At 60.5% G+C, this 115,343-nt stretch carries 98 protein-coding genes and 4 pseudogenes; 56 read left to right on the forward strand and 46 right to left on the reverse strand.

The features are described from left to right. Positions 1-31: 31 nt before the first annotated feature. From ACOI8A_RS16370 to selO, 5 genes and pseudogenes are all read left to right on the forward strand, one after another. A pseudogene (locus ACOI8A_RS16370) lies at positions 32-688 on the forward strand (MCP four helix bundle domain-containing protein); the annotation flags it as partial. Positions 689-991: 303 nt separating this feature from the next. Then, positions 992-1,591, forward strand: a pseudogene (locus ACOI8A_RS16375) (methyl-accepting chemotaxis protein); the annotation flags it as partial. A gap of 317 nt (positions 1,592-1,908) precedes the next feature. Then, positions 1,909-3,651 (forward strand): potassium/proton antiporter, encoded by a 1,743-nt coding sequence (locus ACOI8A_RS16380; RefSeq protein ID WP_420651282.1) that lies wholly within the window; start codon positions 1,909-1,911, stop codon positions 3,649-3,651. A 34-nt stretch (positions 3,652-3,685) separates the two neighbouring features. Further along, positions 3,686-7,039, forward strand: a complete 3,354-nt coding sequence (mscK, locus tag ACOI8A_RS16385) for a mechanosensitive channel MscK (protein WP_420646936.1) — start codon at positions 3,686-3,688, stop codon at positions 7,037-7,039. 48 nt (positions 7,040-7,087) lie between these two features. After that, positions 7,088-8,551: a protein adenylyltransferase SelO gene (gene selO, locus ACOI8A_RS16390; RefSeq protein ID WP_420646935.1), complete on the forward strand. Its 1,464-nt coding sequence runs from the start codon at positions 7,088-7,090 to the stop codon at positions 8,549-8,551. Between the two features lie 7 nt (positions 8,552-8,558). Here selO and ACOI8A_RS16395 read toward each other — a convergent pair whose 3' ends face one another. Both ACOI8A_RS16395 and ACOI8A_RS16400 read right to left on the reverse strand, forming a co-directional pair. Next, a complete protein-coding gene (locus ACOI8A_RS16395; protein ID WP_420646934.1) occupies positions 8,559-8,921 on the reverse strand; it encodes a type II toxin-antitoxin system PemK/MazF family toxin in 363 nt (120 codons plus the stop codon). Continuing rightward, positions 8,921-9,190 carry an AbrB/MazE/SpoVT family DNA-binding domain-containing protein gene (locus ACOI8A_RS16400; protein ID WP_420646933.1) on the reverse strand — a complete coding sequence of 90 codons (270 nt, stop codon included), beginning with the start codon at positions 9,188-9,190 and terminating at the stop codon, positions 8,921-8,923. The genes ACOI8A_RS16395 and ACOI8A_RS16400 overlap by 1 nt, the downstream gene beginning before the upstream one ends. A 237-nt stretch (positions 9,191-9,427) precedes the next feature. Here ACOI8A_RS16400 and trxC point away from each other — a divergent pair, with 237 nt between their 5' ends. Next, positions 9,428-9,862, forward strand: a complete 435-nt coding sequence (gene trxC, locus ACOI8A_RS16405) for a thioredoxin TrxC (protein ID WP_420646932.1) — start codon at positions 9,428-9,430, stop codon at positions 9,860-9,862. 66 nt (positions 9,863-9,928) lie between these two features. Here trxC and ACOI8A_RS16410 read toward each other — a convergent pair whose 3' ends face one another. After that, the gene (locus ACOI8A_RS16410) at positions 9,929-10,696 is read right to left on the reverse strand and encodes a ParA family protein (RefSeq protein ID WP_420646931.1); all 768 of its coding nucleotides are present in this window, start codon (positions 10,694-10,696) and stop codon (positions 9,929-9,931) included. Positions 10,697-11,051: 355 nt separating this feature from the next. Here ACOI8A_RS16410 and ACOI8A_RS16415 point away from each other — a divergent pair, with 355 nt between their 5' ends. From ACOI8A_RS16415 to ACOI8A_RS16520, 22 genes are all read left to right on the forward strand, one after another. After that, positions 11,052-11,777 (forward strand): beta-ketoacyl synthase chain length factor, encoded by a 726-nt coding sequence (locus ACOI8A_RS16415; RefSeq protein WP_420646930.1) that lies wholly within the window; start codon positions 11,052-11,054, stop codon positions 11,775-11,777. Next, positions 11,753-12,562 carry a lysophospholipid acyltransferase family protein gene (locus tag ACOI8A_RS16420; protein WP_420646929.1) on the forward strand — a complete coding sequence of 270 codons (810 nt, stop codon included), beginning with the start codon at positions 11,753-11,755 and terminating at the stop codon, positions 12,560-12,562. The genes ACOI8A_RS16415 and ACOI8A_RS16420 overlap by 25 nt, the downstream gene beginning before the upstream one ends. Further along, positions 12,543-12,803, forward strand: a complete 261-nt coding sequence (locus tag ACOI8A_RS16425; protein ID WP_420646928.1) for a phosphopantetheine-binding protein — start codon at positions 12,543-12,545, stop codon at positions 12,801-12,803. The genes ACOI8A_RS16420 and ACOI8A_RS16425 overlap by 20 nt, the downstream gene beginning before the upstream one ends. A 9-nt stretch (positions 12,804-12,812) precedes the next feature. Beyond that, a complete protein-coding gene (locus ACOI8A_RS16430) occupies positions 12,813-13,067 on the forward strand; it encodes an acyl carrier protein (protein ID WP_420646927.1) in 255 nt (84 codons plus the stop codon). After that, complete coding sequence (locus ACOI8A_RS16435) at positions 13,064-13,609, forward strand: hypothetical protein (RefSeq protein ID WP_420646926.1); 546 nt, start codon at positions 13,064-13,066, stop codon at positions 13,607-13,609. Before ACOI8A_RS16430 ends, ACOI8A_RS16435 begins: the two co-directional genes overlap by 4 nt. Continuing rightward, positions 13,606-15,285, forward strand: a complete 1,680-nt coding sequence (locus tag ACOI8A_RS16440) for an AMP-binding protein (RefSeq protein ID WP_420646925.1) — start codon at positions 13,606-13,608, stop codon at positions 15,283-15,285. Before ACOI8A_RS16435 ends, ACOI8A_RS16440 begins: the two co-directional genes overlap by 4 nt. After that, positions 15,278-16,012: a glycosyltransferase family 2 protein gene (locus ACOI8A_RS16445; RefSeq protein ID WP_420646924.1), complete on the forward strand. Its 735-nt coding sequence runs from the start codon at positions 15,278-15,280 to the stop codon at positions 16,010-16,012. Before ACOI8A_RS16440 ends, ACOI8A_RS16445 begins: the two co-directional genes overlap by 8 nt. Continuing rightward, on the forward strand, positions 16,009-16,956 hold the full coding sequence (locus tag ACOI8A_RS16450) for a glycosyl transferase (RefSeq protein WP_420646923.1): 948 nt from the start codon (positions 16,009-16,011) through the stop codon (positions 16,954-16,956). Before ACOI8A_RS16445 ends, ACOI8A_RS16450 begins: the two co-directional genes overlap by 4 nt. Then, positions 16,937-18,481 carry an HAL/PAL/TAL family ammonia-lyase gene (locus tag ACOI8A_RS16455; RefSeq protein ID WP_420646922.1) on the forward strand — a complete coding sequence of 515 codons (1,545 nt, stop codon included), beginning with the start codon at positions 16,937-16,939 and terminating at the stop codon, positions 18,479-18,481. The genes ACOI8A_RS16450 and ACOI8A_RS16455 overlap by 20 nt, the downstream gene beginning before the upstream one ends. Next, a complete protein-coding gene (locus ACOI8A_RS16460) occupies positions 18,474-18,899 on the forward strand; it encodes an acyl-CoA thioesterase (protein ID WP_420646921.1) in 426 nt (141 codons plus the stop codon). The genes ACOI8A_RS16455 and ACOI8A_RS16460 overlap by 8 nt, the downstream gene beginning before the upstream one ends. After that, positions 18,896-19,498, forward strand: a complete 603-nt coding sequence (locus tag ACOI8A_RS16465; protein ID WP_420646920.1) for an outer membrane lipoprotein carrier protein LolA — start codon at positions 18,896-18,898, stop codon at positions 19,496-19,498. The genes ACOI8A_RS16460 and ACOI8A_RS16465 overlap by 4 nt, the downstream gene beginning before the upstream one ends. Beyond that, the gene (locus tag ACOI8A_RS16470; RefSeq protein WP_420646919.1) at positions 19,482-21,803 is read left to right on the forward strand and encodes an MMPL family transporter; all 2,322 of its coding nucleotides are present in this window, start codon (positions 19,482-19,484) and stop codon (positions 21,801-21,803) included. Before ACOI8A_RS16465 ends, ACOI8A_RS16470 begins: the two co-directional genes overlap by 17 nt. Further along, positions 21,800-22,963, forward strand: coding sequence for a sodium:proton antiporter (locus tag ACOI8A_RS16475; RefSeq protein WP_420651281.1), 1,164 nt, complete (start codon positions 21,800-21,802; stop codon positions 22,961-22,963). The genes ACOI8A_RS16470 and ACOI8A_RS16475 overlap by 4 nt, the downstream gene beginning before the upstream one ends. Then, positions 22,950-24,197 (forward strand): NAD(P)/FAD-dependent oxidoreductase, encoded by a 1,248-nt coding sequence (locus ACOI8A_RS16480; protein ID WP_420646917.1) that lies wholly within the window; start codon positions 22,950-22,952, stop codon positions 24,195-24,197. Before ACOI8A_RS16475 ends, ACOI8A_RS16480 begins: the two co-directional genes overlap by 14 nt. Beyond that, the gene (locus tag ACOI8A_RS16485; protein WP_420646916.1) at positions 24,194-24,919 is read left to right on the forward strand and encodes a class I SAM-dependent methyltransferase; all 726 of its coding nucleotides are present in this window, start codon (positions 24,194-24,196) and stop codon (positions 24,917-24,919) included. Before ACOI8A_RS16480 ends, ACOI8A_RS16485 begins: the two co-directional genes overlap by 4 nt. Positions 24,920-25,080: 161 nt before the next feature. Then, on the forward strand, positions 25,081-25,533 hold the full coding sequence (locus ACOI8A_RS16490) for a hypothetical protein (RefSeq protein WP_420646915.1): 453 nt from the start codon (positions 25,081-25,083) through the stop codon (positions 25,531-25,533). Next, complete coding sequence (locus ACOI8A_RS16495; RefSeq protein WP_420646914.1) at positions 25,530-26,726, forward strand: beta-ketoacyl-[acyl-carrier-protein] synthase family protein; 1,197 nt, start codon at positions 25,530-25,532, stop codon at positions 26,724-26,726. Before ACOI8A_RS16490 ends, ACOI8A_RS16495 begins: the two co-directional genes overlap by 4 nt. Then, a complete protein-coding gene (locus ACOI8A_RS16500) occupies positions 26,723-27,187 on the forward strand; it encodes a hotdog family protein (protein ID WP_420646913.1) in 465 nt (154 codons plus the stop codon). Before ACOI8A_RS16495 ends, ACOI8A_RS16500 begins: the two co-directional genes overlap by 4 nt. Continuing rightward, positions 27,180-27,908 carry a 3-oxoacyl-ACP reductase FabG gene (fabG, locus tag ACOI8A_RS16505; protein ID WP_420646912.1) on the forward strand — a complete coding sequence of 243 codons (729 nt, stop codon included), beginning with the start codon at positions 27,180-27,182 and terminating at the stop codon, positions 27,906-27,908. Before ACOI8A_RS16500 ends, fabG begins: the two co-directional genes overlap by 8 nt. Beyond that, positions 27,908-29,143 carry a beta-ketoacyl-ACP synthase gene (locus ACOI8A_RS16510; protein ID WP_420646911.1) on the forward strand — a complete coding sequence of 412 codons (1,236 nt, stop codon included), beginning with the start codon at positions 27,908-27,910 and terminating at the stop codon, positions 29,141-29,143. Before fabG ends, ACOI8A_RS16510 begins: the two co-directional genes overlap by 1 nt. A gap of 20 nt (positions 29,144-29,163) precedes the next feature. Then, positions 29,164-29,610 carry an excinuclease gene (locus ACOI8A_RS16515; protein ID WP_420646910.1) on the forward strand — a complete coding sequence of 149 codons (447 nt, stop codon included), beginning with the start codon at positions 29,164-29,166 and terminating at the stop codon, positions 29,608-29,610. A 538-nt stretch (positions 29,611-30,148) separates the two neighbouring features. Continuing rightward, complete coding sequence (locus ACOI8A_RS16520; RefSeq protein ID WP_420646909.1) at positions 30,149-30,586, forward strand: excinuclease; 438 nt, start codon at positions 30,149-30,151, stop codon at positions 30,584-30,586. A 128-nt stretch (positions 30,587-30,714) separates the two neighbouring features. Here ACOI8A_RS16520 and ACOI8A_RS16525 read toward each other — a convergent pair whose 3' ends face one another. Continuing rightward, positions 30,715-31,611 (reverse strand): LysR substrate-binding domain-containing protein, encoded by an 897-nt coding sequence (locus ACOI8A_RS16525; protein ID WP_420646908.1) that lies wholly within the window; start codon positions 31,609-31,611, stop codon positions 30,715-30,717. Between the two features lie 118 nt (positions 31,612-31,729). Here ACOI8A_RS16525 and ACOI8A_RS16530 point away from each other — a divergent pair, with 118 nt between their 5' ends. Continuing rightward, on the forward strand, positions 31,730-33,004 hold the full coding sequence (locus ACOI8A_RS16530) for an MFS transporter (protein WP_420651280.1): 1,275 nt from the start codon (positions 31,730-31,732) through the stop codon (positions 33,002-33,004). Positions 33,005-33,051: 47 nt separating this feature from the next. Here the strand turns inward: ACOI8A_RS16530 and hemE are convergent, their stop codons facing one another. From hemE to ACOI8A_RS16585, 11 genes are all read right to left on the reverse strand, one after another. After that, positions 33,052-34,119: a uroporphyrinogen decarboxylase gene (gene hemE, locus ACOI8A_RS16535; RefSeq protein WP_420646906.1), complete on the reverse strand. Its 1,068-nt coding sequence runs from the start codon at positions 34,117-34,119 to the stop codon at positions 33,052-33,054. A 237-nt stretch (positions 34,120-34,356) separates the two neighbouring features. Beyond that, a complete protein-coding gene (locus ACOI8A_RS16540) occupies positions 34,357-35,775 on the reverse strand; it encodes an FAD-dependent oxidoreductase (RefSeq protein ID WP_420646905.1) in 1,419 nt (472 codons plus the stop codon). Between the two features lie 33 nt (positions 35,776-35,808). Next, complete coding sequence (gltB, locus tag ACOI8A_RS16545; RefSeq protein WP_420647168.1) at positions 35,809-40,254, reverse strand: glutamate synthase large subunit; 4,446 nt, start codon at positions 40,252-40,254, stop codon at positions 35,809-35,811. 350 nt (positions 40,255-40,604) lie between these two features. Further along, a complete protein-coding gene (locus ACOI8A_RS16550; RefSeq protein ID WP_420646904.1) occupies positions 40,605-42,200 on the reverse strand; it encodes an AAA family ATPase in 1,596 nt (531 codons plus the stop codon). 10 nt (positions 42,201-42,210) lie between these two features. Continuing rightward, on the reverse strand, positions 42,211-43,311 hold the full coding sequence (aroB, locus tag ACOI8A_RS16555; protein ID WP_420646903.1) for a 3-dehydroquinate synthase: 1,101 nt from the start codon (positions 43,309-43,311) through the stop codon (positions 42,211-42,213). A gap of 142 nt (positions 43,312-43,453) precedes the next feature. Beyond that, complete coding sequence (gene aroK, locus ACOI8A_RS16560; RefSeq protein WP_420646902.1) at positions 43,454-43,972, reverse strand: shikimate kinase AroK; 519 nt, start codon at positions 43,970-43,972, stop codon at positions 43,454-43,456. Positions 43,973-43,976: 4 nt separating this feature from the next. Next, positions 43,977-46,055 carry a type IV pilus secretin PilQ gene (gene pilQ / locus ACOI8A_RS16565; protein WP_420646901.1) on the reverse strand — a complete coding sequence of 693 codons (2,079 nt, stop codon included), beginning with the start codon at positions 46,053-46,055 and terminating at the stop codon, positions 43,977-43,979. Between the two features lie 13 nt (positions 46,056-46,068). Further along, the gene (locus ACOI8A_RS16570) at positions 46,069-46,596 is read right to left on the reverse strand and encodes a pilus assembly protein PilP (RefSeq protein WP_420646900.1); all 528 of its coding nucleotides are present in this window, start codon (positions 46,594-46,596) and stop codon (positions 46,069-46,071) included. Then, positions 46,593-47,216: a type 4a pilus biogenesis protein PilO gene (gene pilO / locus ACOI8A_RS16575; RefSeq protein WP_420646899.1), complete on the reverse strand. Its 624-nt coding sequence runs from the start codon at positions 47,214-47,216 to the stop codon at positions 46,593-46,595. The genes ACOI8A_RS16570 and pilO overlap by 4 nt, the downstream gene beginning before the upstream one ends. Beyond that, the gene (locus ACOI8A_RS16580) at positions 47,213-47,779 is read right to left on the reverse strand and encodes a PilN domain-containing protein (RefSeq protein WP_420646898.1); all 567 of its coding nucleotides are present in this window, start codon (positions 47,777-47,779) and stop codon (positions 47,213-47,215) included. Before ACOI8A_RS16580 ends, pilO begins: the two co-directional genes overlap by 4 nt. Then, entirely contained in the window at positions 47,779-48,843 is a 1,065-nt protein-coding gene (locus ACOI8A_RS16585) for a pilus assembly protein PilM (protein WP_420646897.1), read from the reverse strand. The genes ACOI8A_RS16580 and ACOI8A_RS16585 overlap by 1 nt, the downstream gene beginning before the upstream one ends. 219 nt (positions 48,844-49,062) lie before the next feature. Here ACOI8A_RS16585 and ACOI8A_RS16590 point away from each other — a divergent pair, with 219 nt between their 5' ends. Next, positions 49,063-51,501 carry a penicillin-binding protein 1A gene (locus ACOI8A_RS16590; RefSeq protein WP_420647167.1) on the forward strand — a complete coding sequence of 813 codons (2,439 nt, stop codon included), beginning with the start codon at positions 49,063-49,065 and terminating at the stop codon, positions 51,499-51,501. A 176-nt stretch (positions 51,502-51,677) separates the two neighbouring features. Here ACOI8A_RS16590 and ACOI8A_RS16595 read toward each other — a convergent pair whose 3' ends face one another. The 3 genes from ACOI8A_RS16595 to rpmE all read right to left on the reverse strand — a co-directional run bounded on the left by ACOI8A_RS16595 (position 51,678) and on the right by rpmE (position 54,172). Continuing rightward, positions 51,678-52,946: a malic enzyme-like NAD(P)-binding protein gene (locus ACOI8A_RS16595; RefSeq protein WP_420646896.1), complete on the reverse strand. Its 1,269-nt coding sequence runs from the start codon at positions 52,944-52,946 to the stop codon at positions 51,678-51,680. A 183-nt stretch (positions 52,947-53,129) separates the two neighbouring features. Then, positions 53,130-53,879, reverse strand: coding sequence for a thermonuclease family protein (locus ACOI8A_RS16600; RefSeq protein WP_420651279.1), 750 nt, complete (start codon positions 53,877-53,879; stop codon positions 53,130-53,132). Between the two features lie 65 nt (positions 53,880-53,944). Next, the gene (gene rpmE, locus ACOI8A_RS16605) at positions 53,945-54,172 is read right to left on the reverse strand and encodes a 50S ribosomal protein L31 (protein WP_420646894.1); all 228 of its coding nucleotides are present in this window, start codon (positions 54,170-54,172) and stop codon (positions 53,945-53,947) included. A 170-nt stretch (positions 54,173-54,342) separates the two neighbouring features. Between rpmE and ACOI8A_RS16610 the strand changes: the two genes are divergently transcribed. From ACOI8A_RS16610 to ACOI8A_RS16655, 10 genes are all read left to right on the forward strand, one after another. Next, positions 54,343-56,562 (forward strand): primosomal protein N', encoded by a 2,220-nt coding sequence (locus tag ACOI8A_RS16610; protein WP_420646893.1) that lies wholly within the window; start codon positions 54,343-54,345, stop codon positions 56,560-56,562. A 213-nt stretch (positions 56,563-56,775) separates the two neighbouring features. Then, positions 56,776-58,512, forward strand: coding sequence for an arginine--tRNA ligase (argS, locus tag ACOI8A_RS16615; RefSeq protein WP_420646892.1), 1,737 nt, complete (start codon positions 56,776-56,778; stop codon positions 58,510-58,512). Between the two features lies 1 nt (position 58,513). Beyond that, complete coding sequence (locus ACOI8A_RS16620) at positions 58,514-59,230, forward strand: SPOR domain-containing protein (protein WP_420646891.1); 717 nt, start codon at positions 58,514-58,516, stop codon at positions 59,228-59,230. Positions 59,231-59,519: 289 nt separating this feature from the next. Beyond that, positions 59,520-60,056 (forward strand): ATP-dependent protease subunit HslV, encoded by a 537-nt coding sequence (gene hslV / locus ACOI8A_RS16625; protein ID WP_420646890.1) that lies wholly within the window; start codon positions 59,520-59,522, stop codon positions 60,054-60,056. Between the two features lie 48 nt (positions 60,057-60,104). Further along, positions 60,105-61,442, forward strand: coding sequence for an HslU--HslV peptidase ATPase subunit (hslU, locus tag ACOI8A_RS16630; protein WP_420651278.1), 1,338 nt, complete (start codon positions 60,105-60,107; stop codon positions 61,440-61,442). Between the two features lie 123 nt (positions 61,443-61,565). Continuing rightward, positions 61,566-61,943 carry a gamma-butyrobetaine hydroxylase-like domain-containing protein gene (locus ACOI8A_RS16635; RefSeq protein WP_420646888.1) on the forward strand — a complete coding sequence of 126 codons (378 nt, stop codon included), beginning with the start codon at positions 61,566-61,568 and terminating at the stop codon, positions 61,941-61,943. A gap of 257 nt (positions 61,944-62,200) precedes the next feature. Then, entirely contained in the window at positions 62,201-63,880 is a 1,680-nt protein-coding gene (phaC, locus tag ACOI8A_RS16640; RefSeq protein WP_420646887.1) for a class II poly(R)-hydroxyalkanoic acid synthase, read from the forward strand. A gap of 59 nt (positions 63,881-63,939) precedes the next feature. Next, complete coding sequence (phaZ, locus tag ACOI8A_RS16645; protein ID WP_420646886.1) at positions 63,940-64,794, forward strand: poly(3-hydroxyalkanoate) depolymerase; 855 nt, start codon at positions 63,940-63,942, stop codon at positions 64,792-64,794. Positions 64,795-64,933: 139 nt separating this feature from the next. Beyond that, entirely contained in the window at positions 64,934-66,616 is a 1,683-nt protein-coding gene (gene phaC, locus ACOI8A_RS16650) for a class II poly(R)-hydroxyalkanoic acid synthase (RefSeq protein WP_420646885.1), read from the forward strand. 29 nt (positions 66,617-66,645) lie between these two features. Then, complete coding sequence (locus tag ACOI8A_RS16655) at positions 66,646-67,266, forward strand: TetR/AcrR family transcriptional regulator (protein WP_420646884.1); 621 nt, start codon at positions 66,646-66,648, stop codon at positions 67,264-67,266. A 259-nt stretch (positions 67,267-67,525) separates the two neighbouring features. On the opposite strand, the gene ACOI8A_RS16660 is transcribed toward ACOI8A_RS16655, so the two are convergent. From ACOI8A_RS16660 to ACOI8A_RS16670, 3 genes are all read right to left on the reverse strand, one after another. After that, positions 67,526-68,392 carry a phasin family protein gene (locus ACOI8A_RS16660; protein ID WP_420646883.1) on the reverse strand — a complete coding sequence of 289 codons (867 nt, stop codon included), beginning with the start codon at positions 68,390-68,392 and terminating at the stop codon, positions 67,526-67,528. A gap of 10 nt (positions 68,393-68,402) precedes the next feature. Next, positions 68,403-68,825 (reverse strand): phasin family protein, encoded by a 423-nt coding sequence (locus tag ACOI8A_RS16665; protein WP_420646882.1) that lies wholly within the window; start codon positions 68,823-68,825, stop codon positions 68,403-68,405. A gap of 119 nt (positions 68,826-68,944) precedes the next feature. Then, a complete protein-coding gene (locus ACOI8A_RS16670; protein WP_420646881.1) occupies positions 68,945-69,220 on the reverse strand; it encodes a polyhydroxyalkanoic acid system family protein in 276 nt (91 codons plus the stop codon). Positions 69,221-69,374: 154 nt separating this feature from the next. Here ACOI8A_RS16670 and ubiE point away from each other — a divergent pair, with 154 nt between their 5' ends. The 10 genes from ubiE to ACOI8A_RS16720 all read left to right on the forward strand — a co-directional run bounded on the left by ubiE (position 69,375) and on the right by ACOI8A_RS16720 (position 77,558). Then, positions 69,375-70,145, forward strand: a complete 771-nt coding sequence (ubiE, locus tag ACOI8A_RS16675) for a bifunctional demethylmenaquinone methyltransferase/2-methoxy-6-polyprenyl-1,4-benzoquinol methylase UbiE (RefSeq protein ID WP_093227509.1) — start codon at positions 69,375-69,377, stop codon at positions 70,143-70,145. Then, positions 70,145-70,768 carry a ubiquinone biosynthesis accessory factor UbiJ gene (locus ACOI8A_RS16680; protein WP_042557247.1) on the forward strand — a complete coding sequence of 208 codons (624 nt, stop codon included), beginning with the start codon at positions 70,145-70,147 and terminating at the stop codon, positions 70,766-70,768. The genes ubiE and ACOI8A_RS16680 overlap by 1 nt, the downstream gene beginning before the upstream one ends. Next, a complete protein-coding gene (ubiB, locus tag ACOI8A_RS16685) occupies positions 70,765-72,369 on the forward strand; it encodes a ubiquinone biosynthesis regulatory protein kinase UbiB (RefSeq protein WP_420646880.1) in 1,605 nt (534 codons plus the stop codon). The genes ACOI8A_RS16680 and ubiB overlap by 4 nt, the downstream gene beginning before the upstream one ends. Positions 72,370-72,452: 83 nt before the next feature. Further along, a complete protein-coding gene (gene hisI / locus ACOI8A_RS16690; protein WP_007909357.1) occupies positions 72,453-72,854 on the forward strand; it encodes a phosphoribosyl-AMP cyclohydrolase in 402 nt (133 codons plus the stop codon). Beyond that, entirely contained in the window at positions 72,847-73,179 is a 333-nt protein-coding gene (locus ACOI8A_RS16695) for a phosphoribosyl-ATP diphosphatase (protein WP_420646879.1), read from the forward strand. The genes hisI and ACOI8A_RS16695 overlap by 8 nt, the downstream gene beginning before the upstream one ends. Before the next feature lie 25 nt (positions 73,180-73,204). Next, the gene (locus ACOI8A_RS16700; protein ID WP_095187470.1) at positions 73,205-73,486 is read left to right on the forward strand and encodes a twin-arginine translocase TatA/TatE family subunit; all 282 of its coding nucleotides are present in this window, start codon (positions 73,205-73,207) and stop codon (positions 73,484-73,486) included. Between the two features lie 10 nt (positions 73,487-73,496). Further along, a complete protein-coding gene (gene tatB / locus ACOI8A_RS16705; RefSeq protein WP_420646878.1) occupies positions 73,497-73,925 on the forward strand; it encodes a Sec-independent protein translocase protein TatB in 429 nt (142 codons plus the stop codon). Next, positions 73,922-74,713: a twin-arginine translocase subunit TatC gene (gene tatC, locus ACOI8A_RS16710; protein WP_420646877.1), complete on the forward strand. Its 792-nt coding sequence runs from the start codon at positions 73,922-73,924 to the stop codon at positions 74,711-74,713. The genes tatB and tatC overlap by 4 nt, the downstream gene beginning before the upstream one ends. Continuing rightward, a complete protein-coding gene (locus ACOI8A_RS16715; protein WP_420646876.1) occupies positions 74,710-75,417 on the forward strand; it encodes a 16S rRNA (uracil(1498)-N(3))-methyltransferase in 708 nt (235 codons plus the stop codon). Before tatC ends, ACOI8A_RS16715 begins: the two co-directional genes overlap by 4 nt. Before the next feature lie 224 nt (positions 75,418-75,641). After that, complete coding sequence (locus ACOI8A_RS16720; protein WP_420646875.1) at positions 75,642-77,558, forward strand: methyl-accepting chemotaxis protein; 1,917 nt, start codon at positions 75,642-75,644, stop codon at positions 77,556-77,558. Positions 77,559-77,713: 155 nt separating this feature from the next. Here the strand turns inward: ACOI8A_RS16720 and ACOI8A_RS16725 are convergent, their stop codons facing one another. The 18 genes from ACOI8A_RS16725 to hutC all read right to left on the reverse strand — a co-directional run bounded on the left by ACOI8A_RS16725 (position 77,714) and on the right by hutC (position 100,239). After that, entirely contained in the window at positions 77,714-78,448 is a 735-nt protein-coding gene (locus ACOI8A_RS16725) for an amino acid ABC transporter ATP-binding protein (RefSeq protein WP_420651277.1), read from the reverse strand. Continuing rightward, positions 78,441-79,400 (reverse strand): amino acid ABC transporter permease, encoded by a 960-nt coding sequence (locus ACOI8A_RS16730; protein WP_420646873.1) that lies wholly within the window; start codon positions 79,398-79,400, stop codon positions 78,441-78,443. The genes ACOI8A_RS16725 and ACOI8A_RS16730 overlap by 8 nt, the downstream gene beginning before the upstream one ends. A 159-nt stretch (positions 79,401-79,559) precedes the next feature. Next, the gene (locus ACOI8A_RS16735) at positions 79,560-80,357 is read right to left on the reverse strand and encodes a transporter substrate-binding domain-containing protein (RefSeq protein ID WP_420646872.1); all 798 of its coding nucleotides are present in this window, start codon (positions 80,355-80,357) and stop codon (positions 79,560-79,562) included. 390 nt (positions 80,358-80,747) lie between these two features. Continuing rightward, complete coding sequence (mdoH, locus tag ACOI8A_RS16740) at positions 80,748-83,309, reverse strand: glucans biosynthesis glucosyltransferase MdoH (protein ID WP_420646871.1); 2,562 nt, start codon at positions 83,307-83,309, stop codon at positions 80,748-80,750. Further along, positions 83,302-85,116: a glucan biosynthesis protein G gene (locus ACOI8A_RS16745; protein ID WP_420646870.1), complete on the reverse strand. Its 1,815-nt coding sequence runs from the start codon at positions 85,114-85,116 to the stop codon at positions 83,302-83,304. Before ACOI8A_RS16745 ends, mdoH begins: the two co-directional genes overlap by 8 nt. A 276-nt stretch (positions 85,117-85,392) precedes the next feature. Further along, on the reverse strand, positions 85,393-85,830 hold the full coding sequence (gene dtd / locus ACOI8A_RS16750) for a D-aminoacyl-tRNA deacylase (protein ID WP_420646869.1): 438 nt from the start codon (positions 85,828-85,830) through the stop codon (positions 85,393-85,395). Next, positions 85,827-86,798: a prolyl aminopeptidase gene (gene pip / locus ACOI8A_RS16755; protein ID WP_420646868.1), complete on the reverse strand. Its 972-nt coding sequence runs from the start codon at positions 86,796-86,798 to the stop codon at positions 85,827-85,829. The genes dtd and pip overlap by 4 nt, the downstream gene beginning before the upstream one ends. Before the next feature lie 228 nt (positions 86,799-87,026). Continuing rightward, positions 87,027-87,830 (reverse strand): N-formylglutamate deformylase, encoded by an 804-nt coding sequence (gene hutG, locus ACOI8A_RS16760; RefSeq protein WP_420646867.1) that lies wholly within the window; start codon positions 87,828-87,830, stop codon positions 87,027-87,029. 10 nt (positions 87,831-87,840) lie between these two features. Beyond that, positions 87,841-89,046 carry an imidazolonepropionase gene (gene hutI / locus ACOI8A_RS16765; protein WP_420646866.1) on the reverse strand — a complete coding sequence of 402 codons (1,206 nt, stop codon included), beginning with the start codon at positions 89,044-89,046 and terminating at the stop codon, positions 87,841-87,843. A 100-nt stretch (positions 89,047-89,146) separates the two neighbouring features. Next, a complete protein-coding gene (gene hutH, locus ACOI8A_RS16770; protein WP_420646865.1) occupies positions 89,147-90,679 on the reverse strand; it encodes a histidine ammonia-lyase in 1,533 nt (510 codons plus the stop codon). 116 nt (positions 90,680-90,795) lie between these two features. After that, a complete protein-coding gene (gene hutH / locus ACOI8A_RS16775; protein ID WP_420651276.1) occupies positions 90,796-92,319 on the reverse strand; it encodes a histidine ammonia-lyase in 1,524 nt (507 codons plus the stop codon). Positions 92,320-92,454: 135 nt separating this feature from the next. Continuing rightward, a complete protein-coding gene (locus tag ACOI8A_RS16780) occupies positions 92,455-93,285 on the reverse strand; it encodes a quaternary amine ABC transporter ATP-binding protein (RefSeq protein ID WP_420646863.1) in 831 nt (276 codons plus the stop codon). Further along, complete coding sequence (locus ACOI8A_RS16785) at positions 93,282-94,133, reverse strand: ABC transporter permease (RefSeq protein ID WP_420646862.1); 852 nt, start codon at positions 94,131-94,133, stop codon at positions 93,282-93,284. The genes ACOI8A_RS16780 and ACOI8A_RS16785 overlap by 4 nt, the downstream gene beginning before the upstream one ends. Before the next feature lie 84 nt (positions 94,134-94,217). Then, complete coding sequence (locus ACOI8A_RS16790) at positions 94,218-95,186, reverse strand: ABC transporter substrate-binding protein (RefSeq protein WP_420646861.1); 969 nt, start codon at positions 95,184-95,186, stop codon at positions 94,218-94,220. 70 nt (positions 95,187-95,256) lie between these two features. Then, positions 95,257-96,729 carry a purine-cytosine permease family protein gene (locus ACOI8A_RS16795; protein ID WP_420646860.1) on the reverse strand — a complete coding sequence of 491 codons (1,473 nt, stop codon included), beginning with the start codon at positions 96,727-96,729 and terminating at the stop codon, positions 95,257-95,259. 45 nt (positions 96,730-96,774) lie between these two features. Then, entirely contained in the window at positions 96,775-98,472 is a 1,698-nt protein-coding gene (hutU, locus tag ACOI8A_RS16800; protein ID WP_420646859.1) for a urocanate hydratase, read from the reverse strand. Between the two features lie 490 nt (positions 98,473-98,962). Further along, complete coding sequence (locus ACOI8A_RS16805; protein WP_420646858.1) at positions 98,963-99,532, reverse strand: HutD family protein; 570 nt, start codon at positions 99,530-99,532, stop codon at positions 98,963-98,965. Further along, positions 99,529-100,239, reverse strand: a complete 711-nt coding sequence (gene hutC / locus ACOI8A_RS16810; protein ID WP_420647166.1) for a histidine utilization repressor — start codon at positions 100,237-100,239, stop codon at positions 99,529-99,531. The genes ACOI8A_RS16805 and hutC overlap by 4 nt, the downstream gene beginning before the upstream one ends. A 146-nt stretch (positions 100,240-100,385) precedes the next feature. Here hutC and ACOI8A_RS16815 point away from each other — a divergent pair, with 146 nt between their 5' ends. Further along, positions 100,386-101,750 carry a formimidoylglutamate deiminase gene (locus tag ACOI8A_RS16815; RefSeq protein WP_420646857.1) on the forward strand — a complete coding sequence of 455 codons (1,365 nt, stop codon included), beginning with the start codon at positions 100,386-100,388 and terminating at the stop codon, positions 101,748-101,750. 90 nt (positions 101,751-101,840) lie between these two features. Here the strand turns inward: ACOI8A_RS16815 and ACOI8A_RS16820 are convergent, their stop codons facing one another. Then, positions 101,841-102,410, reverse strand: a complete 570-nt coding sequence (locus ACOI8A_RS16820) for a lipocalin family protein (protein WP_420646856.1) — start codon at positions 102,408-102,410, stop codon at positions 101,841-101,843. A gap of 31 nt (positions 102,411-102,441) precedes the next feature. Next, positions 102,442-102,696 (reverse strand): hypothetical protein, encoded by a 255-nt coding sequence (locus ACOI8A_RS16825; RefSeq protein WP_420646855.1) that lies wholly within the window; start codon positions 102,694-102,696, stop codon positions 102,442-102,444. 292 nt (positions 102,697-102,988) lie between these two features. Here ACOI8A_RS16825 and ACOI8A_RS16830 point away from each other — a divergent pair. From ACOI8A_RS16830 to ACOI8A_RS16845, 4 genes and pseudogenes are all read left to right on the forward strand, one after another. Next, a pseudogene (locus tag ACOI8A_RS16830) lies at positions 102,989-104,011 on the forward strand (cache domain-containing protein); the annotation flags it as partial. 93 nt (positions 104,012-104,104) lie between these two features. Further along, a complete protein-coding gene (locus ACOI8A_RS16835; RefSeq protein WP_420647165.1) occupies positions 104,105-104,869 on the forward strand; it encodes a methyl-accepting chemotaxis protein in 765 nt (254 codons plus the stop codon). A 119-nt stretch (positions 104,870-104,988) separates the two neighbouring features. After that, positions 104,989-105,261 (forward strand): type II toxin-antitoxin system Phd/YefM family antitoxin, encoded by a 273-nt coding sequence (locus tag ACOI8A_RS16840; RefSeq protein ID WP_420646854.1) that lies wholly within the window; start codon positions 104,989-104,991, stop codon positions 105,259-105,261. Beyond that, entirely contained in the window at positions 105,258-105,590 is a 333-nt protein-coding gene (locus tag ACOI8A_RS16845; RefSeq protein WP_420646853.1) for a type II toxin-antitoxin system RelE/ParE family toxin, read from the forward strand. Before ACOI8A_RS16840 ends, ACOI8A_RS16845 begins: the two co-directional genes overlap by 4 nt. 105 nt (positions 105,591-105,695) lie before the next feature. On the opposite strand, the gene ACOI8A_RS16850 is transcribed toward ACOI8A_RS16845, so the two are convergent. The 5 genes and pseudogenes from ACOI8A_RS16850 to ACOI8A_RS16870 all read right to left on the reverse strand — a co-directional run bounded on the left by ACOI8A_RS16850 (position 105,696) and on the right by ACOI8A_RS16870 (position 114,460). Continuing rightward, entirely contained in the window at positions 105,696-106,706 is a 1,011-nt protein-coding gene (locus tag ACOI8A_RS16850; RefSeq protein WP_420646852.1) for a class 1 fructose-bisphosphatase, read from the reverse strand. A gap of 195 nt (positions 106,707-106,901) precedes the next feature. Next, positions 106,902-108,266 (reverse strand): DUF3999 domain-containing protein, encoded by a 1,365-nt coding sequence (locus ACOI8A_RS16855; RefSeq protein ID WP_420646851.1) that lies wholly within the window; start codon positions 108,264-108,266, stop codon positions 106,902-106,904. After that, a complete protein-coding gene (locus ACOI8A_RS16860) occupies positions 108,263-111,853 on the reverse strand; it encodes a DUF2339 domain-containing protein (RefSeq protein ID WP_420646850.1) in 3,591 nt (1,196 codons plus the stop codon). The genes ACOI8A_RS16855 and ACOI8A_RS16860 overlap by 4 nt, the downstream gene beginning before the upstream one ends. 122 nt (positions 111,854-111,975) lie before the next feature. Beyond that, positions 111,976-112,026: pseudogene (locus ACOI8A_RS16865) on the reverse strand (hypothetical protein); the annotation flags it as partial. Beyond that, positions 112,010-114,460, reverse strand: a complete 2,451-nt coding sequence (locus ACOI8A_RS16870) for a glycogen/starch/alpha-glucan phosphorylase (RefSeq protein WP_420646849.1) — start codon at positions 114,458-114,460, stop codon at positions 112,010-112,012. The pseudogene ACOI8A_RS16865 and the gene ACOI8A_RS16870, both read right to left, overlap by 17 nt. Positions 114,461-114,718: 258 nt before the next feature. Here ACOI8A_RS16870 and ACOI8A_RS16875 point away from each other — a divergent pair, with 258 nt between their 5' ends. Next, entirely contained in the window at positions 114,719-115,156 is a 438-nt protein-coding gene (locus tag ACOI8A_RS16875) for a YkgJ family cysteine cluster protein (RefSeq protein WP_420646848.1), read from the forward strand. Positions 115,157-115,343 lie beyond the last annotated feature (187 nt).

Consider the following 115,343-nt stretch of genomic DNA (forward strand, 5'->3'; position numbering starts at 1 on the left):
GTTCACCGGCTTCGCCCTGATCGGCGGCCTGATGCTGATCCTCGGGGTGTTTGCCCTGAACCAGATGAGCAAGATCCGCGCGGCCGGCGAAGACATCGCCAATGAAAGCGTGCCGTCGATCAAAGCTATCGATGAATTCACTCAACTGACTTTGCGCTTGCGAGTGCTTTCCTATCGCTTGCTGATCAACCGTGAACCGGACGTGCAGCAGAAAACCATCGAGCTGTTCGATTTGCGCAACCGCCAGATCGCCGATGCGCAAAAAGCCTACGAACCGCTGATCGATGGCCCGCAGGAACGCGCGGCGTACGACCAGTATCGCCAGTTGCTCGACCAATACCGCCAACTTGAAGACCGGATGAAATCCTTGTCGCGCAACAATCAGGTTGATGAACTGCGCCAGATGCTCAACAGCGATTTGCTGAGTAACTCCGAAGCAGTGAACACCGCGCTGACGCGTCTGCTGGAGATCAACACTCAGCAGATTGCCGAAACCAATCAAGGCGCAAGCGACCAGTTTTCGATGTCGTTCGATCTGGTGGTGGGTTTGCTGCTGATCGCTACCGGTCTGACGATTCTGTTTGCCTGGCTGCTGACCAACAGCATCACCCGACCGATCGGCAAGGCCCTTGAGGCCGCGGAAACCATCGCCGAGGGCAATCTGACCCAGCCAATCCATGTCGATGGTGAAGATGAAGCCGGGCGTCTGCTGGCGGCCATGGCCAAGATGCAATCGAAACTGCGCGACACCTTGCAGCGCATCTCCGGCTCGGCCACGCAACTCGCTTCCGCAGCGGAAGAGCTGAACAGCGTCACCGACGAAAGCGCCCGTGGCCTGACCCAGCAGAACAACGAAATCGAACAAGCCGCGACCGCTGTCAACGAAATGACCAGCGCCGTGGAAGAAGTTGCGCGCAACGCGGTCAGCACTTCGGAAGCGTCGAAAAACGCTACCGCTTCGGCCGGTGATGGTCGCGATCTGGTGCAGGAAACGGTCAGCGCCATTGAGCGCATGAGCGTCGACGTGCAGAGCACCGCGAGCCTGATCGGCGATCTGGCCAACGAATCCCGTGATATCGGCAAGGTGTTGGATGTGATTCGCGGTTTGGCGGATCAGACCAACCTGCTGGCGCTGAACGCTGCCATCGAAGCGGCGCGTGCCGGTGAAGCCGGTCGTGGTTTCGCCGTGGTAGCTGACGAAGTGCGTGCCTTGGCCCATCGCACTCAGCAGTCGACCAGCGAAATCGAACGCATGATAGGCAGCATTCAGAGCGGTACCGAGCATGCTGTGGATTCGATGCGTAACAGCACCGAGCGCGCTGAATCGACGTTGAACATTGCACGTGGCGCCGGCATGTCGCTGGACACAATCAACACGGCGATTGTCGAAATCAACGAGCGCAACCTGGTGATCGCCAGTGCCGCTGAAGAGCAGGCGCAGGTGGCGCGCGAGGTTGATCGCAATCTGGTGAATATCCGGGATCTGTCGGTGCAATCGGCGACCGGGGCCAATCAGACCAGTGCGGCGAGCAATGAGCTGTCGCGATTGGCGCTGGATCTGAACAACATGGTTGGCCGGTTTAGCCTTTAAGATCAAAGGCTAACCCCCTCACCCCAACCCTCTCCCCCAGGGGGGCGAGGGGGAAAGGGGGCAGATCGGGGGATGTTCAAAATTTGAGTTCGACGCGGTATTTCACGTCGGCGTAACTTGAACATCCACCGCGGTCAGTCCCCTCTCCCCCCGGGAGAGGGTTAGGGTGAGGGCAGCAATAGCCAGCCGAGCCCATCACTCGAAAGCGCCAACGCAAAAACCTTTTTGACAGCATCACATTTCAACAGGTTAGAATCGCTGGCACGCAGACTGCATGGTCAGTTTGTGCCCGTTTCCACGCTTCTGGAGTACTGCCTTTGAATGCGACGACCATCAACAGCCTGTTCTTGATCGGCGCGTTGCTGGTAGGTGCAAGCATTCTGGTGAGCTCACTTTCTTCGCGCCTCGGCATCCCGATTCTGGTGATCATCCTCGCGGTCGGCATGGCCGCCGGGGTCGATGGCGGCGGGATCATTTTCGATAACTATCCGACGGCCTATCTGGTCGGCAACCTCGCACTCGCGGTGATCCTGCTCGACGGCGGTTTGCGCACACGGGTCTCAAGTTTCCGCGTGGCGTTATGGCCAGCCTTGTCGCTGGCAACGGTCGGGGTGTTGATCACCACCGGCCTGACCGGCATGGCAGCAGCCTGGCTGTTCGACCTGAACATGATTCAAGGCCTGTTGATCGGCGCCATCGTCGGCTCGACCGACGCCGCCGCGGTGTTCTCGCTGCTCGGCGGCAAGGGCCTGAACGAACGGGTAACTGCCACTCTGGAAATCGAGTCCGGTAGCAACGACCCGATGGCGGTGTTCCTCACCGTGACCCTGATCGACATGCTCGCCAGTGGTCAGACCGGCCTGCACTGGAGCCTGTTGACGCACCTGATCCGCGAGTTCGGTATCGGTGGCGTGATCGGCCTCGGTGGCGGCTGGCTGATGCTGCAAATGGTCAACCGGATCAATCTGGCCGCCGGGCTGTATCCGATTCTGGTGATCGCCGGCGGTCTGGTGGTCTTCGCCCTGACCAACGCCCTCCACGGAAGCGGCTTCCTCGCGGTTTACCTGTGTGGTCTGGTGATCGGCAACCGGCCGGTGCGCAGTCGTCATGGCATCCTGCACATGCTCGACGGCATGGCGTGGCTGGCGCAGATCGGCATGTTCCTGGTGCTGGGGCTGCTGGTCACTCCGCACGACTTGCTGCCGATCGCCCTGCCCGCTCTGGGTCTGGCGCTGTGGATGATCCTGTTTGCGCGACCGTTGTCGGTCATGGTCGGGTTGTTGCCGTTCAAAGCTTTCCATGGTCGCGAGAAAGCGTTCATCTCCTGGGTCGGGCTACGCGGCGCGGTACCGATCATTCTGGCGGTGTTCCCGCTGATGGCCGGGCTGCCGAACGCGCAGCTGTACTTCAACCTGGCGTTCTTTATCGTGCTGGTGTCGCTGTTGGTACAGGGCACGAGCCTCCCATGGGTGGCCAAGCTGTTGAAGGTGACGGTTCCCCCGGAGCCTGCGCCGATCTCGCGCGCGGCGCTGGAAGTACACGTCACCAGCGAGTGGGAGCTGTTCGTTTATCGCCTCGGCGCCGAGAAATGGTGCATCGGTTCTCCGCTGCGCGAGCTGAAAATGCCCGAAGGCACCCGCATCGCAGCGCTGTTTCGCGGGCAACAATTGCTCCATCCGTCGGGTAGTACCGTGCTGGAAGTCGATGATTTGCTGTGTGTTATCGGCCATGAACACAACCTGCCGGCGCTCGGAAAACTCTTCAGCCAGGCGCCACAACGCGGCCTCGATCTGCGTTTCTTCGGTGACTTCGTGCTCGAAGGAGACGCCCAGCTCAAAGCGGTTGCAGCACTTTATGGGTTGCCAGCCGAAGGCATTGATCCGGATATGACGCTGGGCACGTTCATCGCGCACAAAGTCGGTGGTGCGCCAATCGTCGGTGACCAGGTCGAGTGGAACAACACCCACTGGACGGTTGCGGTCATGGACGGGAACAAGATTGGCAAAGTCGGCGTCAGATTCCCCGAAGGAAGTCGCCCGGGCCCCGGTCTCTTCCTCTAAACTGCGTCCACTCTCACTTGCTCGACCGGTCTCTATGCCTAACCTGCGCTCCGTTTTCGCCGCCGCCCTGCTGGGCCTGAGTCTCACCGTCGGCCCGCTGTATGCCGCCGAACCGCCGTCCACTGCCACCGTACAGGCCAGCCTGGACAAGATCGCCGACAGCAAACTGCCGGAGGCTGATAAAAAGACTCTGCAAACCGTTCTGCAAAATACGCTGACCCAGCTCAATAACCAGCGTGACTACGAGCAGAAGCTGGTCGATCTCAAGCAGCAGTTGGCCAGCGCGCCGAAGGCAACCATCGAGAATGCTCGCGAGCTGACGCGCCTCAAGGCCAGCACGGTGATTCCGATTGCCCAGCGCTTTCCCAAGGAAAACATTCAGCAGCTCGAGCAAATTCTCACCGAGCGCTCGACCCAGCAAAGCGACCTGCAAAAAGCCCTGGCCGATGCCAACAGCCTGATCATCACCGCCCAGACTCGCCCCGAGCGGGCGCAGGCGGAGATTTCCAGCAGCCAGACGCGCATTCAGCAGATCAACAACATCCTCAAGTCCGGCAAGGACAACGGCAAGGCCGTGAGCAGCGAACAACGTGACCTGCTCAACGCCGAGCTGGCAGCGCTGAATGCGCTGATTCCGCTGCGCCGTCAGGAGTTGGCCGGCAACAACCAACTGCAGGATCTGGGCAACAGCCAGCATGACTTGCTGTCGGAAAAAACCGAGCGCCTCGACCACGAGATTCAAGAGCTGCAGACACTGATCAACCAGAAGCGTCTGGCGCAGTCGCAGGAAACCGTCACCCAGCAGTCGATCGAAGCGCAGAAGTCCGGCAGCAGTGCCCTGCTCGCGACTGAAAGTGCGACCAACCTCAAGCTCTCCGATTACTTGCTGAAAAGCACCGACCGCCTCAACGAAGTCACCCAGCAAAACCTGCAGACCAAGCAGCAGCTGGACAGCGTGACCCAGAGCGACGCGGCGCTCGACGAGCAGATCAACGTGCTCAAGGGCAGTCTGCTGCTGTCGAAAATTCTCTATAAGCAGAAGCAAGCGCTGCCGCGCCTCAAGGTCGACCGCGATCTGGCGGATCAGATCGCTGATATTCGTCTGTATCAGTTCGACGTCAGTCAGCAGCGCGAACTGCTGAGCAATCCGGCCACCTACGTCGACACTCTGCTCGCCACGCAACCGCCGGAGCAAATTACACCGCAACTGCGCAAAAGCCTGCTGGAGCTGGCCAACACCCGTGCCGACCTGCTGGAACGCCTGAACCGCGAATTGAGCGCGATGCTCAATGAATCGATCACCCTGCAACTCAATCAGAAACAACTGCTGAGCACCGCGCAGAGCCTGCGCGCGACCCTCGATGAGCAGATGTTCTGGATCCCGAGCAACAAGCCGCTGGACACCGAGTGGATGCGCGGCGTGCCGGAGCGGCTGAAACGCCAGGTTGATACGTTGCCGTGGACTTCCAGCCTCAGCGAGTTGGTTGATGGTCTGACACAGCGCCCGCTACTGTTCCTGCCGCTGGCCCTATTGATCGGCGCGCTGCTGTGGCGTCGCAAAAGTCTGTACGGGCGCCTGAACAAGGTTCACCAGGACATCGGTCACTTCAAACGCGACAGCCAATGGCACACGCCGCAGGCGATTCTGATCAACATCCTGCTGGCCATGCCGGTGGCGCTGGGCCTCGGCCTGTGCGGTCTGGCGTTGCAGATCGACGCCCGTGGGCAGAACGCCAATATGGGCGCGGCGCTATTGCAAATGGGCCAGGCGTGGCTGGTGTTCTACACCGCGTACCGGATTCTCGCGCCGGGCGGCGTTGCTGAATTGCACTTCCGCTGGGAGAAACCGCAGGTCGAATTCCTGCAAGGCTGGGTGCGCAAACTCGGGCTGGTGGTCATGGCATTGGTAGCCGTGGTTGCGGTCGCCGAGTTGCAACCGGCGGCATTGGCTGACGACGTGCTCGGTATGCCGGTGGTTCTGACCTGCTACGCCCTGATGGCGTGGTTGCTCAGCCGCTTGCTGATCAGCAGCCCGACCCACGAAAACGCCTCGCTGTTCCGCAAGACATTGGGCGTGATGTTCACCCTGCTGCCAATCGCATTGTTCGTAGCCGTGTGCTTTGGCTACTACTACACCGCGCTCAAGCTCAGTGATCGCTTGATCAACACGCTGTACCTGCTGATGTTCTGGCTGGTGATCGAAGCCACCTTCGTGCGTGGCCTGTCGGTTGCGGCGCGGCGCCTGGCTTACCAGCGTGCGCTGGCCAAACGTCAGGCGGCGAAAGAGGCTGGCGACGGCGAAGCAATCATCGAAGAACCGACGCTGGACATCGAAAAGGTCAACGAACAATCCCTGCGCCTGATCCGTCTGGCGCTGCTCAGCGGTTTTATCGCTGCGCTGTACTGGGTCTGGTCGGATCTGATCTCGGTGTTCTCGTACCTCGACAACATCACCCTCTACGAATACACCAGCGGCACCGGCGCCAACATGAGCATGGTGCCGATCAGCATCGGCGACATGCTCGGGGCGCTGATCATCATCGGCATCACCTTCGCCCTCGCCCGCAACTTGCCCGGCCTGCTCGAAGTGTTCGTGCTGTCGAAACTCAACCTGGCGCAGGGCAGCGCCTATGCGACCACCACGCTGCTGTCCTACGTGATCGCCGGCATCGGCTTTGTCTCGACCCTGTCGACCCTCGGCGTGAGTTGGGACAAGTTGCAATGGCTGGTGGCGGCGCTGTCAGTCGGCCTCGGGTTCGGTATGCAGGAGATTTTCGCGAACTTCATCTCCGGCATCATGATCCTGTTCGAGCGCCCGGTGCGCATCGGCGACACCATCACCATCGGCAACCTGTCCGGCACCGTGAGCAAGATCCGCATTCGTGCCACGACCATCACCGACTTCGACCGCAAGGACATCATTGTCCCGAACAAAACGTTCATCACCGGGCAACTGATCAACTGGTCGCTGACGGACACCGTTACTCGAGTCACCCTCAAACTGGGTGTCGACTACGGTTCCGATCTGGATCTGGTCAAGGAGCTGCTGCTCAAGGCCGCCCGGGAAAACCCGCGCGTGCTCAAGGAACCGGAGCCGCTCGTGTACTTCCTCAACTTTGGCGAAAGCACCCTCGACCACGAACTGCGCATGCACGTTCGCGATCTGGGTGACCGCAACCCGGTGCTGGATGAGGTCAACCGCTTCATCAATAGCGAGTTCAAGAAGCAGCACATCAACATTTCGTTCCGCCAGATGGAGGTTTACCTGAAGAACCTGCACGGCCAGGAATACAAGTTGGTGCCAATCGAACCCGAAAGCAAAACCATCGTCGCCGTGCCCGACGATCAGAAACCGCTGCAAGAGCCGCCGCCGGTCAAACTCGACTAACCCGGTCAGACCCAGCAGAATGCCCGGACATTCTGCTGGAGCCGGCCCGTGAAAGCCCTCGACGAACTGACCTTCGACAATCGTTTCGCCCGCCTCGGCGATGCGTTCTCGGCCCATGTGCTGCCCGAACCGATCGACAATCCACGCCTGGTAGTCGCCAGCCCCGCCGCACTGGCGCTGCTCGATCTCGATCCGGCCGTGGCCGAAACTCAGGAATTCGCTGAACTGTTTGGCGGCCACAAGTTGTGGGCCGACGCAGAACCGCGCGCGATGGTGTATTCCGGGCATCAGTTCGGCGGCTACACGCCGCAGCTGGGCGATGGTCGCGGGTTGTTGCTGGGCGAGGTGTATAACAAGGCCGGCGAGCATTGGGACTTGCACCTTAAGGGCGCAGGGCAGACCCCGTTCTCGCGCATGGGCGATGGTCGCGCGGTGTTGCGTTCGTCGATCCGCGAATTTCTCGCTTCTGAAGCGCTGTACGGGCTGAACATTCCGTCTTCGCGCGCGGCTTGCGTGATCGGCTCCGACACCCCTGTTTGGCGCGAGAAGCAGGAACGCGCCGCGATGGTGCTGCGTCTGGCGCCAAGTCACATTCGTTTCGGCCACTTCGAATATTTCTACTACACCAAGCGGCCCGAACAGCAGAAGTTGCTCGGCGAGCATGTGCTGGCGATGCATTTCCCGGAATGTCTGGAGCAGCCGGAACCGTATCTGGCGATGTTCCGCGAGATCGTCGAGCGTAACGCCGAACTGATCGCCAAGTGGCAGGCGTACGGTTTCTGCCACGGCGTGATGAACACCGACAACATGTCGATCCTCGGCATCACCTTCGACTTCGGCCCGTTCGCGTTTCTCGACGACTTCGACGCCAATTTCATCTGCAACCACTCCGATGATCAGGGCCGCTACTCGTTCAGCAATCAAGTGCCGATCGGCCAGTGGAACCTCAGCTCCCTCGCCCAGGCGCTGACGCCGTTCATGAGCGTCGACGCCCTGCGCGAAGCCCTGGGCCTGTATCTGCCGCTGTATCAAGCGCACTACCTCGACCTGATGCGCCGCCGCCTCGGCTTCACCACGGCAGAAGATGACGATCAGAAACTCATCGAGCAATTGCTGCAATTGATGCAGAACAGCGGCGTCGACTACACGCTGTTTTTCCGCCGTTTAGGCGAGGATTCAGCCGAACAGACCGTGGCTCGGCTGCGAGATGACTTCGTCGACATCAAAGGCTTCGATGCCTGGGGTGAGCAATACGTCGCTCGAGTTGCGCGCGACGGCCTCAACGATCAAGAAGCACGTAGTGCGCGGATGCACGCGGTGAATCCGCTGTACATCCTGCGCAACTATCTGGCGCAGAAAGCTATCGATGCGGCTGAGCAAGGTGATTACTCGGAGGTTCGGCGCTTGCACGCAGTGCTGAGCAAACCGTTCGAAGAACAACCGGGGATGGCCAGCTACGCCGAGCGGCCTCCGGAGTGGGGCAAGCATTTGGAGATCAGTTGTTCTTCGTAAGGAGCAATCAGTCCTGCGGATCGATAGCACTGACCACGCGAGCAACAATGTCGGCCATCGTGACATCATCCAGACGCTCGATGAATTTGGCCGACCCGTCTCGTACACGCTGTTCGATATCGAAGCTGCGAACTTGATTGCAAACTGCAACGCCGTTGGTTTCGTGGCCAGAAATAACAACGGCAAGACCCGAGTTTCGACTGAAGTTTCCACCGCTGGTCACAGGGACAGTCATGCTGACGCCCAAAGCGTTGATTTCCCGAGGCGTGATGACTACAAAGCGGTGTCGATTCATCATTTCCCGCCCCGCCACCGGATTTGGATCGACCCAATAAACGTCACCCCGCTGAGGGGGTTGCCTGCGTACCATCAACCCAACTCCCGACCAACAGGGTCACCTTCGCGAGCTTCGGCCGTTTGGGCGTTCAATTCCTGAAGCGACTCTGCCCCCTCAAGAAGTTCGGACAAGCTGTAACGCTTGCGTGCGAGAGGAGCCACCGGTCGCGCGACCAACTCACCATCGACCACATTCAATTCCACCTGCGCCCCGACTTCGAGATGCAAAAGCTTCAGCAGTGTCGGCGGAATGGTGATTACTGCGGCACCGCCCTGACGACGTATTTTGGAGGTTACGGACATGAGGTCACTCCGATCCGGAAAAATATGGCTATCAATTTCTTGATAAGTGCAACAAAAGTAGCACGCAGATATAAGCAAAGCGACATCCCCACGACGAGCGCAAAAAAAATGAGTTCGCTTGCAGCCTAGTCATCGATTGGGCAATTGAACGCGCGTAACTGTTAGCAGTTGCAACATTGATAATTTACTCCTACGGCACCACATCAGGTTCATAGACTTCCTGCCCGAGAGCCCATCATGTCCAACCCACTCCTCATCCCCTGCCCCCACTGCAACGGCCTCAACCGCATCCCCGCCGAACGCCTCGGCGACGCACCCAAGTGCGGGCGCTGCAAGGCTGAGGTGCTGATGAGCCAGCCGTTCGAATTGAAGCAAGGCGATTACGCCAGTCAGATCAAGGGTGATCTGCCGTTATTGGTGGACGTGTGGGCGGACTGGTGCGGGCCGTGCAAGTCGTTTGCACAGGTGTTCGAGCAGGCGGCGGCGCAGTTGGCGGGCAAGTGTCGGCTGGCCAAGCTCGACAGCGAGGCGAATCAGCAACTGTCGGCGCAGTTGGGGATTCGCTCGATTCCGAGTTTGATTCTGTTCAAGAGCGGTCGCGAAGTGGCGCGCCAGAGTGGGGCATTTCCGTTGCCGCAGTTGATGGCGTGGTTGCGTAGCCAAGGCATCTGACACAACACACCCAATGTGGGAGCTAGCTTGCTAGCTCCCACATTGGTTTGTGGGGTAGCTTGAAATTCAGGCTTCGAGCAGGTTGTGCAGCTCGACAAACTGCTGCGTCAGCTTGTGCCGTGGATCGAGGTGGATCAGCGGCGTATTCGCCTGATGCGACTCACGCATCCGCACCGAGCTGGTGAGATACACCGGCAGCACCGGCAAACCCTCGGCAATCAACTCATCAAGAATCTGCTGCGGCAGGCTCGCCCGGGCCTGGAACTGGTTGACCACGATGCCTTCGACTTCGAGGCCTTCATTGTGGTCTTCCTTCAATTCTTCGATTTCCGCCAGCAAGCCGTACAAGGCCTGCCGCGAGAAACTGTCGCAGTCGAACGGAATCAGCACGCGATCAGCGGCAATCAGCGCCGATACCGCATAGAAATTCAAGGCTGGCGGTGTGTCGAGGTAAATCCGATCGTAATCTTCCGAGAGTTCGTCGAGCAATTTACGCAGCTTGTTGATCTTGTGCTTGGCCTCGAGCTTGGGCTGCAAGTCGGCCAGTTCGGCAGTAGCGGTGATGATGTGCAGGTTATCGAACGGTGTTTCGTAGATATCTGCCTGATTCTTCTTCGAGAACGGCCCTGAAGACAGGGTCTGCTTGAAGAAATCGGCAATGCCCATCGGAATGTCGTTACCCGTGAGGCCGGTCAGATACTGAGTGGAATTGGCCTGGGCATCGAGGTCCACCAACAACGTGCGATAACCTTCGCTGGCGCTGACCGCCGCCAGATTGCAGGCAATGCTCGACTTGCCTACGCCACCTTTCTGATTGAACACCACGCGCCGCATGACAAAACCTCCGTGTATCAAAGAATGACCGAGTGTAGTTGCGCCCGGCATGGCTTCGCTACCTTCAACGACACGGACTACAGAGTCAGGCGCAAATATCCCCATGCCTGCGGTGCCAAAACCGCCGTTGATCGCCGAACTGACCGACAGACAAACCTTCAGCGATCCGGATAATGGCCAAGTGACAGTTTTTCCCACGAACCACTCAGTACATTTCATTGGCCAAAATGTAACCAGCATTTGCTACACACCCGTCGCACCGGGATAATGCGCCACCCGGCGCCACGCGCCAGATCAAGTCAGCTGCGCCATGGGCGACTCAGCGCGTCAATTTAAGCCCGCAGGGGCGGGATGAATGTCCGTGATCAACTTCAACATCGCCCAATGGCGCGCCTGGGCCCCCGGGCTCGACAGCGTGGACGCGTGGCAAGCCTGGAGTCGACAGCCGGTCGTGCTGCAGAGCAGTGATGCCGCGCCCGATGTGTCGTTCCTCCCGGCCATGCAGCGCCGTCGCCTCAGCCGTCTGGCGCGCATGGCCTTCAGCGTCGGCTGGCCACTGGCCGACGGTCGGAAAGACCTGCCACTGGTGTTCATCTCCCGGCACGGCGAAACCCCACGCACTTACGAAATCCTCAGCGATCTGGCCAACGAACAACCACTGTCGCCGACCCAGTTCAGCCTGTCGGTGCACAACGCGATCATTGGTCTGTGGTCGATAATGCGCGGCGAAACCAGCGAAATGACCGCCCTCGCCGCTGCTGGCGACGGTCTGGAACACGGCATGCTCGAAGCCGCCGCGCTGCTCAACGAAGGCGCCCCCGCGGTGTTGTTGGTGATCACCGAGGAACAACCGCCCGCAGCTTATTCGGCGTGGATCGACGACGTGCCGTTCCCCTACGCTCTCGGCCTGTTGCTGACCCCCGGTACCGACTGGCGGCTGACCCTGAACAGCACCCCTGAAGCACTGTCCAAAGCGCACTGGCCCCACGCGCTGAATCTGCTGCCAACCCTGCTCGGCCAGCAAACCCACTGCCAACATGCCTGGAAAAATCGCGTATGGAACTGGCAACGCAACCCGTGACCGGGAAAACCCGCGACGCCTACTACTGGCGCCTGCTGGCCACTGCCGCAAGCTTCGTGCTGTTCGGGCTCGGCGGTCTGTGCCTGCGCGTGCTGGTGTTTCCGCTGCTCAGCTGCCTGCCCGGCGATGCGCGCAAACATCGCGAGCGGGCACGCTGGACGGTCAGTCGGCTGTTCTGGTTTTTCGTACGGTTCATGGCGCGTACCGGCGTGCTGACTTATGACATTCAAGGTGCCGAGCGTCTGGGTCGTCCGGGACAGATGATCATCGCCAACCACCCGTCGCTGATCGACGTGGTGTTCCTGATCGGTCTGGTACGCCACGCCAATTGCGTGGTGAAGAAAAGCCTGTGGGAGAATCCCTTCACCCGTGGCCCGCTGCGCAGCACCGAATACATCAGCAACGACGGCAGCATGGACATGCTCGATAGCGCCGCACAGGCGTTGCAAAACGGCCAGACCCTGATCATTTTCCCCGAGGGCACGCGCACCCAGCCGGGGCAGGCGCCGGCCTTTCATCGGGGCGCTGCGGCCATTGCCCTGCGTGGTGCGAGAATCCTCACCCCGGTAGTGATCAAGGTCAACCCGACCACTTTGACCAAGGCCGAACCGTGGTATCGCATCCCGCATCGCCGCGTGCACTTCAGTTTTCAGGTCGGGGCCGATATAGACCCACAGACCTTTGCCGCGCAAGGCCCTGCACCGCAGGCCTCGCGCAAGCTCAACGATTATTTGCATCAATTCTTTATCAAGGAGCTCGCCGAAGATGAGCGATCTGCACCGTGACATCAAACTGCTGATCATCGACGCCCTCGGCCTCGAAGACATCAGCGTCGCCGACATCGGCGACGACCAGACATTGTTCGGCGAAGGGCTTGGCCTGGATTCGGTCGATGCATTGGAACTTGGCCTGGCGATTCAGAAAAAGTACGGCATCAAGATCGACGCCGACGCCAAGGACACCCGCAACCATTTCTCCAACGTGACGAGCCTTGCGGCATTCGTCACGGCAAAACAGGCAGCTTGAGACCGGACCATGCAAACTCGTGACGATATTTTCAACACCCTGCGCGCTGCCTTGGTCGAGCTGTTCGAACTGGATCCGGCCCGTGTGAGCCTGGAATCCAACCTGTATCAGGATCTGGAAATCGACAGCATCGACGCGGTCGACCTGATCGACCACATCAAGCGCCAGACCGGCAAGAAAATCGCCGCCGAGGAATTCAAATCGGTGCGCACCGTCGGCGACGTGGTCGAGGCGGTCTACCGTCTGGTTCATCCGGCCGCATGAGTCGACTGATCGGCCTCGGCCTGCTATTGGCCGGGCTGCTGTACCCATTTGCGGTGTATTTCGGCATGGAGCACTTCGCGCCGTGGCAGTTCGGGCTGCTGCTCGGCAGTCTGTGGCTGGCCCGCGCGCTGACCGGCGAGCGCAAACCCGGCAGTCTGTGGATGGCCGTTGTAGCAATCGTGTTCTGCGTACTGCTGGCGCTGTTCGACAACCCGCTGTTGCTGCGTTGGTACCCGGTGCTGATCAGCGCTTTCATGTTGGCGCTGTTCAGCCTGAGCCTGAAATACGGCCCGCCGATGGTCGAGCGCATGGCGCGTCTGCGTGAACCGCAGTTGCCAGCTATCGCAGTGCGCTACTGCCGCAAGGTCACCGTGGCCTGGAGCATTTTTTTCTTCTGCAACGGTTTGTGCGCCGCCCTGCTCACGCTATGGGCACCGCTGAACTGGTGGATGTTGTACACAGGCCTGATCTCCTACGGATTGATCGGCCTGATGTTTGCCATTGAATGGCTGATACGACAACGGGTAAGAGGTCACCCATGAACTGGATAAAACTTGAGCTGCTGTTGCTCAAGGCACTGCCGCCGCGCGCGGTCACCGACGCGCCGGCACTTGACCATGCACAACTGCGCGAACAGGCCCTGAGTCTGGCCGCTGGTCTCCAAGCTCAAGGCGTACGGCGTCTGGCACTGCATCTGGAAGATGCTGTCGATCTGGCCGTCGCCTTGCTCGGAGCCTGGCGCGCGGGTGTCAGCGTGTTGCTGCCTTCCGACCTGCAAGCGCAAACGCGCCAGCGCTGGTCGAGTGAAGTCGATCTGTGGCTGACCGATCAGGCCGGTGACGCGCATCTGAGCGATTTTCAGCAGCCACCATTGGCTGGCGCTGAACTGAATCTCGACCACTGCCAACTCAGCCTGTGCACCTCCGGCTCGAGCGGCGAGCCGAAGCGCATCGACAAGACCCTGCGCCAACTGGCCAATGAAGTTGAAGCCCTGGAACAACTGTGGGGCGCCGAGCTTGGCCAAGCCTGCATCATCGGCAGCGTCGCCACTCAACATATTTACGGTTTGCTGTTCCGCGTGCTGTGGCCTCTGTGCGCCGGGCGCCCGTTCGTGCGCAAACAACTGGCATTCCCCGAAGACCTGCAACGCGCCAGCCGCGAATACCCGGCCTACGCCTGGGTCGCCAGCCCGGCGTTACTCAAGCGCATGGGCGACAACCTCGACTGGCCAGCCTTGCGCAGTGTGCGTCGGGTGTTTTCCTCCGGCGGCGCGCTGCCGGCGGATGCCGCGCAAAGCCTGCATCAGCGTCTGGGCCAGTGGCCGACGGAAATCCTCGGCAGCTCGGAAACCGGCGGAATCGCCTGGCGTCAGGGCGCACAACTCTGGCAGCCATTTGCCGACGTCAAGCTCACTCAGGACGACGACGGTGCACTGCTGATCGCCTCGCCGTATCTGCCTGCCGGGCACATCGAACACACCGCCGATGCTGCACGCATTGCGCACGATGGTCGTTTCGAACTGCTCGGTCGCCTCGACCGGATCGTCAAACTCGAAGAAAAACGCATCTCCCTGCCGATGCTCGAACACGCCTTGGTCGCCCACGACTGGGTCGCCGAAGCGCGCCTCGGCGTGGTCCAGGAAAACCGCGCATCCCTCGGGGCGTTGCTGGTGCTCAGCGAGTCCGGCCTGTTTGCCCTGCGCGAGCACGGCCGCCGCAGCCTGACCGAAGCCCTGCGCCGCCACTTGAGTCAGCACTGCGAAGCTCTGGCCCTGCCCCGCCGCTGGCGTTTGCTGCGCCAGTTGCCGCTGAACACTCAGGGCAAACTGCCGCAGTCCGAGGTCGAGGCACTGTTGCTTGCGCCGCGACCTAAAGCGGCGCAAGTGCTTGAGCAAAGTGAAACTGATGGTGAATGGAACCTGCAACTCAGCGTTCCACCAGATCTGGCGTACTTCAGCGGCCATTTCCCCAAAGCCCCGGTGCTGCCGGGCGTGGTGCAGGTCGAATGGGCGCTGAATCTTGGTCGACAGTTGCTCAACCTGTCCGGCGCGTTTGCCGGTATGGAAGTGCTGAAATTCCAGCAACTGATACGCCCCGGCGATGAAATCCAGTTGCATCTGCGGTTCGATCCGGCACGCGGCAAACTGTATTTCACCTATCGCAACGACACCGCCACCTGCTCCAGCGGCCGCATCTTGCTGGAGACGACTGATGCATAACCCTTGTGCAGTCATTCCGGTCTACAACCACGAAAGCGCGATCACCACGGTGGTTAACGCGCTACTCGCTCAAGGTCTGCCGTGCATTCTGGTGGACGACGCCAGCACCCAATCGTGCGCGCGGGTGCTGGATACCCTGGCCGAGCGTGAGCAGGTTTATCTGGTGCGCCTGACGGTCAATCAAGGCAAGGGCGGCGCGGTGATGACTGGCCTGCGCGAAGCGGCGCGACTGGGTTTCAGCCATGTCTTGCAGGTGGATGCCGACGGTCAGCACGACTTGCACGACGTCGCGCGTTTCGTTGACGAGTCCCGCGCTCATCCCCAAGCGCTGATCTGCGGTTATCCGCTGTACGACGCCAGCGTGCCCAAGGGCCGTTTGTATGCACGCTATCTGACCCACGTGATGGTGTGGATCAATACCCTGTCGCTGCAGATCCGCGACTCGATGTGCGGCTTTCGCGTGTATCCGCTGCCGCCGACCCTGGCGGTGATCGACTCGGCGCGGATCGGCAAGCGCATGGATTTCGACTCCGACATTCTGGTGCGTCTGGCGTGGCGCAATCAGCCGATGCACTGGCTGCAAACCAGCGTGCATTACCCACTGGATGGCGTGTCGCACTTCCGGATGTTCCACGACAACGTACTGATCTCGAGCATGCACACCCGCCTGTTCTTCGGCATGTTGCTGCGCTTGCCGCAGATCCTTTGGCGACGGTGGCGTACATGAGCGTCGAGACTGATAAAAAACACTGGGCCGACCGCGAAGAGCGCGGCAGTTTCCTGCTGATGAAATTCACCGCGCTCGCCGCCAAACTCCTCGGGCGCCGCCTGCTCAGTCCCCTGCTGTACGGCATCGTCCTGTACTTTTTCCTGTTCGGCCGCACCGCGCGACGCAGCGCCTGGCAGTATCAGCAGCGCCTCGCCGACTTCAACGCGCGCAGTGATCTGCAGCCGAGCCATTGGCGGGTGTTTCGCCAGTTCATGGCGTTTGCCGATTCGATGCTCGACAAGCTTGATGTGTGGAACGGCAAACTGAAGATCGAACAAATCGAAATCATTGATCCGGCGCTGCTGCGCACACAGTTGCGCGGCAGTCGCGGGCAACTGCTGGTCGGCGCGCATCTGGGCAATCTCGAAGTGTGCCGGGCACTGGCGGAACTCGGCGAGAAAGTCACCATGAACGTGCTAGTGCACACCAAGCACGCCGAGCAATTCAATCGTCTGCTGGGCGAGGCCGGGGCGACCAATCTGCGCCTGATTCAGGTCAGCGAACTCGACCCGGTGATCATGCTCCAGCTGCACGAACGCCTGGAGCGCGGCGAGTGGCTGGCGATTGCCGGCGACCGCGTGCCGCTGCATGGCGGGCGTAGCGTGACTGTGGACTTTCTCGGCCATCCGGCGCCGTTCCCGCAAGGCCCGTGGCTGCTCGCCGGGCTGCTCAAATGCCCGGTCAATCTGCTGATGTGCCTCAAGCAGCCCGACGGCCATTATCGGCTGACCCTCGAACCGTTCGCCGAGGCCGTGGTTTGGAAGCGCAGCGACCGCGAGCAGGTCATTCATCAGTGGGCGACCCGCTATGCCGAGCGCCTGAGTCACTATTGCCTTGAAGCACCGCAGCAATGGTTCAACTTTTACCCTTTCTGGAAGACCGATGACCACGCCAAACCATGAGCCGGTAACCTTCGGCGAACGCCCTTTGCGCATCGAAGACGTGCTGGCCCTGGCCAACCGTCAGGCGCCCGTGCAGTTGCAGAACGACGCCGATTACCGTGAGCGCATCGCCAAAGGCGCGCGGTTCCTCGATTCGCTGCTGGACAAGGAAGGCGTGATTTACGGCGTGACCACCGGTTACGGCGATTCCTGCGTGGTTGCGGTGCCGCTGCACCACGTCGAGGCACTGCCGCGTCACCTCTATACTTTTCACGGCTGCGGGCTGGGCAAACTGCTCGACGCCCAAGCCACTCGCGCAGTGCTCGCGGCGCGTTTGCAGTCGCTGTGCCACGGCGTATCCGGGGTGCGCGTTGAACTGCTGGAGCGTCTGCATGCGTTTCTCGAACAGGACATCCTGCCGCTGATCCCGGAAGAAGGTTCGGTCGGCGCCAGCGGCGATCTGACGCCGCTGTCCTACGTCGCCGCGACTCTGTCCGGCGAGCGCGAAGTGCTGTTCCGTGGCGAACGCCGGCAATCCGCCGACGTGCACCGCGAACTCGGCTGGACGCCGTTGGTATTGCGCCCGAAAGAAGCGCTGGCGCTGATGAACGGCACCGCAGTGATGACCGGCCTCGCCTGCCTGGCCTTCGCTCGCGCCGATTACCTGCTGCAACTGGCCACGCGCATCACCGCGCTGAACGTGGTGGCGCTGCAAGGCAATCCAGAGCACTTCGACGAACGTCTGTTCGCTGCCAAGCCACATCCGGGGCAGATGCAAGTGGCCGCGTGGCTGCGTAAGGATCTGGCCATCGACGCGCCGACCGCGCCGCTGCACCGCTTGCAGGATCGCTACTCGCTGCGCTGCGCCCCGCACGTACTCGGGGTATTGGCCGACAGCCTGAACTGGCTACGCTCGTTCATCGAGATCGAACTCAATAGCGCCAACGACAACCCGATCATCGACGCCGAAGCCGAACGCGTGCTGCACGGCGGGCACTTCTACGGCGGGCATATCGCGTTCGCCATGGACAGCCTGAAAAATCTGGTGGCCAACGTCGCCGACCTGCTCGACCGTCAGCTCGCATTGCTGGTGGATGAACGCTACAACCACGGTTTGCCGAGCAATCTTTCAGGCGCCAGCGCCGAGCGCGCAATGCTCAACCATGGCTTCAAAGCGGTGCAGATCGGCACCAGCGCCTGGACCGCCGAAGCGTTGAAAAACACCATGCCCGCCAGCGTGTTCTCGCGCTCCACCGAATGCCATAACCAGGACAAGGTGAGCATGGGCACCATCGCCGCCCGTGATGCGATCCGCGTGCTGGAGCTGACCGAACAGGTCGCCGCCGCCACCTTGCTCGCAGCCAATCAAGGTGTGTGGCTACGCAGCCGCGATCAAGACGCACGTCCGCTGCCACCGTCACTCGCCGCCATGCACGAAGAGCTGGCCAAAGACTTCCCGCCAGTCATCGAAGACCGCGCCCTGGAAGGCGAACTGCGCCTGTGCCTGCAACGCATCTCCGAGCAACACTGGAGGCTGCATGCGTAGCGCCGGGGTACTGCACGCCGACACGGAAATCCTCGTGCCGTTTTTCGACGTCGACACCATGCATGTGGTCTGGCACGGCCACTACGTCAAATACCTCGAAGTGGCGCGTTGCGCGCTGCTCGACAAGATCGGCCACAACTACACGCAGATGGTCGATTCCGGTTATGCGTGGCCGGTGATCGACCTGCAATTGCGCTATGTGCGCGGCGCGGTGTTTGGCCAGAAGCTTAACGTGCGCGCCAGTCTGGTGGAGTGGGAAAACCGGCTGAAGATCAATTATCTGATCACCGACGCGCAGAACGGCGAACGCCTGACCCGCGCCAGCTCGGTGCAAGTGGCGGTCGAAATGAGCAGCCGCGAGATGCAGTTGGCTTCACCCAGAATATTTACCGATGCCGTGGAAAGGATGCTGCGATGAACCTGTTATTGAAGTCCCTTGGGGCGGTGGCGCTGTTGGCGGTCTCGACGCTGGCTAATGCCTTTGACCTGCAACAGCTCAGCGCGCAACTGGCGAAACCGGACGTGATCCACGGCCAGTTCATACAGGAAAAACACCTGCGCGCCCTGCCCCAGCCGCTGCTCAGCAAGGGCAGTTTCGTGCTGGCAAAAAACCACGGCCTGCTGTGGTTGTTGAAAACCCCGCTGCAACAGGACTACCGCATCAGCGCCAAAGGCATCGCCCGCCGCGACGCCAACGGCTGGCAACTGCTGCCGAACAAGAGCGCCGGTGCCGAGCAGAACCGTTTGTTCCTCGCCGTGCTGCAAGGCGACAGCACTGGCCTGCAAAGGGATTTCGAACTGGCCCTGAGCGGCGACGCGCAGAAATGGCACCTGACCCTGACTCCGCGCTCGCTGCTGCTCAAACAAGTGTTCAACCAGATCAACATCGACGGCGGCGAACTGGTGCAAACCATCGAATTGCTGGAAACCCAGGGCGACAGCACCGTTTTGCGCATGCAGGACAGCACTGCCAGCCAACCTCTGAGCGACGCGGAGCAACATGACTTTGCCGAGTGAACGCAGGCTGCCCTGGCTATTCCTGATTCTGCTGCTGGCAGTCGTCGCGCTGGGCGCCTGGCAGTGGCGTGACGGCGCGCCGCTGTCGGCGAACCTGATGGAGCTAGTGCCCGGCACCCACCCGGACGCCCTCGAACTGCGCGCCGAACAGCGCATGCAGGAGCCGCTCAACCGCGAAATGCTGGTGCTGGTCGGGCATGCCGATCGCCAGCAAGCCGTCGCCATGGCGCAAACCCTTGGCGAGCAATGGCAGGCCAGCGGCCTGTTCGAAAAAGTGCAGTGGAACCTGCAAGCGGATCTGCCAGCCCTGCGCACGCAGCTGCTGCAAGGTCGACTGGCGATGCTCTCGGCCGATGATCGACAACTGCTCAGCGAACATCCTGACGCGTTCATTCAGCAACGGGTACAAGCGCTGTTCGATCCGTTCACCGGGTTCAGTCTGGTACCGAGTCAGGACGACTGGCTGGGCCTCACCGGACGCATCCAGAACAGCCAGCCGCAACACGGTGCGGTGCAACTGGACATTGGCAGCGGCGCGTTGATCGCCGACGCCGACGGCAAGAGCTGGGTGCTGCTGCGCGCACGCACCACCGGCAATGCCTTCGACATGAACCTGCCGCTGCAAGTCGCCGCGCTGCTGCAACACAGCCGCGAAAACGCCGCCAAGGCTGACGTGCAATTGCTCGCCGCCAGCGGGCTGCTGTACGCGGCCAGCGGTCAGCAGCAAGCTACTCGGGAAATGACCTGGGTCGGTGGCGGCGCCACTATCGGCATTCTGTTGCTGCTGTTGCTCGCGTTCCGCCGCTGGCGGGTGTTGCTGGCATTCGTGCCGGTGCTGGTGGGCATGCTGTTCGGCATGGTCGCCTGCGTGGCTTTGTTCGGGCATATGCACGTGATGACGCTGGTGCTCGGTTCAAGCCTGATCGGCGTGGCGGTGGATTATCCGCTGCACTATCTGTCGAAGAGCTGGAGCCTCAAGCCATGGCGCAGTTGGCCGGCGTTGCGCCTGACTTTGTCCGGGCTGACGTTGAGCCTGATCACCAGCGCCATCGGTTATCTGGCGCTGGCCTGGACGCCATTCCCGGCCCTGACGCAGATTGCGGTGTTCTCCGCCGCCGGGTTGCTCGGTGCCTATCTTTCGGCAGTGTGCCTGCTACCAGCGCTGCTGAAAAACGTCGAGTTGCGGCCGGCGCACTGGCCGCTGCAACTGGCCGAACGCTTGATCAAACTGCGCGAAACCTTGCTCCTGCACATCAAGACGCCCGTGCTGCTGGCATTGCTGATCGCGTTCTGCATCGGCGGTTTGCTGCAACTGGAAAGCAAGAACGACATCCGCCAATGGGTCGGCGCGCCGCAACGCCTGACTGATGAAGCGCAGGCCATCGCGCGGATCACCGGGTATCAGCCGACCAGCCAGTTTTTCCTGGTGCGTGCGGCCAATCAGCAAGAGTTGCTGGAGCGCCAGGCAGCGCTGAGCGAACGCCTCGATCAACTGGTCAATCTCGACAAGCTGCAAGGTTATCTGGCGCTCAATCAACTGGTGAGTCCGCCGAGTCAACAGCAGCAAGTGCGTGATGCGCTGAACAAATTGCCGCAATTCTGGCAGCCGCTGCTCGACCTCGGCGTGCCGCTCGCGGCGCTGCAAACCGAGTTGCAGCAGTTGCAGAACCTGCCGCTGGAAGACATCGACGCCGCACTGGCCGGCCCACTCGGCGAACCGTACCGAACCCTGTGGGTCGGGCCGACCGACGATGGCGTGGCGGCCATGGTCAGCCTGCAAGGCCTGAACAATCCGGCGCTGCTGCGGGTGCAGGCGCTGGACTTGCCCGGCGTGATGCTGGTGGATCGCCTCGGTGATCTGAACAAGGTTTTTGCGCAAACACAGATCAGTGCGGCCGAACTGAAGCTCGCTTCTTGCGTGCTGATCGTACTGGTGCTGATGCTGCCGTTCGGCCTTGGTGGCGCGGCACGAATTGTCGCCCTGCCGCTACTGGCAGCGTTATGCAGTCTGGCCAGCCTCGGCTGGCTGGGTCAGCCGTTGACCCTGTTCAGCCTGTTCGGCTTGTTGCTGGTGACGGCGATCAGCGTCGACTACGCGATCCTCATGCGCGAGCAGGTCGGCGGTGCGGCGGTCAGCCTGCTCGGCACCCTGCTTGCAGCGGTCACGACGTGGCTGTCGTTCGGTTTGCTGGCGGTATCGAGCACGCCTGCGGTGAGCAACTTCGGCCTGTCAGTGAGCCTCGGCCTGGCGTTCAGCTTCATGCTTGCGCCCTGGGCCGGACGCCATGCGGAGCCAGCAGCATGATGGTTATCGTGTTCTGGCTGCTGGCCATGGCGTTGTTCTTTGTCGCGACCCGCGTCGGTCGGCACTTCGGGCTGATCCCGATTGTCAGCCAATTGCTGCTGGCGAGTTTCGGTTTGCCGCTGTTGATGTACTTCTGGATCGAACCGGGCTGGCAACTCAGCGGCGCCGAATTGATCAGCCCGACGTGGCTGAAAAACCTTTACAGCCTGAGCTTCGCGCTGTTGCTCGGGCACATCCTCAGCGATGTGATCGATCTGGATCTGGATCGCCAGAGCGTGAAAATCGCGATACCAAGTTTCGCTGTGCCGTTTGTCTGCGGCCTGGCCACCGCCTACTGGCTGCTGCCGACGCAACCGTGGATCAACTCGTTGGCGATTGGTCTGGTGTTCGCCATTACCGCGATTCCAGTGCTGTATCTGTACTTGCGCCACATCGACTACCCGCCCGCTGCCACCCGGCGCCTGGTGCAGACTGCAATCCTGATTGATCTGACCTGCTGGACGCTGTTCGGTCTGGCTCAGGGCAGTCTGCATTTGAGCAGTCTGTTGCTGCCACTGGCGATGGCCTGCGTGCCGCTGATTCTGCATGTGCTGCGCGTGCGTCAGCCGCTGGTTTACAGCATCGGTTTCTTCGCGCTGCTGGTGGTTGCCGAACACTTCAAGCTCAACGCGCTGATTTTCGGCATCGGTTATCTGCTGTGCATGGCCGCACTGAAAGTGCCACTGGTGTTACCGCTGCCGGCGCGCTGGATGAACCGTTTGCAAACGTGGATCGCGATCCCGCTGATCCTGACCTTCGGCATCGTACGGATCGACGTACACAGCGCCCTCGCCAGCCTCGGCGCCGGGCAATGGGCGGCGCTGTTGCTGTTGCCGATAGTCGGCAAAGTGCTCGGCAACTGGCTCGGTCTCGGCTGGGCCGGAGCTTCGTTCGAAGGCGCCAGCCGCTGGCGCGAAAGCGTGCTGCTGAACATTCGTGGCCTGAGCGAAATCGTTTTTCTCAATCTTTTGTTGCAGCAGCAACTGATCAGTCCGGCGCTGTACTTCGCGCTGATGCTGATGGGTCTGATCGCAACGCTGCTGCCGGCCGTGATCGGCCTGCATCGTGCCCCCCTGAATATCAGCGCCGTTACGGCCAGGAGCTCTCGTGTCAACCGTTGAAATGGAATCCCGTCAGGTTGTGATCATCGGTGCCGGCCCGTCCGGCGCCATCGCGGCCGCGTTGCTCAAGCGCAGGGGCCACGATGTGCTGGTGATCGAGCGCCAGCACTTCCCAAGGTTTTCCATCGGCGAAAGCCTGCTCAGCCATTGCCTGGATTTCGTCGAAGAAGCCGGCATGCTTGAGGCAGTGAACGCCGCCGGTTTCCAGCGCAAGAACGGTGCGGCGTTTGCGTGGGGCGAGCGCTACAGCGCGTTCGATTTCGGCGACACTTTCAGCGACGGCAAGCCGACAACCTTTCAGGTGCAGCGCGCCGACTTCGACAAGTTGCTGGCCGATCAGGCTGCGTTGCAGGGCGTGGAGATCCGTTACGGCGAAACCATCGTCAGCGTCGATTTCCAACGGCCGAAACCGCAATTGAATGTGCAGCGCGAGGACGGCAGCGAATACCTGGTCGAAGCCGATTTCGTACTGGATGCCAGCGGCTACGGTCGCGTGCTGTCGCGCTTGCTCGATCTGGAAGCGCCGTCGGACTTCCCGGTGCGCCAGGCGGTGTTCACCCACGTCGAAGATCATATCGATCCGGCGATTTTCGACCGCGAAAAAATCCTCATCACCACGCATCCCGAGCATCGCGACATCTGGTTCTGGTCGATCCCGTTCAGCAATGGCCGCTGCTCGATTGGTGTAGTCGCCGCCGCAGAACATTTCAATGGACGCGATCAAGATCTGGACGCCTGCCTGCGCGGTTTTATCGCAGAAACCCCAAGTCTGGCCAAGGTTCTGGAAAACGCCGTATGGGACACCCCGGCGCGTACGCTTGGCGGTTATGCGGCCAACGTCAAAACCCTGCACGGCCCGGGTTTTGCGCTGCTGGGCAACGCGGCGGAATTTCTCGACCCGGTGTTCTCCTCCGGCGTGACCATCGCGATGCGCTCGGCGAGCATGGCCGCCAGCGTCTTGAATCGTCAGCTACAAGGTGAAACCGTCGACTGGCACAGCGAGTTCGCCGCCCCGCTGAAACGCGGCGTCGATACCTTCCGCTGCTACGTCGAAGGCTGGTACGCCGGGACGTTTCAGGACGTGATCTTCCATGAGCAAGCTGCGCCGGAAATCCGCCGCATGATCTGCTCGATTCTCGCCGGTTACGCCTGGGACGAACGCAATCCGTACGTCAGCGAAGCGCGCCGTCGACTCAAGACCATCTCCGAACTCTGTGCAAAGGACTACACATGAGCTACTTGAGCGACAGCTACGTCGAGGAAACCCGTTTCGGTTTGTGGTTCCTGCGCAGCCACACCTGGCAGCATCACGTTTTGCGTGTCGCGATTGATGATTTGCGCTGTTTGTTCAGCGAGGCGCCGCCGGTCAATCCGGTGCTGCTCGATGCAGGTTGCGGTCAGGGCAAGTCGTTCGGCTATCTGCGCCAGACCTTCGACCCGCAGCACTTGATCGGCGTCGATGCCGATCCGCACAGCCTGCAAATGAGTGGTGAAGAAGCCGCGCGTTTGAGCATGCATGTCGAGCTGATCGGCAGCGATTGCGCGACCCTGAATGTGGCGGACGCCAGTGTTGATCTGCTGTTCTGTCACCAGACTTTCCATCATCTGGTGGAGCAGGAAAAAGCCCTCGCCGAGTTTTACCGGGTGCTCAAACCGGGCGGTTATCTGCTGTTCGCCGAGTCCACCGAGGCCTACATTGATACGTGGGTGATTCGCTGGCTGTTCCGTCATCCGATGCACGTGCAGAAGAGCGCGGCGCAGTATCTGGGGATGATTCGCCAGCAGGGATTCGATTTCAGCGAGCGGAACGTCTCGTACCCGTATTTGTGGTGGAGCCGTTCGAAGGATTTTGGCTTGCTGGAACGTTTTGGGTTGCGCAAGCCGAAGCCGTTTGGGCAGCGGGAAGAGACGTTGGTTAACGTCGTGGCGCGCAAGCCGCTTGCGGGTGGTATCTGATGCGACACGATCAAACTGTGCACCATGAACCCTGTGGGAGCTGGCTTGCCAGCGATTGCGTTGGGTCAGCCAACACATCTTTCGGATGTGCCGACGCCATCGCTGGCAAGCCAGCTCCCACAGTGTCCGCAGTGTGGCGGCTGTTTGTGGTTGGCGTTGTAATGTTGCTCAGTGCTTGCGCCAGTCAGGCGCCGTTGCCGGCGGGCAATCCGGATCTGCCGTTGCCGCTGCAATTGCATATCGAGCGCACGTTGGCCGAGCAGCGTCAGGACTGGCTGCTGGTGATCCAGCGCGAAGGCCCGGGCATCCGCTGGTCGATGATGGACCCGCTGGGCATTCCTCAGGCGCGTCAGCAACTGATCGACGGACACTGGCAGGCCGATGGTCTGTTGCCGCCAAATCCGGAAGCCCGAGAGCTGTTCGCTGCGCTGCTGTTCGCCCTGACGCCATCCGGTGAGCTGAAGCGCAACTATCCGGCAGCGCAACAACAGGCCGGGCAACGCTCCCTGCCAGCGCGCTGGGATATCCGTTATTCACAACCGTTGAGCTTCGAATTGAATCTGCCCCAAGGCCCGCACTATCGCGTGTCGCCACTCGGTGAATCGACGCCATGACTGCTTACCTGAATGCCCTCGGCGTGATCTGTGCCCTCGGTCGCGACAAGCAAACCGTGGCGCACAAACTGTTCGCCGGCGATTGCTCAGGCATGCGCCTCGAATCTGGCTGGGTGCCGGAGCGCGAGTTGCCGGTGGCCGCCGTGCATGGCGACCTCGCTCCGATTCCGCCAGAGCTGTCGGCCCAGCGCAGCCGCAACAATCAGCTGTTGCTGGAAGCCGCGTTGCAGATCCGCGACGACATCGACCAGGCGATCCACACCTACGGCCGTGAGCGCATAGGCGTTGTGCTCGGCACCAGCACGTCGGGCATCGACGAGGCCAGCCGTGGCCTGGCGCATTACATTCGCGACCAGCAGTTCCCGGCGGACTACGACTACCGGCAACAGGAACTCGGCGCCCCGGCAAATTTCCTCGCCGACTGGCTGCAACTGAGCGGCCCGGCCTATGTGATTTCCACCGCTTGCACCTCCAGCGCGCGCGCCTTGATGAGCGCCCAGCGCTTGCTCGATCTGGGCCTGTGCGACGCGGTGTTGTGCGGCGGCGTCGACAGTCTGTGCAAGCTGACGCTGAACGGTTTCTCGGCGCTGGAGGCAGTATCCGAGCAACGCTGCAATCCGTTCTCGGCCAACCGCAATGGCATCAATATCGGCGAAGCGGCGGTGTTGTTCGTGATGAGCAGACAGCGCGGCGACGGACCGGCCATCGCCCTGCTCGGTGCTGGCGCCAGCTCCGATGCGCACCATATTTCCGCGCCGGAACCGAGCGGTCGTGGCGCCCGACAAGCGATGCAAAAGGCCCTGAGTCGAGCGCATCTGCAAGCCGGGCAAATCAACTATCTGAACCTGCACGGCACCGCCACCCAACATAACGACTCGATGGAAAGCCAGGCCGTGGCCGCGCTGTTCCCGGAGGGCGTGGCCTGTTCGTCAACCAAACCGCTGACCGGCCACACCCTTGGCGCTGCCGGTGCGCTGGAGGCGGCGTTTTGCTGGCTGAGCCTGAGCGCCGACAATCCCGATCACGCATTGCCGCCACACGTCTGGGACGCTCAACCCGATCCCGCGCTGCCGCCGCTGAAGTGGGTGACTGCAAGCGAACGCCTGTCGTCCATTGCACCCCGCTACCTGATGAGCAATTCGTTCGCTTTCGGTGGCAATAACGTCAGCCTGATTATCGGAGACGCCCCATGACCGACTGGCCGCTCGCCGAACTGCTGCCGCACGCCGGCGACATGATTCTGATCGACGAAATCCTCAGCTTTGACGATGAGCAGATCCACACCCGTCTCACGGTCAAATCCGACGGCCTGTTCAACCTGCCCGACGGCAGCTTGCCGGCATGGGTCGGCGTCGAGCTGATGGCGCAAAGCGTCGCCGCGTTTGCCGGTTGTCATGCGCGACTCAAAGGCAACGCGGTAGAGCTGGGCTTTCTGCTCGGCACGCGCAAATTTGAATGCAATGTCGCGGCGTTTCCCGCTGGCAGCGAGCTGACCATCCACGGCATGCGCTCACTGGAAGATGACAACGGCATGGGCGTGTTCGAATGCCACATCAACGCGCCCGGCATTGAGGCCAACGCCCGGCTCAACGTGTTCCGCCCGCCACACGCGGCGAATTATCTAGAACAGAAAAAGGAGTCGAACGATGACTGAATCAATCCTGGTCACCGGCTCCAGCCGTGGCATCGGCCGCGCCATTGCCCTGCGTCTGGCACAGGCCGGACATGACATCGTTGTGCATTGCCGCAGCGGCATGGCCGAGGCGCAAGCGGTGCAGGCGGAAATTCAAGCGCTGGGCCGCAACGCCCGCGTGCTGCAATTCGACGTCGCCGACCGCGAGAGCTGCAAAGCCATTCTCGAAGCCGATGTCGAAACCCACGGCGCTTATTACGGCGTGGTACTCAACGCCGGACTGACCCGCGACGGCGCGTTTCCGGCGCTGAGCGACGACGACTGGGACGTGGTGCTGCGCACCAATCTCGATGGTTTCTACAACGTCCTGCACCCGGTGATGATGCCGATGATCCGTCGTCGCGCCGCTGGGCGGATTGTGTGCATCACCTCGGTTTCCGGGATGATCGGCAATCGAGGCCAGGTCAACTACAGCGCTTCGAAGGCTGGTGTTATCGGCGCCGCGAAAGCCTTGGCGATTGAATTGGCCAAGCGCAAAATCACCGTCAACTGTGTCGCGCCGGGTCTGATCGACACGGCAATGCTCGACGAGAACGTGCCGGTCGAAGAACTGATGAAAATGATCCCCGCACAACGCATGGGTACGCCTGAAGAGGTGGCCGGTGCGGTGAATTTCCTGATGTCGGCGGAAGCCTCGTACATCACCCGCCAGGTGCTGGCGGTCAACGGAGGCCTGTGCTGATGAAGCGCGTCGTCGTCACCGGCATGGCCGGCATCACTTCTCTTGGCAGCGATTGGGAGACCATCGCCGGCAACTTCGCGGCCAACCGCAGCGGCATTCGCCGGATGGACGAATGGGATCGGTTTACTGAACTCAACACGCGTCTGGCCGGGCCGATCGATGATTTCGTGGTGCCGTCGCACTGGACTCGCAAGCAACTGCGCAGCATGGGTCGTGTCTCGCGTCTGGCGGTCGGCGCCGCCGAACAGGCACTCGCCGACGCGGGCTTGCTCGGTGACCCGGCGATCAAGGACGGACGCATGGGCGTGGCCTGCGGCTCGTCCACCGGCAGCACCGACGAGATCAAAGCGTTCGGCAACATGCTGCTCAATTCGGTAGCCGAGGGTCTCAACGCCAACTCCTACGTACGGATGATGCCGCACACCACAGCAGCTAACATCAGCATCTTCTTCGGCCTCACCGGTCGGTTGATCCCGACCTCCAGCGCCTGCACCAGCGGCAGCCAGGGCATCGGCTATGCCTACGAGGCGATCAAGTTCGGCCGCTTGCCGCTGATGCTTGCCGGCGGTGCAGAAGAACTGTGCCCGACCGAAGCCATGGTTTTCGATGCGCTGTACGCCACGAGCCTGAAAAACGATGCGCCACAAACCAGTCCGCGTCCTTATGACAAGGATCGAGACGGTCTGGTCATCGGTGAAGGCGGCGGCATGCTGGTGCTTGAAGAGTTGGAACACGCCCTCGCTCGCGGCGCGCACATTCACGCCGAACTGGTCGGTTTCGGCAGTAACGCCGACGGCCAGCACACCACCCGCCCGGAACAGACCACCATGCGCCGTGCGATGGAACTGGCGCTGGAAGACGCCGGCCTGACACCGGATGCCATCGGTTATGTGAACGGCCACGGCACCGCGACAGAACAGGGCGACATTGCCGAAACACTGGCCACCAGCAGTCTGTTTGGCGAACGCATGCCGATCAGCTCGCAGAAGAGTTTCCTCGGCCACACCCTGGGTGCCTGTGGTGCGCTGGAGTCGTGGTTCAGCATTGAAATGCTCAACCGCGACCTGTACGTGCACACCTTCAATCTCGACGAGGTCGATCCGCACTGCGGCAAGCTCGACTACCTGCGCGGCGAGTTCCGTCAGATGACCAATGAATACGTGATGAACAACAATTTTGCGTTTGGCGGGGTCAACACCTCGTTGATCTTCCGCCGCTGGCCGCAACCGAATTAATCCGGGTCAAGGAGACCTTCATGCACTTCAAGAAACTCGCTACCGCCGCCACCCTGCTGATCTGCGCCCTGCCGGCCGTCAGCCAGGCCCGTGACACCGCGGTCTACCTGCCGCTGGACAAAGCCGTCGCCGAAGCCACCCGCAGCGGCAAAATCGATGGCAGCGTGAAGTTCTACCTGGCCGGCAACACCCCGGCCGGTAAAGTCACCGTCCTCAGCCCGGGCGCCGTGACCAACAAGAAAACCAACGCCTTCAACAAGTCCGATCAAGTCGCCTGCGAATGGGTCGCCCAATCGGCAATCATCAGCCTGCACCAGGCCGCCAAAAGCGCCGGCGCCAACGCCGTGACCAACATCGTCAGCTTCTACAAGAGCAACGAGCGCAAGGATGCGAAGAACTATGAATGCCATGCAGGGGCAATCATGGCCGGTGTTGCGTTGAAGGGTGATCTGGCGCAGGTTCAGTAAGCGTCAGAAACGACAAAGGGCGCCTTTCGGCGCCCTTTCACAAACAGGTTGGCTTGTCATGGCCGGTTACCTGTCTGGCTCTGCGATGGCTGGTTGCCCAGGATCCTCAGAGTCTCACAAGCCCCTTTCGGGAACGCCTGCAGTATTGCCCAAAAACGAGTCGGGGGGCAACGGATAGCATTTGGCTTCGATGCGCCACTTCCTCTGCCATCACAGCCCCAGCGCCCGTCTGACTGCGGTTTTTATGGCGTAAAACTCATCTGTTGCATAACCCCTGAAATCGCAAATCAGAACGCTGCCCTCCTTGGGCTGATATCTAAGCGGCATCCGTGGCACTCGTTTGAGAAAAAACTGATCTTGCGTGACCGCGACAATATCCCCTACGACAGTTACGTTACTCCAAATGTACGACGTCTAACTGTGCGTTCTCTCGCACCATCTACACTCGCTCAAGCAGGCCATCGCGTAGCGCCTGCCGGAACTGCGAGCGAGGTGGGTCGAGCATTCGCGGTTCTCTTTCACCATCAAGGAGATGACCATGCAAGTGAAAGCCCTGATCGCCGCCGTCCTTTGCAGCCTGCTGCCTGGCGCCAGCCATGCGACCAATCTGATGTACATGCCATTCGAAACGGTGGTATCGGATGCCCTGCGCGCCGGGCGGCTGGATGGGAGTGTGAAGTTTTATCTGGCGGGGAATGGGCCGCAGGGGACCCAGCGCTTGATGCAGCGCGGTGTGGTCAGTGATCTGAAGACCAACGGGTTCAACAAGAGCGATCACGCTTCGTGCGAGTGGGTGTTGCAGTCGAATCTGATCAAGTTGCAGGCGGATGCGAAGCGCGTCGGGGCGAATGCGGTGACCAATATCGTCAGCTATTACGACCAGCGGGTGCGCAAGGATTTGAATACGTACGAATGTCGGGCGGGGGTCTTCGTCACGCGGGTGGCGTTGAAGGGGGATTTGGTGCGGCTGCCCTGAAATATGTGGTGATTGAGCTGACGTCATCGCTGGCAAGCCAGCTCCCACAGGGTTTTGGATGTACACAAAAATGTGAACAACAGCGAAACCTGTGGGAGCTGGCTTGCCAGCGATTGACGGCGAAGCCGTCAGGTTTGTTCGACCTTGCGCGTGAGCAGATCGACAAACGCCTTGGCCATCGGTGATTTCTGATCCTTGCGCTGCACCAGCCACACTGCCGAGATCGCTTCGGGGTCAAGCAGCGGCCGATAGACCACGCCGTCAATGCGCATCCGCTGATAAGACGCCGGCAGCACCGAGACGCCCAACCCCGCTGCCACCAGGCCAATGATGGTCATCGCTTCGCCGGCCTCCTGCGCAAAGTGCGGGCTGAACCCGGCATCACGCGCCAGGCTTAACAGTTGCGCGTACAAACCGCTGCCGTAACTGCGAGGGAAAAATACGAAAGGTTCGAGGGCCAATGCCGAGAGAAATAGTCCTTCCTCACTGTCGGTGACCAACGGATGTTTGGAGCTGAGCACGGCGACCAAAGGCTCGCGCATCAATTCGACCACGCTCAGCGAATCCGGCAAACCCAGCGGCCGCATGATGCCCACTTCGATTGATTCATCCACCAGCGCTTCGGCGACTTGGGTGCTGCTCATTTCCCGCAGGTTCAGGTGTACCGCTGGAAAGCGCTGGCGAAACGAGAAAATCGCCTGAGGAATGGTCGAGTTGAACGGTGCCGAAGAGGTGAAGCCGATTTTCAGTTCACCGATTTCACCTAACTGCGCGCGTCGCGCCACATCCGCCGCTTTGTCGACCTGCGCCAGCACCAACCGCGCCTCTTGCAGGAACAATCTCCCGGCCTCGCTCAGCTCGACCCGACGGTTGGTGCGCTCGAACAGCCGCGCGCCGACCTCTTGTTCCAGCGCCTGAATCTGCTGGCTCAGCGGTGGTTGGGAGATGCCCAGCACCTGAGCGGCGCGGCCGAAGTGCAGTTCTTCGGCGACGGCGATGAAGTAGCGCAGATGACGTAATTCCATGCAAATCCCATTAGGTCGTTAAAGCTATCAAACAGGTCGAACAATATATTGGATAGAAACAATAGCCAGCTATATGATTTTTTCATTGCCTGACCGGCCGCGCCCTCCGAGGTCTGAAGTGAAAACTGCTGTCGCCCCTCTCGCCCACGAAGTCCCGCCCGCCGCAGCCGACGATGTGCTCGCCGAACTGCAAGAAATCTACATCGAAAAAGGCACACCTGCGTTCATGCGCACGGTGCTGGCGCTGTTCTGTGGCGGCTTCGCGACTTTTGCGTTGCTGTACTGCGTGCAGCCGATGATGCCGCTGCTGTCTCACGAATATTCGATCAACGCGGCGCAGAGCAGTCTGATTCTGTCGGTGGCGACCGGCATGCTCGCTATCGGTCTGCTGATCACCGGCCCAGTTTCGGATCGGGTCGGGCGCAAACCGGTGATGGTCGCGGCACTGTTCGCGGCGGCGCTGTGCACCATCGCCAGTTCGGTGATGCCAAGCTGGGAAGGCGTGCTGGTGATGCGTGCGCTGATCGGTTTGTCGCTGAGCGGGCTGGCGGCAGTCGCCATGACTTACCTCAGCGAAGAAATTCACCCGCAGCACATTGGCCTGGCGATGGGTTTGTACATCGGCGGCAACGCGATTGGCGGGATGAGTGGACGCTTGATCACCGGAGTGCTGATCGACTTCGTCAGCTGGCACACGGCGATGCTGGTGATCGGTGGTCTGGCGCTGATAGCGGCAGCGGTGTTCTGGAAAATCCTCCCCGAGTCGCGCAACTTCCGCTCGCGCTCGCTGCACCCGCGCAGCCTGCTCGACGGCTTCACCATGCACTTTCGCGACGCCGGTCTGCCGTTGCTGTTTCTTGAAGCCTTCGTGCTGATGGGCGCATTCGTCACCCTGTTCAACTACATCGGCTATCGCCTGCTGGCCGGGCCGTACAACCTCGATCAGGCGTATGTCGGCCTGCTGTCAGTGGTGTATCTATCCGGGATCTACAGCTCGGCGAAGATTGGTTCGCTGGCCGACCAACTGGGTCGACGCAAAGTGCTGTGGGCGACCATCGCGCTGATGTTCGCCGGCCTCGCGCTGACTATGTTTACACCGCTGCCGCTGGTGATTATCGGCATGCTGATCTTCACCTTCGGCTTCTTCGCTGCGCACTCGGTGGCCAGCAGCTGGATCGGGCGTAGGGCGGTCAAGGCCAAGGGCCAGGCTTCGTCGCTCTATCTGTTCAGTTATTACGCGGGCTCGAGCATCGCCGGCACTGCGGGCGGGGTGTTCTGGCATATCGGTGGGTGGAACGGGATCGGGTTGTTTATTGGCGCACTGTTGCTCGTGGCGTTGCTGGTGGCGTTGAAGCTGGCGAAGTTGCCGCCATTGGGTGGCGTCAACGCCTGAAACAAAAACGCCCGGCATATAGCCGGGCGTTCTTTATTGAAGCGCGATCACTCGTGATACTGCCCCGACAGATCATGCACCGCGCGCAGGAACGCACCGGCATGTTCCGGATCAACTTCCGGCGTGATGCCGTGGCCGAGGTTGAACACGTGGCCGCTGCCTTTGCCGTAGCTGGCGAGGATGCGCCCGACTTCGGTGCGAATGGCTTCCGGTTTGGCGTAGAGCACGGTTGGGTCCATGTTGCCTTGCAGCGCAACTTTGTCGCCAACGCGGGCGCGGGCATTGCCGATGTCACAGGTCCAGTCCAGGCCGAGTGCGTCGGCGCCAGCGTCGGCGATGCTTTCCAGCCACAGGCCGCCGTTCTTGGTGAACAGGATCACCGGGACCTTGCGACCTTCGTGCTCGCGGATCAGGCCGCTGACGATTTTCTTCATGTAGGCCAGCGAGAATTCCTGATACGCCGCCGCCGACAGATTGCCGCCCCAGGTATCGAAGATCTGCACCGCTTGCGCGCCGGCCATGATCTGGCCGTTGAGGTAGCTGGTGACCGACTGCGCGAGTTTATCCAACAGCAGGTGCATGGCTTGCGGGTTGTCGTAGAGCATGGCTTTGGTCTTGCGGAAGTCTTTCGACGAGCCGCCTTCAACCATGTAGGTCGCGAGAGTCCACGGGCTGCCGGAGAAACCGATCAGCGGCACACGACCGTTGAGTTCGCGGCGGATGGTGCTGACCGCGTCCATTACGTAGCCGAGGTCTTTGTGCGGATCCGGGATCGGCAGGGCTTCGATGTCGGCCATCGTACTGACGACTTTCTTGAAGCGCGGGCCTTCACCGGTTTCGAAGTACAGGCCCTGGCCCATGGCATCGGGGATGGTCAGGATGTCGGAAAACAGGATCGCCGCATCCAGCTGTGGATAGCGGTCGAGCGGTTGCATGGTGACTTCGCAGGCGAACTCCGGGTTCATGCACAGGCTCATGAAGTCACCGGCCTTGGCGCGGCTGGCGCGGTATTCCGGCAGATAGCGACCGGCCTGACGCATCATCCACACGGGAGTGACGTCTACGGGTTGCTTGAGCAGGGCACGAAGGAAACGGTCGTTCTTGAGGGCAGTCATGTCGGCATCCGCAAAAAAAGTGCGGGCATTTTCTCAGAGCGCGACGCAAAAGGCACGGTTGCAGGTCAGCCTTTTGTCTATCGGGTCAATTTATTGCGCTGGAACACCGACTTTGTAACACCACAAATCACTGTGGGAGCTGGCTTGCCAGCGATGCAGGCACCTCGGTTTGTCTGCCAAACCGAGGTGATGCTATCGCTGGCAAGCCAGCTCCCACAGGTATTGCGATGCAGTCAGTTAGACACCGAGGTAATCGAGGATCCCTTCAGCGGCATTGCGCCCTTCGAAGATCGCCGTCACTACCAGGTCAGAGCCACGCACCATATCGCCGCCAGCAAAGATTTTCGGGTTGCTGGTCTGGTGTTTGTACTGAGCTTGCTCAGGCGCAACAACGCGGCCCTGACTGTCGGTCTGGATCTCGAACTGTTCGAACCACGGCGCCGGGCTTGGGCGGAAACCGAAAGCGATAACCACGGCGTCGGCCGGGATGATCTCCTCGGAGCCAGGGATCGGCTCGGGGCTGCGACGGCCACGGGCATCCGGTTCGCCGAGACGGGTCTCGACCACCTTCACGCCTTCAACCCGATCTTCGCCGACGATAGCGATTGGCTGGCGATTATAGAGGAATTTCACGCCTTCTTCCTTGGCGTTCTTCACCTCTTTGCGCGAGCCGGGCATGTTCGCTTCGTCACGACGATACGCACAGGTCACCGACTTGGCACCCTGGCGAATTGACGTTCGGTTGCAGTCCATCGCCGTGTCGCCGCCGCCGAGTACCACAACCTTCTTGCCTTTCATGTCGACGAAATCTTCCGGCGACTTTTCAAAGCCCAGGTTGCGGTTGACGTTGGCGATCAGGAAATCCAGTGCGTCGTGCACGCCCGGCAGATCCTCACCGGCAAAGCCGCCCTTCATGTAGGTGTAAGTGCCCATGCCCATGAACACCGCATCGTATTCGGCGAGCAGTTGCTCCATGGTCACGTCCTTGCCGACCTCGGTGTTGAGGCGGAACTCGATGCCCATGCCAGTGAAGACTTCGCGACGATTGCTCAGCACGCTCTTCTCAAGCTTGAACTCGGGGATGCCGAAGGTCAGCAGACCGCCGATTTCCGGGTTCTTGTCGAACACCACCGGGGTCACGCCGCCACGCACCAGCACATCGGCACATCCCAGACCCGCCGGGCCGGCGCCGATGATCGCGACACGTTTGCCGGTCGGTTTGACCTTGGACATGTCCGGACGCCAGCCCATGGCGAACGCGGTGTCAGTGATGTACTTCTCGACCGAACCGATGGTCACCGCGCCAAAGCCGTCGTTGAGGGTGCAGGCACCCTCGCACAGACGATCCTGCGGACACACCCGGCCGCAGACTTCCGGCAGGGTGTTGGTCTGGTGCGACAGCTCGGCGGCCTGAAGGATGTTGCCCTCGGCCACCAGCTTCAGCCAGTTGGGAATGAAGTTGTGCACCGGGCACTTCCATTCGCAATACGGGTTGCCGCAACCCAGGCAGCGGTGGGCCTGATCGGCCGAGTGCTGGGGTTTGAACGGTTCGTAGATCTCCACGAACTCTTTCTTGCGTTGACGCAACAGTTTCTTCTTCGGATCTTTGCGCCCGACGTCGATGAACTGGAAGTCGTTATTCAGACGTTCAGCCATTGTTAAAACCTCATCAAACTCTTCAGGCGCATATCACTGCGGGTTGGCACGAGTGCTGGAAAGCAACGATTTCAGATTGGCAGCCTTAGGCTTGACCAGCCAGAAACGGCGCAAGTAATCATCGAGGTTCTCGGCGAGTTCACGACCCCACTCGCTGTCGGTTTCCTCGACGTACTCGTTCAGCACGCGTTGCAGGTGGCTGCGGTAGGCTTCCATCGCCTCGCCGCTGATCCGCTGGATTTCCACCAGTTCGTGATTGACCCGGTCAACGAAGGCGTTGTCCTGGTCGAGCACGTAGGCGAAACCACCGGTCATGCCAGAGCCGAAGTTGTAACCGGTTTTGCCCAACACGCAGACGAAACCACCGGTCATGTACTCGCAGCAGTGATCGCCAGTGCCTTCGACCACGGTGTGCGCACCGGAGTTACGCACGGCGAAACGCTCGCCTGCGGTGCCGGCGGCGAACAACTTGCCGCCAGTGGCGCCGTACAGGCAGGTGTTGCCGATGATTGCACTGTCCTGAGTTTTATAGACGCTGCCCTTCGGCGGCACGATGGTCAGCTTGCCACCGGTCATGCCTTTGCCGACGTAATCGTTGGCGTCGCCTTCGAGGTAAAGGTTCAGCCCGCCGGCGTTCCACACACCAAAGCTCTGACCGGCAGTGCCCTTGAAGCGGAAGGTGATCGGCGCATTCGCCATGCCCTGATTGCCGTGCTTGCGCGCGATTTCGCCGGAGATCCGCGCGCCGATCGAACGGTCGCAGTTGCAGATATCCAGATCGAACTCGGCGCCGCTCATGTCATTGATGGCCGAGGTGGCCATGTCGACCATTTTCTCGGCCAAAAGGCCTTGGTCGAATGGCGGGTTGCGCTCGACCTGGCAGAACTGCGGCTTGTCCGCCGGGATGTGATCGCTGCCGAGCAGCGGAGTCAGATCCAGGTGGTTTTGCTTGGCGGTCTGGCCTTCGAGGACTTCCAGCAGATCGGTGCGACCGATCAGCTCTTCGAGGGAGCGCACGCCGAGCTTGGCCAGCCACTCACGGGTTTCTTCGGCGACGTAGGTGAAGAAATTCACCACCATGTCGACGGTGCCGATGTAGTGATCTTTACGCAGCTTCTCGTTCTGCGTCGCGACGCCAGTGGCGCAGTTGTTCAGGTGGCAGATGCGCAGGTATTTACAGCCCAGCGCGATCATTGGCGCGGTGCCGAAGCCGAAGCTTTCAGCGCCGAGGATCGCCGCCTTGATCACGTCGAGGCCGGTTTTCAGGCCACCGTCGGTTTGCACCCGGACTTTGCCACGCAGGTCGTTGCCACGCAGGGTCTGGTGAGTTTCGGCGAGGCCGAGCTCCCACGGAGCACCAGCGTATTTGATCGAAGTCAGCGGCGAAGCGCCGGTGCCACCGTCGTAACCGGAGATGGTGATCAAGTCCGCATAAGCCTTGGCCACACCGGCGGCGATAGTGCCGACGCCCGCTTCCGCTACCAGTTTCACCGAAACCAGCGCCTTCGGATTGACTTGTTTCAGGTCGAAAATCAGCTGCGACAAGTCTTCAATCGAGTAGATGTCGTGGTGCGGCGGCGGCGAAATCAGGGTCACGCCCGGCACTGCATAACGCAGCTTGGCGATCAGCCCGTTGACCTTGCCGCCCGGCAGTTGACCACCTTCGCCGGGCTTGGCGCCCTGTGCGACTTTGATCTGCAACACTTCAGCGTTGACCAGGTATTCCGGAGTAACACCGAAACGGCCCGTCGCGACCTGTTTGATTTTCGAACTCTTGATGGTGCCGTAACGCGCCGGGTCTTCGCCGCCTTCACCGGAGTTGGAACGCGCACCGAGGCGGTTCATGGCTTCGGCCAGGGCTTCGTGAGCTTCCGGCGACAGTGCGCCCAAAGAGATACCGGCGGAGTCAAAGCGCTTGAGCACCGATTCCAGCGGTTCGATTTCACTGATGTCCAGCGGCGTGTCGAGGGTCTTGACCTTGAGCAGGTCGCGGATCATCGACACCGGACGGTTGTCCACCAGCGCGGTGTATTCCTTGAACTTGGCGTAGTCGCCCTGCTGCACAGCGGCCTGCAGAGTGTTGACCACGTCCGGGTTATACGCGTGATATTCGCCACCGTGGACGAACTTCAGCAGACCGCCCTGCTGGATCGGCTTGCGCGGGCTCCAGGCTTCGGCGGCCAGCGCTTTCTGCTCGGCTTCGATATCGACGAAACGCGCACCCTTGATGCGGCTCGGCACGCCACGGAAGCTCAGGTCGCAGACTTCTTCGGACAGGCCGATGGCTTCGAACAACTGCGCACCGCGATACGAGGCGATGGTCGAGATGCCCATCTTCGACAGGATCTTCAGCAGACCTTTAGTGATGCCTTTGCGGTAGTTCTTGAACACCTCATAGAGGTCGCCCAGCACTTCACCGGTACGGATCAGGTCGCCCAACACTTCGTACGCGAGGAACGGATACACCGCCGAAGCGCCAAAACCGATCAGCACCGCGAAGTGATGCGGGTCGCGCGCAGTGGCGGTTTCGACGAGGATGTTCGAGTCGCAGCGCAGGCCTTTTTCGGTCAGGCGGTGATGCACCGCACCGGTGGCCAGCGAGGCGTGGATCGGCAGTTTGCCCGGGGCGATATGGCGGTCGCTCAGGACGATCTGGGTACGCCCGGCGCGCACGGCTTCTTCAGCCTGATCGGCCACGTTGCGGATCGCCGCTTCGAGGCCGAGGCTTTCATCGTAGTTGAGGTCGATGACCTGACGCTCGAAACCCGGGCGGTCGAGGTTCATCAGCGAGCGCCACTTGGCCGGCGAAATCACCGGCGAGCTGAGGATCACGCGCGAGGCGTGTTCCGGCGACTCCTGGAAAATGTTGCGCTCGGCACCGAGGCAGATTTCCAGCGACATCACGATGGCTTCACGCAACGGATCGATCGGCGGGTTGGTGACCTGCGCGAACTGCTGACGGAAATAGTCGTACGGCGTGCGCACGCGCTGGGACAGCACCGCCATCGGCGTATCGTCGCCCATCGAGCCAACGGCTTCATAGCCTTGCTCGCCAAGCGGACGCAGCACCTGATCGCGCTCTTCGAACGTGACCTGATACATCTTCATGTATTGCTTGAGCTGATCGACGTCGTAGAAAGCCGAACCGTGGTCGTTGTCTTCCATGGTCGCCTGAATGCGCAGGGCATTCTTGCGCAGCCATTGCTTGTACGGATGACGGGATTTCAGTCGGTTGTCGATCGCGTCGGTATCGAGGATCTGCCCGGTTTCGGTGTCCACGGCAAGGATCTGGCCCGGACCGACACGGCCCTTGGCGATCACGTCTTCTGGCTGGTAGTTCCAGACGCCGATTTCCGACGCAACCGTGATGAAACCGTTGGTGGTGGTCACCCAGCGCGCCGGACGCAGACCGTTACGGTCGAGCAGGCACACCGCGTAGCGACCGTCGGTCATGACCACGCCGGCCGGGCCGTCCCACGGCTCCATGTGCATCGAGTTGTACTCGTAGAACGCACGCAGATCCGGGTCCATGGTTTCGACGTTCTGCCACGCAGGCGGAATGATCATGCGCACGCCACGGAACAGGTCGATGCCGCCGGTGACCATCAGCTCAAGCATGTTGTCCATGCTCGATGAGTCGGAGCCGACGCGGTTGACCAGCGGGCCGAGTTCTTCCAGATCCATCAGATCGTTGGTGAACTTGGTCCGACGGGCCTGAGCCCAGTTGCGGTTACCGGTGATGGTGTTGATTTCGCCGTTGTGGGCGAGGAAGCGGAATGGCTGAGCCAGCGGCCATTTCGGCAGGGTGTTGGTGGAGAAGCGCTGGTGAAACACGCAGATCGCGGTTTGCAGGCGCTCGTCACTCAGGTCCGGATAGAAGGCGGCCAGATCGGCCGGCATCATCAGGCCTTTATAAATGATGGTCTTGTGCGAAAAGCTGCAGATGTAGTGGTCGCTGTCGACAGCGTTGGTCACCGACGAACGACGACGGGCGCTGAACAGCTTGACCGCCATGTCCTGATCGCTCAGGCCTTCGCCGCCGATGTACACCTGCTCGATCTGCGGCAGGCGCTCAAGGGCAAGCCGGCCAAGGACGCTGGTGTCGATGGGCACTTTGCGCCAGCCGATCAGTTGCAGGCCTTCAGCGAGGATCTCGCGGTTCATGTTCTCGCGAGCAGCTTCGGCTTTGACCGGATCCTGGTTGAAGAAAACCATGCCCACGGCGTATTGCCTGGGCAACTCGACGCCGAAAGTTTCCTGGGCGATAGCACGCAGGAAGGCGTCGGGTTTTTGAATCAGCAGACCGCAGCCGTCACCGGTCTTGCCGTCGGCATTAATCCCACCGCGGTGGGTCATGCAGGTCAGGGCCTCAATGGCCGTTTGCAAAAGGGTATGACTGGGTTCGCCCTGCATATGGGCTATCAGGCCGAAACCACAGTTATCCTTGAATTCATCTGGTTGGTACAGACCTGCTTTCATAGACACTTTCTCACCAGGCTGCCTCTTTTCGAGGCAAATTTCTTTTCAATTCAACCACTTGCGATCCGCGCCGAACGTACGCCGGCTTAGCGGGGGCAAAAGGGTGGTCATTGTACACAGCGACACAGAGGCTCACAAATTTGACGACGAAATGTCGCAAATTCATGTCGCATTTGTGAAAGGTTTAAAGCGATCTGCTGTGCTAGTCAAAACTTTTTTAATTTTGACCGCAACGACTCAAAGACTACTGTGACGCAGACACCACAAGGCACGCGGCCTGTAGAGGCGGCGCGCACTTGCGGAAATTTTGAGGTGCCTGGAGTGGCGGCCTGGGTAAGGCCGCCGAATCTTCAGCGAGTTGTTGCCAGTTCCTGTTGGACGCTGGCGACAGTGCGAGGCCAAGGTTTACCAGCCTGAACCTTCGCTGGCAAGGCCTTGATGGCAGAAACAGCCGCATCACGATTGGCGAAGTTGCCGTAGGTGATCACGTAGAGCGGCTTGCCGTTGAGGACTTTCTTGAAATAACGGTACTCACCGCCCTGCTCCTTGACGAAGCTTTGCGCAGCCGTCTCGGAGCTGGTGCCTAGGATCTGCACCACGTAGTTGCTGGTCGGCTGGCCGGCGTACCAGCTGCCACCAGCAGCTTTGGCCACGACGACAGGCTTCTCGGCCGGCTTGGCCGCTGCAACAGGCTTGGCCGGTGCTGGAGCCGGTTTCACCGCTGGTGCAACCGGAGCAGGCTTGGCGGTGGCGATCTGGGTCGGCGCAGGCGTCGGCTTGGCCGCAGGCACTGGAACCGGTGTCGGCGCAGGACCGGCCGGAACGCCCGCAGGTGGCGCGGAAGTGGTCACGGTTGGCGGCGTATCGCTGGAGCCTTCGAGCGGCACGCCGTCGTCGCCTTCGGTGATACCGCCAGCGGCCTCAGCCAACGGGCCACGCATCACCGGTTGCGAGTTGCCAACCAGCGGCAGCGGCATTGGCTGCGTATTGCCGTTGAATTCGACGGACGGGTTGGCGCCCGCCTGAGGCGTGCCTTGACCCAATGGCAGTTGCGCCTGTTCGTTGGCCGGCGCACCGGTAGTCGGTGTCTTGTTGCGACCCGGCATCAGCCAGGCGGCAGCGACCGCGACCACAACGACGGCGGAAATCGCCAATACGTGTTTCTTCGGCATGTTGAACCCCATACTTGGACGCTTGACCGCAGAGCGGCTGGCAATCATGGCTTCGATCAGTGCATCTCGAGCGACCTGGTTGATATTACCCGGCCAACCCTCGGAGCTTTCGTGAATATCAGAGATCTGATCCGCGGTGAAAAGTTCGATACCGCGGCCAGCGCCTTGCAGACGCAGATCGAGATATTCGCGGGTTTCTTCTTCGGTGTACGGCTGCAATTCGATGACGTGGAAACGCTCTTCCTCAAGCTGCAAAGCCTCAAGCTGCGCGATCAGCGACGACTCGCCGAACAGGAACACGTGCGGGCGACCTTCCGGTGCGCCGGCACCCAGCGCCATCAGCGCTTCGAGAGCGGATTCGTCGAGCTGCTCGGCGTCATCTACCAGCAGATAGACTTCCTGACCGGTCAGCGCCAACTGCACTACCTGATCAAGAATCGCACCGACGTCGGCCTGCGCCACGTCCAGCGCTTGAGCAACCTGGCGCAACACGCCCGCCGCATCGCCGGCACCGCGCGCAGAAACCACAACGCTCTGCACCGATTGTTTGTTGGTACTGGCCACCAGCGCCTGACGCAGCAGGGTCTTGCCGCTGCCTTGCGGGCCGGTAACCACCAGCAGCAACTGGCTGTAACGCGCCAGATGATGCAGTTGACCCAGCACTGGTTTGCGCTGGGCCGGGAAGAATTTGAAGCCCGGCACCCGTGGAGCGAAAGGGTCGTGGCTTAACTGGTAATGGCCGAGGAACGCCTCGTCGGCATGCAAACTAGTCATCGGAATCTTATTAACCTTTAAGCTGAGCCAGAGCGCGGTAATCCGCGCTCAGCGTGGCCTGTAGAACCTCTTTCGGATAATCGGCGGTCACCACCGCTTCGCCCATCCGGCGCAGCAGCACCAGGCGTAGACGACCGTCGATCACTTTTTTATCTATTGCCATGTGTTCGAGAAAATCGGCTTCGCTCATCTCTTCAGGCGGAACCACCGGCAGACCGGCGCGCTGGAACAGACGAATGCCGCGATCGCGCTCCTGCTCGCTGATCCAGCCCAGACGCGCGGACATCTCCAGCGCCATCACGGTGCCCGCGGCGACTGCTTCGCCATGCAACCAGACACCATAGCCCATGTGGGTTTCGATGGCGTGGCCAAAGGTGTGGCCGAGGTTGAGCGTGGCGCGCACGCCGGTTTCTTTCTCATCGGCGCCGACCACCGCAGCCTTCGCGGCGCAGGAGCGCTCGATCGCGTAAGTCAGGGCTTGCTGATCGAGATTGCGCAGGCGATCGACGTTTTCTTCGAGCCAGGTCAGGAACGGCTCGTCGCAGATCAGCCCGTATTTGATGACTTCGGCCAGACCGGCGGACAGTTCGCGCGCCGGCAGGGTATTCAGCGAGGCGGTATCGATCAGCACCACGTTCGGTTGATAGAACGCACCGACCATGTTCTTGCCCAGCGGATGGTTGATCCCGGTCTTGCCGCCCACCGACGAATCGACCTGGGACAGCAGCGTGGTTGGAATCTGAATGAAATCGACACCGCGCTGGTAGCAGGACGCCGCGAAACCGGCCATGTCGCCGATCACCCCGCCGCCCAGGGCGATCACGGTGGTGCGGCGGTCATGACGTGCAGTCAGCAGGCCGTCGAAGATCAGTTGCAGGGTTTCCCAGTTCTTGAAGGCTTCGCCGTCGGGCAGCACTACGGAAATCACCGAGAACTGCGCGAGGCTGCGAGTCAGACGTTCGAGATACAGCGGCGCTACGGTCTCGTTGGAGATGATCGCCACTTGCCGCCCGTGGATATGCGGCGCCAGCAACTCGGGCTGATCCAACAAACCTTCGCCGATATGAATCGGGTAGCTGCGCTCGCCTAAATCGACCTTGAGTGTCTGCATGTGTCCCCACAGTGAAGATGGAAGCAGGCGTCCTGCCATGAATTATCGGACGTCCCCGGCCTTGAGAGGTATGACGCCGCTTGCGTGCGATCCGCCACAACCCTCGACAGGACGCCGAGGATAGCGCATTTCGGGCGACGGTTTAACGGGGTGGAAGCTGCGCCAGGCGCTCGAGGATATCCAGCACGACCATGCGTGGCGGCCGCTCGTCGGTTTCCACCACCAGATCGGCGATTTCTCGATACAGCGGATCACGAATCGCCAGCAGATCGCGCAGGGTTTTTTCGGGATTGCCGGTGCGCAGCAACGGGCGGTTGCGGTCGCGGGAAGTGCGACCGACCTGCTGTTCGACCGAAGCGTGCAGATACACCACCCGCCCGCCCTCATGCAGGGCCTTGCGGTTGGCATCGCGCATGACTGCGCCGCCGCCGGTTGCCAACACCACGCCATCGAACCCGCACAGCTCGGCGATCATCGCCTGCTCACGGTCACGAAAGCCGGGCTCGCCTTCCTTGTCGAAGATCCACGGGATATTGGCGCCCGTACGCAGTTCAATTTCCTTGTCGGAATCTTTGAACGGCAGGCGCAGCTCTTTGGCCAGTAATCGGCCGATGGTGCTTTTACCAGCCCCCATCGGTCCTACAAGAATCAAATTTCGCACAGAATCAACGACTCACAGCAATCGCCTGGTTATTCATGATACGCGGAGTGAGAAATACCAGCAGCTCGGATTTTTTCTCCGAAACCACATCACGCCGGAAAAGGCGGCCAAGATACGGCACATCGCCAAGAAATGGCACCTTATCTACGACCTTGCTTTGAGTATTTGAGAAAACTCCGCCGATCACGATGGTTTCGCCATCATTCACCAGCACCTTGGCGTTGACCTCGTTTTTCTTGATCGGCGGCACGTCCTGCACTTTGTTCAGGTAATCCGGTTCGTCCTTGGTGACCTTGACCTCCATGATGATGCGGTTGTCCGGGGTGATCTGCGGCGTCACTTCCAGTGACAGCGACGCTTCCTTGAACGACACCGACGTGGCGCCGCTGGAGCTGGCCTCCTGATACGGAATCTCGGTGCCCTTGAGGATCTTCGCGGTTTCCTTGTCCGAGGTGACGACCTTCGGCTGCGAAACGATTTCGCCGTTGCCGGTTTTCTCCATCGCCGTCAGCTCCAGGTCGAGCAGCACGTTGTCGGTGATGAACGCGATGCCGATCCCCGAGGTGTTGCCGATGGTGCCCATGTCGACGAACGGCGAGTTGGTGCTGGTACTGCCCGGCGTGCCGATGGTGGTCGAAGAACCGTTGCTCACGCCGGAGGTGTTCCAGTTGCCTTTGTTCTGGATCGAACCGCCCCAGCGCACGCCCAGGCTCTTGTCGTAATCGACGTTGGCCTCGACGATGCGCGCCTCGATCATGACCTGACGCACCGGGATATCCAGTTGCGCCACGATCCGCCGCAGTTCGTCGAGGCGATCCTGGGTCTGATAGGCAATGATGTTGTTGGTGCGTTCATCGACGGTGATCGAACCGCGCTCGTCGATTTTCGCCTCGGCACTGGTCACCGACTGGAACAGCTTGGCGATGTCCGCTGCCTTGGCGTAGTTGACCTGCAACAGTTCGCGGCGCAATGGCGCCAGTTCGGCGATCTGTTTCTGCGATTCCAGTTCCTGGCGCTCACGCGCAGCGATTTCATCGGCGGGGGCCACCAGCAACACATTGCCGATCTTGCGCTTGTCGAGGCCCTTGGTCTTCAGCACCAGATCCAGCGCCTGATCCCACGGCACGTTTTGCAGGCGCAAGGTGATGCCGCCCTGCACCGTATCGCTGGCCACCAGATTGAGGTTGGTGAAATCGGCGATCAGTTGCAGCACCGAGCGCACGTCTATGTCCTGAAAATTCAGCGAAAGCTTCTCGCCGCTGTAGGCCTTGCGATCGGCGTTGCGCTTTTGCAAGTCATCGACCGTCATCGGCCGGATGCTCACGGTCAGCTTGTTGTCGGTCTGGAACGTTGAATAGTCGAACGTACCGCTCGGTTCGACGGTGATCACCGCGCGATCCCCGCTGACAGCGGCGTTGACGTATTGCACCGGGGTGGCGAAATCCTTGACGTCGAGGCGCACCCGCAATGGCTCAGGCAACTGAGTGCGGGCGAAGCTGAGGATGATCTTGCCGTCGTGCTCCTGAATATCCGGGGCGATAGTCGGGTCGGACAGGTCGATCACCACATTGCCTTCGCCAGCCGTGCCGCGCTGAAAATCCACGCCGCGAATGGCTTTGGAGGACGGCGCGTACGCCCGAGTCGGCGCTTTAACCGTTGTGGCCCGTGGTGCAGTGGTTTTCGGGCGCGCAGCCACAGGTTTGGTGCCCTGCCCGACCACTACGAACACATTATTGCCTTCGACCCGCGTGTCATACGGGGCCAACTGGGTCAGGCTGATGATCAGTCGCGTACGATCCTTGGCCTCGACCACCGTGGCAGTGCGCGCATTGCCGCTGCCCAGGTCGCGATTCTTGTTGGCCAATTGGCTGGCGACACCCGGCAGGTCCAGCGCAATACGCGCCGGCGACTCGGTGGTGTAACCCTTGGGTTGCGGCGGCGGGCCGTCGAACGACAACTTGAGTTCGACACGATCACCCGGCAACGCCGCAACATCCAGCGCCTGCAGATTGGCCGCGATTACCATCGGTGACAGCAACGCTATCCATAGCGAAAAACCGAAGGTTGAGAAAATCCTGTTCATTGATCGACTTCCACTATGAGTGCTCTTTCAAAGGAATGGTGCGCGGCCGCTCCAGCCAGGCGCCGTCGCCATCGGGAACGATTTCGACCACATCGACCTGAGCCGCATTGATCGCGACGATGCGTCCGTCATTGCGCCCCAGGTAATCGCCGACCTTGAGCCGATGCACCCCGCCCGCTCCGCGCAATAACGCGAAGGAGCCGCTGGCATTGGAGATCGTGCCGACCATTTCAAACTGCTCGATGTTGAAACCTTCGAGGTATTGCTTGACCCGGTTCGGGTCTGGTTTGACGTTGCGCGAGCCGCGTTTTTGTCCGGCCACATCAGCGCGCACCTGGCGCGAGAACGGGCTGCGCAGGTTGGCGGCGCTGTAGGTAAATGTCGGATAGGAACGGAACGTCGGTGTCGGTTCGATCTTGCCCGGTGGGCGTAGACGCTCTTGATTCATGTAGGCGTCGAGGTCGCTGAAGTCGTCGCTGCCGCCACAACCGTTAAGCGTGAGGATCAGCAAAGCCAGGGTGGAATAACGAATCGGGGTCATTTTTGCAGCCCCTTGTCGTTATAGCGGTAGGTCTTGGCGAGGATGCTCATGCGCAACTTAGTGCCGCCCTCGGGATTGGCCGGGGCCAGTTCGAAATCGTGCAGGGTAACGATGCGTGGCAGCCCGGCGACGCCGCTGACGAAGGTGGCGAGGTCGTGATAGGCGCCGGTCACGGTGATCTGGATCGGCAGTTCGATGTAGAACTGCTGGGTGACCTCGGGCAGCAGTTTGATCTCTTCAAACTCAAGACCGCTGCCCAGCCCCGTGCGGGTGATGTCTTCGAGCAAGCCCGGCACTTCAGTGTCACTGGGCAATTGCCGCAGCAGCACGCCGAAGGAGTTTTCCATTTCCTTCATCTGCTGGGTGTACAACTCCAGATTGGCCGCCATGCGTGCTTTGCTGGCGAACTGCTCCTTGAGGGTGATTTCTTCCTCGCGCTTGAGATCGAGCTGGCTCTGCATGTCGCTGATGAAAAAGCTGTAGCCAAGCGCCAGAACCACGATCATCAACAGTGCGCCGGCCAAGCCTTTGACTGCTGCGGGCCACGAACCGATGTTGCTCGTATCGAGGTCGTTGAAATCGATACTGCGTAGACTTTCCAGCCATTCGGACGGCTTCATTGGTCGCCCTCCAGGTTCTTCGGCCGGGTCTGGCGTACGGTCAGTTGAAAGACATTGGCCTGCTCAAGCTGCCCGGCCGTGGTCGCCTTGACTTCCGTCAGGCTCGGCGCGTCGAACCAGTCGGAGGCGTCGAGGTTGCGCATCAGGTCGGACACGCGATTGTTCGACTCGGCCGCACCGCTGATCGACAGGGTTTTGCCGGTCATTTTCACGTCGGTGAAATACACCCCGTCCGGCAGCGTGCGCGCCAGTTGATCGAAGATCCGCCCGCTGATCTGCCGGTTGACCTGCAAGTCCTGGATGATGCGCATGCGCTCCACCAGTTGCTGGCGGTGGGCCTTGAGTTCGCTGATCTGTTTGATCCGCTCATCGACTACCGCGATCTGTTTACCGATGTAATCGTTGCGCGCCATTTGTCGCTGGATGGCAGCACTGACGATCTGGTCGGCGATAAATACCGCTCCGACCGAGCCGACCACCACGCCGATCAAGACCAGCAGAAAGCGTTTGCGCTTTTCTTCGCGACGCTCCTCGCGCCAGGGTAAAAGGTTGATCCGCGCCATCAGTCAAAACTCCTGAGCGCGAGCCCACAGGCAATCATCAGGGCCGGCGCATCACTGGCCAGCGCCCCGGCGTTGACCTTGCTGCTCAGGGCCATGTCGGCAAACGGGTTGGCAACCTGGGTCGGTGTCTTCAGGCGTTCTTCGATCAGCCGGTCCAGCCCCGGCACCGAAGCCGTGCCACCGGCCAGCAAAATGTGATCGACCGCGTTGTACTGACCGGAGGCGAAGAAGAACTGCAACGAGCGCGAGACTTGCTGCACCAGCGCCTCGCGAAATGGCTGCAATACCTCGCTGACGTAGTCGTCGGGCAAGCCGCCCTGTTTTTTTGCCAGGCCGGCCTGTTCGACGGTCAGGCCGTAGCGCCGCTGGATTTCTTCGGTCAACTGGCGACCGCCGAACAACTGCTCGCGGGTATAGATGATGCGTCCGTTATGCAGAACGCTGAGGGTGGTCATGGTCGCGCCGATATCGACTACCGCGACAGTCAGGCGCTCTTGAGAAGCCGCCAGTTGTTTGGCGAGCAACCCGAACGAACGCTCCAGCGCGTAGGCTTCGACATCGACCACCCGCGCAGTCAGCCCGGCCAGCGCCAGCGCCGCTTCGCGGACTTCGACGTTTTCCTTGCGACAGGCGGCCAGCAACACATTGACCCGCTCGGGGTTACGCGGCGAGACGCCCTGGACTTCAAAGTCGATGGCGACTTCATCCAGCGGATAGGGAATGTATTGATCGGCTTCGATCTTGAGCTGGTTTTCCAGTTCGTCGTCGGAAAGTCCGGCGTCCATCTCGATGATCTTGGTGATCACCGCAGAACCGGCGACAGCCACCGCCACGTTTTTCTGCCCGGTGCGGGCCTTGGCCAATACCTTGGACAGGGCAAGCCCGACGCCCTCAAGTTCGGCAATGTTCTTTTCGACCACCGCATTCGCCGGCAACGGCTCGACCGCATACGCCTCGACCCGATAGCGATCGCCCTGACGGCTCAGCTCCAGCAGCTTCACTGAGGTGGAACTGATGTCGATCCCCAGTAACGTATTGGTCTTTTTATTGAAGAGTCCTAGCACTACCAATTCCCTATGACTATCCGTGAGTTACGGACTCTGTAATGCCCATTGCGTTCCCTGACCCCGTCTTGACAGCAGCGCAAATGACGCCCCCGGCGGAAAAGTGCTTATAATGCCCAGCGATTTTTTCCGCTTTTTACTGCCAGCGCGGGCCGTTCTGTGTGTTCCCGGAACCCTGTCGCCTAATTCATTCTTTGCCCTGGATGTTCAAACGCCTTGATTCGTCTGCTGAAATTTTTCGGTTGGTCCATCGTCGCCATTTTCTGCGGACTGCTTTTAGCTCTCAGCGGCGCGTACCTTTACCTTAGTCCGGGATTGCCGTCCGTGGAGGCGCTGAGAAGCATCCAGTTGCAGATTCCCCTTCGCGTCTACAGCAGCGACGACAAATTGATCGCAGAGTTTGGCGAAATGCGCCGGACTCCGATCCGTTTCGCCGACATTCCCCCCAATTTCATTAATGCGTTACTAAGTGCTGAAGACGATAACTTCGCCAACCACTATGGCGTCGATCCGAGCAGCCTGATGCGCGCCGCGACCCAACTGGTCAAAAGCGGACACATCCAGTCCGGCGGCAGCACCATCACCATGCAGGTGGCGAAGAACTTCTTCCTGAGCAGCGAACGCAGCTTCTCGCGCAAAACCACCGAAATCCTGCTGGCCTTGCAGATCGAACGGCAGCTGACCAAGGACGAAATCCTTGAGCTGTACGTCAACAAGATCTACTTGGGCAACCGCGCCTACGGCATCGAAGCTGCTGCGCAGGTCTATTACGGCAAGTCGATCCGCGACGTCAGCCTGGCGCAGATGGCGATGATCGCCGGCCTGCCGAAAGCTCCGTCGCGCTTCAATCCGCTGGCCAACCCGGCACGCAGTAAAGAGCGGCGCGACTGGATTCTCGGCCGCATGTACAAGCTCGGCAAAATCACCGAAGCGGACTACACCGCCGCGATCAACGAGCCGCTGAACGCCAGTTATCACGTGCCGACCCCGGAAGTGAACGCGCCGTACATCGCCGAAATGGCTCGCGCGGAAATGGTCGGTCGTTACGGCAGCGACGCCTACACCGAAGGTTTCCGCGTCACCACTACGGTGCCGAGCAACTTGCAGGAAATGGCCAACACCGCGCTGCACGAAGGCCTGATGACCTACGACCAGCGTCACGGCTACCGTGGACCTGAGTCGCGTCTGCCGGGCAAAACCCGCGAAGCCTGGGCCGCTGAACTGACCAAACAACGCACGATCAGCAGCCTAGAGCCAGCCATCGTCACCCAAGTCGACAAGAACGGCCTGCAAGTGTTGACCCGTACCGGCGAAGAGCACGTGGCCTGGGACACCATGAAATGGGCACGACCGTTCCTCAACACCAACAGCATGGGCGCCAACCCGCGTCAGCCGTCGGATGTAGCGCAGATCGGTGACCTGGTGCGCGTGCAACGGCAGAAAGACAATTCGCTGAAGTTCAGCCAGCTCCCGCAGGCGCAAGGCGCGCTGGTTTCGCTGGATCCGCAGAACGGCGCGATCCGCTCGCTGGTCGGTGGTTTCGCTTTCGAGCAAAGCAACTACAACCGTGCGATGCAGGCCAAGCGTCAGCCGGGTTCGAGCTTCAAGCCGTTCGTCTACAGCGCCGCGCTGGATAGTGGCTACACCGCCGCCACACTGGTGAACGACGCACCGATCGTGTTCGTCGACGAGTATCTGGACAAGGTCTGGCGTCCGAAGAACGATACCAACACTTTCCTCGGCCCGATCCGCTTGCGTGAGGCGCTGTACAAGTCGCGCAACCTGGTGTCGATCCGTTTGCTGCAAGCAATGGGCGTGGGCAAGACCATCGACTACATCAGCCGCTTCGGCTTCAACAAGCAGGACCTGCCGCCGAACCTGTCGCTGGCACTCGGCACCGCGACCCTGACACCGATGGAGATCGCGACCGGTTGGGCCACCTTCGCCAACGGTGGCTACAAGATCACCCCGTTCATCATCGACAAGATCGAAAGCCGCAACGGCGACACGCTGTTCGTCGCCAACCCGCCAAGCGTGCCGCAGGGCGCCGCAGCGACTGACGGCATCGCCGCGCCGTCGGCCGAGACCTTCACGGTCAACGCGACACAGGGTGAAGCACCGGGCAGCCCGGCCACGCCGCAGACGCCAGCGGTTGCCGAGCGCATCGTTGATGGCCGCACCACCTACATTCTCAACAGCATGTTGCAGGACGTGATCAAGCTCGGCACCGGTCGCCGTGCACTGGCGCTGGGTCGCAGCGATATCGCCGGTAAAACCGGTACTACCAACGAATCCAAGGATGCGTGGTTCTCCGGTTACAACGCCGATTACGTGACCACCGTGTGGACTGGCTTCGACCAGCCGGAAAGCCTCGGTCGCCGCGAGTTCGGCGGCACCGTGGCGCTGCCGATCTGGATGAACTACATGGCTGCCGCGCTGAAGGACAAGCCACCGCATGTGCAGGCCGAGCCGGAAGGGTTGCTGAGCTTGCGGGTGGATCCGGCCAGTGGTCGTGCGGCATCGCCGAGCACGCCGGGGGCTTACTTCGAGCTGTTCAAGGCTGAAGATACGCCACCGTCGGTGAATGAGCTTGGTAATGGCGCGGTGCCGGGCAGTCCGTTGCCGGCGGATGAACAGGCGCCTATCGACCTGTTCTGATATGAGTGCACATTGAAAAGCCCCGCCTTCGTGAGAAGCGCGGGGCTTTTTATTGCCTGCAGAATTTGTTGCGGATGAACTGGCCTCATCGCTGGCACACCCGGCACAAAACCCTCAGACACAAAAAAGCCCCGACTCTCGCGAGCCGGGGCTTTCAGTTGAAGCGCTACAACAGCTTAACCGTTGAACACGTCATCCACGCTTTTCAGCGGGTAGTTCTTCGGATACGGCAGGGTCGCCACACCGGTCTCGATCGCGGCTTTGGCCACAGCATCGGAGATCAGGGTGATCAGGCGCTTGTCCATTGGCTTCGGAATGATGTACTCACGGCCGAATTCCAGCGGAGCACCACCGTAGGCATCGCACACGTCCTGTGGCACTGGCAGTTTGGCCAGTTCACGCAGGGCGTTGGCGGCGGCCACTTTCATTTCTTCGTTGATGCGCTTGGCGCGAACGTCCAGGGCACCACGGAAGATGAACGGGAAGCCCAGCACGTTGTTGACCTGGTTCGGGTAGTCCGAACGGCCGGTGGCCATGATCACGTCGCTGCGGGTGGCGTGCGCCAGTTCCGGGGAGATTTCCGGATCCGGGTTCGAGCAGGCGAACACGATCGGGTTGGCCGCCATCGACAGCAGGCCTTCAGCGCTCAGCAGGTTCGGGCCGGACAGACCGACGAACACGTCAGCGCCCTTCAGCGCGTCAGCCAGAGTGCGTTTTTCGGTCGCGTGAGCGAACACCGCTTTGTACTGGTTCAGGTCGTCACGGCCGGAGTGGATCACGCCGGTACGGTCAACCATGAAGATGTTTTCGATGCTTGCGCCCATGCTCACCAGCAATTTCATGCAGGAGATGGCAGCAGCACCGGCACCGAGGCAGACGATCTTGGCGTCAGCCAGGGTTTTGCCAGCGATTTCCAAGGCATTGATCATGCCCGCAGCGGTCACGATGGCGGTGCCGTGCTGGTCATCGTGGAACACCGGAATGTCGCACTGCTCGATCAGAGCGCGTTCGATCTCAAAGCACTCAGGTGCCTTGATGTCTTCCAGGTTGATACCACCGAAAGTGATGGAGATGCGCTTGACGGTGTCGATGAAGGCTTGCGGGCTTTCGGAGTCGACTTCGATGTCGAATACGTCGATGCCGGCGAAGCGCTTGAACAGCACGCCTTTACCTTCCATCACTGGCTTGGAAGCCAATGGGCCGAGGTTACCCAGACCGAGAATCGCGGTGCCATCGGAAATGACTGCAACCAGGTTGCCTTTGCCGGTGTATTTGTAAGCCAGTTCAGGATCGCGAGCGATCTCGCGCACTGGTTCGGCTACGCCGGGGCTGTACGCCAGCGACAGGTCGCGAGCAGTAGCTGTGGCCTTGGTGAGCTCGACACTCAGCTTCCCTGGACGAGGATGGGCATGGTATTCGAGAGCGGCAGTTTTCAGATCAGACATGGGGGCATTCCGCTTTTTACTGTTGGACAGACTGGTCAGCGAGGATACGCGCCTCGCAAAGTCCCCACAAGACTGACCGGTCACCGCTGTCAAGCGCCCTGTCCTACGACTTTGGGCCAAGAGCCACGGTGCACAAGGGCTGGAGTGTTCACAATCGAGTTGAAAAATGTCTACAATTTTTCTTCAGCGCGAAGACTGCAGCATCGACGGATCGGTCAGTGGCAGCAACCAGCGCGGCTGTCCCGATTTCAGTCCGCCGCGTCGCGCACGATCAACGATCCAGCCGCGCGCCTCGATTTGTCGCCCCTTCAGCGCTTGCAGCGCCGCGCCGTCAAAGTGCTCAAGCAGATTGGGTGCAACGCGCAATACAAGCGAGTCCTGCAACTCGATCCAGATTCCGCCACGATTGCGCTGAACCTTGCTCACACGTCCGCTGACCACGGCAAAACCCGAACGCTGGATCTGCTCTGCTTTCAGTACAGGCGACTGCTTCCACACGCCAAGACCGGCCTGCCGCGCATTGCGTTCGGCAGCTTGCTGACAGGCAACCAGATCGACATTCGGCGCCACCGCGACCTGGAATCCCAGGCCATCGGCGAGCATTTGTGCTTCGAGATTGGCGCCGCTGGCGCTGTAGAGGTGGGCCAGCGTGCGGCCGTAATGATCCTTGGACTCCTTACCGGGAAGCACACCGACGCGCCCGCCACTGCTGGCCACTAGCGCTTCCAGGCGTTGCCGCGCAGCTACGGCGAATGGCTCGTCGCTGCGGCCCTGCTTGCCGAGTTCAGGCGTATTGAGGCCGATCATGCGCACGCTGCGCCCGTCGCTCAGGCGCACGGTGTCGCCATCGACTACGCGCTGCACCGTGACTTGCGTCAAACCGGACGGTGCCGGGCAGAACGCCTGCGCCGTTGACAGCCAAATCGCAGGCATAAAAAAGGCGCCCGCGAGGGACGCCTTTTTCAGCAATGAGGAAAAGCCCACCGGGCCTTTCAACCTTACTCTGCAGCTGCAGGTTTCTTGCCGAAAGCACCGAAACGGTCTGCGAAGCGCTGAACGCGGCCGCCAGTGTCCAGAGTCTTTTGCTTACCGGTGTAGAACGGGTGGCATTCGTTGCAAACGTCGATTGGCAGCGGCTTGCCGAAAGTCGAACGAGTTTCGAACTTGTTGCCACAGCTGCAGGTAACAGCAATGACTGGGTAATTCGGGTGGATATCAGCTTTCATGGTGTCTTCCTCAGCTAGCGTGCCGCCATCCAACACTATTGTTGAATACCGCACGTAATTAGGCCGCGGATTCTACCAGACCTTTGCAATGACGCAAGCTGTCACTGAGACCGACCGTCTGCTAGGCTCCCGGCCTTCTATAATCGCCCCAATACCGAGAATCCCCCCGCGTGCCCGACGCCATTCTGCGCCTCGCCCTGCCTTCACCACTGCGCCGCCTGTTCGATTATCGAGCGCCGGCCGGCGTGCTGCGCGAGCAATTGCAGCCGGGCATGCGCCTGCGGGTGCCGTTCGGGCGACGCGAGATGATCGGGATTCTTGTGGAGGTCACCGACACCAGCGAAGTGCCAGCGGAAAAGCTCAAACCGGCACTGGCCCTGCTCGACGCTACCGCGCCGCTGCCGCCAGCGCTGTTCAAGCTGTGCCTGTGGACGTCGCAGTATTATCAGCACAGCCTCGGCGACACCTTGAGCTGGGCGCTGCCGGTACTGTTGCGTCAAGGCGAACTGGCCGAAGCGCGTCAGGAACGTTTCTGGTCAGCCGCACCGGGTGCCAGCCTGGATGATCCGCGCATCGCTCGTGCGCCGCGTCAGCGTGAAGCCCTGGCCACGCTGGCCCAGCATCCGCACGGCGTCGCCCATCAGTTGCTGAGCAAACTGATGCTGAGCAAGGACAGCCTCGATCTGCTGCTGGCGAAAAATCTGGTGCAAGTGGAAATCCGCCGCCACGCGCCGGGCGCGCGTCACGAGCGTTGGCTGGCACAACCGGAATTGCCGCTCAACAGCGAACAACGCGCTGCTTATGAAGCGATCCGCGCCGGCTTCGACAGTTATCATGCGTTCTTGCTGGCCGGCGTCACCGGCAGCGGCAAGACCGAAGTGTATTTGCAGTTGATCCGCGAAACTCTGGAGGCCGGCAAGCAGGCGCTGGTGCTGATCCCGGAGATCAACCTCGGCCCGCAGACGCTGGCGCGTTTCGAGCAGCGCTTCAATGCGCGCATCGCGCTGATTCACTCCGCCGTCAACGACCGCGAACGCCTTGACGCCTGGCTCGCCGCCCGCGACGGCGAGGCCGACATTATTATCGGCACCCGTTCGGCGCTGTTCACCCCGATGAAAAATCCTGGGCTGATCATTATCGATGAGGAGCACGACGGCTCCTATAAACAGCAGGAAGGCCTGCGCTACCACGCCCGCGATCTGGCGCTGGTACGCGCGCGGCAGGAAAACATTCCGATCGTGCTCGGCTCGGCGACGCCGTCGCTGGAAAGCCTGCACAACGCCTACACCGGCCGCTATGGCCTGCTACGCCTGAACGAGCGCGCCGGCGGCGCCCAGCAGCCACGCTTCCTGCGACTGGACGTGAAAAGTCGTCCACTGGATAGCGGTATTTCCGGGCCGATGCAGCAAGCGATCGGCCAGACCCTGGCGAAGGGGCAGCAGGTGCTGGTATTCCTCAACCGTCGTGGCTTCGCGCCGACTTTGCTGTGCCACGATTGCGGCTGGATGTCCGAGTGTCAGCGCTGCGATGCGCGGATGACCGTGCACCAGCGCCACGGCGAACTACGCTGCCATCACTGCGGCTACGTCGAACGCACGCCTCGTCAGTGCCCGAAGTGCAACAAGGTCGATCTGCGGCCAGTGGGCGCCGGCACTGAACGTGCCGAGGAACGACTGGCGATTCTGTTCCCGGACTATCCAGTGCTGCGCGTCGACCGCGACAGCACTTCGCGCAAAGACGCAATGAATCAGTTGTTCGCGACGATTCAGAAGGGTCAGCCGTGCATTCTGGTCGGCACGCAGATGCTCGCCAAGGGTCACCACTTTCCACGGGTGACGTTGGTGTCGATCCTTGACGCCGACGGCGGACTGTTTTCCGGCGACTTCCGCGCCAGCGAGCGCATGGCGCAGTTGATCGTGCAGGTAGCGGGGCGTGCCGGACGTGCAGAAGAGCCGGGCAAGGTGATCATTCAGACGCACCTGGCCGACCATCCTTTATTGGTGCAGTTAACCGAGCAGGGTTATTTCGCTTTCGCCGAACAGGCGTTGAGCGAGCGGCGTGCGGCCGGGCTGCCGCCGTTTGCTCACTTGGCACTACTGCGCGCTGAAGCGCATAAACCGGGGCAGGCCGAAGGCTTTCTCGATGAGGCGTGCAGCGCGGCCGAGCGGTTGCTCACCGAGCAGAATCTAAGCGGCATCGAGTTGCTCGGGCCAGTGCCAGCGCCGATGGAACGCCGCGCCGGGCGTTATCGTGCGCAGTTGTTATTGCAGGCGACGGCTCGCGCACCTTTGCATAGGTTGCTGGCCCGTTGGTTGCTGGTGCTGGAGCAAATGCCAAGCGGGCGCGCGGTGCGCTGGTCGCTGGATGTCGATCCCGTCGATTTGTATTAGAGATCAAAAGATCGCAGCCTTCGGCAGCTCCTACAGTGAAATGCGATTCCCGTGTAGGAGCTGCCGCAGGCTGCGATCTTTTGATCCTGGATGTCACCACATATCCATAACCTGCCTGCTAAGGTTGGCAAGCCCGTCTTCGCAACGGATAATGCCCAGTTTTTCCACCCGCGCATTGATGCGCCGCCGCGCTTGCGGTCGAAAGAGAAGACCATGAAAGACACCATTCGCCAGCTGATCCAACAAGCCATCACCCAACTCGTCAACGAAGGTGTGTTGCCTGAAGGCCTGTCGCCGGCGATCCAGGTGGAAAACGCCCGCGACAAGACCCACGGTGACTTCGCCAGCAACATCGCGATGATGCTGGCCAAACCGGCGGGCATGAAGCCGCGCGATCTGGCGGAAAAAATCATCGCCGCACTGCCAGCCGACGAGAACGTCACCAAGGCTGAAATCGCAGGCCCAGGCTTCATCAATTTCTTCCAGAACACCCAAGCGCTGGCCTCACGCCTCGACGCCGCTCTGGCCGACGCCCATGTCGGCGTGCGCAAGGCCGGTCCTGCGCAACGTACCGTGGTCGACTTGTCGGCACCGAACCTCGCTAAAGAAATGCACGTCGGTCACTTGCGTTCGACCATCATCGGCGACGGCGTGGCCCGCGTTCTCGAGTTCCTCGGCGACACCGTGATTCGTCAGAACCACGTTGGCGACTGGGGCACTCAGTTCGGCATGTTGATGGCTTATTTGCAGGAAAACCCGATCACCAGCGACGAGCTCTCTGACCTGGAAAACTTCTACCGCGCCGCCAAGCAGCGTTTTGACGAGTCGCCGGAATTCGCCGACCGCGCCCGTGGCCTGGTGGTCAAGTTGCAGGCCGGCGATGCCGAGTGCCTGACACTGTGGACCAAGTTCAAGGACATCTCGCTGTCGCACTGCCAGAAGATCTACGAACTGCTCAACGTCAAACTGACCATGGCCGACGTGATGGGCGAAAGTGCCTATAACGACGACCTGGTCAACGTGGTCAATGACCTCAAAGCCGCTGGCATGCTGGTGGAAAGCAACGGCGCGCAGTGCGTGTTCCTCGAGGAGTTCAAGAATGCCGATGGCGACCCGCTGCCGGTGATCATCGTCAAGGCTGACGGCGGTTATCTGTACGCCACCACTGACTTGGCCGCCGTGCGCTATCGCAGCGGCCAACTGAAAGCTGATCGCGCGCTGTACTTCGTGGACCAGCGCCAGGCCCTGCACTTCCAGCAAGTCTTCGCCGTGGCGCGCAAGGCCGGTTTCGTGACCCATCCGATGGAAATGGAACACATGGGCTTCGGCACCATGAACGGCGCCGATGGCCGTCCGTTCAAGACCCGTGATGGCGGCACCGTCAAGCTGATCGATCTGCTGACCGAAGCTCAGGAACGCGCCTACAGTCTGGTGAAAGAGAAGAACCCGACGTTGGCTGAAGACGAACTGCGCAACATTGCCAAAGTGGTCGGCATCGGCGCGGTGAAATACGCCGACCTGTCCAAGCATCGCACCAGCGACTACAGCTTCAACTTCGACCTAATGCTCAACTTCGAAGGCAACACCGCGCCGTACTTGCTGTACGCCTACACTCGCGTGGCCGGTGTGTTCCGCAAACTGGGCAAGGATTTCAGCGAAGTCGACGGCCAGATCGTTCTCGAAGCGCCGCACGAACACGAACTGGCAGCCAAACTGGCGCAGTTCGGTGAAGTGCTGAACAACGTCGCGGAAAAAGGCACGCCGCACACGCTGTGCACCTACCTGTACGACGTTGCCGGCCTGTTCTCCAGCTTCTACGAGAACTGCCCGATTCTGGCTGCAGAAACCCCGGCGCAAATGCAAAGCCGTCTGCGCCTCGCCGCGCTGACCGGCCGTACCCTCAAGCAAGGCCTGGAGTTGTTGGGCCTGGAAACCCTGGAGCGCATGTAAGTTGGCTGCCAAGAAAAAACCTGCACCCAAGCGTGGCGCCAGCCGTTACCAAGCTCCTGCAAAGCAACCGATTCCGGGCTGGCTGTGGATGGCCATCGGCCTGACGGTCGGCGCGTTCATCGTGTTTCTGATGAAACTGGAACCGGGCAAGGGCAGCGACGCGGTCAAGCGTGAAAAGCTCGAGCAACAGCAACAACAGAAAGCCAGCAAGATCGCCGAGGCCAACAAGACCCCGCCGAGCCCGACGCAACCGGTGAAGCCGAAGTACGACTTCTACACCCTGCTGCCGGAATCGGAAGTGATCGTGCCGCCGGACGCGGTCCCGGAGAAAACCCTGCCGACGCCACAAGTGCCGGCAATCCCGACGACGCCGGTAACGCCTGCGGAAGCGGCGAAGATCGACACTGCACGCGCTCAGGCTGCACTGGCCGGGATCACCCCGCCGCCAGCACCGCCAGTGAGCAAAGCGGCACCGGTGACCAAGTTCTTCCTGCAGGCCGGCTCGTTCCGCAAAGAAGCTGACGCGGACAAAGTGCGCGCGCAGATTATTCTGCTCGGGCAGGCGGTGGCGGTTGAATCCGGCACGGTGAAAGAGGAAACCTGGTATCGCGTATTGGTCGGGCCGTTCAGCAACCGCGAACAGCTGACCACAGCGCAGAAACAACTGGCCGGCGCAGGCTTTAGCAACCTGTTGTTACAACAACGCCAGAGCCGCTGATCCAAAGCTGAACCTAAACAGTTCGGCGGACATTGTGGCGAGGGAGCTTGCTCCCGCTGGGGTGCGAAGCGCCCCCAAACTCTGTGAATTCGGTGCATCAGACAGACCGGGATCGCAGGGTTTGCGACTGCTGCGCAGCCGAGCGGGAGCAAGCTCCCTCGCCACATGGGCTTGTATCCCATCACCACACCACTCGTCCCCTCCCCCGCGCCACAGTTGAAATCTTCTCCACCACCCCCATATGAATGGGAATCAGGCATTTTCGCCTCGCTGCGTGGAGACTCTTCCCTTGACCACCATCGTTTCAGTCCGCCGCCACGGCAAAGTCGTCATGGGCGGCGACGGCCAGGTTTCTCTTGGCAACACCGTGATGAAAGGCAACGCGAAGAAAGTGCGTCGCCTGTACCACGGCCAGGTCATCGCCGGTTTTGCCGGCGCCACCGCTGACGCCTTCACTTTGTTCGAACGCTTTGAAGGCCAGCTCGAGAAGCATCAGGGCCACCTTGTCCGCGCCGCTGTCGAACTCGCCAAAGAATGGCGCACCGACCGTTCCCTGAGCCGCCTCGAAGCCATGCTCGCGGTGGCCAACAAAGACGCCTCGCTGATCATCACCGGCAACGGTGACGTGGTGGAGCCGGAAAACGGCTTGATCGCCATGGGCTCCGGCGGCGGTTACGCTCAGGCCGCTGCCAGCGCACTGCTGAAAAAGACTGATCTGTCGGCCCGCGAAATCGTCGAGACTGCGCTCGGCATCGCCGGCGACATCTGTGTATTCACCAACCACACTCAGACCATTGAGGAGCAGGATCTCGCTGAAGAAGCCTGATTTGGCCCTGCGCCACGGCTTGTTTCTGCTTGAGGACCGCCAATTATTATGTCCATGACTCCCCGCGAAATCGTCCACGAACTCAATCGCCATATCATCGGCCAGGACGATGCCAAGCGCGCCGTCGCGATTGCTTTGCGCAACCGCTGGCGCCGCATGCAGCTGCCGGAAGAGCTGCGCGTTGAAGTGACCCCGAAAAACATCCTGATGATCGGCCCGACCGGTGTCGGCAAAACCGAAATCGCCCGCCGCCTGGCGAAGCTGGCCAACGCGCCGTTCATCAAGGTCGAAGCGACCAAGTTCACCGAAGTCGGCTATGTCGGCCGTGACGTCGAATCGATCATCCGTGATCTGGCCGACGCCGCGATCAAGCTGTTGCGCGAACAGGAAATGACCAAGGTTCGCCACCGCGCCGAAGACGCCGCCGAAGACCGCATTCTCGACGCCCTGCTGCCGCCGGCACGCATGGGCTTCAGCAATGAAGAAGCGCCGAGCGCGGATTCCAACACCCGCCAGCTGTTCCGCAAGCGCCTGCGCGAAGGTCAGCTGGATGACAAGGAAATCGAAATCGAAGTCGCCGAAATGGCCGGCGTCGATATTTCCGCGCCACCGGGCATGGAAGAGATGACCAACCAGTTGCAGAGCCTGTTTGCCAACATGGGCAAAGGCAAAAAGAAAGCGCGCAAGCTCAAGGTCAAAGAAGCCCTGAAACTGGTGCGCGATGAAGAAGCCGGGCGTCTGGTCAACGACGAAGAGTTGAAGGCCAAGGCGCTGGAAGCGGTCGAGCAGCACGGCATCGTGTTCATCGACGAAATCGACAAGGTTGCCAAGCGCGGCAATTCCGGTGGCGTCGATGTGTCCCGCGAAGGCGTGCAGCGTGACTTGCTGCCGCTGATCGAAGGCTGCACCGTCAACACCAAACTGGGCATGGTCAAGACCGACCACATCCTCTTCATCGCTTCCGGTGCGTTCCACCTGAGCAAGCCGAGCGATCTGGTGCCGGAGCTGCAAGGTCGTCTGCCGATCCGCGTCGAACTAAAGGCCCTGAGCCCGCAAGATTTCGAGCGCATCCTCAGCGAACCGCATGCCTCGCTCACCGAGCAATACTGCGCGCTGCTGAAGACCGAAGGCCTGAACATCGAGTTCAAGCCCGAAGGTATCAAGCGCATCGCCGAGATCGCCTGGCAGGTCAACGAGAAGACCGAGAACATCGGTGCCCGTCGCCTGCACACGCTGCTTGAGCGCTTGCTCGAAGAGGTGTCGTTCAGCGCCGGTGATCTGGCCAGCGCGCATGATGACAAGGTGATCCTGATCGACGCTGAATACGTCAACAGCCACCTCGGCGAATTGGCGGAGAACGAAGACCTGTCCCGTTATATCCTGTAGGTCACTTCTCCCTGTAGGAGCTGCCGCAGGCTGCGATCGTTTGATCTGGTTTTTTGAAATCAAGATCAAGAGATCGCAGCCTGCGGCAGCTCCTACAGGTTCCACACAGTCGGATGACCTGCAATGACTAATATCCCCACCGACATCAAACTGCACAAAGCCTCTAAAACCCTGACGCTCACCTACGCGTCCGGCGAGGAGTACACCCTGCCCGCAGAATTCCTGCGCGTGCACTCCCCCTCCGCCGAGGTCCAGGGCCACGGCAAACCGATCCTGCAATTCGGCAAGCTCAACGTTGGTCTGAGCAGGCTGGAACCGGCCGGTCAGTACGCACTGAAACTGACCTTCGACGACGGTCACGACAGTGGTCTGTTCACCTGGGAATATCTCTACGAGCTGGGGCGACGTCATGACGCACTCTGGGCCGATTATCTCGCTGAGCTAAAAGCTGCCGGGAAAACCCGCGATCCGAACGAGTCGATCGTCAAGCTGATGCTCTAGTCCGCACCTCCTGCTCTTTAGAGGGCATTTTCTAAATTCATCTGATTGAATGCTCCGCACCGGCGGCCAGGATCGGCTGCTTGCGAAAAAAATTAAACTCGGGTAACCAATGGAGCTGGCAAGTTCCCTGCAGTGCTCTACGACTGTAAAGCAGCTATGCAGAATCAACGGTCACCCGAGCAGTAGTACCTGGCATTGGCTGTGGAACTGCACAGCAGAAAACCGGGTACTCGTCTCAGGACAATGGAGCGTCGTAGATGAGTAACAAGAATAACGATGACTTGAAGTACCAAGCCTCGGAAAACACCCTGGGGCTTAATCCCGTCGTTGGGCTACGCGGAAAGGATCTGCTGGCCTCTGCTCGAATGGTGCTGACCCAGGCCATTAAACAACCGATCCATAGTGTCAAACACGTCACTCACTTCGGCCTCGAATTGAAGAACGTGCTATTCGGCAAATCCGAACTGCAACCGGCTGGCGATGACCGTCGTTTTGCCGATCCGGCGTGGAGTCAGAACCCGCTGTACAAACGCTATCTGCAAACTTATCTGGCGTGGCGCAAGGAACTCCACGCCTGGATTGACGACAGCAGCCTGACGCCCAAAGACATTGCGCGCGGGCACTTCGTGATCAACCTGATGACTGAAGCCATGGCGCCGACCAACAGCGCGGCCAACCCCGCAGCGGTCAAACGCTTCTTCGAAACCGGCGGCAAAAGCCTGCTCGACGGGCTCTCACATCTGGCCAAGGATCTGGTGCACAACGGCGGCATGCCGAGCCAGGTCAACATGGGCGCGTTCGAAGTCGGCAAGAGCCTCGGTGTCACCGAAGGCGCGGTGGTGTTTCGCAACGACGTGCTGGAGCTGATCCAGTACAAGCCGATCACCGAGCAAGTGCACGAGCGCCCGCTGCTGGTGGTGCCGCCGCAGATCAACAAGTTCTATGTATTCGATCTCAGCCCGGACAAGAGCCTGGCGCGGTTCTGCCTGCGCAATAACGTGCAGACCTTCATTGTCAGCTGGCGCAACCCGACCAAGGAACAGCGCGAGTGGGGCCTCTCGACTTACATCGATGCCCTGAAGGAAGCGGTCGATGTGGTCACCGCGATCACCGGCAGCAAAGACATCAACATGCTCGGCGCCTGCTCCGGCGGCATCACCTGCACCGCCCTGCTCGGCCACTACGCAGCGCTCGGCCAGAACAAGGTGAATGCGCTGACGCTGCTGGTCAGTGTGCTCGACACCACCCTGGACAGCGACGTAGCGCTGTTCGTCGACGAGCAAACCCTTGAAGCCGCCAAGCGCCATTCGTATCAGGCCGGCGTGCTCGAAGGCAAAGACATGGCCAAAGTCTTCGCCTGGATGCGTCCAAACGATTTGATCTGGAACTACTGGGTCAACAACTACCTGCTCGGTAACGAGCCGCCGGTGTTCGACATCCTGTTCTGGAACAACGATACGACCCGCTTGCCGGCAGCGTTCCACGGCGACCTGATCGAGATGTTCAAAAACAACCCACTGATCCGCTCCAATGCACTGGAAGTGTGCGGCACTGCGATTGACCTCAAGCAGGTGACCGCCGATATCTTCTCGCTGGCCGGCACCAACGACCACATCACGCCGTGGAAGTCCTGCTACAAGTCGGCGCAGTTGTTTGGCGGCAAGGTTGAATTCGTGTTGTCGAGCAGCGGGCATATCCAAAGCATTTTGAACCCGCCAGGCAATCCGAAATCGCGTTACATGACCAGCGAAGGCATGGCCGCCAACGCCGATGACTGGCAGGCGAATTCGACCAAGCACACCGATTCCTGGTGGCTGCACTGGCAGGCGTGGCAAGCCGCGCGCTCGGGCGAACTGAAAAAGGCACCGACCAAACTGGGCAACAAGGCATACCCGGCGGGTGAAGCGTCGCCGGGCACTTATGTACATGAGCGGTAACTGACACACCGCGCTCCTACACAGGGGCGCGGTGACCTTAAATCCACAGGGCCTGACGCATGCCGCACCCGTTTATTTTTCGTACTGTCGAGCTGGATGGCCAGACCCTCCGCACCGCAGTACGCCCCGGCAAGCCTCACTTGACGCCCTTGCTGATTTTCAACGGCATCGGCGCCAACCTGGAGCTGGTGTTTCCATTCGTCGCGGCTTTGGACCCGGATCTGGAAGTGATCGCCTTCGACGTGCCCGGTGTCGGCGGGTCTTCGACGCCGAATCGGCCGTACCGCTTTCCGGGACTGGCCAAGCTCACCGCGCGCATGCTCGATTACCTCGACTACGGACAGGTCAACGTGATTGGCGTGTCCTGGGGTGGCGCGCTGGCGCAGCAGTTCGCCTACGACTATCCCGAGCGCTGCAAGAAGCTGGTTCTGGCGGCGACAGCGGCAGGCGCGGTGATGGTGCCGGGCAAGCCGAAAGTGCTGTGGATGATGGCCAGCCCGCGCCGTTACATTCAGCCGTCACACGTGATTCGCATCGCGCCGATGATCTACGGCGGCGCGTTCCGTCGCGATCCGACGTTAGCGGCAAGCCATGCGGCGAAGGTGCGTTCGGCGGGCAAGCTTGGCTACTACTGGCAACTGTTCGCCGGCCTTGGCTGGACCAGCATTCACTGGCTGCACAAGATCCATCAACCGACGCTGGTGTTGGCCGGTGACGATGATCCGCTGATCCCGCTGATCAACATGCGCATGCTCGCCTGGCGCATTCCCAACGCACAGTTGCACATCATCGATGACGGTCATCTGTTCCTGATCACCCGCGCCGAAGCGGTGGCGCCGATCATCATGAAATTCCTCCAGGAGGAACGTCAGCGTGCAGTGATGCATCCACATCCGACTCCGCTGGGCGGATAAACGACTTCGGCAGCTGTATTGGATGGTTTTTTGCAAAGTGCGTGGCAGGACGCTGCGCAGGCAACAACCCGTAACAGCGTCTATGGTGTTCTGGTTCGGTGTGTTTGTTTTTGGCCTGAAGACGAAGGAGTGTTGAGTCATGCGCGACAAACCAGCGACGGGCGTAGTGCCCAGCCCCGCCGTGTTTATCAATGCACAGAGTGCGATGACCGGCCTGCGCGGCCGCGATCTGATTTCGACATTGCGCAGCGTCGCCGCCCATGGCCTGCGCAATCCGATCCACAGCGCCAAACACGCCTTGAAGTTCGGCAGCGCGCTCGGACGTGTGCTGCTCGGCGAAACCCTGCATCCGACCAATCCGCAGGACACGCGTTTCGCCGATCCGGCGTGGAGTCTCAACCCGTTTTACCGGCGCAGCTTGCAGGCGTATCTGGCCTGGCAGAAACAGGCCAAGAGCTGGATCGACGACAGCAACATGACCCCCGACGATCGCGCCCGCGCGCACTTCGCCTTCACCCTGCTCAACGATGCGGTGGCGCCGTCCAATACCTTGCTCAATCCGCTGGCGCTCAAGGAGCTGTTCAACTCCGGCGGGCACAGCCTGGTGCGCGGTTTCAGCCATTTGTTCGATGACATGCTGCACAACGATGGCCTGCCACGCCAAGTCACCAAGCAAGCGTTCGAGGTTGGCAAAACCGTGGCGACCACCACTGGCTCGGTGGTGTTTCGCAACGAAATGCTCGAGCTGATCCAGTACAAGCCGATGAGCGAAAAGCAGTACGCCAAGCCGTTGCTGGTGGTGCCGCCGCAAATCAACAAGTACTACATTTTCGACCTCAGCCCGCACAACAGCTTCGTTCAGTTCGCCCTGAAGAACGGTTTGCAGACGTTCATGATCAGTTGGCGCAACCCGGATGTGCGCCATCGCGAATGGGGTCTGTCGACTTACGTCGAGGCCGTCGAAGAAGCGATGAACATCTGCCGGGCGATCACTGGCGCCCGCGAAGTCAATTTGATGGGCGCCTGCGCCGGCGGGCTGACCATCGCCGCGCTGCAAGGGCATTTGCAGGCCAAACGGCAACTGCGGCGGGTCGCCAGCGCGACCTATCTGGTGAGCCTGCTGGACAGCCAGATGGACTCTCCGGCCACGCTGTTTGCCGATGAACAAACCATCGAAGCGGCCAAGCGTCGCTCGTATCAGAAGGGTGTGCTCGACGGTCGCGACATGGCCAAGGTGTTCGCCTGGATGCGCCCCAATGATTTGATCTGGAGCTACTTCGTCAACAATTACCTGCTGGGCAAAGAACCGCCGGCCTTCGACATCCTCTACTGGAACAACGACAGCACGCGCCTGCCCGCCGCGCTGCACGGCGATCTGCTGGACTTCTTCAAGCACAACCCGCTGACTCATCCGGGCGGGCTGGAAGTGTGCGGCACGCCAATCGATTTGCAGAAAGTCACGGTCGACAGCTTCAGCGTCGCCGGCATGAACGACCACATCACGCCGTGGGACGCGGTGTATCGCTCGACCCTGCTGCTGGGCGGCGAGAAGCGCTTCGTGCTGTCCAACAGTGGCCATGTGCAGAGCATTCTCAATCCGCCGAACAACCAGAAAGCCAACTACGTCGAGAACGGCAAACTGAGCAGCGATCCGCGCGCCTGGTACTACGACGCCAAGCATGTCGACGGTAGCTGGTGGCCGCAGTGGCTGACGTGGATTCAGGAACGCTCGGGCGCCCAACACGAAACGCAGATGCCCCTTGGCAACGCCAACTATCCACCGATGGAGGCTGCGCCCGGTACTTACGTGCGCGTGCGCTGATCTGCCCCAACCTTTTTTAAGAAGACTGGATGAAAACAAGCGAACGGATCCTCGAATGTGCCCTGCAGTTGTTCAATGAAAAGGGCGAGCCGAACGTCTCGACCATGGAAGTGGCCAATGAAATGGGGATCAGCCCCGGCAACCTCTACTACCACTTCCACGGCAAGGAGCCGCTGATTCTCGGGCTGTTCGAACGCTTTCAGAATGAGCTGGCGCCGTTGCTCGATCCGCCGGTTGATGTCGAATTGGCGCCGGAGGATTATTGGCTGTTTCTGCATTTGATCGTCGAGCGACTGGCGCAGTACCGCTTTCTGTTTCAGGACCTGTCGAACCTCGCCGGGCGTTTGCCGAAACTGGCGAAGGGCATTCGCAACCTGCTCAACTCGCTCAAGCGCACGCTGGCTTCATTGCTGGCGCGGTTGAAGGCAGCCGGGCAGTTGGTGAGTGATACGCAGGCGTTGGGGCAGTTGGTGGAGCAGATCACCATGACGCTGCTGTTTTCGCTGGATTATCAGCGGATTCTTGATCGTGAGGGTGAGGTGAGGCTGGTGGTTTACCAGATCATGATGCTGGTGGCGCCGCATTTGTTGCCGCCGGTGAAGGTGGCGACGGAGCGGTTGGCTTTGCGGTATCTAGAGGATCATGAGTAAGCCGAAAAGCCCCTCACCCTAGCCCTCTCCCGGAGGGAGAGGGGACTGACCGTGGGATGGTTCAGATCTGCATCGACCTGAAAATGCTACACCGAATCCATAATCGACTCGATTTCTCAGGTCGATGTATAGCGCAAGACTGCTCGGTCGGCCCCCTCTCCCTCCGGGAGAGGGCTGGGGTGAGGGAAAGCCTCTAAACCGATAAAACAAAAACGCCCGACCTTCACAGGCCGGGCGTTTTGTTGAAGCCCCGAAAAAATCAGGACTGACTGGTTGGCGTCGACGGTGTCGATGCTGCAGTCGATGTAGCCGCCGGAGCTGGAGCCGCGACGGAGTTCGACGCGCTCACCGGGGCTGCCGGTGTTGCTGGCTTGGCGGCTGGCGCTGCCGGTTTCGGCGCAGCGGCTTTCGGCGCGGCCGGTTTTTTCACTGCGGGTTTCTTCGGAGCAGCAGGTTTGGCGGCAGCGGTTTTCGCTGCTGGCTTGGCTGCCGGTTTTGCCGCAGGCTTGGCTGCCGACTTGGCAACGGCCTTGGCGGCTGCAACCGGTTTGGCCGCCGCTTTCGCAGCAGATTTGGCCGCTGCAGTTTTCGCTACCGATTTGACCGCAGCTTTAGCTTTGGCAACCGGTTTGGCGGCAGCTTTGGCTAACGGCTTGGCAGCCGCTTTAGTAGCCGGTTTCGCTGCAGCAGTTTTAGCCGCTACCGGACGGGCCTTCTCGCCAGTCAGTTTTTCGATCTGCTTGGTCAGTGTTTCGACCTTGCTGTGCAGCGCTTTCACTTCATTGCGGCTCGGCACACCGAGACGCGAAATCGCGCTGTTCAGGCGCTTGTCGAAAGCCCCTTCGAGCTCGTCCCACTTGCCCAGTGCGCGATCTTTCACGCCGCTGATGCGCGACTTGGCGGAAGAAGCAGAGTCCTTGGCCGCATCGACTTTTTTGCCGACTGCGTTCTTGGTGAGCTTCTCGGCTTTCTCGCCGTCTTTGACCAATGTATCGAAGAGCTTGCTGCCGTCAGTGTCGATCTTCGAGTACACGCCTAAACCAGCCAGCCAGATCTTGCGGGAGTAGTCTTCGACCTTCCCGATCCACGAGCTGCCTTCTTTATCGGTGTTCTTTTTACCAGCCATCCCGTTCTCCTTAAGATTTACGCGCGACGCGTTCGAGCAATGCCGTCAGCTCATCGAGCTTAGCAGAGAGTGTCTCAACGTCATGTTTAGACGGAATGCCGATACGATTCAAGGCACTGGCCACACGCGTGTCGAACACCTTCTCGACCTTATCGAGTTGAACTTCGACCCGGCCTTTGAAAGAGCTGACTTCACTTTTGGCTTCATCGATCTCGGCGTTGGCCGCTTCGAGCTTTTCGGTGACAGCTTTTTTGCCTTGTTTTTCAACAGTTTGACCAGCCTTGATCAACTCTTGAAAGTACTCGCTACCCTCTTGGCCGACCTTGGTGTAGGCACCCAGGCCTGCCAGCCAGATCTTGCGGGCATAGGATTTGACGTCGCTCAGAGCAGTTGTCGAAGCGTCGATTTTTTTCTTCAAAATTACTTTGGCCATGGTCCACCTCACGCGCAGAAGGTTTGAGGAACTGCCCGGATAAGTGTCGGGCTCAGGCACAAAGTAGGTTTAAAAATTAGAAACGGCACCCTAACAACTGACATAAAGCGCGGGTGCTGTCACACCAACGCTTTGTCCAAAGCCTTTTCGATTTCCGCTTTGATCATGCCGCTCATGGCCGACATCATCAGCCCCAGCTCGACATCCACGCGGATCGAATCGTCGCCAACATGCACCGCGCCTTTCACGCCCGAACGTTTAAGGTTCAACACGTCGCCGGCCCATTGCGGCTCCAGGCCGTATTGTTCATTAAGCTTTTGGGCCAGTTTGTCGGCCTTCTCGCGGGCGGCTTCCTTGCCCAGTGTGTGGGCACGCTCAACAGTGATTTTGGCCATTGAATGACTCCTGATTGATCAATAGGTGACGATAAATCTTGACCGCGTCTGCGGCAAATCGTCCCGAAGGTTGCCCATCTTACCTTTCGCCATTCCAAGACAAAGCATGGCTTGGGGATTAGAATGTCGCGCATTCTCTTTTGGTGACAGCGATATGACTGATCAGCGCAAAGGCAGCGATGCCGAACCCACCACTCACTTCGGCTTCAAAAACGTTCCGGAAAGCCAGAAAGCGGAAAAAGTCGCTGAGGTGTTCCACTCCGTAGCCGCCAAATACGACTTGATGAACGACCTTCTGTCGGGCGGCATGCACCGTTTGTGGAAGCGTTTCGCGATCGAACTGTCGGGCGTGCGCAGCGGTAATCGCGTGCTGGACATCGCCGGCGGCACGGGCGACCTGACCAAAAAGTTCTCGCATCTGGTAGGCCCTACCGGTCAGGTCGTTTTGGCCGACATCAACGAGTCCATGCTCAAGGTCGGTCGCGACCGTCTGCTCGATCTCGGTGTCTCGGGCAACGTCGAGTTCGTCCAGGCCGACGCAGAAAAACTGCCGTTCCCGGACAACCATTTCGACTGCGTGACCATCGCCTTCGGCCTGCGCAACGTGACGCACAAAGAAGACGCCCTGCGTTCGATGCTGCGCGTGCTCAAGCCCGGCGGCCGTCTGCTGGTGCTGGAATTCTCCAAGCCGACCAACGCGCTGATGTCCAAGGCCTACGACGCCTACTCGTTCGCTTTCATGCCGCTGATGGGCAAGCTGATCACCAACGACTCGGAAAGCTATCGTTATCTGGCCGAATCGATCCGCATGCACCCGAATCAGGAAACCCTGAAGTCGATGATGGTCGAGGCCGGTTTCGACCGCGTGACCTATCACAACATGACTGCCGGCATCGTCGCCCTGCACCGTGGCATCAAGCCCTGATGCTGCTGACCGGGCTGCTCGCCAGCGTTGAACTCGGCCTGAACCGGGTGCTGCGTCTCGACAGCACGGCGCTGCCGCGCCTGGCGCATCTGACCGGCAAGGTGATTGCCGTGGATTGCCGCAGCCCGGCACTGCAACTGTTCATCCTGCCGAGCGACGAAGGCCTGATGCTCGCATCGCACTGGGAAACCGGCGTCGATTGCACCCTGCGCGCCCCGGCCTCAAGCCTGCTGAAACTCGCCCTGAGCAAAGACAAGACGGCGGTGCTGCATGCTCCAGAAGTCGAGCTCGACGGCGACAGCGGCGTGCTGCTGGAACTGGCCGGCGTGCTGCAAGACCTCGAGCTGGACTGGGAGTACGAACTCTCGCGCTGGCTCGGCCCGGTCGCCACGCAACTGGTGGGCGGTCATCTGCGCAGCCGCGCGCGCTGGTATCAACAAGGATTTGCCAGCCTCAACCAGAACCTCGCCGAATACCTCGCCGAAGAATCGCGCACCCTCGTCGGGCAGCGCGAAGCCGAAGCGCGGTTCAGCGAACTGGACCGGATCAAACTCGATCTGGAACGTCTCGAGGCGCGCTTCGAGCGCCTTTCCCGATCCCTCGACCCAAGCGATAACGCATGAAGCTGCTCGCCGTCCGCCGTCTGCTGCGCATCCAGTCCGTCGTGATCCGCTACCGCCTCGATGACTTGCTGTTTGACCTGCCACTGCCGTGGTTCCTGCTGGCGTTGCGCTATGCGCTGCCGTGGCGCTGGTTCCCGCGCAAGCCGCTGGAACTCAGTCGCGGTGCGCGTCTGCGTCTGGCGTTGCAGGATCTGGGGCCGATTTTCATCAAGTTCGGGCAGATTCTCTCGACCCGACGCGACCTGCTGCCGGAAGACATCGCCGATGAGCTGATGCTGTTGCAGGACCGCGTGCCGCCGTTCGATTCACAGGTGTCGATCAAGCTGATCGAAGCCCAGCTCGGCAAGAAGATCAGCGAAGTGTTCACGCGTTTCGACGTCGAACCGCTGGCCTCGGCCTCGGTGGCGCAGGTGCATGCCGCGCAGTTGAAGACCGGCGAAGAAGTGGTGGTCAAGGTGATCCGCCCGGGCCTGAAACCGATCATCGCGCAGGATCTGGCGTGGCTGTTCATCCTCGCCCGCGCTGCGGAAAAGGTCTCGGCCGACGCGCGCCTGCTGCACCCGGTGGACGTGGTGCAGGACTACGAAAAAACCATCTACGACGAACTGGATCTGCTGCGCGAGGCGGCCAACGCCAGCCAGTTGAAGCGCAACTTCGAAGGTTCGCCGCTGCTTTACGTGCCCCAAGTCTATTGGGACTGGTGCCGGCCGAAAGTGCTGGTGATGGAGCGTATCTACGGGATTCAGGTGACGGATCTGGCGACCCTCGCCGATCAGCGCACCGACATGAAAATGCTCGCCGAACGCGGTGTAGAGATTTTCTTCACTCAAGTGTTCCGTGACAGCTTTTTCCACGCCGACATGCACCCGGGCAACATTTTCGTCAGCACCGTCAACCCGTGGAGCCCGCAGTACATCGCGATCGACTGCGGCATCGTCGGCAGCCTGACCCCTGAAGACCAGGATTATCTGGCGCGCAACCTGTTCGCCTTCTTCAAGCGCGACTACCGGCGTGTGGCGCAATTGCACATCGATTCGGGCTGGGTGCCGGCGGAAACCAAACTCAACGAATTCGAAGCGGCGATCCGCACGGTGTGTGAACCGATCTTCGAAAAACCGTTAAAAGATATTTCATTTGGCCAGGTGCTGATGCGCCTGTTCCAGACTGCGCGCCGCTTCAACATGGAAGTGCAGCCGCAACTCGTACTGCTGCAAAAAACCTTGCTGAACATCGAAGGTCTGGGCCGCCAGCTGTATCCGGATCTGGATCTGTGGAACACCGCGCAGCCGTTCCTCGAACGCTGGATGCGCGAGCGCGTCAGTCCGAAAGCCCTGCTGGGCAACGTGCAGAGCCAGCTCGAGCAGATCCCGCATCTGTCGAACATGGCCCGCGATCTGCTTGAGCGCATGTCGCAACCGCACGCTAAAGATCCTCCGCCGCCGTGGCACAAACGCAAGGACGACTGGTTCCTGCGTCTGCTCGGCAGCGCGCATCTGGCCGGCGGTACGATCCTCGCCGCAGGTGGCCCGATGCATGAATTGGGGCATTGGCCGGCGGGCATCATGGTGGCAGTCGGCTTGTATCTGGTCGTTCGCCGATAGCCAGTTCGGTGATCGGCTGGCACACTGTTTCAACGCCCTGAGCCCGACTAATTCAAGTGTGGGGCTCGCTGTCGGAGTCGAAGATGAAAAACTGGCTGGACGAGATCAAGTGGGACGCTGATGGCCTGGTGCCGGCGATTGCCCAGGATCACAAGACCGGACGCGTATTGATGATGGCCTGGATGAACCGCGAAGCCCTGGAGCTGACCGCGGCAGAAAACCGTGCCATCTATTGGTCACGTTCGCGTGGCAAGCTGTGGCGCAAGGGCGAAGAGTCCGGCCACGTTCAGACCCTGCATGAAATGCGTCTGGACTGTGACGCCGACGTGATCATCCTGATGGTCGAACAGATTGGCGACATCGCTTGCCATACCGGCCGTCAAAGCTGCTTCTACCGTGTCTTCGAAAACGGCGACTGGAAAACCGTCGACCCGGTACTCAAAGACCCGCACGCCATTTACTCCGCAGGACACAAACATGAGTGACACCCTGACTCGCCTCGCTCAGGTACTTGAGGAGCGCAAGGGCGCGGCCGCTGACAGTTCGTACGTCGCCAGCCTGTATCACAAGGGTCTGAACAAGATTCTGGAGAAAGTCGGCGAAGAGTCGGTCGAAACCATTATTGCCGCCAAGGACGCCGCGATCAGCGGCGACTGCAGCGACGTGATCTACGAGACCGCCGATTTGTGGTTTCACAGCATGATCATGCTCGCCCAACTGGGGCAGCATCCGCAGGCTGTGCTGGATGAACTGGATCGCCGCTTCGGCCTGTCCGGACACGTCGAGAAAGCTTCGCGTCCGTCCGCCTGAACAACTTTTAGAGAGGAACAGCCACATGGGTATTTTTGACTGGAAACACTGGGTCGTCATTCTGGTTGTCGTGGTGCTGGTGTTCGGCACCAAGAAACTGAAAAACCTCGGCACCGACGTCGGCGAGTCGATCAAGGGCTTTCGCAAAGCCATGAACGACGACGAAAAACCGGCCGCCGATCCGACCGTCACGCCTGCGCAGCCAGTACCGCCGGTACAGCCGCAAGCCACCGCTCAGGCCAACCCGCCGCACACCATCGACGTGCAGGCGCAGAAAGTCGAAGAGCCGATCCGCAAAGACGTGTGAGCACTGACTAATGTTTGGTATCAGCTTCTCTGAACTGCTGCTCGTCGGCCTCGTGGCCCTGCTGGTGCTGGGCCCCGAGCGTCTGCCGGGTGCTGCGCGCACCGCTGGCCTGTGGGTCGGACGGCTGAAGCGCAGCTTCAACGCGATCAAGCAGGAAGTTGAACGTGAGATCGGTGCCGACGAGATTCGCCGGCAACTGCACAACGAGCACATTCTGTCGCTGGAGCAAGAGGCGCGGAAGATCTTCCAGCCGGTTCAGCAAGAGCCGACGCCGGTTGAGCACGTGGGCGGGCAGACGATTCATGCGCCCGCCCCGGTTGTGGCGGCTACCGAACCTGCACCCGTGGTTGCGCCAACGACCGTTGAACACCTTGCTCCAGCCGCCGCGCCAACAGCGCCGGCCCCTCACGACCCAACATTGCCGCCGCGAGCCCCATGAGCGATCTCCCCGAAAACGACCAGCACATGCCGCTGGTATCGCACCTCACCGAGTTGCGCACCCGCCTGCTGCGTTGCGTCGCGGCGATCTTCATCATCTTCGCCGGGCTGTTCGCCTTCACCCAGCAGATCTACACCTTCGTCTCGACGCCGCTGCGCCAGTACCTGCCGGTCGGCGCGACGATGATCGCTACAGACGTGTCGTCGCCGTTCTTGACGCCGTTGAAGTTGACGATGATGGTCTCGCTGTTCCTGGCGATCCCGGTGATCCTGCATCAGATCTGGGGCTTCATCGCGCCGGGCCTGTACAAGCATGAGAAGCGCATTGCGGTGCCGCTGCTGGTTTCGAGCATTCTGCTGTTCTACACCGGCATGGCCTTCGCCTATTACTTCGTATTCCCGCTGATCTTCAAGTTCTTCGCCGCTGCCACCCCGGCCGGCGTGGAAATGATGACCGACATCGCCAGCTACCTCGATTTCGTCATGACGCTGTTCTTCGCCTTCGGCGTAGCGTTCGAGATTCCGGTGGCCGTGGTGCTGTTGGTGTGGATCGGTGTGGTCGACGTCGTTTACCTGAAGAAAATCCGCCCGTACGTGATCATCGGCTGCTTCGTGGTCGGTATGATCCTGACCCCGCCGGACATTTTCTCGCAGACCCTGCTGGCCGTGCCGATGTGGATGCTGTTTGAAATCGGCATCATTTTCGGTGGCTTGATCAGCAAACGCGAACGCCCGGACGAAACGCCTGCCGACGATCACAACGACCAGCCGCCAGCGACCCAGGCATGAACCTGCTGTTGCTCGAAGAAGCCGATTTCATCGCGGCCGACCGCGTCGTGTTGCGTGACCGCCGTCTGACGCATATGCAGGAAGTGCATCGCTCGGAAGTCGGCGACAGCATGCGGGTCGGGCGCATTGGCGGCTTGATGGGAACCGCCGAACTGCTGCGTCTTGAACCCGGCGAAGCGGAACTGCGCGTCACCCTTGATCAACCTCCGCCGGCCAAGCTGCCGTTGACGCTGGTATTGGCGCTGCCCCGCCCGAAGATGCTGCGACGTGTATTTCAAACCGTGGCGACCATGGGTGTGCCACGGGTGATTCTGGTCAATAGCTACCGCGTCGAGAAGAGCTTCTGGCAAACGCCGTTTCTTGAAGCCGAGGCGATCCGCGAACAACTGATCCTCGGCCTCGAACAGGCCCGCGATACCGTGCTGCCGGAAATCATCATCGAGAAACGCTTCAAGCCGTTCGTCGAAGATCGCCTGCCCGCGATCAGCGAAGGCACCTTGGGGCTGGTCGGCCATCCCGGCAACTTCCCGCCCTGCCCGCGCGCGCTGAGTGAACCGGTGACCCTGGCCATCGGCCCGGAGGGCGGCTGGATTCCATACGAAATCGACCTGCTGGGCAAGTCCGGCCTGCAACCGGTGCAACTCGGCGAGCGCATTCTGCGGGTCGAAACCGCCGTCACCGCCCTGCTCGCGCGCCTGTTCTAAACTCGCCACCAAACATCTGTGGCGAGGGAGCTTGCTCCCGCTCGGCGGCGCAGCCGTCGCAAATCAGGCGAATGCATAGTCATCTGAAGGAAAGCGATGGCCGCTTCGCGCCCAAGCGGGAGCAAGCTCCCTCGCCACAAATGACCGACGGCGCCTTTAGATTGCCATCACTCAGCCGATACATTCCCCATAAGTCCAATTAGTGGTCCGAGGGGAGTCGTCGCATGTACCGTTGGTTAGCCGAAAGTCTTGGAAACGTCAGCGTCAAACGCAAGCTGGGCATCGGTTTCGGCCTGGTGCTGTTGCTGACGCTGTTGATTACCTTCACCGGCTGGACCGGTATGAGCGGCATCATCAGCCGTGGCGACAAGCTCGGTTTCATCTCGAGCCTGAATGAGCTGACCAAGGACCTGCGTCTGGCCCGTGTCGACTACGACGCGCGCCGCGGCGAACAAGGCCCCGGCGCGGTCAACGACCTGCTCGGCAAACTCGACAGCGGCCTGCAGAACGCGCGCAACATGATCGAGCAACCAGCCGATGTGGCGATGGTCGATCAACAACTGGCAGCGGTCGCAGAATACAAACGCGCCTTCGCCGACATGACTCAGGCCACCGTGCAGCGTGAAGATGCGCGCAGCAAGCTCGGCGCCAGCGCTGATAACGCCGTAGCCAGGGTGAGTGAAGTCGAGAAATCCCTGCTGCAAGGTGAAAGCGTTGCGCAATTCAATAGCGTGATCGAGCTGAGCAAATTGTTGCAGCAAGCGCGCTATCAGGTTCGCGGCTACACCTACAGCGGTAAGGCCGAAGCCGAGCAACCGGCGCTCGATGCCATCGCCAACGCCCTGAACAATCTCGAAAGCCTGCCGGCCAAACTGCCTGAGCAACACATCGCCAACCTGCAACAGGCGGCCGATTCGCTCAAGGCGTATCGCGCGGCGGTCGGCCAGTTCCGCGACTCGCAAGTGATCAATGCCAAGGCTCTCGCACGCATGGCGGCGCAGGGCGACATCCTGATTGACGTCAGCAAAAAGCTCACCGCCTCGCAAACCATCGTGCGCGACACTGACGCGGCTCACGCCAAGAACATGCTGCTGATCGCCACCGTATTGGCCCTTGCGTTTGGTTTGCTGGCCGCTTGGGCGATCACCCGGCAGATCATTATTCCGCTGACCCAGACCCTGAAAGTCGCCGAACGCGTGGCGGCTGGCGACCTGACGCACAACCTGGTGTCCCTGCGCCGCGACGAACTTGGTCAACTGCAACGTTCGATGCAGAGCATGACCCAAGGCCTGCGTGAGCTGATCGGTGGCATCAGCGACGGCGTCACGCAAATCGCCAGCGCTGCCGAAGAACTCTCAGCGGTGACCGAGCAGACAAGTGCCGGGGTGAACAATCAGAAGATCGAGACCGACCAGGTCGCCACCGCCATGAACGAAATGGCCGCTACCGTGCAGGAAGTCGCGCGCAATGCCGAGGAAGCTTCCGAGGCCGCCGTAGCTGCCGATCAACAGGCGCGCGAAGGTGACAAGGTAGTTGGTGAAGCCATCGCGCAGATCGAACGTCTGGCGACCGAAGTCGGCCACTCCACCGAGGCCATGGGCGAGCTGAAGCGCGAGAGCGACAAGATCGGCAGCGTGCTCGACGTGATCAAATCCGTCGCTCAACAAACCAACCTGCTGGCGCTCAACGCTGCCATCGAAGCCGCCCGCGCAGGCGAGGCCGGACGTGGTTTTGCCGTGGTTGCAGATGAAGTACGTAGCCTCGCGCAGCGTACGCAGAAGTCGACTGAAGAGATTGAAGAGCTGATTGTCGGCCTGCAGAACGGCACCCAGCAAGTGGCGACGATCATGGACAACAGTCGCACGCTGACCCAGAGCAGCGTGGAGCTGACCCGCCGTGCCGGTGGCTCGCTGGAAAACATCACGCGCACCGTTTCGGCGATTCAGGCGATGAATCAACAGATCGCTGCTGCGGCTGAACAGCAGAGCGCGGTGGCGGAGGAGATCAACCGCAGCATCCTGAACGTACGCGATGTGTCGGATCAGACGTCAGCGGCGAGTGAAGAGACGGCGGCGTCCAGCGTTGAGCTGGCGCGACTCGGTACGCATCTGCAGACGCTGGTGGGGCGGTTCAAGGTTTGAGGTGATTCACCCACCTCGGTTCGCTTTGGACCGAGGTGAAGCTATCGCTGGCAAGCCAGCTCCCATAGGGTTTTCCGTCGTTCACAAACTGTGTATACAACCGAACTCCTGTGGGAGCTGGCTTGCCAGCGATGGCGTCCGAAAGAGCGCCGCAGTTACAGGACTTGGCGCAAGAAGGCCTGAGCGCGCGGATCCTTCGGTGCATCGAAGAACTCGGCCGGGGAAGCATCCTCCAGCAATTTACCGTGATCGAAGAACAGCACCCTATCCGCCACTTCCCGCGCGAAGCCCATCTCGTGGGTCACGCAGACCATGGTCATGCCTTCCACGGCCGGGTTCTTCATCACGTCCAGCACTTCGCCGACCATTTCCGGGTCGAGTGCCGAGGTCGGCTCATCGAACAGCATGACTTTCGGGTCCATCGCCAACGCCCGGGCAATCGCCACACGCTGCTGCTGACCACCGGAAAGCCGTGACGGATACTCGCGAGCCTTCTGCGCAATGCCGACCTTCTCCAGCAACGCCAAGGCCTTGGCTTCGCTTTCCTTCTGGCCGCGCTTGCGCACGACTTTTTGCGCCAGGCAGAGGTTTTCCAGCACGGTCATGTGCGGGAACAGATTGAAATGCTGGAACACCATGCCGACTTCACGGCGATAGGCGTTGACGTCGGTTTTCGGGTCGGCCAGTTGCAGGCCGTCGATGCTCACCGAGCCGGAATCGAATTCCTCCAGACCATTCAGGCAGCGCAGGAAGGTCGACTTGCCGGAACCCGACGGGCCGATCACCACCAGCACTTCGCCCTTGGCCACTTGGGTGCTGACGTTATCCACCGCACGGACGACTTGGCCGCGAGTGTCGAAGACTTTTACCAGATCGCGGACTTCAATCACTTTGCGCGAGCCTCCGCTCAAGCCGGCTGGCGATTTTCGACAGCGGCAGGTTGATCAACAGGTACAGGCCGGCAACGCAGAACAGAATCTCGAACGGCGAAAACGAGGTGGTGATGACTTCACGGCCGCTTTTCAGCAGCTCGGTGATGGCGATCACCGACACCAGCGAGGTGTCCTTGACCAGACTGATGAACTGCCCGGCCAGCGGCGGCAGCACGCGCTTGAGCGCTTGCGGCAACACCACGTGACGCATCGACTGACCCGAACTCAGGCCCAGCGAACGCGCTGCTTCGTTCTGGCCACGGGCTATCGATTGCACGCCGGAGCGAATAATCTCGGCCACGTAGGCGCCAGTGAACAGCGACAGCGCAGCGATCCCGGCGAACTCGCGGGACAGGTTCATCACCGTGCCGATGAAGAAGTAAAAAATGAAAATCTGCACCAGCAACGGCGTGCCGCGCACCAGTTCGACGTAGATCGTCGACAGGTCGCGCAGGGTCGGGTTGCTCGACAACCGGCACAACCCGGTAGCCAGACCGATCAGCAGCCCGAGTACTCCGGACACCACCGACAGCCACAACGTCGTCCACAGCCCCCACAACAGCGGCCCTGCCGCCCAATGCCGGGTAACACCCACGACGTCGCCTTCGGCCACATCATCGCCCTGAGCGAATGCCAGGCTGTTCTCGTCGACGGTCAGGTGCTGCTCGTCACCGGCGTCGTTGCGCAGGGTGACTTCAGCGGTGCCGCCCTTGCGCACCAGTTGGCTGACAGTGGAAATGTCACTGGCGCGCTGGGTCTCCTCGGCCTGATAGGCGAAGTACTGCGGCACACGGTTCCAGCGCCATTCGTAGGACATCAGCGACGTGGCGTAATACAGCGCGCCGGCCAGGCCGATCAGCACCAGCACGGTCAGCACATGCCAGGGCCATTGGGCTTTTTTCTGTTTCATTGGGTTTGCAGGTTCCGAATTCTGTGTCGCCTGGGAGGCCGCCATCGCTGGCAAGCCAGCTCCCACAGGTCTAGTGCCGGACACAAAATTTGTGTTCACCTAAATCCCTGTGGGAGCTGGCTTGCCAGCGATTGGGGCGACTCGGTCTATGCGACCGAGTTATTCCATGTCCTTGAGCCACTCGGTGCTCTTGAACCACTTGTCATGGATGCGATCGTAGGTGCCGTCTTCGTGGATCTGGTGCAGGAAGTTATTGATGAAGTTGAGGCTGTCGTAATCACCCTTCTTCAAACCAAAAGCCAGCGGCTCGTAGGTGAACGGCTTGTCGAGGAATACCAGTTTGCCGGCCCCGACCTTGTTCACCGCCACAACGTTGTACGGCGCGTCGTAGATGAAGGCGTCGGCCTTGCCGTTGACCACGTCGAGTACCGCTTCCTGCTCGTTGTCATAGCCGTGGTACTTGGCTTTGGAGATCAGCTTCTTGGCGACCATCTCACCGGTGGTGCCGAGCTTGGAGGTGATGCGGTAATCGGCGGTGTTCAGGTCTTTATACGACTTGATGGTGCCTTCCAGTTCCTTGCGGATCAGCAGGGTCTGGCCGACCACGATGAACGGTTCGCTGAAGTTCAGGCGCAGGTTGCGCTCCTGGGTCAGGGTCATGCCGCTGCCGATCATGTCGAACTTGTCGGTCAGCAGGGCCGGGATGATCCCGTCGTAACCGGTGGAGACCAGCTCCAGCTTGACGCCCATGGCTTTGGACATGGCTTTGAGGAGGTCGACTTCGAAACCGATGATTTCGCCACGCTTGTTGGTCATCTCGAACGGCATGTAGGTCGGGTCCATGCCGACTTTCAACGTACCGCGCTTGACCGCGTCATCGATTGCGCCGGCCTGTGCCGCATTGACTGCAACCAGTGCCGTGACGCCGACCAGCAGCATCGACAGATACTTCTTCATCTTCAAGTCCCCAAAACCATTGCGTTTGCGGCGCGAAAACCGACAGAGATGGGCCAAAAAGCCCGGGCGCGCCAATTCGGGGACGGATGCTAACGCACTCGATTTTTTGCACAAGGTTTAATGGACGATTTGTTTAACAATCAAGAACTGACCCTCACCCCAGCCCTCTCCCCGAGGGAGAGGGAGCCGACCGAGTTGCCTTACGCTCTACATCGACCTGAAATGTCGAGTCGATTATGGATTCAACACCGCTAGATCAGGTCGGCGTATCTCTGAAGCATCCCCCGGTCAGTCCCCTCTCCCTCCGGGCGGTCCGACGTTTCGGGAGGGCTAGGGTGAGGGGCTCTTTTGCTCAGCACAAAAAAAACCCGCTTTCGCGGGGTTTTTTCATCAGGCCGGTTGAGCCTCAAGACTCAACGGCCGCAACGGCGCATGCGGATCGGCTTTCACCGAAGCCCGCCATGCGTCCAGCCACTCGGCATGGCCTTCGCTCCAGACGATCTCGTGCAAGCGCGCCAGAGCCACCGGATCGCTCAGCAGTTGCAGACGATCATGGTTGTTCAACCCGACCGGGCCGACCTTGATCGCGTGACGTACGCGCTCCTGGCGCAGCCACTCGATCGGTTCAGCCTGACCATGACGCGAGGTCGCCAGCGAGCACGCCAAGGCGTTCTGCTGTGGATCGACCACCGCGCGGACGAAGCCGTCGTTGAGTGCATGCCAACGGTTTTCGTGGGTGTACTGATCGGTCGCCAGCAGCGCCTGTGGCGGATTGTATTCCTCGGGGATGAGGAACAGGCTCTCGTCACGCGACTTGAGGCCCAGACCAACACGGCTGGAAATCACCGACACCGGAATCGACAGCATCAGCGAACCGACGATCGGCACCAGCCACCACAGGAAGCTCGGGTTCAGCCAGATCACCAGCAGCGCCCAGAAGAAGCCCAGCAGTGTCTGTGGACCGTGGCGTTTGACCGCTTCGCTCCATGGTGTCGAGTCGTCGTCACGCTGTGGCGAGTTCCACGTCGCGGCCCAGCCGAGGAACGCGGCCAGTACGAAACGGGTGTGGAAGATCATGCGCACCGGCGCCAGCAGCATGGAGAACAACATCTCCAGCAGCATCGACAGAGTCACCTTGAACTTGCCGCCGAACTCTTTCGCGCCCTTGGCCCAGATCAGGATGATGCTCAATAGTTTCGGCAGGAACAGCAGCACGATGGTCGTCGAGAACAGCGCAATCGCTTTGTCCGGGTGCCATTGTGGCCACAGCGGATAGAGCTGACGTGGTTCGAGGAAGTACTGCGGCTCCATCAGCGTGTTCACCGCCAGCAGCGCGGTCGACAACACCAGGAAGAAGAACCACAGCGGCGCCGACAGGTAAGACATCACGCCGGTCAGGAACACCGCGCGGTGCACCGGGTGCATGCCTTTGACCAGGAACAGCCGGAAGTTCATCAGGTTGCCGTGGCACCAGCGACGGTCGCGCTTGAGTTCGTCGAGCAGGTTCGGCGGCAGTTCTTCGTAGCTGCCCGGCAAGTCGTAGGCAATCCACACGCCCCAACCGGCACGACGCATCAGCGCGGCTTCAACGAAGTCGTGGGACAGAATCGCCCCGGCGAAAGCGCCTTTACCCGGCAACGGCGCCAGGGCGCAGTGCTCGATGAACGGCTTCATGCGGATGATCGCGTTGTGACCCCAGTAGTGGGATTCGCCCAACTGCCAGAAGTGCAGACCGGCGGTAAACAGCGGGCCGTAAACGCGGGTCGCAAACTGTTGCATGCGCGCATACAGGGTGTCCATGCCCGACGCACGTGGCGCGGTCTGGATGATCCCGGCGTCCGGCGTGGCTTCCATCAAGCGCACCAGACTGGTCAGGCATTCGCCGCTCATCACCGAGTCAGCGTCGAGCACGACCATGTACTTGTAGTCACCACCCCAGCGACGGCAGAAGTCGTCGAGGTTACCGCTCTTGCGTTTTACACGGCGACGGCGGCGACGATAGAAGATCTTGCCGAAACCCTTGGCTTCGCGGCAGACGTCCAGCCAGGCTTGTTGCTCGGCAACGCAGATGTCGCTGTCGTTACTGTCGCTGAGCACGAAGAAGTCGAAGCGATCCAGATCACCCGTGGCAGCGACCGACTCGAACGTCGCACGCAGACCGGCGAAAACGCGCGGCACGTCTTCGTTGCAGATCGGCATGACCAGTGCGGTACGCGCGTCTTTGGCAATCGGCTCGTTGCCGGCGCTTTTGCCCGAGATGCGGTACTTGTCGTGACCGGTGAGCAACTCGAGGAAGCCCATCAGCGCCGTCCAGAAACCGGCCGACACCCAGCAAAACAAGATCCCGAACAGAATCAGGATGCTGGTTTGCAGCGCATACGGCAGCACTTGCGTGACGGTCTGCAGCAGCGGCTGGTGCAGGACTTCGTCGAGATCAACGAACGACCAGCCCTGATACGGCATGATGCCTTTCATGTACCAGCCAGCGACGATGGTCTGGCCGAGCATCAGCACCAGCAGAATGTAGCGACGGATCGAACCGACCGTACGCCAGCGCGCTGCCGGCAGGACGTTTTCGTCCTTCGGCGGCTGTGGCGGGTTGGTGCGGCCGGTCAGGCGACGCCAGCCACGCACCAGAATGTTGGTGCGCCACGGCTCTGGCACAACCTTGGTCCGACGAATCGGCGGCGTAGCCTTGAGGCAAACACGGCCGCTGGCGTCGAGCACCAGCATTTCCGCGTCCTGCAATTCTTCGGCAGTGCTCAGCGTCAGGCGCTTGCCCACCGAAGCCTGGGCGGCCTCGGTCGGAGCGTCGAAGGTTTTCGACGACAGGCGTTCATGCAGCTCGCTGAACGACTGGCAGCCCGCGAGTTCCGCGCGCTGCTCGTCGGTCATCGGCAGATGCGCCAGATACTCGGACAGAGTCTCTGGCTGTACTTGAGAATTACTCATCGGCAGGCAACTGATAGCTCCAGGTCTCGGTCAGGACTTCTTCAGTCGACGCCGATTCCGGTGTGGCTGGGGCCGCGTCCGCAGCGACTGGCTGCTTGGCGTCTTTGTTGGCCTTGTCCTTGGCATCTGCGGCTGGCTTGGCGTCGGCCTGTTTGGCCTCGGCTGCCTTGGCTTCCTTGTCGAGTTTCTCTTGTTGCTTGGCGGCGACCTTGTCAGCTTTGGCGACCGACGAATTGGAGGTCGGCAGCGAAGTCTTGGCCAGATCAGCCGGCACCACGTTTTGCGCCAGTGCCGCACGCATCTCGGTGGACTTGCTCGGATCCTTGATCTTCATCCGCAGGGTCAGGCGCCAGCCCTTGGTTTCCGGGTTGTAACGCACGCTGTTCTCGACCAGCTCGGCGTTGTCACCGACGCTGACCTGGCTGCGCACGTCTGCATCCGGAGCCAGTGCGGCCAGGGATGGACCCATGAAATCCACCAGATAGGCAACGCTGCCATCCGGCTGACGGATCAGGTTCGACTGCTTCACATCACCGGTGGAACGCAGAGTCTGCTCGACCCAGGCGCTGTCCGGCGCGTGAAGTGCTGCTTCGTCGATGGTCCAGTGCATGCGATAGGCAAAGTCCAGCGGCTGGCCTGGCTCCGGCAGTTTTTCCGGGTTCCAGAACGCAACGATGTTGTCGTTGGTTTCGTCAGCGGTCGGAATTTCAACCAGTTCGACGGTACCCTTGCCCCAGTCGCCCTTCGGCTCGATCCACGCGCTTGGACGTTTGTCGTAGCGGTCGTCGAGGTCTTCGTAGTGGCTGAAGTCGCGGCCACGTTGCAGCAGACCGAAACCACGCGGGTTCTCGACGCTGAACTGGCTGACGGCCAGGTGTTTAGGGTTGTTCAGTGGACGCCAGATCCACTCGCCGTTGCCGGCATGGATCGACAGACCGCTGGAGTCGTGCAGTTCACGACGGTAGTTGAGGACTTTCGACGGCTGGTTGGCGCCGAACAGGAACATGCTGGTCAGCGGCGCGATGCCGAGCTTGCCAACCTTGTCACGCAGGTACATCTGGCCTTTGACGTCGACAATCGTGTCGCTGCCCGGACGCAGAGTGAGGCGATAAGCACCGGTAGCACGCGGCGAATCGAGCAGGGCGAAGATCACCAGGTGCTTGTCACCCGGCTTCGGCTGCTGAATCCAGAACTCGCGAAAACGCGGGAATTCTTCACCGGACGGCAAAGCGGTATCGATCGCCAGGCCACGGGCCGACAGACCGTAAGTGTGACCCTTGCCGACGACGCGGAAATAACTCGCGCCGAGCATGGTCATGATTTCGTCTTGCTTGTCAGCCTTGTTGATCGGGTACAGCACACGGAAACCGGCATAGCCCAGTTGCTCAGTGGCTTTAGGATCGAATTTCAGATCGCCGAAATCGAAACGCGCCGGATCGTATTTGATCTCTTCGACGGTATTCGCAGTGATTTCGTTGATTTTCACCGGCGTATCGAAGTGCATGCCCTGGTGATAGAAGGACAGCTTGAACGGGGTTTTCTGATCAGCCCATTCGGCTTTTTCAGTGCGGAAACGAATTTTCTGATAATCCGCGAATTTCATTTCGCGGAATTCGTTCGGCAGGTTACTGCGCGGGGCTTCGAATTTCTGCCCGGCCAGCTCTTTAGCCTTGACCGACACATCGTCGAGATTGAATGCCCAAAGCTGGCCGGCGCTGAGCAGGCACAGGAGTGCCGAGCCCGCTACCAGAGCACTTCGCAAGCGTTTGGCAGACAATTTTGGTGCATTACAGGGACTAACAATCACGAGCAACCCTCGCCGAAAACAGATCAAAAAACCAACGGCCAGCTATCTATATGCCAGGTTGGCGAGCATTGTTCCGACTCCGGCAGGGCAAAATGATTCCCCAATCGGATCCGGACAAGTCTCTACCTAAGTCAAAACGGATACAGCGGACGCTGATCCCCATGCTCGCGATTATCTAGTAGCCCGCATGACAACGCATCAGGGGTAACAAAGTATTTATCGCGAAAAAACCCTGTTTTCAGTCGAAAAGCCTTTAAAAAGATGTTTCAAGCGCTTTCACGTCTGTAACAGGAAGGTTACCGGGCCATCGTTGACCAGATGCACCTGCATATCCGCGCCGAATCTACCTGATGCCACAGTGCCATGCACCTGTTTCGCTTTGGTTAATAGATAGTCGAATAATTCCTCGCCCAGGACCGGAGGGGCGGCGGTCGAAAAACTCGGGCGCAACCCGCTTTTGGTGTCGGCAGCCAGGGTGAACTGAGAGACCAGCAGCAACCCGCCATCGACGTCCGCCAAGGACAGATTCATCTTGCCGTCGGCGTCACTGAACACTCGATAGTTAAGCAGTTTATGCAGAAGTTTGTCGGCGCTGGCGCGCGTGTCGTCGGGTTCGACAGCCACCAGTACCAACAAACCCTGATCCACCGCGCCAACCACTTCGCCCGCCACTTCGACCCGCGCGCCTTTCACGCGCTGCAACAAACCCTTCATGCTTCTTCGGGCGGCAGATCGAGCAGGCGTTGGGCCATCTGGCCGGCCGCGCGCACCAGTGCGTCGGTGATGCCCGGTTCGGACGCGGCGTGGCCGGCGTCGCGAATAACCTGCAGCTCGCTGTTCGGCCATGCCTGATGCAATTCCCAGGCATTATCGAGCGGGCAGATCACGTCGTAGCGGCCGTGAATGATCACGCCCGGCAGGTGGGCGATCTTGCCCATGTCGCGAATCAGCTGATTCGGCTCGAGGAACGCGTTGTTGGTGAAGTAATGGCATTCGATCCGCGCAATCGACAAGGCGCGCTGCGGTTCGGAGAAACGATCGACCACCAGCGGATTCGGGCGCAGGGTTGCGGTGCGCCCTTCCCACGTCGACCACGCTTTGGCCGCGTGCATCTGCGCGATCTGGTCGTTGCCGGTCAGACGTTTGTGGAAAGCGCTGAGCAGATCACCGCGCTCGTCCTGCGGGATCGGCGCGATGTAGTCCTGCCAGTAATCGGGGAACAGACGGCTGGCACCGGCCTGATAGAACCACTCGATTTCCTGCGGACGGCAGAGAAAGATCCCACGCAGGATCAGACCATGCACGCGTTCCGGATGGGTTTGCGCGTAAGCCAGCGCCAGGGTCGAACCCCAGGAACCGCCGAACAGCACCCATTTGTCGATGCCCAGGTGTTTGCGAATGCGCTCAAGGTCGGCGACCAGATCCCAGGTGGTGTTGTTTTCCAGGCTGGCGTGCGGGGTGGAGCGTCCGCAGCCGCGCTGGTCGAAGGTGACAATGCGATACAGGTTCGGATCGAAATACCGCCGGCTCTGTGCGTCGCAACCGGCGCCGGGGCCGCCGTGGATGAACACCACCGGCAAGCCTTCCGGTGAACCGCTTTCGTCGACGTACAGGGTATGGGTGCCGTCGACGGCCAGATCGTGCCGTGCGTGAGGTTTGATCTGCGGAAACAAAGTCTGCATTGCGCGCTCCGTAAGGGGTCGGGTCATCCCTGGGGGGACTTGTATTATTCTGCCGTCCGGCATCATAAACCCGATTTACGTCAATGAGCATGCCCCGGATCGAATCAAAACCTGTGGCGAGGGAGCTTGCTCCCGCTCGGCGGCGCAGCCGTCGCAGAATGTTATGGGGCTGCTTCGCAGCCCAGCGGGAGCAAGCTCCCTCGCCACAAAGGTCGTCTCCCGCACGGGTTATGCGGTGTGATGGGTTTGGCCCCACGCCAGGAAGGCTTCCAGCAATTGCTTGAGGACTACTCGCGTCGGCTCCGCCAGATCAGGCCGATAGCGGAACGGTTCGAACTCTTCCATATACGTGCACTGGCCAAGCTCCAGTTGCACCGCGTGGATGTTCTGTGCCGGATTACCGTAATGCCGGGTGATGTGCCCGCCCTTGAACCGCCCGTTCAGCACATGGCTGTATTCGCCGTGTTGGGCGCAAATAGCTTCCAACTGCTTGGCCAACTGCGGATCGCAACTCGCGCCGTTGAAAGTGCCGAGGTTGAAATCCGGCAGTTTGCCGTCGAACAGGTGCGGGATGATCGAGCGGATCGAATGCGCATCGAACAACAGCGCGTAACCGAACTCGGCTTTCATCCGCGCCAGCTCTTGCTGCAAGGTGCGGTGATAGGGCGTCCAGATCTGCTCCAGATAGGTCGCGCGCTCTTCTTTGGACGGCTCCAGCCCTTCGCGGAACAGAGGAATGCCGTCAAACAACGTCGCCGGGTACAGACCGGTGGTCGCGCCGACGTACATCGGCTTATCGTCGGAAGGCCGGTTCAGATCGATGACAAAGCGCGAATATTCGCCGGCCAGCGTACTTGCGCCCAGTTCAGCGGCGAAGTCATACAGCTGGGGAATATGCCAATCAGTGTCCGGCAGGCTTTTCGCATCGGCGATCAACCCGGCCTCGACCACCGGCGTCAGACGCAAACCGGCGTGAGGCATGCTGATCAGCAGCGGCACGCGACCTTGTTTGAAATTCAGAACCTTATCCACAACCACTCTCCTACAGACTTGATTCAACGCCGTGACGCACGACGCGTTTGTCCAGTTCACCACCCAGCCAATACGCCAGATCCGCCGGCCGGTCGATCTGCCAGGCGACAAAATCCGCAACCTTGCCGACTTCCAGCGAACCATGGGTCTCGGCCATGCCCAGCGCTTGCGCCGCATGAATGGTCGCGCCAGCCAGGGCTTCTTCCGGCGTCATGCGAAAACAGGTGCACGCCATGTTGAGCATCAGGCGCAACGACAGCGCTGGCGAGGTGCCGGGGTTGAGGTCGCTGGCGATGGCGATCTTCACCTTGTGTTTGCGCAGGGCGTCCATCGGCGGCAGTTGAGTTTCGCGCAGGAAATAGAACGCGCCCGGCAGCAACACCGCGACGGTATCGGCTGCGGCCATGGCGATGGCATCGGCTTCGTCCATGAATTCCAGATGATCGGCGGACAACGCCTTATAGCGCGCGGCGAGGCTGGAGCCGTGCAACGACGACAGTTGTTCGGCGTGCAGTTTTACCGGCAGACCGAGTTTTTGTGCAGCGATAAACACACGCTCGACCTGCTCTGGCGAAAACGCCAGGTACTCGCAGAAAGCATCCACCGCATCGACCAAACCTTCAGCGGCGAGGGCCGGCAGCATTTCAGTGCAGATGTGCTCGATGTAAGCGTCGGCGCGATCGGCGTATTCCGGCGGCAATGCGTGCGCAGCGAGGCAGGTGCTACGTACGCTGATTGGCAGTTCGTCGGCGAGGCGCCGGATGACGCGCAGGATCTTGCGTTCGTTGGCCAGATCCAGACCGTAGCCGGATTTTATTTCGACCGTGGTCACGCCGTCGCGCATCAGGCTTTTCAGGCGTTTGGCGGCGCTGGCGAACAGCTCGTCTTCGCTCGCTTCACGGGTGGCGCGCACGGTGCTGGCAATGCCGCCACCGGCCGCTGCGATTTCCGCATAGCTGACGCCTTGCAGACGCTTTTCGAACTCGCCGCTGCGATTGCCGCCGAATACGGTGTGGGTGTGGCAGTCGATCAGACCGGGGGTAACCCACGCGCCTTGCAGATCGGTGACGGCCGGGTATTCGCCCGACGGCAGTTCATTGCGCGGACCGATCCACTGGATAAGCTCACCGGAAGTCACGATGGCCGCATCCTCGATGATCGAGTAGACGCCGTGTGCCATGGTTGCGACGTGGCAGTGTTGCCAGAGGGTTTTCATCCCAAATCCTCGTCTTGTTCAAAATCGATTCGCGAGCAAGCTCGCTCCCACAGAGGAACGCATTTCAACTGTGGGAGCGAGCTTGCTCGCGAAGAGGCCGTCACAGGCTCGGCAGCAACTTCGCCGGGACCAGTTCAGTCAGAACGCGCGAAGCCAACAACTCGGTCGCCGCATTGATGTCCGGCGCAAAAAACCGGTCTTTCTCGTAAAACGGCACTTCCTTACGCAGAATTGCCCGAGCCTTTTCCAGTTTTACCGAGGTCTTCAAACCTCCACGCAGATCCAGTCCCTGCGCCGCTGCCAGCCACTCCACCGCGAGAATCCCGCGGGTGTTTTCAGCCATTTCCCACAAGCGCTTGCCGGCCGCCGGCGCCATCGAAACATGGTCTTCCTGATTCGCCGATGTCGGCAGGCTGTCGACCGAATGGGGATGGGACAGCGCCTTGTTCTCGCTAGCCAGCGCAGCAGCCGTCACCTGGGCAATCATGAAACCGGAATTCACACCGCCATTCGCCACCAGGAACGGCGGCAGTTGCGACATGTGCTTGTCCATCATCAGCGAAATGCGGCGCTCGCTCAGCGAGCCGATTTCGGCAATGGCCAGCGCCATGTTGTCAGCGGCCATGGCCACCGGTTCGGCGTGGAAATTACCGCCGGAAATCACATCGCCCTCGGCAGCGAACACCAGCGGGTTATCCGACACCGCGTTGGCTTCGACCACCAGCACTTCAGCGGCCTGACGCAACTGAGTCAGGCAGGCGCCCATGACTTGTGGCTGGCAGCGCAGGGAGTACGGGTCTTGCACCTTGTCGCAGTTCTGGTGCGAGTCGGAGACTTCACTGCGCTCACCGAGCAGATCGCGGTAAGCAGCCGCTGCGTCGATCTGACCTTTCTGGCCACGCGCCGCGTGGATGCGCACGTCGAACGGCGAGCGCGAACCGAGCACTGCTTCGACCGTCAGACCGCCCAGTGCGATGGCGCCCGCAAACAGGTCTTCACCTTCAAACAGACCACGCAGCGCATAAGCAGTGGAAACCTGCGTGCCATTGAGCAGCGCCAGACCTTCTTTCGCGGCCAGGGTCAGCGGGGTCAGACCGGCGACTTTCAGCGCTTCAGTCGCTTCCAGCCACTCGCCCTTGTAACGCGCCTTGCCCTCGCCCAGCAGTACCAGCGACATATGCGCCAATGGCGCCAGATCGCCGGAAGCACCGACCGAACCTTTCAACGGAATGTGCGGATAAACCTCGGCGTTGATCAGCGCAATCAGCGCATCGATCACCACGCGGCGGATGCCGGAAAAACCACGGCTGAGGCTGTTGACCTTGAGCACCATCACCAGGCGCACCAGCTCATCGCTGATCGGCTGGCCGACGCCAGCGGCGTGCGACAGCACCAGCGAACGCTGCAGGTTTTCCAGGTCTTCGCTGGCGATGCGCGTCGAAGCGAGCAGACCGAAACCGGTGTTGATGCCGTACGCGGTGCGGTTCTCGGCGAGGATCTGCTCGACACAGGCGACGCTGGCTTCGATCTGCGCCGAGGCGCTGTTGTCGAGGGTCAGCTTGACCGGGTGGTGATAGATCTCACGCAGTTGGGCCAGGCTCAGTTGGCCGGGGATCAGGTTCAGCGCAGTCATTTTGTGCTCCTTTTGAGAGTTTATTGTTAACTCGCCAGACGCTCCGGAGATGTCCGTTGTCCGTCGCGTCTGCCCTTTTGGGGAGCCGCGCCTTGGCACGCTGGCGTAGATAGTTTTCAGTGCAAATTCGGTAACGCGTGATGCAACAGATGCGGATCTTTCAAAAGGCTTGCGGCGGCGGCGATATCCGGTGCCAGCCAACGATCCTGATCGTAAGCCGGGACCTTTTCCCGCAGCAGTCGCCACGCGATATCGGTGCCCGCGCCGAAGCGCTGTTCTTTCAGAAACTCAAACGCCTGCGCCGCCAGCAAATACTCGATCGCAAGGATCTGCGTGCAGTTTTCCAGCGCACGATGCAGCTTCAGCGCGGCGTTGGTGCCCATGCTCAGATGGTCTTCCTGCAAGCCCGAGGTGACGTAGTTGTCGAGCACCGCCGGTTGCGCCAACTGGCGGTTTTCCGCGCACAGCGATGCGGCGACGTTTTGCACGATCATCATCCCGGAATTGACTCCCGGATTGGCCACCAGAAACGCCGGCAGACCGCTGACGTGCGGGTTGATCAGACGATCCAGTCGCCGTTCGGCAATCGAGCCGATTTCAGCCATAGCGATGGCCAGCAGATCCGCCGCCAGCGCCACCGATTGACCGTGCGGATTGGCTTGGGACATCACCCGGAAATCCTCCGGCGTACCGAGCAGCAACGGGTTGTCGGTGCAGCCGTTAAGTTCGGTTTCAACTTGCTTGATCGCGTGTTCGAGTTGATCGCGCGCAGCGCCGTGCACTTGCGGAATCGAACGAATGCTCAGCGCATCCTGGGTGCGAATGCCTTTGCTCGATTCAATCACTTCACTGCGATCAAGCAATGTGCGCAAATTGATGCCGACCTGCTGCATGCCCGGATGCGGCTTGAGCGCGATGATCTCGGCATCGAACGCGGCAATCTGTCCGCGTTGCGCTTCGAAACTCATGGCGCCGATCACGTCGGCCCATTGCAGCAGGCGCGTGGCATCGGCAATCGCCAGACAGCTGAGGCCGGACATGCACGGCGTGCCGTTGACCAGACACAAGCCGTCCTTTGCGCCGAGCTGCACCGGTTGCAGACCTTCTTCGGCCAGTGCCTGTTGCGCGGGAATTATCTGCCCGCGATAGCTGACATTGCCCACGCCCAACAGCGCGATGCCGATGTGCGCCATGTGCGTCAGGTAACCGACCGAACCTTGCACTGGCACCTGCGGGGTGATGCCGCGATTGAGCAGTGCCAGCAGCGCTTCGACCACTTGCCGATGGATGCCGGATTTGCCGTGGCTGTAGTTGCGGATCGCCGCGCAGATGATTGCGCGGGTCTGCTCATCCGGCAGCACCGGGCCGACGCCGCAGGCGTGGCTGAGCAAGGTATTGCGCGAGAGTTGGCTGAGTTGTTCATCTTTCAGCGACACGTTGCACAACGCACCGAGACCGGTGTTGACGCCGTAAGCGCGTTCGCCACTGGTGACGATGCGCTGGACGATGGCCTGCGCGTTATCGATACGCGCCCAACTCTGCGCCGACAGCTCGAGTGGCGCGCTGTGGCGGGCGACGGCGACCACGTCCTGCCAACGCAAATGGTCGCCAGTGATCACGATTTTTTCAGCCTGGGACATCTTCAACCTCAACCGTAATATTGATGCAGCTTGACCGGCCCCTTCGCGAGCAAGCTCGCTCCCACAGTGGCCCGCATTCCAATTGTGGGAGCGAGCTTGCTCGCGAAGGGGCCGGCAGCCTCACCACAAAATCTGCTAAACCACTGCCGCACGCCGCTGCACGAACCGGTCGACATACTCATCCGCCGGCGAGTGCAGGATCTCTTTCGGTGTGCCGACCTGAATCAGCCGCCCATCCTTGAGGATCGCAATGCGATTGCCGATACGCACCGCCTCGTCGAGGTCGTGAGTGATGAACACGATGGTTTTGTGCAGGGTCTTTTGCAGCTCAAGCAACTGGTCCTGCATCTCGGCGCGGATCAGCGGATCGAGGGCGCTGAAGGCTTCGTCCATCAGAATGATGTCGGTGTCCGCCGCCAATGCGCGAGCCAGACCGACACGCTGACGCATGCCGCCAGAGAGTTGATGCGGGTATTTGTTTTCGTAGCCCTTGAGGCCGACGGTGTTGATCCAGTGCAGCGCTCGTTCGGCACACAGCTGCTTGCTCTCGCCGCGCACTTTCAGGCCGTAGGCAACGTTGTCCAGCACGCTCTTGTGCGGCAACAGGCCGAAGCTCTGGAACACCATGCTGATCTTGTGCCGGCGAAATTCGCGCAGGGCTTGCATGTCGTATTGCAGGATGTCCACGCCGTCCACCAGGATCGCGCCGCTGGTCGGGTCGATCAGGCGATTGAAGTGTCGCACCAGCGTCGATTTGCCCGAGCCGGACAGGCCCATGATCACAAAAATCTCGCCAGTGCCGATGCTCAGCGACAGGTCATTCACGCCGACCACACAACCGGTTTCACTCAGCACCTGATCCTTGGTCTTGCCCTGGCCAATCATGCCAAGCGCTTCTTTCGAGCGATTGCCGAAAATCTTGAAGACGTTTTTGACTTCGATCTTGCTCACGGTTGCGTTGTTCATTTGCTCACCTCATGCCGTGGCCGACCGTACGCCTGAGTAATGCGGTCGATGACCACTGCGAGAATCACGATCGCCAGACCGGCCTCAAGCCCGCGTCCGACGTTGAGGGTCTGAATCCCCACCAACACATCTTCACCCAGGCCACGGGCGCCGATCATCGACGCGATGACCACCATCGACAGGGCCATCATGGTGGTCTGATTGATCCCGGCCATGATGCTCGGCAGGGCCAGCGGCAGTTGCACGCCGAACAGCTGCTGCCAGCGATTGGCGCCGAACGCGTTGATCGCTTCCATGACTTCACCGTCGACCTGGCGGATGCCCAGATCGGTCAGACGAATCAGCGGCGGCGCGGCGTAGATCACCGTGGCGAAAATCGCCGGGACTTTGCCCAGACCGAAGAGCATCAGCACCGGAATCAGGTACACGAAACTCGGCATGGTCTGCATGATGTCGAGCAGCGGCATCAGCACCGAACGCAGGCGATTGCTGCGCGCCGAGAGGATCCCCAGCGGGATGCCGATCAGCACCGAAATGACAGTCGCGACCATCATCAGCGCCAGCGTCTGCATCAGCTTGTCCCACAAGCCGACCGCGCCCACCAGGAACAACAGACCGACGATCACCCCCGTGGTCACGACCTTGCGGGTGGCGTGCCAGGCAACGCCGCCAACAATCGCGAGCATCAACCACCAAGGGGCGGCGCGCAGCAGGCCTTCAAGATTGACGATGGCCCACAGCAGCGTGTCGGAGATCTGCCGGAACACATCGCCGTAGTTGGTGACCAGCGCATCGACCCAACCGTTGACCCAGTCGGCGATGGAAAAGGTAAAGCTCTCGGGAAACATAAGCGGCTCTCAATCAGGAAACTCAATCAAGCGATTGCGGCGAACACCCCGGCCCGCCTCTCGGTTGGCCGGGAGGAATTCGACCTACAGCGCCGCGTCGATTTTCTTGGCAGCGTCTTCGCTGACCCACGCATGCCAGACTTCAGGATGTTCCTTGAGGAAGATTTTCGCCAGTTTCGGCGACTCGATGCGCTCCTTGGCCATGCGTCCCAGATTCTGGTTCAACAGGTCGATTGGCAGGTTGACCTTTTCCAGCACGGCCACCAGTTCCGGGGCTTGCTCGTGGAAGGTCTTGGACAGGCCGACCTTGATCGTCACGCGCTTGTCGACGCCCGGTTTTTCTTCGAGTTTGACCGCATCGATCTGGCCCATCAGCGGGGTTGGCGTCCAGTAGTAGAAAAGGATCGGCTCGCCACGTTTGTAGCTCGACAGCACCGCCGCATCCAGCGCCGGACCGGTGCCGGGACGGAAGTTGGTGTAGCTGTTTTCCAGACCGTAGCTTTTCAACATTTCGCTGTTGTCGAGTTCGCAGGTCCAGCCGGCCGGGCAGTTGTAGAAGCGGCCCTTGGCCGGTTCTTCGGCGTCTTTGAACACGGCGGAATACTTGGCCAGGTCAGCAATATTTTTCAGGTCTGGCGCCTTGGCTTCGAGCTTGCGCTTGGCGTCGCCTTCGATCACGTAGCGCGGCACGTACCAGCCTTCGACTGCGCCCACCACCGGCGCGCCGACACCGATGACTTTTCCGGCCTTCTCGGCCTTGTTCCAGACCTCGCTGCGGCCGACCCACTCTTCGGCAAAAATCTGAATGTCGTTGCTGCTCAAGGCGTTTTCCATGGTGATGGAATTGCCCGGCAGGCTGTCGGTCTTGCAGCCGTAGCCTTTCTCCAGCACCACTTGCAGGACGTCGGTCAGCAGCATGCCGCTTTCCCAGTTCAGCCCGGCAAATTTCACCGGTTTGCCGGACTCGCACCAGCCGGCAGCCTGAGTGGCGCCGGCGCTGGCCAGCAGGCCCATGGACAGCAATGTGGTCAGCAGGGTCTTGTTCGATTTCATTGTCGTGACGCTCCTAATCATGAATTGGCTTACGGCAGTCAAGAGGCATCCAGCCCTGTCCACGTCCAGATCAGGCCTGCGCCGCAGCGCGAGTGGCCCCACTTGTTGTTGGTTGTGCAACGCTGTTCTGTTCGACCGGCAGAATCAGTTGATCAGGTACCGAGCCGTGCCATTTTTTCGCACACACGTAATACAGCGCGGCGGGCACCACCAGACCGATGATCCACGAGATGTCTACATCGCCCAGCGCCGCCACCAGCGGGCCGGTGTAGAACTTGCTGGAGATGAACGGCAACTGCACCAGCACGCCGAACACATAGATGCTGATACCCAGCAGGTTCCAGCGGCCGTAGCGACCGTTCGGATCGGCCAGCGCCGGTACGTCATAGCGCTCGCGGGTGATGCAGTAGTAATCGACCAGATTGATCGCGCTCCATGGCGTGAAGAACGCCAGCAGGAACAGGATGAAAGACTTGAACGCACCGAGGAACGAGTGCTGCCCGAGCAGCGCCATCAGGGTCGCCGCACCGACGATTACCAGCACGAACACCAGACGCTGCATGCGCGTGACTTTCAGCTCACCACGAAAACCACTGATGATGGTCGCAATGCACATGAAGCTGCCGTAGGAGTTCAGCGTCGAGATGGTGACCTTGCCGAACGCAATGCTGAAATACAGCAGCGCAGCGGTGGCACCGGTCCCGCCCAGACCGACGATGTAGGCCACTTCATGCCCGGCAAATTGGCCGTTGGCCGAGGCCGCCGCAAACACGCCGAGGATCATCGCCACTTGCGCGCCAATCACCGAACCGGCGCCAGCGGCAAAGAAGGTTTTCACCGAGGAAGTCTTGCTCGGCAGGTAACGCGAATAGTCAGCCACGTAAGGGCCGAAAGCGATTTGCCACGAGGCCGCAAGCGACACCGCCAGCAGGAAACTGCTCCAGCTGAAGTGGCGGATCTGCAGGAGTGCGCCAACGTCGGTCTGGCTCATCAGACGGTAGAACAGATACACAAAGGCGATCACACCGACGACACTGGCAACCCGGCCAATCCAGTGGATCACCCGATAACCGAGCACCGTGACCAGCACGATGACACTGGCGAAAATCAGGATGCCGACGCTGTCGCTGACACCAAACAACTGGCCCAGCGCCTGCCCGGAAAGCACCGTACCGGTGGCCGTAAAGCCGAGGTACATCAGGCACACCAGCACGATCGGGATCGCCGCGCCATACACGCCAAACTGCACGCGGCTGGAAATCATCTGCGGCAGACCGAGCTTCGGCCCTTGCGCCGCATGCAACGCCATTACCCCACCGCCGAGCACTTGACCGATCAACAGACCGATCAACGACCAGAACACATCACCGCCCAGCACTACGGCCAAGGCCCCGGTGACAATCGCGGTGATTTGCAGGTTTGCGCCCATCCACAGGGTGAACTGGCTGAACAGACGACCGTGTCTTTCCGCTTCCGGGATGTAGTCGATCGAACGCCTTTCGATCAACGGTTTGTTGCTTGCACGATCGTTGCTGACAGCCATGATTCAACCTCTGTGGATTGTTATTGGAAGGGTTGGCTCGGGTGTTTATTTGCCGGTGATCATCGGCAGGTTCAGGCCTTGTTCCTTGGCGCAGTCGATGGCGATCTGGTAACCCGCATCGGCGTGACGCATGACACCGGTGGCCGGGTCGTTGTGCAGCACACGGGCAATACGCTCGGCCGCTTCGTCAGTACCGTCGCAGACAATCACCATGCCCGAGTGCTGGGAGAAGCCCATGCCGACGCCGCCGCCGTGGTGCAGGGAAACCCAGGTCGCGCCGCTCGCGGTGTTCAGCAGAGCGTTGAGCAATGGCCAGTCGGACACGGCGTCGGAACCGTCCTGCATCGATTCGGTTTCACGGTTCGGGCTGGCGACGGAACCGGAGTCCAGGTGGTCGCGACCGATGACGATTGGCGCCGACAATTCACCGCTACGCACCATCTCGTTGAACGCCAGACCGAGCTTGGCGCGCAGGCCCAGGCCGACCCAGCAAATACGTGCCGGCAGACCCTGGAAGCTGATGCGCTCGCGGGCCATGTCCAGCCAGTTGTGCAGATGGGCGTCGTCAGGGATCAGCTCTTTGACCTTGGCGTCGGTTTTGTAGATGTCTTGTGGATCGCCCGACAGTGCAGCCCAACGGAACGGACCGATGCCGCGGCAGAACAGCGGACGGATATAAGCCGGTACGAAACCCGGGAAGTCGAATGCATTCTCGACGCCCTCTTCCTGGGCCATCTGACGGATGTTGTTGCCGTAGTCGAAAGTCGGGATGCCCATCTTCTGGAATTCCAGCATCGCTTTGACGTGTACTGCCATCGATTGCTTGGCGGCTTTGACCACGGCAGCAGGCTCGGTCTTGGCGCGAGCGCGATACTCTTCCCAAGTCCAACCGGCTGGCAGGTAACCGTTGAGTGGATCGTGGGCACTGGTCTGGTCAGTGACCATGTCCGGGCGTACGCCACGCTTGACCAGTTCCGGCAGGATTTCCGCCGCGTTACCCAGCAGCGCGATGGAGATCGCCTTACCCTCTTTGGTGTATTTGTCGATACGCGCCAGTGCGTCATCGAGGTCGGTGGCTTGCTCGTCGACGTAACGGCTGTTCAGACGGAAATCGATGCTGACCTGCTGGCACTCGATGTTCAGCGAGCACGCACCGGCCAGGGTTGCGGCGAGAGGCTGCGCGCCGCCCATGCCACCGAGGCCTGCGGTCAGCACCCAGCGACCCTTGAGGTCAGCGTTGTAGTGCTGGCGACCGGCTTCGACGAAGGTTTCGTAGGTGCCTTGAACGATGCCCTGGCTGCCGATGTAGATCCAGCTGCCGGCGGTCATCTGGCCGTACATGGCCAGGCCCTTGGCGTCGAGTTCGTTGAAGTGCTCCCAGCTCGCCCAGTGTGGCACCAGGTTGGAGTTGGCGATCAGCACGCGTGGCGCATTGCTGTGGGTCTTGAATACACCGACCGGCTTGCCGGATTGCACCAACAGGGTCTCGTCGTCATTCAGGTTGGTCAGGCTTTCGACGATCTTGTCGTAGCATTCCCAGTTACGCGCGGCGCGGCCGATGCCACCGTAAACCACCAGCTCTTTCGGGTTCTCGGCGACTTCCGGGTCGAGGTTGTTCATCAACATGCGCAGCGGCGCTTCGGTCAGCCAGCTCTTGGCGGTCAGCGTGTTACCGCGTGCGGCACGGATTTCGACGTCACGTCTCTTTGTATAAACGGCAGTTGTAGGCTTATTGTCAGTCACGAAAAAGACTCCTCAGCGATCAATTCAAACCAACCCTGGCAGTGGGCAAGCAGCTGTGCGCCTCAATGCGCGACCAGCGAATCAGTGGACGCTGCGGAGAGTCTCGATCGACTCATACGCATACGTCTTTACTTGTACATACAAGCATATGCAATCGAGCGGCCAACTTGGTGGAGGGATGTTTCAGAAAAATTGCGGCCAGGGCTGGAGGGCTTCTGGATCAGGGGTTTTGGCTTGGATGAAATTTTAAGCGGGGATTATCGAGGCGTTGCGGCGGGCGTCATATGAGCGTGGTTTTGCGCCACGCTGGGGCGTTCGGTAACAAGTTGGTGCGCTTTGGGGAACAAGAGTTGTGAACGCAATTGTGGCGAGGGAGCTTGCTCCCGCTGGAGGCCGAAGGACTCCCAATTCGGTGTACACCGAATTGGGGCCGCTTCGCAGCCCAGCGGGAGCAAGCTCCCTCGCCACAAGGTATTCGTTGAATCGGGAACTAGCGTGCAGTCAGTTCAATTACGCAGCAACCCGCATCAACGGCAATCTCGACCAACCCGCTGTTACCGTCCAGTTGCAGACAATCATGCCGGCCCAGTTGCGCTGCGCTGTCACCGACCACCACTTCCAGCAGCTCACTGACACTGAACACCAACACCGTCCCCGCCGAGCTGAAAAACCGCTGCTCGCCAACCAGCCATTGCAGCCGTGCGCTGTAACGTTGCGGCGCATAGATCAGGTTGAAGTCACGAATTGCGCCGCCGAGCAACGTGCAGGAAACCTGACTTTCACCGCTGAAGGCAAACGGGTCGAGGGGTAACAGAGAACACGTGTCGTCGCCGTCAACGCACAATGTCATGCCGTCGCCTTGCAACACTGTGATCACTCGTTGGTAACCGGCGAAGCTCGAGAAGCCGCCAGATTCAGCGATGTCGGCAATCGACAGACGCCAGCCGAAACCATCGAGGCCAGCGCCAGCGTCACGGGTAATCTCTTCAGTGCTGCCGCCGCCGTTTTTCCACGGCATGCGCGGATAGCCTTCTGCGCGTAAAACCTTAACCTGTTTCATTTATGAAACCGCCCTTCCAGACGATGACGAGAACCGGGATGAATGAGGCGCGCCGCCGTGACCGGCTGACGACCCGACCAGGTGCGACGGCGGATCAGCAGGCATGGCTCGCCTGGTTCGATCTGCAGCAATTTGCATTCGGACGCTTCAGCGAGGATCGCCTCGACCACGTGCTCACCTTCGGTCAGCGGTGCGACCTGGTTCAGATAGGCGTAAGGCGTTTGCAGGGTGAAGTCCTGCTTGAGGTATTCCGGGGCGACCAGCGCGTTGACGAAACGGTCTTCGATTTGCACCGGAATGTCGTTTTCGAAATGCACGATCAACGAATGAAAGACCTTCTGCCCTTCGCGCATGTCCAGCGCCAGCGCGCGCTCGGAACCGGCGGCCTCTTCTTCCAGGGTGATCACCTGGCAAGTGTGGCGATGACCGCGCGAGGCGATCTCGTCGGCGATGTTGTGCACTTCGAACAGCGCGGACTGGCTCTTCGGTTCGGCAACGAAAGTACCGACGCCTTGCATGCGCACCAACAGGCCGTCGGCAGTCATTTCGCGCAGCGCGCGGTTGATGGTCATGCGGCTGAAACCGAGTTGGCTGACCAGTTCGCTTTCCGACGGCACGCGGTAATGCGGAGGCCAGTTACCGCTGTCGATCTGCTGGGTGATCATCTGTTTGACGCGGGCGTACAAAGGCGCCGGACTGTCGCCCATGTTCGCGGCCAACGGAGAAACTGGAGGCGGAGTCGGCACGGTTGATCCCTGTTCATTGGATGAAGGTCGCTAGCTTGCCGGAGTTTACCGGGCAGGCAAACGTCTGTATATGTATATACAAATAACACACGATGGGGTGCTCAACCATGTCCGCCTTCTTTGCCGAACGCGCGCTGCTGCCTAACGGATGGGCCAATGATGTACGTCTTGAGGTCAGCGCCGACGGCGTTCTGACCCGAATCCAGGCCGATTCCACAGCAGATGGCGCCGAACGGCTGAGCGGTCCGCTGCTGCCGGGCATGCCCAATCTGCACTCCCACGCGTTCCAGCGCGCCATGGCCGGACTGGCCGAAGTTGCCGGCAATCCGAACGACAGTTTCTGGACCTGGCGCGATCTGATGTATCGCCTTGTTGGAAAAATCAGCCCGGATCAACTCGGCGTGATCGCCCGTCAGCTGTACATCGAAATGCTCAAGGCCGGCTACACCTCGGTCGCAGAATTCCACTACGTGCATCACGACATTAATGGCCAGCCGTACGCCGATCCGGCTGAACTGGCGCTGCAAATCAGCCAGGCTGCGAGCGCCGCCGGGATCGGTCTGACCCTGCTGCCGGTGCTCTACAGCCACAGCGGTTTCGGTGGCCAGACGCCGAACGATGGCCAGCGCCGCTTTATCAATAGCACCGAGAATTACCTGAACCTGCAAGCGCGCCTGCAACCCCTGCTCGCGCAGCAAAAAGCCCAATCGCTGGGATTGTGTTTCCACTCGTTGCGCGCGGTCACACCGCAGCAGATCAGCGACGTGCTGGCGGCCAGCGACCAGCAGTGCCCGATCCACATTCACATCGCCGAGCAGCAGAAGGAAGTCGACGACTGCCTGAGCTGGAGCGGCCGCCGCCCGCTGCAATGGCTGTACGAAAACACCGAAGTCGATCAGCGCTGGTGTCTGGTGCACGCGACTCACGCCAACCCCGAAGAAGTCACGCTGATGGCCACGAGTCGTGCGATTGCCGGCCTGTGCCTGACCACTGAAGCCAATCTGGGCGACGGGATTTTTCCGGCGGTGGATTTTCTCGCGCAGGGTGGGCGGATGGGCATCGGTTCCGACAGCCATGTGTCGTTGAGCGTGGTGGAAGAATTGCGTTGGCTGGAATACGGCCAGCGGCTGCGTGATCAACGGCGTAATCGTTTGTATGGCGCGGATCAGCCGATGGTCGGGCGCACGCTGTATGACGCGGCGCTGGACGGGGGTGCTCAGGCGTTGGGCCAGCCGATTGGGGCGCTGGAAGTTGGCAAGCGTGCGGACTGGATAGTGCTTGATGGCAACGATCCATATCTGGCGACCGCCAAGGGTGACGGGATTTTGAATCGCTGGTTGTTTGCTGGGGGGGATCGGCAGGTTCGCGATGTACTGGTCAACGGCCATTGGGTGGTGCGTGAAGGGCGGCATGCTGCCGAGGAAGACAGCAATCGCGCGTTCACCCAGGTGCTGCGTGAACTTTTAGGATAAGAAAATCAAAAGCTCGCAGCCTTCGGCAGCTCCTACACGGGAATGGTGTTTTCCCTGTAGGAGCTGCCGCAGGCTGCGATCTTTTAGCTTTTAATGCGAGGTCTTGGCCATCTGCCGATCGGACGCCCGCCAGATCAGGCGCGTGGTGTCGTAACCCTGCTGACGCGCCTTGCTCAGCAATTCTTCACGCACCACCCCGTTGACGGTCGGTGTACGCGACAGCAGCCACAGGTACTTGCGACTCGGGTCGCCGACGATGGCGGTCTTGTAATCGTCGCTGACGTACAACACCCAATATTGCCCCTTCGCCACACCCGGAATCAGACGCGAAAACCAGTTATCAAACTCGACCCACAATTTGTCGGTCTTGCCCGGCACCTGTGGATAAGCCGTGCCTTTGGCCTCTTCCCATTGCCAGTCCGCCGTCAGGCAGCGGTTGAACACGCCGACATTGCCATCCGGCTTGAGCGTGTAACGGGCTTCGGATTGCGCGCAGTTGCGCTGGAAGTACATCGGCAACCGGGCCAGCTCGTACCAGGTGCCCTGATAACGCTTGAGATTGACACTGTCGACCGTTTTCGGCGCCAACGGATCTTCACCGCTGGTGGCGCAGCCGGCCAATACCAGGCCGGCAAAAAGAACAAGCAATAACCGCTTCATTGTTTTTCTCCCGTGGGCGTGTAGCCCCGGTTTACTTCAGGCCTTGGCCGGAAAACATCAGCACTTTGTCACCGGCGTACTGCACGCTGATAAAGCTGTTCTTGTCGCCCCAGGTGCAACTGGACATACCAAGCGCGCCCGAGCAATCGGTGGGTTTGCCGAGCAAGGTCTCGACTTCGGCTTTCGGCATGCCGGCCGACAGCTTCGAATAGTTTTCCTGATTGATTTTGCCGCACGCGGCCAACAACACGCAGAACGACAGCAAGGCGATAGATCGCAGCGACATGGTGTAACTCCTGAAACGAGGGGGGATGGCATGGTGCCAACCAGAAGCTTAGAAGAGAAAAGCCTTATCTGGTTCCCTGTACTGAAGGCTATTTATCAGGTCATTCGTCTGGCTTTTACCCATAAATCAAACACTTTTTGGGGCTATTGAGCATTTCGTCGCAATTCACGGACGGCGCCTAATCTTTGGCGTGAACCGGTCGACACAAGAGCAGCGCAACGCCTCCCGATGTGGCAAATTGCCGCCCTTTCTCGATTTGACCCTCGCGGTAGCTCTCTTAATGACCAGAAACATGAAGTTCAGCCACAAGATCTTGCTGGCAGCCGCGCTTGTGGTGGCTGTTGCGTTCGCCTGTTTCATCCTGTTCAACGACTATCGCCAGCGCGAGGCATTGCAAACCAGCACCGAAGCATCGATGCAGGAACTGGGCAGTCTGACCACCAGCAACATTCAGACCTGGCTCGAGAGCCGCATTCAGCTGCTGCAATCGATGTCGCAGCAAGTGGTCGCCGACGGCAATGCTCCTGCGAGCCTGAAACGCATCATCGATCTGCCTGCCTACACCGGCAACTTTCAACTGAGCTATTTCGGCGGCGTGGACGGCGTGATGTTTTCGGTGCCCGCCGGTAATCGTGCGCCGGACTATGACCCGCGCGTTCGTGGCTGGTACAAGGCTGCCAACGCCGCACAGCAAACCATCGTCACTGAACCGTACATCGCGGCTTCATCGGGCAAATTGGTGATCACCGTCGCCACCCCGGTGCAGCGTCAGGGTCAGATGATTGGTGTGGCCGGTGCGGACATCGATCTGACCAGCGTCAGCGCAATCATCAACTTGCTGAACTTCGGCGGCCATGGTCATGCGTTCATCGTCAGCGCCGACGGCAAGATCCTGATTCACCCGGACAGCAAACTGGTGCTGAAAACCTTGACCGAGGTGTACCCGAACGTTGCACCAAAAGTCAGTCCGGGGCTGAAAGAAGTCGAGTTCGACGGCAAGACCCAGTTGATCTCCTTCACCCGCGTCAACGGCGTGCCGTCGGCTGACTGGTACGTGGCGCTGGTGCTGGACAAAGACACCGCGTTCGCGATGCTCAGCGAATTCCGCACCTCGGCGCTGATCGCCATGGTTATCGCCGTGCTGATCATCATCGGCCTGCTCGGCATGCTGATCCGCGTGCTGATGCAACCGCTGCTGACCATGGGCCGCGCCATGCATGACATCGCCGAAGGTGAAGGCGACCTGACCAAACGTCTGACTATTTACGGCAATGATGAATTCGGCGCCCTGGGCACCTCGTTCAACCGTTTCGTCGAGCGCATTCACACCTCGATTCGCGAAGTGTCCTCGGCCACCGGCCAGGTCAACGAAGTCGCCCTGCGCGTGGTCGCCGCGTCGAACTCGTCGATGTACAACTCCGACCAGCAAGCCACTCGCACCAGCAGCGTGGCCGCCGCAATCAACCAGCTCGGCGCCGCCGCGCAGGAAATTGCGCAGAACGCCGCTCTCGCTTCGCAGCACTCCAGCGACGCACGCAGCCTGGCCGAAGACGGTCAGCAGGTGGTGGATAAAACCATCGCCGCGATGCAACAGCTGTCGGCGAAGATCAGCGATTCGTGCGGCAACATCGAAACCCTTAACAGCAACACCGTGAACATCGGGCAGATTCTGGAAGTGATCACCAGCATCTCGCAGCAGACCAATCTGCTGGCACTCAACGCCGCGATCGAAGCCGCCCGCGCCGGTGAAGCCGGGCGTGGTTTTGCCGTGGTTGCCGATGAAGTGCGCAACCTCGCGCACCGCACTCAGGATTCAGCGCAGCAAGTGCAGAAGATGATCGAAGAGCTGCAAGTCGGCGCGCGTCAGGCGGTGAGCACCATGACCGACAGCCAGCGCCAGAGTGAAAGCAGCGTCGGCATTGCCAATCAGGCCGGTGAGCGACTGGGCAGCGTGACTCAGCGTATCGGCGAGATCGACGGCATGAACCAGTCGGTAGCGACCGCGACTGAGGAACAGACGGCGGTGGTTGAGTCGATCAACGTGGATATCAACGAGATCAACACGCTGAACCAGGAAGGCGTGGAGAACTTGCAGGCGACATTGCGGGCTTGTTCGGATCTGGAACAGCAGGCTGCGCGGTTGAAGCAGTTGGTGGGTAGTTTCCGCATCTAAAGCGCTCGATGCCGCCTTCGCCTGATCTGGCGAAGACGGCACGCGTCCGTCACCTCGGCCTGACGCAGGACTGAATTAAGACTAAACTCGGTCCTATCCAACTTCCCGAGGTTCGACTCATGAAGCTTTCATCCCAGATCAAGCCCATCAGTTATTTGAAAAGCCACACAGCCGAAATCGTCAAAACAATCACCGAAAGTCGTGAGCCTTTAGTGATCACTCAAAACGGTGAAGCGAAACTTGTCGTCATGGACGTCAAAAGCTTTGAAGAGCAAGAAGACACGATGGCCTTGCTCAAGCTTCTGGCCATGGGGAATCGAGAGATAGAGGAAGGCAAGTTCAGGGATGCCGAAGACGTTTTCGCAGAGCTTGACAGGATCGACCCTCAATGAGTTTGAAGATCGTCATTCTGCAATCCGCCGAAACAGACCTCAAAGATCTTCGTACCTACCTCATTAAACAGTTTTCAGCCCAAACCTGGCATAGCACTTATGCCAGTTTGAAGGTCGCTATTCGTGGCTTGGCATCCCAGCCCTATTCAGGCTCCATTCCCGAAGAAATAGAAAGGCTGAATCTTGGTCAGTATCGACAAATCATCTCAGGCTTGAATCGCGTTATTTATGAAGTTCGAGAGCAGATTGTTTACGTCCATATCATCGCTGACACGCGCAAAAACCTGCCGACGCTGTTGATGAAGCGATTGCTACAAGGCAATCCGTGAAATAAAAAACCCCGAAACGCTCACACGCTTCGGGGTTTTGCTTTCACATCTGAAACTATGACTCGCCCACTAGCTCGCCAACGGCTGCCAGGGCGCGTTCATGGTTTATTCCTTGTGGTAAGCCGTAACGCGGGCAACTTCTTCTTTCGAGCCGAGGTACACCGCTACGCGCTGGTGCAGGCCTTCAGGCTGGATGTCGAGGATGCGCTGGTGACCGTCGGTGGACGCGCCGCCTGCCTGTTCCACGAGGAACGACATCGGGTTGGCTTCGTACATCAGACGCAGTTTGCCCGGCTTGGACGGCTCGCGGCTGTCGCGTGGGTACATGAACAGACCGCCACGGGTCAGGATGCGGTGTACGTCGGCTACCATCGCGGCCACCCAACGCATGTTGTAGTTCTTCTTCAGCGGGCCTTCTTCGCCAGCCAGCAACTCGCCAACGTAGCGCTGTACCGGAGCTTCCCAGTGACGCTGATTGGACATGTTGATCGCGAATTCCTGGGTGGTTTCAGGAATGGTGATGTCTTCGTGGGTCAGGACGAAGCTGCCCATTTCACGGTCCAGGGTGAAGCCTTTGACGCCGTCGCCGAGGGTCAGGATCAGCATGGTCTGCGGGCCGTAGATCGCGTAACCGGCAGCGACCTGTTGGGTGCCCGGCTGCAAGAAAGCCTTCTCGTTCAGCGGCTCGTTCTGGGTCAGGTATTCGTTCGGGCAACGCAGTACCGAGAAGATCGTGCCGACTGGCGCGTTGATGTCGATGTTCGACGAACCGTCCAGTGGGTCGAATACCAGCAGGTACGCGCCCTTCGGGTATTTGCCCGGGATCTGGTAGGCATTGTCCATTTCTTCGGACGCCATGCCGGCCAGGTGACCACCCCATTCGTTGGCTTCGAGCAGGATCTCGTTGGAGATCACGTCGAGTTTCTTCTGCACTTCGCCTTGCACGTTTTCCGTGCCCATGCTGCCCAGAACACCGCCCAGGGCGCCTTTGGAGACGGCGTGGTTGATTTCCTTACAGGCGCGCGCCACCACTTCGATCAGGAAACGCAGATCGGCAGGTGTGTTGTTGCTACGGGTCTGCTCGATCAGATAGCGACTCAGGGTAACGCGGGACATGGACGGCTCCGGTGGAATGGGGGGCTGAAAACCCGCGCAGTTTACAGGGAGTCTGAAAACGTAGCGAGCAATGACGCCGGGGAACGTGCGTCGGGTGCAATTCCTGCTATCAGACGTGATCGACTGCACAGAGTTCAGGTATCGCATTAAGCGTAGATGGAAACCCGACGGGCGCGAGGGGCGCGCCCGTCGTATTCAGGACTTCGCCGGCGGCTTGCGCAACAGACTGAAAGCCATTGCGCCGAGGAACACCACGCTCAGCAGCAACACTGCCCACAGGCCGAATTTCTTCCAGTTGGTTTGCTCGGCCACTGTAGCGGTGGCCGGCGCAGTCGGGGTCGCGACCGCTTCGCCGTGTACCGTGGCCTTGCCGAGTGCGGCGAGTTTGGCCGGGGTGAAGTCGGGAATCAGCGTCGATAGCGGCAGGCTCGCGGTTTTCACCGTCGGATTGCCCAGCGCCAGGCTGTACGGCCCTGCGCCGCGAGCAAGGAAAATCACCTGAGTCGCGCGCACCGCGTACTTCACGCTCGGCGCCTGCTCACCCAAGCCGCCGCCACGTTCATCAACGCTCAATTTGAGCTGCTGCACCGACTGCCCGTAGAGCTGCAATTCGTTCTGCACCACGTCCTGACCGTTCTGCGTCAGACGATAGAGCAAGCCGCTGCTCAATGTTTGCCACGGCAAGCTGCTTTCGCGACGACCGGCCAAGGTCACTGGCGCCAGGCTGTTCGGCTGCTTCAACTCGACCTGCACGCGCTCGACGTTCAGCTCCATCGGCAACTGCCAGGTGTATTCGCCGGCCTTTGTAGTGCTGCCAGCCAACGCTTGCGACCAGACCAATGGCAGCGGCAGATTACGTGGGTCGCTGCTTTTCAGTTGCGCGGAGGTGAGGATCGGTGCGGAGGATGAAGAATCCCATAGCAGCCTCAGGTAACGTGCCGATCGCCCCGGCAGTGCCACTTCATGCTGCTCGATCCGCTCATCGGAAAAGGTCAGGCGCGCGACCTGGCCTTCACCCCACGCCTGCCAATGCTGCAAGTCGTCGCTGGCTTCGATGCTGAAGCGCTGGAAGCCGTCGCGCTCGCTGGTCCAGTCGAGGATCAACTGCTGCAACGGCGCCTTGATCGCGCTGGCGTCGAGCAGCCAGCCGCGCAGCACTTCTTCGCCTGCTTCCAGTTGACTGGAAGGCTGCACTTCGACCAGCGTGCCGTTGGCGCTGGATTGCACACGCACGCTCGGCGCGCGTTCGGTGGCATCGGCCGAGTTGTACAGCGGGAACCATTTCACATCATTGAGCCTGCCGTCATCGCGGGTCTGCGCCGATTCGCGGGCCAGCGCATAGGCCTGTGGTTCGCCGGCAGCGTTGAACACGCGCAAGTCGCTGAGATCGGTCTGGCGCGCCTGCAATTGCACGTTCAGCGGCAGTTCGAGGCGATACCACGGCCCGCTGCCACTCACGGCCAACGGTACCTGCGCGGTGAAGTCCGCCGGTTTTTCCTGGGCGCCGACGCTGATTGCCACGCCCAGCAGCAGCCAGCCCAGATTCAGCTTTTGACTCAAGAGGAAACTCCTTCGGTTTCCGGCGCGGGTTTGTCCGCTGCCGGTGCGGCTTCGACGCGTTTTGGCGGCAGCGGCGCGAAGTAGCCCACCACCAGCAGCAACACGCCAACGCCGATAAACGAGACGATCCGCGCCAGCCCGCCACGGTTGCTCAATTCGACAAAAATCAGTTTGGTCACCACCAGCGCAATCAACGCCGCGCCGATCAGCCACACCTCGCGACGATGACGCAGATGCCCGCCGATCATCAGCCCCAACGCCATCAGCGTCCAGACGATGGACAACCCGGCCTGCACCAGCATCGAACCGAGCAGTTGATCCAGCTCGAACGGCACGCCCGCCCAATGGTGCGCGGCACGCATCACCAGCACGGTGCACAAGGCGAACAGCGAAACACCAGCGATCAGTTGCGTGGCGTGGTCGGCGTAATCCTTGCGGATCGACAGTTGCGTTACGGCACTGCGCGACCAGACGTAAACACCGAACAGGGCAAACAGCAGGCCCAACTCCAATGGGTTGATCAGCGGCACGTATGGCAACGGTTCGGCGTTGCCGTCGCTGACGGCGTTGGCCAGCCAGAACCAACCGAGCATCAATACCGCCAACGGCGCTGCCGCGTACAAGCGGTATTCGCGCGGGAACGCCGCCACCGGCCACGGCCAGTTGCGCGGCGCCGCCATCAGCAACAGATACACACTCGGCAGAATCGCCCAACCCAGCCAACGCCAGGCGTTGTATTGCTCGGACAACAACAGCAAGCCGTAGCGCAACTCCAGCGCCAGCACGCCGATCAGCAGCCAGCAACCGAGCACATGCGCCGTGCTCAACGCGCGCGCCAGCAGCACCGGCGCCAGTCGCCGCAGGCTGAAGAAATGCACGGCGAACACCGCTGCCCACGCCAGCCAGCCGAAATCAGCCGCCGGGTGATAACGCGAGTGCCACGCTGCGAGCAACACCAGCGCTGAAGCCGGAATCAGCAAGGTGCAGAGCAGCCCCAGTGCCGGCCATCTCAGGCGCAGTGACAACAGTGTCCACAGCGCAACACTCAGCGCCGCGATCAACAGCAGCAACGTCGCTTGCAGGTTCAGCGGCGCAAAGCGCAGCACTTCGCTGACCCACGCCAGCGCCCACCAACCGGCGCCCCAGATCAGCAGCACCTCGGACAGGCGCTGCAAACTCAACACATCGAACGCCGAAGCGTGATTGCCCAGCTGCAAGCGCCACGCGCCGACCATGGCCGCCAGCCCCAGCACCAACGGCGTCCAGAATCCGCCATGCGCCAGCGGCGTCACACCTTCGCTGGACAGCGGCCCGAGCAGCTGCGGCCCGGCCAGCAGAAACGCTGCGCCGCCGATCAACTGCAACAGCAGACCAAAGACAAAACTCACACGCTGCTTGAGATACAGACTGAGCCAGATGATCAACAATCCGCTGGCCGCCCACACCGCGCTCGCGGTCTGCCATGGCAGGACGAACAGCACCGCCAGATTGATCAGCACCAAGCCCGCCAGCAGCACCACCGACAAGCCGCGCAGCAGCCGCACATCGCTGCGCACCATCTCGTCGCGCGCTGCCAGCAACATGCCGGCAATCAGCGCCAGACCGATCAACGACGCGCTGAGCAGCCCGCTCCAACCGGCGTTGAACACCGCCGCCGAATCCTCCCCTGCGCCTTGCAGACGCAACAGAAACAGCGCGCCGCCAAGCAGTTGCACGGCAAATGCGGTGAACAGAAAGGTGCGCGATTGCAGGCGCAGCCCGACAAACAAAGTCACCAGTCCCGCGAGCGCCCAACTGATCGCCGTGCCGTGGGTGAAGAAGAACAGCGGCGCCAGCAGGTAAAGGAACGTCAGGCCCAGAGCTGCCAACACCGGCAAGCCTTGGCGCTCGCGGTCAGAAGCCTGCTCCGGCGACGCCTGGCGCAGTTGATAGAAGCTGAACAGCAACGCCGCGCCGAGCATCAATGCGCCCAGCGGCGAACCGTCGAGCAGACTGCTCTCGCCGATGCGCAACTGACTGAGAAAGGCCAATGCCGAACCCAGTTGCAGCAACAACGCAAACGCGCGGGCAAACGGTCGATGCTGACGCAGACCGAGCCAGAAAATCCCCGCGCCCTCAACTGCCCACGCCGCCGACGTCCAACGCGCATCGAGGCCCAGCGGAATCGCCAGACTGGCGAAAATCACCCCCAGCGCCAGACAGGTTTCCGCCAGCAACAATGCGCGGCCACCCATCAATACCTTGGCCAGAACCATGTAAATCGCACCCAGCGCCAGCGCGCTGAATGCGGCGGTAAATTCCAGATGCTGGACCAACGCAAACTGCAGGCCGAAGCCCACCAGCGGCGGGCCGAACAGCATGGTTCCATCGACGTAATCTCCCTTGCGCGCCGACCAGTGCAGCAGCGCTTCACGGTCGCCATCGGCCGGCGCATCCGGCATGTCGAGCAACTTGCGCCGGGCGAACAGCAAGCCGATGGCCAGGTACATCAGGAAAAACAGGATCAGGAACGGCTCGGTGCTCCACAGCAGCTCCGGCGTATACGAACGCAGGCCCCAGGCGAAACCGATGCCGAAGGTGCCGACAAACCCGATCAGGTTGAGCAGACGCCAGGCCTTGAACCAGGCGATGGCGAGAATGCCGGCGTTGAGCAGCGCGAAATAGCTGAACAGTGCGACATGGTTGCCGGCACCGGTCGAGGTCAGGATCGGTGCCGCGAAACCACCCAGCGCGGCGGCGCACGCGAGTGCCAGCGAATCCTGAGTGATCGCCAGAATCGCCGAGAACACCGTGACTGCCACCAGCAATCCCAGCGCTGCCGTCGGATCGAGCAATGGATGCAAGCGCATCGCCGCAAACACCGTGAGGTACAACACCGCAATCCCGGTGCCTTGCAGCATCAACGCGTAATTAGTGTTGCGATGCCGCAGCCACCAGCCGAGCGCCAGCAGACCCAGCGCCGCTGCCGCGACCCCGGCGTAACGCAATTCGATTGGCACCACCATGCCTTCAGTGGCGTAGCGCAGCAGGAATGCCAGGCCGAAGAACAACAACACCACGCCGACTCGCAGCACGGTGTTACCGCCGAACAACCAGTTTCGCGCGGCACCGATGGCGCGGTCGAACAGGTTCGGGCCTCGCGGTTCGGCCGGGGCTGGCGCTTCGCGGGGGATCGGCTCCGCACGCCAGACATCGGCCGGCAACGGCTGGCTTGATTCGACGCTGGCGGCGGATAGCGGTTCGAGTTCGGGCGGCAGCTCCCAGATCAATTCAGGGGCTGCGGCGGAGGCTTGTTCAGGTACGGGAGCAGGCTCAACGATGATCTCGCTGGCAGGGGCAACAACGGGCGGCGGCGCCGGCTGAACGCGCGCGCCTTCAAGCAGAAACAAGCGCTGCTCGACACCCTGCAACGCGACTTTCGCCTGCTCAAGTTGAAGCTGCTGCTGCGCCGCTTGCGCGCCGAGACGGGCGATGCGCAGCGTCTGACCGATGGCCAGCCCGAGCAATGCACCGAGCAGCGCGCCCTCGACCGACTCGTCGAGCAGTCCGCCGAGCAGCAGCCCGATCAACATGAACATCCATTGCATGGTCGATATCCCTGAGCGCGAAGGCTAATCCGGGAAGATTAGCGCAGCCTGATCGAAAAAGATCGCAGCCTGCGGCAGCTCCTGCGCAGGTTATGCAGGAGCTGCCGCAGGCTGCGATCTTTTCAGCCGCGCCAGTATATCGAGCCGTGCTGGAAGTTACTCCAGCGCCTTCCAGATTTCCGTGGCGTACTCACGAATCGTCCGGTCGGAAGAAAACCAGCCCATGCGCGAGGTGTTCAGCACTGCCGAGCGCCACCATTGGTTAGCGTCGTGCCAATGCGCTTCCACGCGCATCTGCGCGTTCCAGTAGGAGTCGAAATCGGCGCAGACCAGGAAGCGGTCGTAGTCGATCAGCGAATCGATCAATCCGGTGTAGCGCGAGGTGTCGTCCGGCGAGAACACACCGCTGCGAATCGCCTGCAACACATCGTTGAGGCGATGCGATGCAGCGATGTCCGGCAAGGCGCTGAACTCGTGGTTCTGTTTGCGCGCTTCGACCTGCTGGGCGCTGAGGCCGAAAATGAACATGTGCTCGGCACCGATGCGCTCGCACATTTCCACGTTGGCACCGTCCAGCGTGCCGATGGTCAACGCGCCGTTGAGGCCGAACTTCATGTTGCTGGTGCCCGATGCTTCAAAACCGGCCGTGGAAATCTGCTCGGACAAGTCCGCCGCCGGAATGATGCTCTCCGCCAGACTGACGTTGTAGTTGGGCAGGAACACCACTTTCAGCAGCCCGCGCACGGTCGGATCGTTGTTGACCACGCGGGCGATGTCGTTGGTCAGCTTGATGATCAACTTGGCCTGGTGATAACTCGCCGCTGCTTTACCGGCAAAGATTTTCACCCGTGGCACCCAGTCGGTTTCCGGCTCGGCACGAATTGCCTGATAAAGCGCCACGGTGTGCAACAGGTTGAGCAACTGGCGCTTGTATTCGTGGATGCGCTTGACCTGCACGTCGAACAGGGCCGCCGGATTGACTGCGATCCCCAGCCGTTCATGAATCAGATAGGCCAACGCTTTTTTACTGTGCAGGCGCTGGTCGGCGAAGGCTTTGCGGAACGCTGGTTTTTCGGCGAATGGCTCAAGCTCGGTCAAGCGGTCTTCGGCGTGATCAAGCACGTCCGGCCCGAGAGCATCGACCAGCATCGAGGTCAGTTCCGGGTTGGCCTGATACAGCCAGCGCCGGAAAGTAATGCCGTTGGTTTTGTTGTTGATCCGCTCCGGATACAGCTTGTGCAGCTCGGAGAACACGGTTTCGCGCATCAACTGCGTGTGCAGCCCGGACACGCCATTGACGCTGTGCGAACCGAGGAACGCGAGGTTGCCCATGCGTACTCGGCGCCCATTGTCTTCCTCGATCAGCGACACCGCCCGCAGCACGTCGAAATCGTGAATGCCTTTGGCGCGCAGCGAATCGATGTGCTGGGCGTTGATCAGATAGATGATCTGCATGTGCCGCGGCAGCATGCGTTCCATCAGGCCGACCGGCCAGGTTTCCAGCGCTTCGGGCAGCAATGTGTGGTTGGTGTACGACAGCGTATCGACCGTGACCTGCCATGCAGCGTCCCAGGCAACGTCGTAGACATCGACCAGTTGGCGCATCAGTTCAGCGACGGCAATCGAGGGGTGCGTGTCGTTGAGCTGAATCGCGGCGTGATCGCCCAGGGTCAATACCGAGGAGTGCATGTTGCGATGACGACGCAGCAAATCCTGCAGCGACGCGGCGACGAAGAAATATTCCTGACGCAGACGCAACTCCTGCCCCGCTTCGGTGCTGTCCGCCGGGTAGAGCACGCGGGAAATACTTTCGGCGCGGGCGACTTCGGCCACCGCCCCCAAGTGGTCACCGGCGTTGAAGCGTTCCAGGTGCAAATCTTCCACGGCGCGGGCGCGCCACAGGCGCAGGGTGTTGACGCTCGCCCCACGCCAGCCGACAACCGGCGTGTCGTAAGCGATGGCGCGTACGGTTTCGCCCGGTGTCCAGACTTGCTTGGATTTGCCATTTTCATCGATTACGGTTTCGACGCTGCCGCCGAAGCCGATCGGATAAGCCACTTCCGGCCGCTCGAATTCCCACGGGTTGCCGAAATCCAGCCAGTGTTCGGTCTGCTCCTGCTGCCAGCCGTCAACGATGGCCTGGCGGAACAAGCCGTGCTCATAACGAATGCCGTAACCGTGGCCGGCGATGCCGAGGGTCGACATGCTTTCCATGAAGCATGCAGCCAGACGTCCGAGGCCGCCGTTACCCAGCGCCGCGTCGGGTTCGAGAATGCGGATGCGCTCCAGATCAACGCCCAGCTCAGTCAGCGCTTCGCGCGCCACATCGAGCAGGCCGAGGTTGCTCAGGCTGTCGTAGAGCAAGCGGCCGATGAGGAATTCCAGCGAGAGGTAGTAGACCCGCTTCTGGCCTTTGCGGTAGATCTGCCGGGTGTGATCCATCCAGTGCTCGACCATGTGATCGCGCGCCGCCAGAGCGATGGCTTCGAACCAGTCATGGTCGAAGGCGTGATCCGGGTCTTTGCCCACCGCGTAGGTGAGTTTGGTCAGGACGGCATCGCGGAATGCGGCCACCTCTGCTTCGCGAACTAGTGGTTCTTGAGTCATCGATAGGACCTCGAGCGAGCGGGGAATTGTCAGAGCCTAGACGGTCTGACCGGCAGTAGGGCATGTCGTTCGGCAGTATTTCCTGTATCTGCAAGTTGGCACGGCATTCCCTTGGCGGATGCCCTGATCAATGCAGGGGCCGTGCCGATTTGTCCGCCTCGGCGTGCGCACGATGAAAAAATCTGGCGAAAGGTTGTTCAAAAATCCACCAGTCCCGGTATGATCGCGCGCCCTGATACACACGCCTGGTAAAACCCGATGATGAAGCCCAACCTGATCGCCGCAGCCGAGATTGACCGTCTCGACACCTGGGCCAAATACACGGCACCGATGTGCGGCTCGTGCATGTCGAGCTGCTGCACGCTGCCGGTCGAGGTCAAGATCAAGGATCTGGTGCGTATCGGCGTGGTCGACGAGTTCGAACTGGGCGATCCGCCAAAGAACATCGCCAAGCGTCTGCAAAAGGACGGGCTGGTCGAGCGCTTCAACCAGAAGTCGGGAATCTTCACCCTGCAGCGCATGAGCAACAACGATTGCTACTACCTGGATCGTAAAAGCCGCTTGTGCACCATTTATGACAAGCGCCCGGACACTTGCCGCAACCACCCGAAGATCGGACCACGTCCAGGGTATTGCGCGTACAAGCCGAAGGAAGTGGTGCGTGAGCAGAATTTCAAGCCGATCGAGCGCTTTTGATATCTGCGCAAGGCTTTAGACCCAACCCCTCACCCCAGCCCTCTCCCAATGGGAGAGGGGGAAAGGGAGCAGATCTTCAAGCTTTTCAAAACCTGAGTTCGACACGAGCTTTCAGGTCGGTGTATTCCTTCAGAGCAACCCGGTCGGTCCCCTCTCCCTCCGGGAGAGGGTTAGGGTTAGGGTGAGG

Source organism: Pseudomonas sp. P4795 (assembly GCF_048822895.1).
Lineage (GTDB): Bacteria > Pseudomonadota > Gammaproteobacteria > Pseudomonadales > Pseudomonadaceae > Aquipseudomonas.

Coding starts and splice junctions, on each gene's coding strand:
- ACOI8A_RS16430 (WP_420646927.1), top strand. CDS start 12,813: ATGCAAACTCGTGACGATATTTTCAACACCCTGCGCGCTGCCTTGGTC.
- pilQ (WP_420646901.1), bottom strand. CDS start 46,055: ATGAACAGGATTTTCTCAACCTTCGGTTTTTCGCTATGGATAGCGTTG.
- ubiB (WP_420646880.1), top strand. CDS start 70,765: ATGAAGCTGCTCGCCGTCCGCCGTCTGCTGCGCATCCAGTCCGTCGTG.
- hisI (WP_007909357.1), top strand. CDS start 72,453: ATGAAAAACTGGCTGGACGAGATCAAGTGGGACGCTGATGGCCTGGTG.
- ACOI8A_RS16595 (WP_420646896.1), bottom strand. CDS start 52,946: ATGTCTGATCTGAAAACTGCCGCTCTCGAATACCATGCCCATCCTCGT.
- trxC (WP_420646932.1), top strand. CDS start 9,428: ATGTCCAACCCACTCCTCATCCCCTGCCCCCACTGCAACGGCCTCAAC.
- ACOI8A_RS16520 (WP_420646909.1), top strand. CDS start 30,149: ATGCAAGTGAAAGCCCTGATCGCCGCCGTCCTTTGCAGCCTGCTGCCT.
- ACOI8A_RS16455 (WP_420646922.1), top strand. CDS start 16,937: ATGACCACGCCAAACCATGAGCCGGTAACCTTCGGCGAACGCCCTTTG.
- pilO (WP_420646899.1), bottom strand. CDS start 47,216: ATGAAGCCGTCCGAATGGCTGGAAAGTCTACGCAGTATCGATTTCAAC.
- ACOI8A_RS16465 (WP_420646920.1), top strand. CDS start 18,896: ATGAACCTGTTATTGAAGTCCCTTGGGGCGGTGGCGCTGTTGGCGGTC.
- ACOI8A_RS16670 (WP_420646881.1), bottom strand. CDS start 69,220: ATGGCCAAAATCACTGTTGAGCGTGCCCACACACTGGGCAAGGAAGCC.
- ACOI8A_RS16400 (WP_420646933.1), bottom strand. CDS start 9,190: ATGTCCGTAACCTCCAAAATACGTCGTCAGGGCGGTGCCGCAGTAATC.
- pip (WP_420646868.1), bottom strand. CDS start 86,798: ATGCAGACTTTGTTTCCGCAGATCAAACCTCACGCACGGCACGATCTG.
- ACOI8A_RS16785 (WP_420646862.1), bottom strand. CDS start 94,133: ATGTTTCCCGAGAGCTTTACCTTTTCCATCGCCGACTGGGTCAACGGT.
- tatC (WP_420646877.1), top strand. CDS start 73,922: ATGAGCGATCTCCCCGAAAACGACCAGCACATGCCGCTGGTATCGCAC.
- ACOI8A_RS16660 (WP_420646883.1), bottom strand. CDS start 68,392: ATGGCTGGTAAAAAGAACACCGATAAAGAAGGCAGCTCGTGGATCGGG.
- ACOI8A_RS16790 (WP_420646861.1), bottom strand. CDS start 95,186: ATGAAATCGAACAAGACCCTGCTGACCACATTGCTGTCCATGGGCCTG.
- phaC (WP_420646887.1), top strand. CDS start 62,201: ATGAGTAACAAGAATAACGATGACTTGAAGTACCAAGCCTCGGAAAAC.
- dtd (WP_420646869.1), bottom strand. CDS start 85,830: ATGAAGGGTTTGTTGCAGCGCGTGAAAGGCGCGCGGGTCGAAGTGGCG.
- ACOI8A_RS16550 (WP_420646904.1), bottom strand. CDS start 42,200: ATGACTAGTTTGCATGCCGACGAGGCGTTCCTCGGCCATTACCAGTTA.
- ACOI8A_RS16820 (WP_420646856.1), bottom strand. CDS start 102,410: ATGAAGCGGTTATTGCTTGTTCTTTTTGCCGGCCTGGTATTGGCCGGC.
- ACOI8A_RS16570 (WP_420646900.1), bottom strand. CDS start 46,596: ATGACCCCGATTCGTTATTCCACCCTGGCTTTGCTGATCCTCACGCTT.
- ACOI8A_RS16525 (WP_420646908.1), bottom strand. CDS start 31,611: ATGGAATTACGTCATCTGCGCTACTTCATCGCCGTCGCCGAAGAACTG.
- ACOI8A_RS16795 (WP_420646860.1), bottom strand. CDS start 96,729: ATGGCTGTCAGCAACGATCGTGCAAGCAACAAACCGTTGATCGAAAGG.
- ACOI8A_RS16875 (WP_420646848.1), top strand. CDS start 114,719: ATGATGAAGCCCAACCTGATCGCCGCAGCCGAGATTGACCGTCTCGAC.
- ACOI8A_RS16460 (WP_420646921.1), top strand. CDS start 18,474: ATGCGTAGCGCCGGGGTACTGCACGCCGACACGGAAATCCTCGTGCCG.
- ACOI8A_RS16700 (WP_095187470.1), top strand. CDS start 73,205: ATGGGTATTTTTGACTGGAAACACTGGGTCGTCATTCTGGTTGTCGTG.
- ACOI8A_RS16440 (WP_420646925.1), top strand. CDS start 13,606: ATGAACTGGATAAAACTTGAGCTGCTGTTGCTCAAGGCACTGCCGCCG.
- ACOI8A_RS16860 (WP_420646850.1), bottom strand. CDS start 111,853: ATGCAATGGATGTTCATGTTGATCGGGCTGCTGCTCGGCGGACTGCTC.
- ACOI8A_RS16805 (WP_420646858.1), bottom strand. CDS start 99,532: ATGAAACAGGTTAAGGTTTTACGCGCAGAAGGCTATCCGCGCATGCCG.
- ACOI8A_RS16425 (WP_420646928.1), top strand. CDS start 12,543: ATGAGCGATCTGCACCGTGACATCAAACTGCTGATCATCGACGCCCTC.
- ACOI8A_RS16730 (WP_420646873.1), bottom strand. CDS start 79,400: ATGAAACAGAAAAAAGCCCAATGGCCCTGGCATGTGCTGACCGTGCTG.
- ACOI8A_RS16735 (WP_420646872.1), bottom strand. CDS start 80,357: ATGAAGAAGTATCTGTCGATGCTGCTGGTCGGCGTCACGGCACTGGTT.
- phaZ (WP_420646886.1), top strand. CDS start 63,940: ATGCCGCACCCGTTTATTTTTCGTACTGTCGAGCTGGATGGCCAGACC.
- ACOI8A_RS16780 (WP_420646863.1), bottom strand. CDS start 93,285: ATGAACAACGCAACCGTGAGCAAGATCGAAGTCAAAAACGTCTTCAAG.
- hutH (WP_420651276.1), bottom strand. CDS start 92,319: ATGTCCCAGGCTGAAAAAATCGTGATCACTGGCGACCATTTGCGTTGG.
- ACOI8A_RS16395 (WP_420646934.1), bottom strand. CDS start 8,921: ATGGTACGCAGGCAACCCCCTCAGCGGGGTGACGTTTATTGGGTCGAT.
- hslU (WP_420651278.1), top strand. CDS start 60,105: ATGTCCATGACTCCCCGCGAAATCGTCCACGAACTCAATCGCCATATC.
- ACOI8A_RS16410 (WP_420646931.1), bottom strand. CDS start 10,696: ATGCGGCGCGTGGTGTTCAATCAGAAAGGTGGCGTAGGCAAGTCGAGC.
- gltB (WP_420647168.1), bottom strand. CDS start 40,254: ATGAAAGCAGGTCTGTACCAACCAGATGAATTCAAGGATAACTGTGGT.
- ACOI8A_RS16475 (WP_420651281.1), top strand. CDS start 21,800: ATGATGGTTATCGTGTTCTGGCTGCTGGCCATGGCGTTGTTCTTTGTC.
- ACOI8A_RS16510 (WP_420646911.1), top strand. CDS start 27,908: ATGAAGCGCGTCGTCGTCACCGGCATGGCCGGCATCACTTCTCTTGGC.
- ACOI8A_RS16450 (WP_420646923.1), top strand. CDS start 16,009: ATGAGCGTCGAGACTGATAAAAAACACTGGGCCGACCGCGAAGAGCGC.
- ACOI8A_RS16600 (WP_420651279.1), bottom strand. CDS start 53,879: ATGCCTGCGATTTGGCTGTCAACGGCGCAGGCGTTCTGCCCGGCACCG.
- ACOI8A_RS16470 (WP_420646919.1), top strand. CDS start 19,482: ATGACTTTGCCGAGTGAACGCAGGCTGCCCTGGCTATTCCTGATTCTG.
- ACOI8A_RS16635 (WP_420646888.1), top strand. CDS start 61,566: ATGACTAATATCCCCACCGACATCAAACTGCACAAAGCCTCTAAAACC.
- ACOI8A_RS16825 (WP_420646855.1), bottom strand. CDS start 102,696: ATGTCGCTGCGATCTATCGCCTTGCTGTCGTTCTGCGTGTTGTTGGCC.
- ACOI8A_RS16515 (WP_420646910.1), top strand. CDS start 29,164: ATGCACTTCAAGAAACTCGCTACCGCCGCCACCCTGCTGATCTGCGCC.
- hutH (WP_420646865.1), bottom strand. CDS start 90,679: ATGACTGCGCTGAACCTGATCCCCGGCCAACTGAGCCTGGCCCAACTG.
- ACOI8A_RS16655 (WP_420646884.1), top strand. CDS start 66,646: ATGAAAACAAGCGAACGGATCCTCGAATGTGCCCTGCAGTTGTTCAAT.
- argS (WP_420646892.1), top strand. CDS start 56,776: ATGAAAGACACCATTCGCCAGCTGATCCAACAAGCCATCACCCAACTC.
- aroB (WP_420646903.1), bottom strand. CDS start 43,311: ATGCAGACACTCAAGGTCGATTTAGGCGAGCGCAGCTACCCGATTCAT.
- ACOI8A_RS16815 (WP_420646857.1), top strand. CDS start 100,386: ATGTCCGCCTTCTTTGCCGAACGCGCGCTGCTGCCTAACGGATGGGCC.
- ACOI8A_RS16835 (WP_420647165.1), top strand. CDS start 104,105: ATGTACAACTCCGACCAGCAAGCCACTCGCACCAGCAGCGTGGCCGCC.
- mscK (WP_420646936.1), top strand. CDS start 3,686: ATGCCTAACCTGCGCTCCGTTTTCGCCGCCGCCCTGCTGGGCCTGAGT.
- rpmE (WP_420646894.1), bottom strand. CDS start 54,172: ATGAAAGCTGATATCCACCCGAATTACCCAGTCATTGCTGTTACCTGC.
- ACOI8A_RS16420 (WP_420646929.1), top strand. CDS start 11,753: ATGGAACTGGCAACGCAACCCGTGACCGGGAAAACCCGCGACGCCTAC.
- ACOI8A_RS16715 (WP_420646876.1), top strand. CDS start 74,710: ATGAACCTGCTGTTGCTCGAAGAAGCCGATTTCATCGCGGCCGACCGC.
- ACOI8A_RS16495 (WP_420646914.1), top strand. CDS start 25,530: ATGACTGCTTACCTGAATGCCCTCGGCGTGATCTGTGCCCTCGGTCGC.
- ACOI8A_RS16490 (WP_420646915.1), top strand. CDS start 25,081: ATGTTGCTCAGTGCTTGCGCCAGTCAGGCGCCGTTGCCGGCGGGCAAT.
- tatB (WP_420646878.1), top strand. CDS start 73,497: ATGTTTGGTATCAGCTTCTCTGAACTGCTGCTCGTCGGCCTCGTGGCC.
- ACOI8A_RS16580 (WP_420646898.1), bottom strand. CDS start 47,779: ATGGCGCGGATCAACCTTTTACCCTGGCGCGAGGAGCGTCGCGAAGAA.
- ACOI8A_RS16695 (WP_420646879.1), top strand. CDS start 72,847: ATGAGTGACACCCTGACTCGCCTCGCTCAGGTACTTGAGGAGCGCAAG.
- ACOI8A_RS16845 (WP_420646853.1), top strand. CDS start 105,258: ATGAGTTTGAAGATCGTCATTCTGCAATCCGCCGAAACAGACCTCAAA.
- ACOI8A_RS16485 (WP_420646916.1), top strand. CDS start 24,194: ATGAGCTACTTGAGCGACAGCTACGTCGAGGAAACCCGTTTCGGTTTG.
- mdoH (WP_420646871.1), bottom strand. CDS start 83,309: ATGAGTAATTCTCAAGTACAGCCAGAGACTCTGTCCGAGTATCTGGCG.
- ACOI8A_RS16435 (WP_420646926.1), top strand. CDS start 13,064: ATGAGTCGACTGATCGGCCTCGGCCTGCTATTGGCCGGGCTGCTGTAC.
- ACOI8A_RS16500 (WP_420646913.1), top strand. CDS start 26,723: ATGACCGACTGGCCGCTCGCCGAACTGCTGCCGCACGCCGGCGACATG.
- ubiE (WP_093227509.1), top strand. CDS start 69,375: ATGACTGATCAGCGCAAAGGCAGCGATGCCGAACCCACCACTCACTTC.
- phaC (WP_420646885.1), top strand. CDS start 64,934: ATGCGCGACAAACCAGCGACGGGCGTAGTGCCCAGCCCCGCCGTGTTT.
- ACOI8A_RS16445 (WP_420646924.1), top strand. CDS start 15,278: ATGCATAACCCTTGTGCAGTCATTCCGGTCTACAACCACGAAAGCGCG.
- ACOI8A_RS16665 (WP_420646882.1), bottom strand. CDS start 68,825: ATGGCCAAAGTAATTTTGAAGAAAAAAATCGACGCTTCGACAACTGCT.
- ACOI8A_RS16870 (WP_420646849.1), bottom strand. CDS start 114,460: ATGACTCAAGAACCACTAGTTCGCGAAGCAGAGGTGGCCGCATTCCGC.
- hutC (WP_420647166.1), bottom strand. CDS start 100,239: ATGGGCGACAGTCCGGCGCCTTTGTACGCCCGCGTCAAACAGATGATC.
- ACOI8A_RS16415 (WP_420646930.1), top strand. CDS start 11,052: ATGTCCGTGATCAACTTCAACATCGCCCAATGGCGCGCCTGGGCCCCC.
- hemE (WP_420646906.1), bottom strand. CDS start 34,119: ATGACTGCCCTCAAGAACGACCGTTTCCTTCGTGCCCTGCTCAAGCAA.
- ACOI8A_RS16840 (WP_420646854.1), top strand. CDS start 104,989: ATGAAGCTTTCATCCCAGATCAAGCCCATCAGTTATTTGAAAAGCCAC.
- fabG (WP_420646912.1), top strand. CDS start 27,180: ATGACTGAATCAATCCTGGTCACCGGCTCCAGCCGTGGCATCGGCCGC.
- ACOI8A_RS16540 (WP_420646905.1), bottom strand. CDS start 35,775: ATGGCTGAACGTCTGAATAACGACTTCCAGTTCATCGACGTCGGGCGC.
- ACOI8A_RS16850 (WP_420646852.1), bottom strand. CDS start 106,706: ATGTCCCGCGTTACCCTGAGTCGCTATCTGATCGAGCAGACCCGTAGC.
- ACOI8A_RS16680 (WP_042557247.1), top strand. CDS start 70,145: ATGCTGCTGACCGGGCTGCTCGCCAGCGTTGAACTCGGCCTGAACCGG.
- ACOI8A_RS16720 (WP_420646875.1), top strand. CDS start 75,642: ATGTACCGTTGGTTAGCCGAAAGTCTTGGAAACGTCAGCGTCAAACGC.
- hutI (WP_420646866.1), bottom strand. CDS start 89,046: ATGAAAACCCTCTGGCAACACTGCCACGTCGCAACCATGGCACACGGC.